We start from the raw sequence: 115,343 nt of genomic DNA, 5'->3' as shown, positions 1-115,343 counted from the left end.
ATATGTTTAATATAGTATTATTAGAACCAAGAATCCCAGGAAATGTTGGGACAATAGGGCGTTTAGCTTTTGCCATGAATTGTACTTTGCATCTAATAAAACCTTATGGTTTTGGTGAGATTACAGAAAAAGAGGTTAGGCGTGCGGGGCTTGATTATTGGTATGATTTAGATGTTCGTGAATATGAGAATATTGAAGATTTTTGGTCAAAAAACCCTTTATCTGATAGACACTTCTTTGCTACTACAAAAACTGACAAAGTTTATTTCGATGCAGAATATAAAGTAGGGGATTTTATATATTTTGGTAGAGAAGATGCAGGACTACCAGAAAGTTTATTGGATAGGAACAAAGAAAATTGTGTAACTATTCCCATGACAAATGAAGCAAGAAGTTTAAATATTGCAAATTCTGTTTCTATAGTTGCATATGAAGCTTTAAGGCAAAACTTTAAAGAGTTTAAATAACTAAACTCTTTTTAGCTTTTTTTATCAATTGTTTTACTGCTTTTAGTTTTTCCCCTAAGTTGTGTTTTTCCTCTTTGTTTTTTTCTTTTTTAATCTTTTTTTCTAAAGATTTTCTTTTATCAAGAAGTTTTTCTATAAGTTCTTCAATCTCATCACTGTTTTTTTCAATCTCTTTTTGATCTGAAGAAAATATATTTTCAAAATTTTCTATCAATTTTTTAAACTTCATCATGTTCCCCTAGTTTTCTTATTTTTTCATCTTTTACTAATAAAATATTTGCAATTCTAAGTAAGTTTTTACAAATATTGAATGTTGTAGTTGTGTCATTTATCAAAGATGTAGCCATTTTAGATGTAATTTGCTCACTTCTTATTAATTCGTCTATTCTTTTGTTGTTTTCTGTATCCAAAGTAGATAATTTATCTTTATTTACCTGGATAATAGTAGAAGTTTCAAGCTCATCTAAATCATTATCTTTTAATTGATTCACTTCAAAAATAAATGTTGCTAATTCTTGTTTTATATTTAGGTATTCTTGTTTTATTACTTCATTTTTACTATTTAGATAAAAATTTAGATTTTTTTGAATATCTCTTGTATCTTTTAATATTTTTACAATAATACTTGAAGCTATTTTTAATTGTGATACATATTCATTTTGTTCTTTATTCATATGTTGTTGAGAAATTAAAGCAAACTCTATAATCTCACTATAAAGGAGTTTTAGATTGTTTTGATAAATATCATCTAAGTTGGTATCTATTTTATTTAAAGGTTGAGATGTTAACTTGTCTAAGTCTTCTCTTTTTTTGAGTTCACTTGTATGTATTGATATTGCATGCAAAATAGCTTTTTGGGCATTTTCATATAGGTTTATAACCTCTTTTTGTATTGATACCATAGCATTATATGGTATTTTGATATTCTCTTTTGATAAATACTTTGGCTTTGATGCTTTTTTATATTTATCATCATTTATAAATCTTTTTGATAACTTAACAATATAGGTGATAAATGGCAATAATACAATTATTCCTAAGAGATTAAAAATAGTATGAAAAAGTGCAAGTTTCATAGAATAGTTATCTTCGGCAATTCCAAATAAAGGAGAAATAAAATCAACTATATCTCTTAAGGTATATATTAAAAATAGTGCAATTAGTCCAGTTGTAATATTAAAAACAAAGTGACCAAAAGCTAATCTTTTACCATTTTGATTAGAGGTTAGGGAACCTAATATTGCAGTAACTGTTGTACCAACATTAGCTCCAATTGCTAAAGCCAAAGCATCTATATACAAAATATTTGAACCCGCTAAAGCTGTAATGATAATAGCCATAGTTGCACTACTTGATTGAATAACAACAGTAGCAACTATACCTATTAGGACGTAGATTAGTATTCCTGTTAATCCAGGGAGTGAATATTTTGCTAAATCAATAGCATCTTTTAGGGTATCAAATCCCTCTTTCATATAAGAGATTCCTAGGAATATAAAACCTAAACCTAAAAGAACATTACCTAATCCTATATAATTATTTTTCTTTGAAAACCTAAAAATTACACCAAAAATAATCATAGGCATTGCATATAATGAGATTTTTATTTTAAGTCCTAAAGCAGAAACTATCCATGCAGTTGTAGTACTTCCAAGATTTGCTCCAAATACTATCGCCATACCTTGAGTAAGTGATAAAATTTCTACTGATAAAAAAGAGATTACAATTACAGAGATTAATGAAGAACTTTGAACAATAGAAGTTGTAATAAAACCTGTTAGTAAAGATTTATATTTATTTTGAGTAAAATTTTCTAAAATCTTTTCTAAAGTACCACCAGAAAATAGTTTAAATCCATCTTCCATAAAGTGCATACCAATAAGAAAAATAGCAATACCCGCCAAGATGATTTTTACATTTTCTTGAGAAATTACATAAAATGCTGTAACTAGAAGTAGAAAAATGATTAATATCTTTTTTACCATATAAAACCTAAATATTAAAATTATAATAATATATTATCATATCTTTTTAAAAAAGCTAAATTTAACTCTAAATTAACTCCATTATATTATAATAATGCCATATAATAATATATTGGAGTACATTTGTATAAAATATTGATTTTAGAAGATGATGAACTATTTAAAGAGAGTTTAGAAGATTTTTTAGAAGATGAAGGTTTTGAAGTTGTTGGTGCAACTGATGGAGAACAAGTACTTGAAATATGTTATGAAAATAGATTTGATTTATACCTTTTTGATATAAATGTTCCTAAACTTGATGGAATAGAAACATTAAAAGAGTTAAGAGAAAAACTTGATGATACTCCAACTATATATTTAACTTCATATAAAGATAAAGAAAAATTAACAGAAGGTTTTATATGTGGTTGTGATGATTATCTTAAAAAACCTATTGATTTAGATGAATTACTTTTAAGAATAATGTCACTTTTAAAAAGAAGTGGAAAAGTTATGGAAAATATCCAGTTAAATGATGAAATAAGTTTTGATCCTAAAAATAGAAGAGTTCTAAAAGATGGGGAAGATATTTATATTGCTGGAAAAGTTATTGACTTATTAGAACTTTTTTTAGAAAAAAAAGAGGCAATTGTTACAAAAGAGATGATTATAGAAAAGCTTTGGGAGTTTAATGAAGATTATAGTGAGGGTTCAATTAGAGTATATATCAATAATCTAAAAAAACTTCTGGGAAAAGATAAAATAAAAAATATAAAAGGTGTAGGATACAAAGTTGAGTTATAATAAACGAAAAAATTTTATAATCACAAACTCGATAATTGTCGTATTTGTTTTACTTTTATCTTTATTTATTAATTTTTATCTTACTTCACTTATTGGTTTTACACAAGATACTTTTTTTATAGTTACTTTCACAGTATTAGTTTTTGGACTTGTTTTATATCTTTTATTAAGTAAAACAATATTTGAACCACTTTTTAAAAGTGATGAAAATCTTCAAAAAACAGTAAAAGAAACATTGCATGAGTTAAATATACCTATCTCAACAATTAAACTAAATACACAGATGTTAGAGAAAAAAATAACAGATGAAAAAGCGATAAAAAGATTAAATCGTATTAAGTTAGCTTCAAATGAGCTTTTAAAACTTTATGAAGATATGGAATACCATATAAAAAAAGAGATTGATAGAGTTGATATCTCAGCATTTTCATTGAATGATATTGTTAATCACAGTTTAGAAAAATTTGATGATTTAAAAAAAGATACAAAAATTGAAGTTAATATTGAGAATATTACACTACAAAGTGATCAAAACGGTTTTCAAAAAATGATAGACAATCTAATCTCAAATGCATTAAAGTATAATTTAGAAACCAATGGATTAATAAAAATCACATATAAAAATAAAAATCTTACAATTTTTAATAAAGGAAAAGAGATAGATACAAAAAATCTATTTGTTATCTTTGATAAGTTTTTTCAGGAAGACAGCTCAAAATCTGGCTTTGGCTTAGGTCTTTTTATGGTAAAAGAGTTTTGTGATAAAAATAAAATAGCAATAAAAATTGAACCTACAAAAGAGGGAAATTCATTTATTCTAAGTCTTAAAAACATTATAAAAGAGTAATTTCAATAAAATATCAAAAAAATTAAAGATAAAGTATGATTGATTACACTAAAAAAATAACAAACCATAGAGAATTTTATGCTATAGATGATATTAATATCTCTATTGAAAGTGATAGGGGACGTATTCTTTCAGCACCTGCTTTAAGAAGACTTCAAAAGAAAACACAAGTTTTTCCTTTAGAGTTAAATGCTGCTGTTAGAAGTAGATTAACACATTCATTGGAGGTTTCTCAAACAGCAAGATTTATTGCTAAAACAATTTTGAAAAAAAGTGAAGGTGGAGTTGGTTTAGAAAAACTTCAAGATGCTTTTGTTTCTATTGCTGAAATGACAAGTCTACTTCATGATATAGGTAATCCGCCTTTTGGTCATTTTGCAGAAGTTGCAATAAATAATTGGATGAGTAAAAGAGGCGTCAAGATTTTCGAAAATCTAGTAGATGTAAGTCATGAAAATAAAGATTTTAAAGATATGTTACTTAAAGACTTATGTAGTTTTGATGGAAATGCACAGGCTATAAGAGTTGTAACAAAACTTCAAAGGTTAAATCTATCTTATTCTCAGATTGCTTCAGTTATAAAATATACAAGAGGAGCATATGAAAGTAAACCATCTAAAACAGAGCCTTTTTCCTATTTAAAAAAGAAACCGGGTTTTTATTATTCTGAAAAAGAGATTGTTGAGAAGATAAAAGAGAATTTAGATTTAAAAGATGGTTGTAGATTTCCTATAACATATATCATGGAAGCTGCCGATGATATTAGTTATCTAAATGCAGATATGGAAGATGCAGTAGATAAAGGTATTTTGAAGTTTGATGATATTTATAGACTTATAAAAGATGAGTGTGAGAAGATGAAAGAAACTTATCTTTTAGAATTGGTAGGGAAGTTTTATAATAAAGCTAAAGAAAAGGAAGAAGAACCTTATCAGTTTAATCTATTTTTAACTCTTACAAGAGCTAACTTAACACATGCTTTAGTTGAGCATGTTTCAAATATATATTTAGAAAACCATGAAGATATTTTTAATGGTAATTTCAATAGTGCACTTTTAGAATATGACAAAGATTCAAAATATACAAAAGCTGTAGAGGTTTTACAGAATATCTCTATAAAATATATATACAATTACAAAGATATTCAAACTTTAGAGTTAAAAGGGCAAAAAATACTATCTTCTCTATTTGAAAATTATACCCCTCTTTTAGAGCTTTCAAGTGAAGATTTTGAAGAGTTAGTAAAAGGGGAAAGAATCTCTTGTTTTTTATCTCAAAGACTTATAAGAAGATTATCTGCTAAGCATATAGTTGCCTATAAAGATGCTATTGGCAAATTAAACAAAGAAGATAGTGAAAAGTATGAGATACAAGAGTGGTATTATAGAGCTAGATTGTTGATTGATTATATTTCAGGTATGACAGATGATTTTGCTTTAAATGAATACAAAACTTTAGAAGCTTTGATTTAGAATCTATTTAAACTTTTCATAGATTCTTTTTTCAAGCTCCTCAATATTTTCAATTGCATCTTTATCATGATTTGAAAATCCCCAATTAACCAGAACAGAGTCTATACCTGCATTATTTGCAGCCATTATATCTTTATGTGAGTCACCAATCATTTGAGCATTTTGTTTTTGTATATTGTGATTATCTAAGATTTTATATACCATTTCAGGGTGTGGCTTTGGATTTTTTACACTATCATAACCTAATATTGATTTAAAATATTTTTCAATCTCTAAATGTCCTAACATTTTTCTGGCAAAAATAGAACTTGCATTTGTCGCAACAGCAAGGGTAAATTCACCATTTAAGTCATCAATTAGTTTTTCCATACCTTCATAAATCTCTAAATCTTTTAAACAGTGTTTATGATAATAATCTTCAAATAGTACTTTTTGTTGTTCAGTAAAATTCTCAGTTCCATAAAAGAATTTTGCAGCATTTATATTTGGATCATTTAGTTTTTCTAAAACAAAAGTTTTTTCCATCTTTTCAAAACCTAAATTTTCTCTAACATAATTTATAGTATTTGTTATAGAAGTACCACTATCAATCAAAGTCCCATCCATATCAAACATAATTAAACGCATAAAAATCCTTATATTAAAAATAAAAATCTATTATATATTTTTAGTGGAAAATATTGCATTAAACTTTGTATAAAAACTGTTAAAATAGACAATTAACAATTTTTTAACATTAAGTTAGTAAACTACAATTAACAAGAAAATTAAATTTCTCCTACTATTTATAATTTTAATTTTCAAATTATTCAATTTTTTTATAAAGCTTCACTGATAAAGTGGAGCTTTTTTATTAATATATCAAGATAGTTTATATATTATTATCGTATTTTTTTTTAGGAATAACTATTTATGAGAAAACTTTTACCTATATTTACTGTAGTAGCTTTAATCATCATAATTGTAATAACTTTTTTATCTATGTCAAATCAGAAAAAAATGGTTACAATTCAAGAAGGAAATCATGAACATAAACCATTAGATATTGGTTTACATCATTTTCAAGATACACAATGTGGAATGACAATAGAAACTTTAGAACACTCAGTACAAGCAGTCTCTCCAGATGGAAAAACTTGGTTTTTTGACGATGTTGGTTGTTTTGCACTTTGGTTTAAAAATATAAAATTTCAAGATGAGGCCACAGTTTGGGTATATACAAATGATTCAAAAAAATATATCGATGGAAGAAAAGCTTGGTATACGAAAACAGATAAAACACCTATGGATTATGGTTTTGGTGCTTACGAAAAAAAAGGTAAAAATATGATAGCTTTTGATGAAATGCTTTTAAAAATGTATAGAGGTGAGAATTTAACTAATCCTCTATTAAGAAAAAAATTATTAAGTGAAGAATAGATGGAAAGTATAAGTATATTAACAATTATTTCGATAGCCTTTTTAGGTTCGTTTGGTCATTGTATTGGTATGTGTGGAGGGATTGTTGTTGCTTATTCAAGTACAAAGATAGATAATGGTTGGTCTAAAACTAGACAATCTATTTCTCATATTTTATATTCATTTGGAAGAATTACTACTTATGTTATCTTGGGTTTTATATTTGGATTTGTAGGTGGAGTTGTAACATTTGATAATGTAACAAGTGGAATTTTACTTGTTACAACTGGTGTTCTAATGATTTTAGTAGGATTATCACTTAGTGGAAAACTAAAATTTCTTACATCTTTAGAGTATTCTGTATCTAAATCAAAACTATATCAACAAACTTTTAGGTCTTTAGTTGGTTCAGATTCCCTTACAAGTTTTTATTTATTGGGAATGTTAAATGGATTATTGCCATGTGGTTTTGTTTATGTGTTTGCAATAACTGCTGCTAGTACAGGAAGTCCTTTATGGGGTGCTTTTGTTATGTTGATTTTTGGATTAAGTACACTTCCTGCAATGTTTTCTTTAGGTTTCTTTGTTGGTATATTTAAACAAATAGCTCTTAGAAACTTGTTTATAAATATAGCATCTATTTTAGTTATACTTTTTGGGATTTATATAATTCATAGTGGGTATGAGTATTTAACAGATCCAAATAAATCTATATTAAGCTGTCATATCTAATAAAATTATTATTTCTATAAATTTATATCTTTTTTACTATAATACAAAAAAAATTTAAAGGAGGTATAAGTTTATGAATAAAAAATACTTTTCATTTTTTGGTATTCTTTTAGCTACAACTAATATTAAGATACACTCTTATTTTAGTAGAATCACATCACTAATTAGTACTAATTTACCAAAAATTACAAAGCTTTTATTATCTAAAGCATTAAAGCCAGTTAAACAATATTCAACAAATAATTTATAAAAATAGGACAAATAACCCATGGAAAACAAAAAAATAACTACAAGTCTAGTTGCTGGACTACTATTAGCAACAAATCTTTTTTCACAAGAATTATCAACTATCACAATCGTAAGTGCAACTAAGTCTGAACAATCAATAAAAGATATTACTTCAAATGTTGATGTAATAACAAGACAAGATATTGAAGAAAGACATTTTACTTCAGTTATTGATGCATTAAATTCTCTTCCAGGAATTACTTTTACAAGTAATGGTGGAATAGGAAGTACTGTATCTTTGAACTTAAGAGGGTCAAGTAATAATAGAACTTTAATCTTAATTGATGGAGTAAAATTTAAAGATCATTCAAGTATCAGTGGTACTGATATCTCAAGTTTAATGGTTACTGATATTGAGAGAATTGAAGTAATCAAAGGTGCACAAAGTGGTATTTGGGGTGCAGATGCAGCAGCAGGTGTAATAAACATAATTACAAAAGATGCAAAAGATGGCTTTCATGGTTTTGTTTCAACAGAAGTTGGAAGCTTTGATACACATAAATTTGCTACACAACTATCATATAAAAATGAAGACTTTGATTTAAAATTTGATGCTCAAAAAATTGAATCAGATAGTTTTTCATCCCAAGCAATAAGAAATCAATATTTAGATGTCTTAGAAAATGATGAATATGATAATACTACATTGAGTTTAAAAGGTAATTACTATATTAATGATTCTGCAAAATTAAACTTTTCAGTTGTTGATATAGATTCTTTAAAAGCATATGATAGTAGTGGGACAAATGATGTTCTTATGAAAAATGATTCTAATACTAAAATTTATAATTTAGGTTTTGAACAAAAATATAAAAATCATAATATCTCTTTTAGTTTAGAAAAAACAAAAACAAAAAGAGATCAACAAGGTACAACGTGGGGTGTTAAATTAACAGATAATGAAACTACAAATGTTGAATTATCCGACACTATCTCTTATTTTGACAATGATTTCTTATTGTTAGGAATGGGTGCAGGTAAAGATGAGATGGATTATACAAAAGCAGATAGAACATCTAACTTTGCATCTAACAAAACAAAATATTTTTATGCAACAAACAGCAATAGTTTTGGAGATTTAATTTTAACTGAGTCTTTAAGATATGATGCTTTTGACAATTTTGATAATAAATTAACAGGAAAAGTTGGAGCAAAATATAATTTAACTTCAGACTTCTCATTATTTGCAAATGCAGGAACTTCTTATAGTGTACCTCTTTTAATTAATAATATTAATCCATGGGGAAGTACTAACTTTAATATAGAACCTGAAACAAGTAAGTCATATGATATTGGTTTTGAATATGAAGATTTTAAATTCACTTACTTTTATCAAAAAGTTGATGATTTAATTGATTGGTATGATCCAACACCATTAAATTACTTTAATAATGATGCAATTTATATTAACCAAGATGGTACATCAAAGTTTGAAGGTGTTGAAATCTCATATAAAAGAAATTTCTTAGATGATTTTCTTTTATCTTTAAGTTATACAAGACTTAGTGCTAAAAATAAAGATAATCAATATTTAGCAAGAAGACCAAAAGATGATTTTAAATTTGGTTTAGATTATTATGGATTTAAAGATTTACATCTAAATATCAATGGTGAATATATAGGTGATAGATTTGAACAATTAGATAAAAAAGGTACTCAAACAGGTAGATATACAGTATGGAATGCTGTTGCTAATTATACACTAACAAAAGATGTTACTACTTTTCTAAAAGTAGAAAATATGTTTGACAAATATTATCAAGTTGTTGATGGATATGCATCAAGTCCAAGAAGTGTTACAGTAGGATTAAAGTATAGTTTCTAATATGAAAAAGTTTTTATTTATATTAGTTTTAATTTCTAATTTAATAGGGGAAGAGAGAATTGTAGCTCTCTCCCCTTCATTAAATGAGATAGTATTTGCATTAGGAAGTGGTAAAGATATTGTTGCCAATACTTTACATAGTGATTATCCAGAAGAATCAAAAAAAATATTAAAAGTTGGTGGTTATTCAACTATTTCATTGGAAAAAATACTTTTATCTAAACCCACTTTAGTTTTTGCACAAAATTATGATGAAAAGTTGTTAAAAAACTTAGAGAGTTTAAATCTAAATTATTATAGTTTTAAAACAGATAATTTAGAATCTATCCAAAATACAATAATGAAAATCGGTAATATTTTAAATAAGCAAAATAGGGCAAAAAATATAATTAAAGAGATTAATACAAATCTTGATAGCCTAAAAAATATTATAACAAATAAAAAAATTATGATTGTGATAAGTCCTAGACTTGACTTAAACAGATCAATATATATATCTGGAAATAATTTGTATTTTAATGATATAATAACTTATTCAGGAAATAAAAATGCTTATCAATCTGAATCAAAAAGCCAACCTGTAGTAAATGTAGAAAAAATCATAAATATGAATCCTGATATAGTAATTTTATTGGCACCTTTTATGCAATCTCAAAACTTAACAAAGGAGCAACTAAAAAGTTCGTGGAATAAGTTACCTATAAATGCAAGTAAAAGTGGGAATATTTATGTGATAGATAAAGATTATGCAGGAATTCCTAGTAATAGAGTAAACTATTTTATTCAAGATTTTAAAAAGATATTAGAAGATGTTAAGTATAGATAATTATTCAAATCATATTTTAGATAATGTAAGTTTTTCATTAAAAGAAGATGAAGATTTAATTATACTTGGTGAAAATGGTGCCGGAAAGTCCACTTTATCGAAAGTATTATCTTATATAATAAAAAATGAAAGTGTAACTCTTTTTGAAAAAAATATTTCTAAACTTGATGATAAAAAAAGAGTTGAATACATAAACTATATACCTTCTAATTTAGATATTTTTGATGAATATATTACTGTATATGAATTTTTAGAATTATGTTTTATAGATAAAGTAGAAAAAAATAAAATTGATGAAGTTATATCATTGATTGGTATAGACGAGATAAAAAATAGACCTTGTAAAGAGTTAAGTAGCGGAGAGCAAAAGCTTCTTTTACTTGCCTCTAGTATGATTCATAATGCGAAAATAACTATCTTTGATGAATTAACAGCAAATATGGATATATCAAGGGTAAAAGAGGTTTATACACTCTTTAAAATGCCATATTTACAACAAAAGATAATTATTACACATAATCTTGATTTGGCTTTTCATTTAAAATATAAAATACTTTATTTAAAAGAGGGACAGGTAAGATTTTTTGGAACTTCAGAAGAGTTTTTTTCAAAAGAGAATTTAGATAAGTTTTATAATAGTTCTTTAAAAATAGTAAATAATCATTTGGTGGTAAACTTATGAGAAATATTGTTTATATAGTATCAGTATTTTTGATAGTTTTATCTCCATTTTTTGGTGAGAATAGTATATCTTTTGGTGATATTTTTGATTCAAATACTACATCATATATGATATTTTGGGATTTAAGAGTTCCTAGAATTGTTTTAGCTTTTTTTGTTGGTGCAATTTTAAGTCTTAGTGGACTTATATTTCAGACGATATTTAAAAATATATTGATTACTCCATATACTTTAGGTATTGCAAGTGGAACTACACTTTTTACTGCTTTATCAATAGTATTCCTACCAACTTTTGCTTTATATATTTCAGGAATAGTTGGTTCTTTTATAACTATTATGATTTTATATTTTATTTCAAGAATTATAAATAAAAACTCTTTATTAGCTTCAACAAACTCAATTTTACTTGTTGGTATTGCTTTATCTTTTTTTTACTCTTCAGCACTTATGTTAGTATTCTTTTTAAGCACTTTGCAAGAGAATTATACAATTGTTAGATTTACTTTAGGTAGTTTAGATATTGTAGGTTTTAACACACCTATTATAGTTTCTATAATTGCAGTTTTATTTTTATATTGTGTTTATAGATTTAAATCTGAGATAAAACTTCTTTTAGTATCAAATGATATGGCATTTTTAAAAGGTATAAATGTAAATAGAGTTAATCTAACTCTTTTAATACTTGTATCTATTGCTGTAGGTATTAGTATTAGTTTTGTTGGACCTATTGGCTTTATAGGACTTATAATACCTCATACAATAAGACTTATTTATAAAAAGAGTGCACATAGGCTTATATTCCCTGTATTTTTCTATGGAGGAGTATTTTTAGTAATCTCAGATTTAATAGCTAGAAATCTAAATACAGCTTCTAGTATGCCTATTGGAGTAGTAACTTCATTTATTGGAGCACCATTTTTTGTATATTTACTAATAAAAAGAAATAGTAAGAATAGATAAAATTGTTATAATAAATATATCTAGTTTTAGTTTTATACTCAAAGCATTTTTTACATCCTCTTTTTTTATCTCTTTTTTTTCATCTCCGAAGTAGGGTTTTTGTTTTACTCTACCAAAATAAGATGTAGGACCTCCAAGTTTTATATTTATAGCTAAAGCCATAGCCGATATTGGTAATCCTGCATTTAAACTTTCATGTTTTTTACCATATTTCTGAAACTGTAAAAAAGCTTTTTTTGAAAAGAAAAGTAGGGCAATTAAAAGTGCTGTTATTCTAGCTGGTAAAAAGTTTGCTACATCATCAAGTTTTGCAGAAAATTTTCCAAACTTTTCATATCTTTTATTTCTATATCCAACCATAGAATCTAAAGTATTTATTGCTTTATAAATAAAGGCTCCAACAAGACCAAAACATATCATATAAAAAAGTGGAGCGATAACACCATCACTTAAATTTTCTGCATAAGTTTCTATAGCTGCTTTATTTATATCCCTGTCATTCATATCTTTTGTATCACGACTTACTAGCATTGAAATTGCATATTTTGGATTATCTGATTGTATTACATTTTGTACACTTTTATAAAGCATATTTGATGAGATAGCAAAAGAACAAAGAAAACCTTGAAAAAATATATTATCCACATATGTTAAAGCTAAAGTAATAGTAAACACTATACAAAGCAAACTTAGTGTAAGTATAAAACCCCTAAAAACATTATCCAAATAGAATCTGTTTTCAAACCATTTTATGTAGTTTCCCATATATATTATTGGATGTTTTAGATACTTTATTTTCTCAAATTCTGCAAAAAAATAGTCTATGATATAAGCAATTAAAGCAAGAGAAAAATACAATTTTAAATCCTATCCAAAGCATATTTTAAAGCTTTAATTGAGTCTTCGTTTTTAACAGCAATCCTTACAAAAGAAGAATCTAAAAAATCAAAATTTGAACAATCTCTTACCATGATTTTATATTTTTTTAGATGATTTTGTAAAGTTTTACTATCAATATTTTTTAACTTCAAAAGTAAAAAATTTGCATCACTTTTATACACTTTTTCTATGAAGTTATATGAAGATAAAATCTCTTGTAAATAGGCTTTATTTTTATTGGTTTTTTTGATAGTTTTTTTAGTGAATTTTGTATCTTTTAAAACTTCAATTATATAATTCATATCATATGTAGAAAGTTTCCATAAAGGCTCTTTTTCTTTTAACTTTTTTATATTGTTTTTGGAAGATATTATAGTGCCAACTCTAACTCCCGCACATGAATAAAACTTAGTCATAGATTTTAGAATATATAGTTTGTCATATTCATTTATATATTTTGTTATTGATTTTTTATTTGTAAACTCTAAAAAGCTTTCATCTATTAAGATTGTACAGTTTTGTTTAAACCAATATCTCATTAGTCTCTCTAGCTTATAATATTTCCCATCAGGCGTTGAAGGATTTACAAAAACTACAAGGGAGTTTTTTTTAACTTCTTTTTCTAAATTTTCAAATCTATTTATTTTTTGAAGTTTATATGAAAAGAGTTTTGCAGCCTTTTTGTATTCTAAATATGCAGGAGAATATATAATACAATCTTGTAGTTCAAAATGTTTAAACAAAGTGAAAATAGCTGAACTTGCCCCATTAAAGAGCTCTATATTGTATCTCTTTATATTATAATGGTTTGAAATACTTTCATAAAGCAGGTCATATTTGGGATAAGAAGAGATATCAAGATTATGAATATTAGTTTTTGGTTTTAAGAAGTTTATATTTGAAGATAAATCAATTATTTGTTCAACTTCACATTTTAACTCTTTTGCAAAAGAGTTTATATCCCCTCCATGTTCAAATTTTTTCATTTATATATCTTTTTGTACTTTTGTAATCAAGGTATTTGTTTGTAAAAGAATCTTTTTCTCTTTGCAATGCACTGAAATCTCTTTTAGATGCTCTTCTTTGAATTTGATTAAATCTTTATTTGATAATTGGTTTAACATCCCTTTATATCCTGCTGAATTCAATATTTCCCACCATTGGTTTAGGGTAATATTTTTTGATATAGATATTTTTTTTGTTTCATATTTTAAACTATCTATACTAAAGATTAATTCTTCAATCTCTTCTTTTGTTTCTAAAAAATTATTGCCACCTTTTGGATATTCTAAATTAAAATCTTTTTCTAAAGTTTTTTCAAATATTGTTCCATAAGGAGTAAAAGCTTCTTTGCTAAAAGATGAAAATATAAATGTTCCATCCGTTTTCAATATTTCCATAAAATTTTTAAAACAATTTTCCATGCTTGGATAAAAAAATAAGCCAAAACCACAAGTTATTATATCAAAGGTGTTTTTTTCAAAATCAAGTTTTGTTACATCTTCTTTTTTAAAAGTAATATTATCAAATTTATTTTCTTTTGCTTTTTTACTTGCAACTTCAATCATTGAAGCAGAAATGTCAATTGCTGTAATAGATGAATTTCTAAATTTCTGTGCTAATAGTAATGTTGTGTGTCCCGTACCACATGATAAATCAAGAATATTTAGATTATCTTTATAGGATATATCTTGGAGCATTTTTTCTGCTGTAATTAAAAAATATTCATTTATATCATAATCTTCTGCCACATCATCAAATGTATTTTCTATTATGTCATTCATTTTTTATTTATAACTTTCCCTTCTCTTAAAGCATATGCCCAATCTTCTCTTCCCCTCTCTTCTGCTTTTTTTGCTGCTTTTTCAAAGTCATAAGCAACTCTTACTTGTTCAATACTATATTGATTCTCTTCAACTGTTAAAATAGTATATGCAGCATCAGGGGTATGGTTTTCTATTTTATGTTTAGTTGGAAGTTCATCTTCATATGCTTGCAGTCCAACTGAACCAGGGTTTATTACAATTTGTCCTGAGTTTAGTTTATGAACTCTTGGTAGGTGTGAGTGTCCACAAAAGATAAAAGGTGTTTTTATATCATCTGTTAGTTTTATAATCTCTTCATCACTTCTTAGTTTAACTTCACCCAATGAGATATCTTCTAATAGATATTGTGTATCATCAAAATAAGTTCCATGAACCATATAGTATGTGCCACCAATTATCTTTTCAAATTGTAAATCTTGGATCCAGTATAAAACCTCTTCCCCCAAATCTTCATATACGTATTTTAACGTAGGATTGTTTTCTAATTGGTCTAAACTTGCTTCAAGTATCTCTCTATCTTGATTCCCACAGATGTTTATAAATTTATTCTCTCTTATTAGTTCATAGGTTGCTCTTGGCTCTATTGGTCCATAAAACATATTTCCAAGGTTTAAAACCACTTCAATATCTCTATTTCTAATATCTTTTATAACTTCTCGTAGCGCATAAACATTTGAATGAATATCAGATAAAATCGCTATTTGCATATTTGTATTGACCTTTATTTTATTTTTTAATGAAATTATAATTAATCTTGCCCTAGTTGTTGCTTTTAACAAAGCTATATAACTTGCTTTGATATAATAATATAAAAAATCAAGGTTTAACTTATTGGGTGTTTTAACAAAGCTTACATTAAAAGAGATAAATTGTTTAATAAAAGATACAAGAGTAAGTTTTAATGCGATAAAAGAGACCTCAACTGGTATTAGTGATACTACATATATTGGAACGTCAAAAAGTAAAAAATATGTGTTTAAACTATATGAAGATTCATCTGTTAAAGATATAGAAAATCAAATCAAGATTTTAAAAGCGATAAAAAGTTTAAATGTCCCAAATGTACTTTCAAAGAAAATAAATCTATATAACAACAGACCAATAACACTTTTTTCGTATATTGAAGGGGATGTAATAAAGAGTATTACTAAAAATCATCTCAAACAAATAACACTTTTTTTAGTAAGCTTGCACTCTATAAAAGAGATTGAAGTTAGCAAAAATGATGTTTACTCAAAACAAAATTTTGAAAAGATGCTTTATTCTTTATCTGATTGTAAGATAAGAGAAGAAATAAAACAAAAGTATCAAAAAGTAAAAGATATAGATTTAAAAGCAAATGCATTAATACATGGAGACCTTTTCCCTGACAATGTAAAGTTTATAGATAAAAAATTAAGTGGTGTATATGATTTTACACAGTCATGTTTTGGTAATATAAATTTTGATATAGCTGTTGTAGTAATAAGTTGGTGTTTCAAGGATTACAGATTCAATAAAAGTTTTTATGAACTAATATTAAACACTTATAATAAATATTCAAAATTACAAATAAAAAAAGAAAGCTTTAAAGAATATCTTTTATATGCCTGTTTATATTACTCTTTACAAAGAGTATATAAAAACACTAAAAAAGATTACGCCGAGTATTTAAAAAAATTCCAAATAATAGATGAAATGATTTAACAGATGAAACAGTTTAATGATAATGATATAAAAACCCTAAAAGATATTATACTTCTAAGAAGAGATGTTAGAGGTAATAGATTTTTAAAAAAGAAAATAGATGATAAAATTTTAGATGAGATTTTAACTGCAGCAAATAGTGCACCCTCTGTTGGTTTTTCACAACCTTGGAAATTTGTTATTGTAAAAAGCAAAGATAAAAGAAATAAGATATACAAAGAGTTTGAAAAAGAAAACAAGAAAGCAAAAAAGATATTTAATGACAGTGAAATATATCCAAAGTTGAAACTTGAAGGTATAAAAGAGTCTTATATCAATTTAGCCGTATTATATGAAAAACCAAAAAGAAAGATATTAGGGCAAACAACTCAAAAGAAAATGGGAGAGTATAGTGTAGTTTGTGCTATACAAAACCTTTGGCTTATGGCTAGAGCATATAATATTGGAGTTGGTTGGATAAGTATATTAAAGCCTAAAAAAGTAAAGAAAATACTTGCTATTGGCAAAGAGTATAAACTAGTATCTTATTTAGCAATAGGATATGTGGATCAGTTTTTAGAAGAGCCTGAACTATTAAAAATAGAATGGGAAAAGAAAAAGAGTTTAAAAGATATAAAAACTTTATAGGAAAGAAGATGATAAAAAGTATAATTGGAAATATAGATTTTGTTGAAAGTTTGCGAGGTAAAAAAGCAACATATATTTTAGCTATGAGCAATACTGCAACTGCCAATATAGAAGGGATTACACAAGCTGGAATTCCAGGTCAAATATATTTAACCCCAACACTAGATAGTGAGTTTTTATGTAGTGGAGAGGTAAGAAGCTTAGAGGATGTTGCAAAAACACCAAAAGGTGTTCCTACCCCTGCACTTATAACAAGAGCAGTTCATCTTTTAAACCCCTTTTCAAATATAGAACTTCTTGATTTAGGTATAGAAGTAAAACCAAAACTAGAATACTTCAAAATACACAATATGCAAATTGAACCATCAAAATCAATTGTTGAGGGTGCAAATATAGATGCAATGGCAGTTTTTCAAAAGGGATTAGTATTTGGACAAGCTTATGAATTAAAAGATGATTATTTAATCTTAGCAGAATCAGTACCAAGTGGAACAACAACCGCAACTGCAACTGCTTTGGCATTGGGATATAAGTGTAGGGAGATGTTTAGTAGTTCATTTAAAGAGGTTCCAAATAGTATTAGAAATACAACTATCAATAAAGCTTTGGAAAATATTTCAAAAGAGGATGATCTATTTTCAGTACTTAGTAAAGTTGCAGATAATATGCTTATATTTTATGCTGGAGTTATTTTAGGCTTAAACAATAAACTAAAAGTGATCTTAGCAGGTGGAACTCAAATGGCTTGTATCCTTCTAATAGTAAATGCAGTATTAAAAACTATGGAAGCAGAGTTTGAAACTTCTAACTTATCTTTGTGTACTACAAAGTGGGTATATGATGATAAAAATAGTGATATCAAAGCACTTTTAGAGATGCTTGATTTTAAACTAAATGCTTATTATGCTGATTTTGATTTTGCTTTATCAAGCCATCCTGCACTAAAACTTTATGATAGTGGAGAAGCAAAAGAGGGGGTTGGAGCAGGGGCTGCTTTAGCTTATGGATTTTTAAATGGACATGATAAAAAAACCATAACAGAAAAAATAGAAAGCTTTTTGGGATAAATATGAAAGTTTTATATTTTGGTGGACAAAAAAGTGGTAAGTCAAACCTTGCGGAGTTAAAAGCCTTAAGCCTTGCATCAAACAAGCCTTTTTATATAGCAACCTATGATAACTCTTATGATGATAAAGAGATGCATAAAAGAGTGGATAAACACAAAAAGAGTAGGGAAGATAATTTTACAACTTTAGAAGAGTCAAAAGATTTAACTAAATTGATAAAAGAAAAAGAGACTTATTTAGTAGATTGTATCTCTATGTGGATATTTAATAATATTGAAAAAGAGGAAGAAGAACTTTTAAAACAACTAGAGACTTTAGATCAACTAGATTGTAATATAGTTTTTGTTTTAAATGAAGTAACTTCAGGAGTAATCCCTTTTGATAAAGATAGTAGAAGATTTGTAGATTTAACTGGAATCATAGGACAAAAGCTTGCCAAAATCTGCGATGAGGTGTATGAAGTTAAATTTGGACTTGAAAGTAGATTAAAATAGATGAATAATATCTCAATATTTGGTACAAGTTCAGATGCGGGAAAATCAACCCTTACTTTTGTAATAGCAAAAATAATCCAAGATATGGGCTTAAGTGTGGCTCCTTTTAAGGCTCAAAATGTTTCAAACAATGCCTTTGTGTGTGATGATAAAAGTGAGATTGCAGTTGCACAATATTTTCAAGCTGGGATTTTAGGAGTAAAAACCTCATATCACTTAAATCCAGTATTATTAAAATCGGGTCGTGGTAGTGCAGCTTCTCTTATAGTTGAAGGTAAGGTTGTAACAAATAAAGATGTTAAGGAATATTATAGGGATTTAGACATACTTAAACCAGCTGTAAAAAGATGTTTTGATTATCTTGATTCAAAGTATGATGTTGTTGTTTGTGAAGGAGCTGGAAGTCCTGTTGAGCTTAATCTTATGGATAAAGACCTTTCAAATATCTTTATAGCAGATGAGTACAATACAAAAATCATACTTATTGCAGATATAGAAAAAGGTGGGGTTTTTGCATCTATTTATGGAGTATATAATTTACTACCTAAAAAGTTAAGAGAAAATGTAATAGGTGTAATTGTAAACAAGTTTCGTGGGGATTTAATTCTTTTTGATGAGGGGGTTAGGATTATCCAAGAGGAGTTTAAAATTCCAGTTTTAGGTGTGCTTCCATATACACCCTTTAATTTTGGCTTTGAAGATTCACAAAGCTTAAAAAACTATATTCAAAACAAAGAAAAAGCAATCATAAATGTGGGAGTAATCTCATATCCATATATGAGTAATTTCAACGATTTTGAACCACTTGTATCAGATGATAATATAAACCTAGAGTTTATAGAGTCAAATATCCCTTTAGACAAATATGATATGGTTATTTTACCAGGGTCTAAACTTGTAATCAAAGATTTACTGTGGCTTAAAAAAACTGGACTTTTTAAAAATATTAAAGAGTTCAAAAAAGAGATTTTTGGTATTTGTGGTGGTTATGAGATGCTTTTTAACTCTTTAGATGATAAGTATGCCCTAGAAAATGAAACTCCTACAGCAGAAGAGGGGTTTGCTTTTATAGATGATATGATAGTTTTTGAAAAAAAGAAGATTTTAGAGAAAAAAGAGTATGAAATCTTTGATTGTAAAGTAAATGGCTTTGAGATACATCACGGTAACTCTTCAAAATACCCTTTATACTTTGAAAACAAAAATATCAAAGGAACTTTTGCCCATGCAATTTTTGATAATGATAGTTTACGAAACAAACTTTTTAAAGCTATAGATAAAAACTATCAAGGTTTTGATTTTGAAGAGTATAAACAAAAAACTATAAATAGTTTTATCTCACAATTAAAAAAGAGAATTGATATAGAAACTATAAAAAAGAGTATTTATGAATAATATAATTCTTGGGCTAAAATTTGTATTTAGTTACTTTTCTATCCTTCCTGTAAGTTTTAAAAAAGATGATGATATATCAAGAAAAGAGGTTTTAAACTATACAGTTTTCTTCTTACCCTTTGTTGGTTTAGTTTTAGGAAGTTTTACAATACTTCTTTACTCACTACTTGATTCAATCCCAATATTGGCTGCTATTATTGCTACTTGTGTTTATTTTATCCTTTATGGTTTTATACATACAGAGGCAATACTTGATGTGGCAGATGCAATATATGCAAAACATAGTGGCAAAGATGCCTATAAGATCATAAAAGAGCCAACAGTTGGTGCAATAGGAGTTTTATACTCAATTATCTTTGTAGTTTTAAAAATAGCTGGATTCTCATATCTTTTATATCATGACTATTTATTAGAGCTTGTAGCTATATTGATAATAAGTAGGTTAAGTGTTCAGTTTACAATCTATTTTTCTAGGTTTAAATCCCCATTTGTAACTATGATGTCAGATAGTTTTAAGCCAAAAAGTTTTTTAACTTCTATTATATTTTTTGGTTTTTTGGTTTTTTTATTTACTAATTTTAGTTTTCTTATTTTTATTCCTTTAGCATTTTTAATTGCTTTGTTTATTACAATTTTTTTGAAAAAAGCTTTAGGTTTTTTAAATGGAGATGTCTTAGGTTTTATTTTAGAAAGTATTGAGATACTATTAGCTTTAGGAGTTTGTTTTTATGTCTAAGATTACTCTATTAAGACACGCAGCTGTACCTGTAGAATATCAAAAGAGATATATAGGTTATGATAGTGATATTGGTTTGGATATGCAGTTGTTTGAACATTCAAAGATTGAAGAGTTGCTTTCTAAACAGAACTTCGATTTAATTTATACCTCAGATTTGAAGCGTTGTGTAGATACTGTAAAACATATAAGTGATGAATATATTTGTGATAATAGATTAAGAGAGATGAAATTCAAAAAAAATATAGAGGGAAAATCTTTTGAGGAAGTAGAGCAAAATGATGATTACAAACAAGAGTATTTAGAAAATATAAATACTTGGTATTCATATATTTGTGAAGAGCCTATAGAGTCTTTTGAACAAAGAATAAAAGAATTCTTAAACTCACTTCCAAAAAACAAAAAAATATTGATTTGTACCCATGGTGGTACCATGAGAATGCTTCACTCTTTACTTATGAATAAAGATTATACTGATTTCCTTTTTAAGATTGATTATCTAGATGCTTTTAATTATAATTTGGACTTATATTTAAATCATAAGTTTATTTAATCATAATTTCAACTTAAACGATATATAATTCAAAATTATAATGGTTTGATCTTTGATTTAATACTTTTTGGAAGATGCGCGAACACTATATTACTATTTTTAATAAACTTTTCATTTTCATATATGGCAATGTCCAGTGTCATATTTGATCTTTTAAAAGTTAACAGTTTTATTGTTTGATCTCTATCTTGATATGATAAATTCATAGGTATTAAATTGATTATTGGTTTTTTAGCCATAATTCTCCTTCTTTCAAACCATTATAAATAAAGATTTCTTTAAAGGATTTTATATATGAGTCAAACTGAACATATTAAATCAATACCTTCTGATAGGTTGCAGTTTTTTCCAATTATGATGTTTGCTATTGTTATGGGGTTTACTGGTTTATCAATTGTATTTCATAAAATGCATGAAGTTTTATATTTCCCAACTATAATTGTTGAGATTTTTGGTTATATCTCTTTGGGGCTATTTTTAGTAATTTTATTTTTTTATGTAAAAAAAATCATTACTTATAAAGAAGAGGTAAAAAAAGAGATGACACATCCAGTAAGAGTAAATTTCTTTGCAGCTATATCAATTTCACTTCTTTTATTATCTATTTTTTTTAGACATTCTATCAGTGAATTATCAAATGTACTTTTTGTTACAGGTGCTTTATTACACTTCTTTTTTACTTTTTATACAATTAAGTATTGGATAAATAATAACTTAGAAATTCACCACTCAAATCCAGCTTGGTTTATCCCTATTGTTGGTAATATTATTGTTCCTATTGCAGGAAAAGGTTTTGTATCAGATTCAGTTTTATACTTTTTCTTTTCTATAGGTATTTTCTTTTGGATTATTCTTTTTGCGATTATTTTAAATAGAATTATTTTCCATAAGCAATTTGCACCTAAATTTATGCCAACTCTATTTATACTTATTGCACCACCAGCAATTGGATTTGTGGCTTATATTAAATTAACTTCAAGTTTAGATTTTTTTGCCCATATCTTATATAGTTTGGCTTTATTTTTTACAATTTTAGTATTTGTAATGTATAAAAACTATATCAATATCAAGTTTTTTATTTCATGGTGGGCCTTTACATTCCCTATGGCTGCAATTAGTATTGCAACTATTTTAATGTATCAGTTAACTCATGAAAATATATATGCAATTTTATCTTATATATTTATGGCAATTACTATTTTTGTAGTTTCATTAGTTGCAAAAGAAACAATTGTACATATGTTTAAAAAAGAGATTTGTATAATGGAATAATAAAATATAAAGCGTTATAATTCATTTTTTTAAAGGTAATATTATGAATTATAACTATATAGGTAAAAGTGGACTAAGAGTAACTCCTATTTGTTTAGGAACAATGACATTTGGAAGCTCAACAAATAAAGCTGAAGCTTTCAAAATAATGGATAAAGCTTATGAAAGAGGAATCAATTTTTTTGATACAGCTGAAATCTATCCAGTACCCCCTAAGGCTTCTTATGAAGGTACAACTGAAAAAATTGTAGGTGAGTGGTTAAAAAGTAAACCAAGAGAATCAATCATTCTTGCATCAAAAGTAGCAGGTGCAGCTTCAGGATGGTTTGTTCCGCCTACAAGACATGGTCTTACTGCAATTGATTCTTTTCATATAAAAAGAGCAGTTGAAGGAAGTCTAAAAAGATTAGATACTGATTATCTTGATTTATATCAAATGCACTGGCCGGATACAATTGTACCAATTGAGGAGAGTTTAAAAGCTTTTGACGAATTAGTTCGTGAGGGTAAAGTTAGATATATTGGAACTTCAAATGATACTGCATATGGACTTACTAAAGCAAATGAAGTTTCAAAATATAAAGATTTAGTTAGATTTGAATCTATTCAAAATAATTTCTCATTATTAAATCCAAGATTTCATGATGAATTAGCGAACATATGTTTAAGAGAAAATATCTCTTTACTACCATATTCACCAATTGGTGGCGGCGTATTATCAGGAAAATACAACAGTGGATTATATCCAGAAGGGTGTAGATTCACTGCATATGCAAAACACCAAAATCCAAGAGTACAAGCTCAAGCTTCAAGATTTGTAAATGAAAAAACATTAGAAGCAACAAGACAATACGTTATTTTGGCAAAAGAGTATGGAGTTTCTCCTGTTACATTAGCAGTTGCTTATTCTAAGCATTTTAAATTTGTTGCATCTACAATTATTGGTGCAAGAGAGTTATCACAATTAGATGAATCATTAGCAGCACTAGATTTTGAAATTGGTCAAGAATTGATGTCAAAAATACAAGAGATTCAAAAAGAGATTTTATATCCTATGGGCTAAACTTAGCCTTAGGATTAAAAAGAGGATTGAAAAGGTATTGATATTGTAAATTCTGCACCTTTATAAGTTTTATCTTCGTGTGTATATTCAAGATTTGATACTTTTATATCTCCATTAATATTGGTAATAATCTGTTTACACATATATAAACCTATTCCTGTCCCTTTATCACCTTTTGTTGTGAAGTAAGCTTGAAAAACTTTCTCTTTAAGTTCTTTAGGGATTCCACCTGCATTGTCTTTTATTTTGATATAAACAATGTCATTTTTTAAATAAGCAGTAATAAATAACATTCTTTCATCTTTAATTTTAAACAATTCATCAATTGCATTTTTTATTATGTTTATTGTTACTTGTAAAAGTTCATTTTCAAAACCATAAATTTCAATGTCATCTATTTTCGTTATTAATTTTATACTGTTGTTTTTAACTTGAGTATTTAAAAGTTTAAATGTTTTATCTAATACAGTTTTTATTTTAAATACAGATTTGATTTTATTTGGTTTAAAAAAGTTTCTAAAATCATCTATTGTTGTAGCTAAATGATTTACTGAATTGTCAATATTATCTATAGCTTCATTTATTTGTTCAGGAGTGCTAAAATTATCATATTCTTTGTTAAGTTTTATCAAACTATTAGAAGTACTTATTAGATTTAAAGGCTGTTTCCATTGGTGTGCAATATTGCCAATCATCTCTCCCATAATAGCCATTTTTGATTGTTGAATAAGAAGTTTTTCTTTTTCAATTGTTTTGTCAACTTCTTTTTCTATCTCTTCTTTATATTCATTAAATCTATTATAAATAATTCTTGAAATATAAAATGAAAATAAAATTAATATGAGAGTAACAATAAAACTTATAGTGATGATTTTTTGTATAATCTCTTCGTATCTTCTTTTCAGTACTATCTCTTTATCTTTTATCTGATCTTTTAATTCTTCAAGGTAAAATCCAGAAAGTATTACCCAATCCCATTGTTTGAAATAACTTATATAAGATATTTTTTCTCTATTTTGATTATTACCATTTGGCTTGTAAGAAGCTATATAAGATAAAAATCCATTATTTTTTTCTTTTGCAAAATTTATAATATCTCTTATATAATAGTTTCCATTTTCATCTTGAAGATTAAAACCATTAGTTCCTATTTTATCTTCTTTGAAGTATGATAAATACTCACCTTTATCACTTAGAATTGTTATATAACCATTATCATTAAATCTAATTCTTTTTATTTTATCTAGAAGTCTTTTTTGAATTGTTTTTTCAAAATCTACAATATATTCACCAGTTCCTATCGCAACATTGTAAGGTTCAAAATATTTATAAAAACTCATTTTTTCATAAGCTGTTTTATCAGTTTGAGATTTGTACCAATAATATTTATCAAAAGTTTCAGTTTTATTTTTAATTGTTTTTATGATTTTTTTTACAAAGTTATATCCGTGTGGATCTTTAAAGTTGGAAAAGTCTTTTCCTTCAAAGCTTTTATTTGTTGGTTGAAGAAGTTTTATACCATTTATATCATCAATAAAAATATATCCTCTTCCATTATTGTATATAATACTTCCAAGTGTGTTTTTTATAGTTTTGAAAATCTCTTCTTTTGATTTTCCAGTTTTTAACTCTTCTTTATATATATTTGAAGCTATTGTATGGGCTTCATAAACTTTATTTTTTAAAGATTTTTTTAAATTTTGTTCTGAAATACCAATTTCATAGTTTATAGAATCAATAACTCTTTTTACTTCATCTTTAACATTTCTTTTATTATCATTTAGAAATTTAATTTCAAGATTACTTATTTCATCAATTAATTCTTTATTCTTGTATTGAATAAAAATATAGGTAAATATTACAGATAGTAATACTATAGGAATGACTGCACCATATTTAATTATATTAATAAGTGTTTTTTCAGTTGTTGTATTTTTTTTCATGTTGCTCAGGTGTTATAAATTTATAAAATGAATAATTATTCTACAGTAATTTTAATTAAAATATTCATATTAAAATTGATAGAAAGTACTATTTTTAGGTATAATTAAAATCAAAGGATAATAATTATTATTTGTATGATAAATTGATTTAAATAAACATTATTTTAAAAAAGAGAATAGATGCAAGAAGAGTTAACAAAAGAAGCTTATAAAATAAGATTTGAATATTTTAATATATATGAAAATAAAGAAAATAAATGGCATGAAAAATATAAAAATCATAGGCTATATTCTCTTGTAGTTAAGAGTTTAAAATATAACTATAAAGAGATAGGTTTAATGATGCCAAAACTAATTGAGGAAGAGATTTTTCTTAATTAATTCAAAAAATTCCAATTTTGTATAAATTTTATTTTCAACTAAAATATAGAAAGAATTAGCATAAATTCAAATGTATTTTGATTTGTTACTTTGTTAAGTTTAAGTATAATTTCTCTTTTGTATAAGGAAGTAAAAATATGAAAATAAGAGTCTATTATGAAGATACAGATTGTGGTGGGATAGTTTATTTTGCAAACTACTTAAAATTTTGTGAAAGAGCTAGAAGTAATATATTTTTTGAAAAAGGCTTGTCTCCTCATCAAGATACTGAGTTTTTTGTTGTTAAAGGTATTGAAGCTGAGTATATAAAATCTGCAAAATTTGGTGACCTTTTAGATGTTACTACAAAAGTACTGTCAAAAACTGCTGTAAGAGTAGAAATATTACAAGAAGTTTATAGAGAGAATGAACTACTTTTTTTTTCAAAAGTTAAGTTAGTTTATTTAAAAAACTCAAAGCCTGCAAGAATTCCAAAACAAATTTTAGAAATTTTTGAATAAATATAATAAATTTAGATTTCTTTAAAGCTTGATTTTTTCCTTAATATAATAAATAAAATTTATTATTTTTTAATAAATAACTTTTAAAATTAGAAATAATGTTTTTGTATTCTTTTCTTTTATTTTTTTTTAGATAAAATACGGGCCTTTATAAATAATTATTAATTATAATTTAAAATAATGTTGGGATAAATCGTTTATGGCTAAGTATGTAATTGCATGTATTGATAATAATATTGAAGTATTAGATACATTATATAATAAAATATCTAGAATAGTGGATTCTGATTATATAGTAGAAAGTTATATTAGTACAGAACAGGCCTTAATAGGTTGTTACAACTACATAATTGCAGGAAATGAAATACTTATTACTATATTAGGAAATGATAATTCTAAGATGGATTGTGATAAGTTCGTTATTGAATTATATAAAAACTCACCAACTACAAGAAATATACTTTTTGAAGATATTGTTAGTATCGATTCTTTATCTAAAATAATAAATAATGCCTCAGTTTATCAAATCATCCCAAGAAAATTTGACACTGTAGATTTTGAATTAATAATATTAGAAGCTATTAAGCAAAATGCACAAGATAGAAGACTTATGGACTATCAAAGAGTATTAGAAAGTGCTGTTGAAAAAAGAACAAGAGAGTTAAATGATATAAATGTAAAACTTGAAGTTTTAGCTACGACAGATGCTTTAACAGGTGTAAGTAACAGAAGAAGCTTTTATGAATCGTCTGCTCCAATGGTTAATTATGCAAGACGTGAAAATAAAAAACTAGCTATATTAATGATAGACATTGATAAGTTTAAAATGATAAATGATATTTTTGGACATTCAGCTGGAGATAAAGTTATTAAAGAAATGGCAATAAAAGCTAGAGATACCTTAAGAAAATCAGATATTTTCGGAAGACTTGGTGGAGAAGAGTTTGCTGCAGTTTTACCAAATACTTCTGAAAGAGGAGCTTTAAAAGCTGCTGAAAATATTAGAAATGAAATTGAAAATTTAGAAATAGAAACTTTAAAAGAGGAAAAAATAAGGTTTACAGTAAGTATTGGAGTTACAATGCTTCATCATGACGACCCAAATCTTGAAACAATACTTCATAGAGCAGATTTAGCTTTATACGAAGCAAAACGTCAAGGAAGAAACAAAGTTTGTCTTTCTAAAGATGACCTTAACGAAGATAATTGATACTAATTTTCAATAAATAACAAGTTCTAAAAGGCTACAATAACACTTTTAATTACTATACAAAGGACAAATTAGTGTTAGAAGTATTTGTTATTTCTTATTGTTTATATTTTTTAGTTTCTATATATACATCATTTATGCAAATAGGTTTTGTTAAAAATGCAAAAAATATGAAGCCTATTATTTTAGATGAAAATAGATACGCTGAAGCAGCGAATTATACAATTGAAAAAGAAAAAGTTACAATTGTTTCATCGTTTTACAGCTTTATTTTATTTATTATTTGGATTGGTTTTGGTCTAAAAACTTTAGACTCTTTAATTTTAATAGAATCAAGTATCTTAAAAGCTGTGGTTTTTATCAATTTATTTATTATTATAAATTGGTTACTTGGCTTACCTTTTGATTTATATTCAACTTTTAAACTTGATAAAAAATATGGTTTTTCAAATATGACACCAGCTTTATTTATAAAAGATACAATAAAAACTGGTATTTTATTTTTATTATTTGGTTCAATTGTAATTGCTGCAATCTCTTGGATTATAGGTAACTTTTCTACTTGGTGGATTTGGGGATTTGTTTTTATTTTTTCAGTTATTATTTTAATAAATATGTTGTATCCAGTTATTAGAGATAAGATGTTTGATAAGTTTGAAGCTTTAAAAGATAAAGAATTGGAAGAAAAAATTATAAACTTGTTAAATCAAGTTGGTTTTAAAAGTTCAGGTGTTTTTTCTGTTGATGCAAGTAAAAGAGACAATAGACTAAATGCATATTTTGGTGGTTTAGGTAGTACAAAAAGAGTAGTGCTTTTTGATACTTTAATTGAAAAATTATCACATAATGAATTGTTGGCAGTTTTAGGTCACGAATTGGGACACTTTAAAAATGGAGATATATTAAAAAATATTGGTATCATGGGTGTAGTAATGTTTGTTTTCTTTGCTATATTTGGTAACTTAAGTGATGAGATATTTTTAGGTTTAGGTTTAAATAATGAACCATATGCAATCATCGCAGTATTTTTACTATTTTCTCCTATTCTTTCATTTTTCCTTATGCCTTTGATTTCATTGATTTCTAGACACAATGAATATGCAGCAGATGAGTTTGGATCAAATATGCAAAGTAAAGAGGATTTGATAAGTGCTTTATTAAAACTTGCCAATGAGAATAAATCATTTCCTTTATCTCATCCTTTATATATTTTCTTTTATTACTCTCATCCACCTTTAGTTGAGAGATTTAAAGAACTAGGTTATAATGTTCATGAAAATAGTGAAGAAGCTCTAAAAGACAGTATTTACGCCGATGCAAATTGATAGTAATCTATTTATAGTTATATCATTTTTAATAGGTTTAATTGTTTCAGGATTAGTGATTTGGCTAATCTTGCGACAAAAAGTAAATACTTTAGAAGAAAAACTTGAATTAATTAAAAACTCTTATGAAGAAAAAATAGAACTACTAGAAACAAATTTTGCGGATACAATTGAATATGAAAAAAGTAAAGCCAAGATTAAATACAACTCTTTGCTTGAATCTTTTAAAGATAAAAAAGAACAATTAAAAAATGAATTTATAATTAAAGAAGAGAATTTAAAAGAAAAAATAGAACTTTTAGAAAATTCAAAACTTAGATTAAAAGAGGAGTTTGAAAATCTTGCAAATAAACTTTTTGAAGAAAATACTAAAAAATCTTCAAATAACTTAAATCAGATGTTAAATCCATTTAAAGAGCAATTAGCCTCTTTTGGAAAAAGGGTAAATGATATCTATAATGAAGAAACAAAACAAAGAGTTTCATTACTTACTGAGATTAAAAATCTAAAAGATCTAAATAATCAAATTTCACAAGATGCCATTAATTTAACTAAAGCTTTAAAAGGTGAAAATAAAACTCAAGGTGATTGGGGAGAATTAATACTTTCTAAAATCTTAGAACAAACAGGTTTAAGGGAAGGGGTAGAATATAGTACACAAGGCTCTTACACCGATGAAAATGGAAAAAGACTAAGACCAGATGTAATTGTGCATCTTCCACAAGACAAAGATATAGTTATTGATTCTAAAGTATCACTTAGTTCTTATTTGAAGTATACAGAAGCACAAAATGATGTGGAAAAAGAGCTTGCAACTAAAGAGTTAATAAAATCAATATATACTCATATAAAAGGTTTAAGTGTTAAAAGTTATGAAAATATTGATGCTGTTAAAACATTAGATTTTGTTTTAATGTTTATACCTATTGAAGGGGCTTTTATGTTAGCTGCTTCAAATGATAATAATCTTTTTAAAACAGCTTTTGAAAACAATATTATGCTGGTGTCTCCTTCAACTTTATTTGCAACATTAAGAACAATAGAAAATATATGGAGATATGAACATCAAAATGAAAATGCATTATTAATCTCTAAAAAAGCAGCTGATTTATATGATAAGTTTGCAGGTTTTGTAACTGATATGGAAGCTATTGGACTTAATATAAATAGAACTAATAAAGCTTATGATGATGCTATGAATAAATTAACTACAGGTAAAGGTAATCTTATAAGAAGAAGTGAAGAGTTTATTGAACTTGGTGTTAAAACTAAAAAAAGAATTGACTCTCAAAAACTTTTAGAAGATTAAAACTAAAAATAAGAATTTTTAAGGAAAAACCTTAAAAACTCTATGTATTATATTTTTGTTTTTTTATAAATAAAGATAAATAGATTCCTACACCTATAAACAATGCACCTATTAAATGGTAAAGATGTGGTATCTCATCTAAAAATATAAATGCTAAGCTTGCTCCAAAAAGAGGCATAAGATGGGTAAATTGTCCTGTTTTTTCTGCACCTATCTCTTCTATCCCTAAATGCCATAAATAAAAAGATGTTAAAGATGCAAATACTGATACATATACAAAAAAATACCAGTTGTTTTGTAAAATAGTTAATTCTCTTTGTATTGAATATCCTTGTATTAGATACCAAGGTAATAAAAATATAAATCCAACATATACAATTAATATAAACAGTTCAAGGTGTGTTAATGCTTTAGGTTTTAGCTTTATAAGTGTTGAGTATGTTGCCCAAGTTATAGAACTAGCAATAATCCATAAATCACCTTTTGTAAACTCTAAGTGAAATATACTTGACAAGTTACCCTTTAATACTAAAAATATTACACCAAAAGTTGATAATAAGATTCCTATTGTTTGAAGTTTTGAAATTTTTGTTTTTAATATTAAAAAAGAGAGTATTAAAATCAATATAGGAATAATAGAATTAATTAATAGTGCATTTGTAGCAGTTGTTGTATGCAATGCTATATATACTAATGTATTAAATAGAGTGATTCCTATAAAAGCTAAAAAAGAAAGAAATAAAAAATTCTCTTTATATACTTTAATAACTTTTTTAATATCTATTTTAAACAATAAAGGAATTGTTAATATTACAACAAATAGCCATCTAAAAAAAGCTAATTCTACTGCTTGCATCTCTGAGCTAACAAATCTTCCTAAAACAAAATTTCCAGACCAAAATAAAACACAAAGTCCTAATAATAAATATACTTGTCCCTCTTTCATTGTTATTTCAATTCATCTAGTAATAATACATCAACTAAATCATTAGCTTTTATATCTTCACTATCTTCTTTTTGAATTAATAAGGCAGGTGTTCCTAACATATTTGTTAAAATTGCACTAGTTCCTTGTTTTTTACCATCAAAATCAATTTTATATTCACCATCTTCATATTTTATATTACAAGCAGTAAATACTGTTTTTGGCATTTTTCGTGGAAAGTCTCTATCAATTTTAGCTTTAACTATTTTGTGTGTCTTTTTAGTACCCATAAATTTGTATATCGTTGGGATAAGATATAAGATAGCACACACTGTTGAAGAGTATGCAAATCCTGGTAATGAGATAATAAGTTTATTCTCTTTTTTAGCAATTAAAAGGGGACCACCTGGTTTAACTTTTACCCCATGAAATAAAACTTCTGCACCTAATCTTTCTTTTACTACATCTTGAACAAAGTCATAATCACCTTTTGATACTCCACCAGTGGTTACTAATATATCTGATACTTCTAAAGCATTTGTCATCATCTCCGTTATAGTATCCATATCATCTTTTACTATACCCATTTGAACAGTATTTGCTCCAGCTTTTTTTGCTAAGGCTTCAACAGTAAGATGGTTAGAACTTCTTATTTGTGCATTATTTATTTGTTCTTCACCTATATCTAATATCTCACTACCTGTACTAGCAATACTTACTACAGGAGACTTTTTAACATATATTTGTCCAATATTTAATGAAGCCAAAACGCCTATCTCTGCATAACCTACAACAGAACCTGCTTTAATAAGTATTTCCCCTTTTTTATAGTTTTCACCAATACTTCTTACAGCAAACCCTTTCGGTACACTATTTATTATATAAATTTTATTATCTTTTACTTCAACATTTTCTACAGGTATTAAAGTATCTGCACCTTTTGGCATAAGTGAACCTGTAAAAGTTTTAATTGTAGTACCTAAAACAACTTCAGAATCTATTACTATACCAGCTGGATTTTTATCTATTATCTCTATAAATTCATTTTTTTGATCTTCAAATTTTATGGCATAACCATCCATACCCGAAGTAGGGTGCTCAGGTGAATTACTATTCGCTATTATGTCCTCAGCAATGGTTCTACCGAGTGCATTGATTAAAAAAAGTTTTTCCTTATTTTTTCCTTTAAATTCCATATTACTTAGTATTGTTAAAGACTCATCATAATTGATATATTTTTTCATATTTTGCTCCATAAATTGTTGACGGAATATTAACATATACTAAAAAAAAGTTCACTTTAGAGGTCTAATTTAAGTAATTTTTATGTTTAAAATAGCATCTAAATAGCAAGTTATATTAATTATGTTACGAAACGAAATTTTTTAAAATATTACATGAAAAATAATTGACTTAAGGAAAAAATGTCGTAATAATAGATACATCATTATATAACAAAAACTTATATAATTGGGTGTTATGATACGTATAAGTTTAAGTAAATTTACTTTTAGGGTAGCCATCATTAGGGCAACTTATAACTATTATAAGTAAAGTAGATTTATTTTGGGTTTGGCGTTAGTAACTGATTTTTTAAGGAGGAATAATGACGGAAGTTATCAAAAATTCTGAAAAAGAACTTTCAACTGTAGATAATAAAAAATTAAGCAGAAGAGACTTTTTTAGAAAAACTGCAGTTTATTCAGCGGGAGCTATTGCTGCAGCAAATGTTTTATCTCCAGTAAAACTAAAAGCAGATGATGCTACTATAGTTGAAGAAGCTGAATGGGGAGTAAAACTAGGTGATCCGGTTACTAAAAATCTATATGGAATACCTTCACCTTATGAACACAATAATACTAGAAGAACGACAGATCTTTTATCATCAGGTGATGCATATGCATCAGTATCGATGTGTCCTGTACATGAGTCTGAGGGGATAATAACTCCAAATGGTCTTTTCTTTACAAGAGATCATGGAGGAACTGCACATGTAGATCCAAGTAAATTTAGATTAATGATTCATGGAAAGGTTAAAAGAGAAGTTGTTTTAACTTTAGATGACTTAAAAAAATATCCAAGCGAAAGCAGAATTTACTTTATTGAGTGTCCTGCAAATGGTTCAACAGGATGGAGAGGACCACAATTTAATAATCTTCAATTTATGAAAGGTATGATGAGTTGTGCTCAATGGACAGGAGTTATGCTTAAAACTGTATTAGATGATATTGGTTTAGAGGATGATGCAGTTTGGATGTTATCAGAAGGTAGTGATAATGCTGGAAATCCAAGAACAATACCTGTTGAAAAAGCTTTAGATGATGCAATGCTTGTTTGGGGACAAAATGGAGAAGCATTGAGACCTGAACAAGGTTATCCATTAAGACTTATTGTTCCAGGTTGGGAAGGTAATCTAAATACTAAATGGTTAAAAAGATTAGAATTTTCAGATAAACCTTGGCATTCTAAAGAGGAAACATCTAAATATACGATGTTACAAAAAACTGGAAAAGCAATCCAATATTTTTGGCCAAATGAAGTTAACTCTGTAGTTACTTCACCATGTCCTGAAAAACCTTGGACTAACCTTAAAAAAGGTGATTTAGTTGAAATCGAAGGTTTAGCTTGGTCTGGTCACGGTACAATTAAGCATGTTGATATTTCTTTTGATGGTGGTGACAATTGGATTGAAGCTAGTTTAAAAGGATTAGTTTTACCAAAAGCATGGACAAGATTCTCTTATATCTTTAAATGGGAAGGGAAACCAATGTTTTTATCTAGTAGAGCAGTTGATGATGCAGGTAATGTTCAGCCAACTATTGATCAAGAAACTTCAGTAGTGGGTGTAGAATCTGTATATCATAGAAATGCAATTGTTACATGGGAAGTAAAATCGAATGGGGAGGTTAATAATGTTCACATTAGAAAACATCACGCTTAAAAAAACATTAGTTGGTTTAAGTATAATTGCTACATCATTATTAACTACTGCATGTGCTTCAAATAATAGCAGATCTGTTGATGGAGCTGTTAAATATGAAGTAAAAGATGGTAAATATACTTCGTATCATGTAAATACTCAAAAAGTAGAAAAATATAATCATGGTAGAACACCTACAAAAACAGAAATAGCAGCATGGAATATTGATGTAATGCCTGATGGAACTGGACTACCTGAATTTGATACAAAAAATGGAAAAATTGTTCTTGATGAAGATGGTAATCCCAAAAAAGCTGAAGGTTCAGTAGAATGGGGTAATGAATTATACGATTCTCAATGTGCAATGTGTCATGGTGAGTTTGGTACAGGTGGTAAAGGTTATCCAACATTATCAGCTGGAACTTCTTCAACAGATTCATTAAAAAATCAATTATTAAATCCAGCAGATAAAAATCCAGGTGTTGAACCACCAGTTAAAACTATTGGTACATATTGGCCATATGCAAGTACATTATTCTGGTATATTCAAGATGCAATGCCATTCCCTCATCCAAAATCATTGTCAAATAGTGAAACTTATGCTTTAGTTGCATACTTACTAATGGAAAATGGTATTGAGATTGATGGTGAAGAGCTTGATGAAGAGTATGTATTAGATAGAGAAAACTTTTTAAAAATAAAAATGCCAAATAAAGATGGATTTTATCCAAATGTAGACACACCAGAAGATCCTAAAAAAGGTGTAGAAAATATGAAAGCATTTTTAAGTGATTCTAAAAATTATGGTGCAGGTACAAGATGTATGACAGATTGTATTAAAGGGGAAGTACCAGTTCTTAGAATAAAAAATGAACTTAATGACTTTGAACCACCTGCATCTACTGAAAGATCATGGAAAGTTGCTGGTGCTAAAGAAGTTACTCAAGCTGAAAAAGATTATCAAACTTATTGTGCAGCTTGTCATGCAAATGATGCAATTGGTGCACCTGTAGTTGGAAACAAAGATGCTTGGGAAGCAGTTTTAGCAAAAGGTAAAGATGCTGTTTATGCTAATGGTATTAATGGTATTAATGCAATGCCTCCTAAAGGTGGTGTTGATTTATCAGATGCAGATTTTAAAAAGATTGTTGATTTTATGATCAACTCTAGTAAATAAAGGAGAAAGCAATGAAATTAATCAAAAGTTTAGCTGTAGCAACAGCTATCAGTGCACTTGCTGTTACTTTATCTTCAGCTAATGAAGATTTAGTAAAAAAAGGTGAAAAGATTTTTAATACTAAAAACTTAGGTAATTGTTTAGCTTGTCATGATGCAAATGGAAAAAATATAGATGGACCAGGAAGCATGGGACCAAAATTACAGGCTTTAAAATATTGGCCTGATGAAGCATTATATAACAAGATATATAATCCTAATACTGATAATCCAATTTCACAAATGCCTGCATTTGGGAAAAATGGATGGTTAAGTGATGGTGAAATAAAAGCAGTTATTGCTTATTTAAAAACAATAGATTAATAAATTTAAAAAGGAAAAGATATGATAAACAGAAGAAATTTTTTAGGTTTAGGTTTAGGTGCATTAGCTGTTTCAATGGCGCCAACTACACTAAGTGCTGTTAATTTTAGAGAAACAAAGCCTAAGGCATTTACAGCAACTAAAGTTGATGTAGCAATTAAAGAGTTATTTGGAACATCTACTACAGTTGAAGGTGGAAGTCTTGAATTAAAAGCTCCAGATATTGCTGAAAATGGTGCAGTTATTCCTGTAACAGTTACTGCAAAATCAGGTTCAAAAGTAGCAATATTCCAAGATGCTAACCCTGAAGCTACTGTTGCTGTATTTACAGTACCAGAAGGTGGAATTATTGATTATTCTATTAGAATCAAAATGGCAAAAACAGGAAAAGTTACAGCAGTTGTTGAAGATGGTGGTAAATTATATTCTTCATCTAAAGATGTAAAAGTAACAATCGGTGGATGTGGTGGTTGATTTAGTTCAATTATCATAAATGATTAAATAAATTTTACAAAATTAAAAAATAGAAAAAAGGAATTATAATGGCTAAAACTAGAATTAAAGCAAAATTAAAAAAAGGTGTTGTAACTGTTAAAGCTCTTGCTAAACACGATATGTTAAGTTATCAAGAAGCTGAAAGAGCAAAAAAAGAAGCAAATTTTATTACTTATGTTGTTGCAAAAGTAAATGATAAAATAGTATATGAAGTTTCTACGAGTCAATTTTTATCAAAAAATCCTTATATGAAATTTATGTTCAATGCAGATGCAGTTGGAGCTAAAAAAGGTGATAAAGTAGAGTTTTCTTGGGTTGATTTAAAAGGTAATACTCAAGTAGATAACCAAAAAATTAAATAATTAATCATTCTTTTGAATGGTTAAAAAGACTTAAGGAGATATGTATGTTATTAAAAATTGCAAAAACAGCTGCACTTGTTGCAATAGCTGCTTGTACATTAAATGCTTCAGATTTTAATGCACAAGCTGAAAAAGATAGAATTGCTTTAATAAAATATTTTGAAGCAAAATTTGAAGATCCATTAAAAAATAGAAATACTTTTTTCCCTTATTCTACAGATGATGAGTTGAAAAATAATTTTATAAGTGGATTAAAATTCCAAGATTTTTCGGAAGGAAATTATTCTTTTTCTAAAAATGGAAGAATGTCTTACGAAGAGATTAAAGAGTTTCCTCCTACTGAAGAATTTGTTGAATATGGAGAAGCATTATATGAAAAGCCATTTGCAAATGGTAAATCATTTCAAGATTGTTTCCCTGATCCAGCACAAGCTGGTTCAATGTATCCATATTTTGATGAAACTAAAAAAGATGTACAAACTTTAACTGTAGCAATTAATCAATGTCTTACATCAAATGGTGAAAAAGCATGGAAAACTACAAAAGGTAAAATTGCTCATTTAGAAGCATTTTTTGTTAAGTCTGCACAAGATGAAGAAAAAATTATTGATGTAAAAATTAATAGTGCTGAAGCAGCAGCGGCTTATGATAGAGGTAAAGAGTATTATTATACTCAAAGAGGTTATCTTAATTTAAGCTGTGCTGAGTGTCATGTTCAAGGTGCTGGGCAAAGAGTTAGAAATGAAAGTTTATCTCCATTTTTAGGACAAGTTACACACTTCCCTGTTTATAGATTAAAATGGGCAGCTGCTGATAAAAATAATGATGGTTTAGGAACTTTAGAAAGAAGAATGTCTGGTTGTATTAAAGATCAAGGTCAAGTACCACCAAAAAATGATTCTAAAGAGATGAAAGAACTACTATTTTTCATGGCATATATGTCAAATGGTATGAAAATTGACGGTCCAGATATAAGAAAATAAGTAGGAGATTATTATGAAGAAAATATTAAATTTATCACTAGTAACTGCAGCAATGTTTTCATTGACTGCGTGTGTAAGTTCTTCTTCACCAAGTATAGCATCTGCTGTCAATGAAGATGAAAAAGTAGTATGTAGTGTAGAAAAAAATGGAATTGAAAATGTTATTGCAACAGCAAAAAAATATAATGAAGTTGCAAAAGCAAAAGGTCTAGAATTTAGAAGACTTACAGTAAATAATTCTGATTTAATTATCTCAGTTGAAGAGGCAATTAAAACAGGTGCAAAAGAGGTAAATCCTATGACTTTTAAAGGTAAACCATCAAAAACTAAGCTTCCTACTGATTATGCAGCCCAAAGAGCTTGTAAGTTTGCAATAGCTGCTTTAGCTCAATCTGCTGAGAGTAAAAAAACTTGGAGATTAGCTGTTCCAGGTGATGGATATAAATACTAAAAATTAAAGTCAAGATCTTTCTTGACTTTTTTTACTTTTAAATTAGATATGAAATGAAATTAAGGATAAAACAGATGACAATTCTAAAAAAATTACTTGTTGCATCAGCTATAGCTGGAATTTGTTCTGTAAGTGCTATGGCAGAAGGTGATGAAAAATTTGTTCCAATTTCAAAAGGTGTTAAATCAATTGAAATGAATCTAAATGGAGAAAAATTTACCCTTATGAGAAATCAAACAGCAGGTAATAAAATCTCACCATTATACGATACTACAAATAGAGGAACTCCTCAGCCTATGACTTTAGCGCCAGGTGTTGAAACTGTAGGTGAAATAGAGTTTATAGAGTATATGAAAAAAGCACAAACTGATAATACTATTGCAATTATCGATTCAAGAAAGCCAGGATGGTATGCTAAGCTTAGAATACCAGGTGCTGTAAATGTACCTTATACTAACTTTGATGAGAGAGATACTGCTATAGAGATGATGGAAGATGAAATGGGTGTTATTGAAAAAGATGATGGAACACTTGATTTTTCTAAAGCAAAAACTTTAGCTTTATATTGTAATGGTTATTGGTGTGGACAAACTCCAGGTATGGTTAAAAATGCAAAATTCGCATTATTAAAAATGGGATATCCTGCTGAAAAAATCAAATACTACAGAGGTGGTATGCAAGCTTGGGCATCTTTAGGTTTTACAGTAGTAGGATCTGGTAAGTAATTTAGAATGTCTCTAAATTTATTTGAAGGGATTAATTAAATGAGTAAATTAAGTAGAAGAGAATTTGTTTATATGATGGCAGTACTAGGTGCTGCACCAGTATTTGCTAATTCACATACAAGGATGACAGACACTAATAAGCTTGAGGATTATTATAAACTTAAGCCATTTGGTAATGCTAGACTTATGCATATGACAGACTCACATGCACAACTTTTGCCAGTGTATTTTAGAGAGCCTAGTGTAAACTTAGGTTTTGATGGTAATTTTGGAAAACCACCACATATTGTTGGTGAAAAATTCTTAGATTATTATGGAATAAAAGGAAATAAAAGATTAGAATATGCTTATTCTTGTGTAAACTTTGAAAAGCATGCAAAAGCAATGGGTAGAACTGGTGGTTTTGCACAAATCAAAACTGTAGTAGATTTCTTAAGAAATAACTTTGGTAAAGAAAAAACTTTATTATTAGATGGTGGAGATACTTGGCAAGGAAGTGCAACTGCTCTTTATACTAGAGGTAAAGATATGGTTGGTGCCATGAACCTTTTAGGTGTAGATGTAGCTGTTGGACACTGGGAATTTACATATAAAGCAGAAGAAGTTTTAGAAAATGTAAAAATGCTTGATGCTGAGTTCTTAGCTCAAAATGTAAAAGTTAAAGAGGATGCTTTATTTGAAGAAACTGATATTGCAATGCAAGCATATGATGTGGATGAAGGTTATGCTTTTAAACCATATACTATTAAAAAATTAGGAAATGCAAGAGTTGCTATTATTGGTCAAGCATTCCCTTATACTACAATTGCAAATCCTCAAAGATTTATTCCTGATTGGACTTTCTCTATTAATGATGAAAATATGCAAGATATTGTAGATGAAATTAGAGAGAATGAAAAACCAGATGCTGTTATTGTGTTATCTCATAATGGATATGATACAGATAAAAAGATGGCTGAAGTTGTAACTGGAATAGATTTTATCATGGGGGGACATACACATGATGGAGTTCCTGAAGCTTATCCTGTAAAAAATGAAAGTGGTGTTACTTATGTTTGTAATGCAGGTTCAAATGGAAAATTCTTAAATGTACTTGATTTAGATATTCAAAATGGAAAAGTAAAAGATTTTAAATTTACACTTCTTCCAATTTTCTCGGATCTTATCCCTGAAGATGCTTCAATGAAGAAATATATTCAAGATGTAAGAGCACCTTTTCTTAAAGAGTTAACAAGAGAGATTGCAACTACAGAAGAAACACTATTTAGAAGAGGTAACTTCAATGGTTCATGGGATCAAATTATTTGTGATGCATTGACTGATATAAAAGATGCGCAAATCTCTTTATCTCCTGGATTTAGATGGGGAACATCAGTTATGCCTGGTCACGCGATCACATTTGATGACCTGATGACTCAAACTGCAATGACATATCCAGAAACATATGTAGCAGATAGAACAGGTCAAATGATAAAAGATATTTTAGAAGATGTAGCAGATAACTTGTTTAATCCTGATCCATTTTATCAACAAGGTGGTGATATGGTTAGAACGGGTGGTATCTCTTATAAGATTAACCCAACAGCAAAAATGGGAGAAAGAATTTCTGAGATAACACTTACTAAAACAGGAGAAAAAATTGTTCCTAGCAAAAATTATAAAGTTGCAGGTTGGTCTACAGTTGGATCTAAATCTCCTGGTGAACCAGTTTGGGAAACTGTAGAAACTTATTTAAAAAATGTTAAACATATAGCAAATTTAAAAGTTGATACACCTGATATTGTAGGTATCAAAGGTAATCCTGGAATCGTTTAATTAAATTAAGAAGAGATAATTTTATCTCTTCTTCAATTTAATAGATATTTGTTTTGAAGTATCTTTTAAGTTGAAGGAGAAAAGATGATTAGAAAGGGATATTTTTTACTATTTTTTATTTTTTTAGTAGTAAATTTAAATGCAGATTTTAAAGAGGGTGAAACATTATTTAAAGATAAATGTTCATCATGTCATAAATCATATATTTCATTTAAAAAATTAAAAGAGAATTTTTTTGAGAGAAACAACACTTTACTTAATTTAACAATACCTACAGAGAATATGTTAGCTTGGGCAATTATGGAGAGTAGTAAAAAAATTGGTGACCCAAATGACCCTGATATGAGACCAATAGAGATTGAAGAGTATCTTAAAAATTATTTAGCAAATCCTGATTTAAATGACAGTATTTGTGATGCTCATATATTAAAATATTATAAGAAAAAAGAACCTATGGAAATTAGTGATGAAGAAGCTGAACTTTTAGCACAATATTTCATGGGCTATAAAAAGAATAGATTAAAAAACAATCCTAAACCAGTAAAAATTTTGACTAAAGATTATGATGAAAAAGAGATTTTAGAAAAAGCTGTAAAAGAGGGTAAACAAATTATAGTATTCGCTACTTCACAAACTTGTTATTTTTGTAAGAAAATGAAAAAAGAAGTTTTATCTTTAACAGAGGTAGAAGAAGCAATAAATGAAGATTTTATTTTTTTAGAAGTAGATGTTGATTTTGTAAAATTGCCATTTGATTTAAAAAAACATTTTAAGGGGATGACTCCTACATTTTTCTTTTTAACTACGGGTGGTGAGCTTTTGCATACTTATCCTGGAGCTTGGGTTAAAAAAGATTTTTTACAAATATTAAAGGAAAACTTATAATTATGAAAATAATAGACACTTTTAGTGCAAAAATTGGACAAAGTGGACTACCAAGACCACAGGTTGATTATTTAGAATTAGTATTTGATTTTGGTATAAAAGATGATAAATTTGCGGGTGATGATTTAGATAAAACAGTTATGATAGTTGGTACATATAGTTATGATTTAGCAAAAGAATATTTTATAAATTTAGAATTTGGAAGTTTAGGAGAAAATATTCTTTTTGATTTTAATCCCCATGATTTAGCTGTTGGAACTAGAATCAAAATTGATGAAGCTATAATACAAATTACAGAAAAGTGTACTATTTGTAACCATTTATCAGTTTTTGATAAGAAATTACCAAAATTATTAAAAAGCTGCAGAGGTTTATATTGTAAAATTGAAAAAAGTGGTATGATTTCTAAAAATTCTAAAGTTGAAATATTAGACGAAAATATCAATGAAATTGCATCATAAAGGAATAAAATGAAAAAAATTATATTATTAGTATTTATTACTATATTTAGTTATGCCCAATCAACATTTAGTGACCCACAACCTACATTTGATGAACCAAGAAAAGTCGCTATTCAATTATATGACTCTGATTTAAAAAAAGTGAATCATAATCTGAGTACTATTTATAATATCTTAAAAGAGTATCCAGAAGAGAGTCTAAAGGTTGTTGTAATCTCTTATGGCAATGGTGTTAGAGCTTTAAAAAAAGATTATGATAAAGATACTTTAACAAGAATAAATTCTTTAATGGAATATGATGTTGAATTTATTGTATGTAAAAATACAATGGAAACAATGAATTGGACTAAAGATGACTTTATCGATGGTGTATCTTATGTTCAAGCAGGTATTGTTGAACTTATAGAGAGACAAGTTGCTGGATATGTTGGCATAATTGCTTACTAAACTAATATAATAAATAACTACATTAAATTTAGTTTCTATATTTATAATAAAAAATAAATATAGAACTAAGCCTATTTTTATAGAATAAATCAAACACAAAAAAGGAGTTAAAATGTTTAAAAAAGTTTCATTATTACTACTAGTTTTTGTTTTCTCATTAACTTTAGAAGCAAATAAAATTAGTAAAGAAGAGTGTACTAAAGACAATTTCATTTTTGCAGGTGGGGAGTGTATTGAATATAGAGCTTATAAGGGGGAATCTAATGATAGAATTGTTGTGATTGTTCATGGAACTTGGGATGAAGGAACTAATACTTTAGGAAGATATGCTCCTTTTGCTGAAACTATGAATATGAATACAGATTTAACTACAATTGCTGTTGCTCTTCCTGGTTATTCAGGTTCTTCAACAAATAATTTTACATCTTTAGCTCATAAAGGTGTTAAAAACTTAGCAGCAAAAAAAGAGTATGTTTTATTTTTGGGAAAATTGATTAAAGCATTAAAAGAAAAATATAATGCTGAAGAAGTAACATATATCGGACATAGTGCTGGAGCTATGATGGGAGCTACTTTAATGGGTTTAAATCCAGATTTAGTTCAAAATATTGCATTAGCAGGTGGAAGATATGATATTCATAAAGATGAAAAAGGTGATTTAATCTCTTTAGTTGATGTTATAGATGATGTTAATAAAGAAGCAAAATTTCTTTTTATTTATGGAACAAAAGATGAAATCTCTAAACCTGAAGTTACAACATCATTTTATAAAATTGCACAAGAAAAAGGCTTAAATGCAAAATTAGTTAAAGTTGAAGGAGCAGGGCATATTGATTTAGATATGACTGATGCTTCAATAGAAGCTATAACTGAAATGTTAGAAGAGGAATAATTATTCCTCTTCATAAAACTCTAACTCTCTATATGCATCAAATACATTTCTAGAATTTAACTCATCATATAAAGCCTTATTTTTAAACTCTTCCATTTTTATAACTTTTGTTATGTTCTCAACTCCTACATCTTCTTCAATTGCTTCTAAAACTCTTTGTTTTAATAATGTAAAATATTGTTTTGTTTCATTTATTGCATTTTTACTTGTATCTAAACCATGACCTGGTACTAAATTTTTGTAGTCCATTTTTTCAATCATCTTTATAGCTTTTAATTGACCTATTACTGAGCCATCTCTATTAGATGTTATTCTTCCATTCATTACTAAATCACTTGAAAATAAAGTTTTTATTTGAGGTACATATACAAATAGGTCATCACTTGTGTGTGCTTTAGTTCCAACAGGAATAATTTGAAACTCTAATCCATTTATATTTAAAATAGTAGGTTCTTTTATCTCTTTATCTATTTTTACTATTTTTGTATTTTTTATTGCATCAGGTGTTAACATTTTGAACATTCTTGTTTTTGAGTTTTCTTCATAATGTTTATTTATTGCTGAAGAACCTACAAGTTTAGAATTAAATTTTTCTTTATGAAAAGATGCTCCTAACCAATGGTCGTCATGTTCATGAGTTAGAATAACTGTATCTACTGGTAAATTAGCAATCTTTTGCATCTGTTCATATGCTTGTTTTGCAATTTCATATGTTCCTCCAGAATCAATTAAAACATAACTTTTCCCTGTATTTACATAACAATGATTTGACATAAAACCACCATTTTGTTTTGATGGAGCTTCAAGCTTACCTAGAAAACACCATGTATTTTCATTTACTTTTTCAGGCTTAAGCTTGTAATCAAAACCAAATAGTGAAACGGTTCCTAAAATTAAGATTGAACTGATAGTTTTTTTCATTTTATTCCCTATATTATAATTATAAAATATTATATAAACAAAAAATTAATATATAATTATATTTTATAATTAGGGTCTTGTGTTTGAGTAATTTTAAGATGGTATGATAATGTTGAATTCACAACCTTTTAGTTGTTTTCCTTCAAATTTATATACACTATTTTTAGCAGTTATTGTACCTTTTAAATGTTTACTTATAATCTGGTTAGTCATATATAATCCAATCCCAGTACCTAAACTTTGATGCTTAGTAGTAAAATAAGGTTCAAATATTTTATTTATTATATTTTCTTCTATTCCTCCAGCAGTATCTTTCATATTTATAATTATATTTGAATCTTCTTTCTTAGCATTTATAAAAACAAATCTATATCTTTCATCTATTGAATTTATATTAAAAGCATCATGTGAATTATTTATTATATTTAATAAAGCTTGTGTAAAAAAGTTTTCATTAATATAAATAAATAAATCTTCATCAACATCATCTATATATTTAATTGCATCAATTTCAGATTTCATCATATTTACTATTTTATTAATAGTAGTTGATAGGTTTAATTCTTCTTTCTTTTGTATATTATTATCAAAATATGAAGCAAAATCATTTACAACTTTTGCTAAATAATTACCATTTTCTAAGATTTTTTCTGAAAATTCAATAATCTCTTTATTTTTCATTGGTTGATTAAATTCATATGAAAGTTTCATTGTACTTGCAACAGTAGTTATTATTGAAAGTGGTTGTTTCCATTGATGAGATACGTTTTTTAACATTTCACCCATAGATGCAACTCTTGCTTGGTTTTGTATTAATAGTTCTTGTTCTTTAACTTTATTTTCATTTTGTTTCTTTTCATCTATATTTCTATGAATACCACAAGCTTGTATCACTTTTCCTTGAGAATCTCTTTGTACAACACCTCCTACACATTCAACCCAAATATAGTTATTATTACTATGTTTTATTCTATATTCAATTGAAAAAGATATCTCTTTTTTAAAAGCATCATCAATTGTAGTTGTAACATATTGAAAATCTTCAGGGTGGATTTTATCAAACCATTGAGAGATAGTGTTATCAAAGTTTTCTTTTTTTATTCCTATCATATTAAGCCAGATATCATTTACAAAAAGTTTTTTAGTATTTATTTCCCAATCCCAATAGCCCAATTCACTACTATTTATCACATTTAAAAGTTGTATTTTTGAGTTATTTAACTCTGTAGTTCTTTCTTTTACTTTTGTATCAAGATTTTTATTAAGTTTTTCAAGTTGTTTATTTTTAATATATATTTTTTTATTAAAATTATAATAAAAATATACAAATATTAATGTAGCAATTAAAATATAAATTGCAGATTTTAATGTCTGTTCAAAAGCTTTATTATATGCTACTTTTAGAGGTTTTTCAATAGACATAATAGCTTTAATATTTCCCTCTTTTTCACCAAAACCTGCAGTGTCTCCATACATCTCAACAAGTTGTTTTGGTGCTATTTCAGGGGTATCGTGGCATCTCATACATTTGGCTTCAAGTTTTCTTGTAGGCAATGCTAAATATAATACATCTCCATCTTTAGTTTTTTTTATTGTTTCATAAGAATCAATTTTACCTGAAATAAATTGATCTAAAATCTCTTTTTCCTCTTTTGTTGTCATATTGTTTGGATTTCTGGGATTTGGAGAAGCAAATCTAATATCGATTGGTGGTAGGTTTAAACTTTTTTTTATTTCGTTGTAATATTCATTAACTTTATTTGCACTATAAGTTGATGATAATAAAGGAGATGTAAAATAATGATATGAAATTATACCTTTTTTTTGGAGTTCATATATCTCATCTTTTTGGTCATTACTTACATATTTTCTAACTGCTTTAGTTTGAATAAGCACATCTTGAATATTTATTTTTTCATTATATATCTCACTATTTTTATTATCTTGATAAATAAAATAAATAACAAAAATATACAAAAAAAAAGCTATAGATACAATTTTTTTGAATTTTAACATGTTGTTGTAATTCAAATTTGGCTCCAAATAAATATAAATATTTATTATATAATAAATCAAATAAATTTATTCTATTTTAAACTATATTTAGAAAATATATAGTAGCATCAATTATTAAAATACAGGATTTATCATGGATAAAAAAAGACAAATACAATTTAATCTAAATAATTTTTTATTAGCACTTTCGTATCCTTTAGATGCAATAGAAAATGAATATTATAATACCGATTTAAAACATTCAAAAAAAATCGCTTTTATAGCATTAAAACTAGCAAAAGAGTTTAATTATGAAAAAGAGTATCTTTCAGATATATGTTCTTATTCATTAATTCATAATATTGCATTAAAAGAAACTACTAAACGTGAAAAAGAGTATTGTTTACTTGGAGAAGAGTATATAAAAAGTTTCCCTTTCTTAACAGATGAAAAGGAGATAATTAAATATCATTGTGAACACTATGATGGAAGTGGTGTTTTTGGATTAAAAGGGGAAGAGATACCTTTGTTTTCACAATTTATAGCTTTTGCAGATATTATAGATTCAAATTTTGATTTATCAAATAAAGATATCTCTAACAGAGAAAGAATTGTTAATTTTGTAAAGAATAATGAACTAGTATTGTTTTCATCAGATATTGTAGAGTGTTTTATAGAGTTTAGTGAAGTTGAGTCTTTTTGGTTAGATTTGCAAAATGAGCAAGAGATGTTAACTTATATTTTTTCTTCACTATTTGATTATACTCAAGCATTAGATTTTGAAGACATTCTTTCAATGACTTCAATTTTTTATAAAATTATAGATAAAGAAAGTAGATTATTGGAAAATTGTAAAAAGGTTGCTGATTTTTATAATTTTGATCATAAAGATAAACAAACGTTTTTAATTGCGGCTAGTTTATCAAATGTTGGTAAGTTTTTTATACCTCAGAAGCTCATAGATAAGGATATAGTTTTAGAGCCATATGAACATAAACAGATTAAAGCTTACCCTTACTATACAAACAAGACATTATCAAATATAATTGGTTTTAGTGATATAAATACTTGGGCAACTAGAGTGCAAGAGTTTATTGATGGTAGTGGGTATCCTTATTCATTTGAAGGAAAGGATTTAAGTTTAAAAGATAGATTATTGAGTATTACAAATATATATTCATCTTTAACTTCTGAAAAAAAATATAGAGATGCTTTTTCAAATATTGAAGCAATTAAAGTATTAGAAACTTTTGCTAAAGAAGGGAAAATAGATAAAGCAATTAGTGAAGATTTTAAAAAGATATTTATTTAAGACTACCCTTAGGTAGTCTTTATTCTGATGTAGTTGTTAAGTTTAACATTTTCCAAGAGTACATTCCACCTCTATACCATTTTAATTTTTCTTCTGGATATCCAAGTTTTATAAGATTTTCAATGGCAAATGTAGATTGTGGGCACCATGCTCCATTACAAAAAAGTACTAACTCTTTTGCTTTTGAAAAGTCATATTTACCATCACTTATCTCTTTTACTCCAATCATTTCTAATACATCATAAAAATCATCAGGGTATTTATCTTTGTTAAAATAAGTAAAGGGAATATTTTCAGCTGTAGGAATACTCATTTGTAAAAACCAATCAGGAAGCCTTGCATCAATAAGAAGCTTATTTTTGTCTGTTTGAGCTTCTTTTATAAATTTAATTACTTCAAGTTCTCCTATTGTTTCAATTTTATCCGTAATTTTCATTGGTGTGATTTTACCAACAGTTGTTACAAATTTCTTAATACATTTTGAAGGAAGTTTTTCATTTGCATAATTCCCTGACCAGATATTTTTAGGGTCAGCACCATTTATTGAACGACACTCTTCATCATGTATTCTTGTAATTGTGATGGTTTTATCATCGTAGTTCTTAACATCTACTCCCATGTTTTTTAAATCAAAACCTTTTGCATTTAATGTACTAATGATTACAACTGAAACCAATAATACAAGTGCTTGTTTTATTTTCATTGCTAACTCCTTTTATAATATTTTTATATATAAATATATTATAAGAATAACCTATATTTGAGCTTAAAAAATTATAATAATATTTCTTCATTAATCTTGAGAAATAAAACTATTTTATAATTAATAATATAAGGTATATACAATGAAAGAGATAAATATAGAGATTAATGGTTTATCAATAATTGAATCAAATAGAGCATTAAAATTGATAAATCATCTAATAAAAGAACTTAGCTTTTTAGACTTAAGAAGATTTACAAATATACTAATTAGCTCTGATTATAAAAATGATATATCTTTTTTATTGAATAATAACTCAAAAAAAAATAGATTTGAAATGTCAAAAGATATTTATGCTGCAGTGTTAACTTTAGAAACAAAAAATGATTATGAATTTTATTTAGTAGTAAAATCAAAAATGATAAAAAATTATTTAAAAAATGAAGAAGAATTAGATGCCAAAAAACTCTTCCATATATTACATCATGAGTTTGCACATATTCATGACAATAATAAAAAAATTGATGCTTTTAAAAATATATTAAAAAATAAGCGATATGAAGGTGTAGATTCTATAACCTATCCAATTGCAGAACTTTGCTGGAGTGAATATATAGCAAACTATATATCTTCTAGTAGTGCAATAAAAACAGATTATCCTATTAGTTTTGCAAATAGTTTATTATATAAAGTTAATAAATTAAAAGATATAAAAACACAACTAACAGCTTACAAAATAAATAATTCAAGGGAAGATCTAATTCAATTAAGCATAAAACAGGTCGAATCTGTATTAAAAAGTGCATCATATTTAATAGGGTATTTAAATGGATTAAATATAAATCTAAATCAATTAGATTGTTTACTTGCCTTGGAGTTAGAAAAAACAGATTTTATAGAAACCTTTATAAATTTAACACATGAATTAAATTCAATACATCACCTTTATCCAAATGGATTTATAACTTTAAATATCTACAATAATCTAGCTTACTTAATCAAAGAGTATTATAAAATATTAGGCATACATCTATTTGAAGAAGATAATGTACTAAAAATAAATTTATATTAAATCTCTTTTTCCCTCATAAATACAGGCACTTAAATACTTAATCATTAGTTCTGTTTAATTTATATACAATATTTTATTTAATTTAAGTTTTATTTAATAATCCTATTGATATATATCTGATATACTTTTGATATATCAATAATATTTTAATAAAATATATTATAGATATATAAATTAAAATAAGATGAAAAGGATATGTCAAATAATTTATTTGACAAAAGGTAATATGATGAAAACAACTAGTACAGATTGGCTTTATACAGTTATGCCAGCCGTGTTTACATGGCTAAAAGAGTCAGAATCAGGTGTCCTTGAAATAGACTTTGATGAAACACGAAGACAGGCTGAATATGTCTTAAAAGCTCAAGGAAAGGGCGGAAGTAGAATGGGGGGACTTGTCGCTTCTGGTACTTTAGGTGAGAATAGTTATTTAAGCAACGAACAGCGGCTTTCTTTACTTAAATCACTTTCTGAAGTTGCTAAGGAAAACAATGTTCCATTGATTAGTGGAGCTTCGGCAGAAACTAAAGAAGAAATTGCCAAAATCATTGCAGGACTAGCAACAGTTGGTGTGGATACTGTTATGGTTATGCCTCCAAAAACTTTAGAAGTTCCTTCTGATGAAGATATGTATGCTTATTATGCTCTTGCTGCAACAGCTGCAAAAGAGGCAGGAGTAACAATAATGCCTTATAATAACCCTGATGCAGCTGGATATCATGCAATCTCAACAAATACTCTTATTAAACTTGCTTCTTTACCTGAAGTAGCTGCTCTTAAGATATCGACGATAGATGTGTCTATTATTGAAACACTATTGTTAGTGAACAAAGATTTAAAAATCTTGGCAGGTGTTGACACTGTAACTGTATATGCTGGACTTGCTGGAGCATGCGGTGGAATTACAGGTGTCGGTACTATTTTCCCAAAAGCTAGTATTACTATGCAGGAGTACGTTTTAAAAGGAGAATGGGATGAGGCTCTAAAAGTTTCTCAGGCTATGAACTCTATTTCATATCTAGATGGTCAGCCACTTCTTATGGAATATCTTAAGTTTGCAATGGGACTTCATCATAATGATGTTGATGGAGGACTTCGTACACTTGGTAAAAAATTAACTCCTGAGCAAATTGAAGATGTTCGAGCAAGATATATTCTAGCAAAAGAAAGAATTGAAGGCTTGGGGTTATTAGATTAATCCTATTGATGATATCAAAAAATTTAATTAATCTAAATGGTTGGTATGAAATGTAAATTTATTGGAGTTTGTCCAGTAGTTACAACTACCAGCATTATGAAAAAAGGATATAAAATGAGTTTACATGGTAAAAACTTTATAGGAAATATATTATCATCAAATGGTGATAAAAGTAGCAAAATATATGATATTCACTCTAATGAATCATTAGAGGGGGTATTTTACCATGCTACAAAAGAAGAAGTGGATGAAGCTTTAGAAAAAGCAAATTTAGCTTTTTTTGAATACAAAGAAAAAACTCAAGCTCAAAGAGCTGAGTTTTTAGAAACTATTGCTGATGAGATTATAAATCTAGGAGATGAACTTATTGTAAGAACTATTGCTGAATCTAATCTTCCAAGACCAAGAATTGAAGGTGAAAGAGGTAGAACCGTAGGACAACTTAGAATGTTTGCAAATCTTTTAAAAGAGGGCTCTTGGGTTGAAGCAACAATAGATGAAGCTCTTCCAGATAGAAAACCACTTCCTAGAAATGATTTAAGAAAGATGTTAAGACCTATTGGAGTAGTTTCAGTATTTGAAGCTAGTAATTTTCCTTTAGCTTTTGCTTGTGCAGGTGGAGATACAGCTTCAGCATTAGCTGCTGGGTGTCCAGTCATTGTAAAAGCTCACTCTTCTCATAGTGGAACATCAGAGCTTATTGCAACTGCAATTATAGAAGCAGTTAAAAAATGTAATATGCCTGATGGTACATTTTCTATGGTTCATGGTGAAGGAAGAACTGTTGGTCAACAAATAGTACTTCATGAAGTAGTAAAAGCTGTTGGTTTTACAGGTTCAACTCAAGGTGGTATGAAACTATTTGAACTTGCTAATCAAAGAAAAACTCCAATTCCAGTTTTTGCAGAAATGGGTAGTATAAATCCTTGTTTATTTTTACCAACTGCTTTAAAAGATACTAAAAATATGGCAGAACTTTATGCTAGTTCTATTACTGTTGGAGTTGGTCAGTTTTGTACAAATCCAGGATTGATTTTATTAGTAAAAGATGAAAACTCAGATGCTTTTAAATCTGAATTAGCAAAATCAATTGAAAATATTTCTCCTACTACTATGTTATCAAGTGGTATACAACAAGCTTTTGAAAAATCAAAAACTGATGCCTTGTCTCAAGATGATATTGAGTTATTAGGTGAATCAAAACTTAAAAATACAAGAGCTGAAGGTAGACCAACAGTTGCTTATGTTACAGCAAAAACATTTATCTCAAACCCAAAACTCCATGAAGAGGTTTTTGGTCCATATTCACTTGTTGTTGAGTGTGAAAGTAAAGATGAACTTGATTTGGTAATTGAGTCATTAGAAGGACAATTAACTGCAACTGTTATGGGTGAAGAGTCTGATATGCATGAGTTTAAAAAGCAAATATTTTCTTTAGAAAATAGATGTGGAAGAATCCTTTTTAATGGAGTTCCAACTGGTGTTGAAGTTTGTCACTCTATGCAACACGGGGGTCCTTTTCCTGCTGCTACTGATTCAAGATTTACTTCTGTTGGAACAGGAGCTATTAGAAGATTTGTTAGACCTGTTTGTTTCCAAGATTGTCCAAATTCTCTACTTCCTGAAGAGCTTAAAGATGAAAATCCTTTAGAGATTCTTAGAATTGTTAATGATAAGTATACAAGAGAAAGAATATGAGATTTATAGAAAAAGAAGAAGTTATTAAGAACTTAGATTATCCTTCATTGATAGAAGTATTAAAAAATGCTTTTATTAATAAGATTAAAGTTCCTGATAGACTTCATTATGATTATGAGAATCCAGAAGAAAAAATTGATTCAACTTTACTTTTAATGCCTGCTTGGCAAGAGGGTGTTAGTGTTGGAACTAAGATATTAACTGTATCTCCAAATAATGCTAAATATAATCTACCAGCTATAAATGGTATTTATATTCTTTTTGATGGGCATAAAGGTGAACTTCAAGCAATTATTGATGGTAAACCCTTAACTTCAAAAAGAACAGCAGCAGCTTCTGCATTGGCTAGTTCATATTTATCAAGAAAAGATTCAACTTCTATGTTGATGATAGGAACTGGTGCATTAAGTAAAGAGTTAATTAAGGCTCACTCTTGTGTAAGAGATTTAAAAGCGATTTATATTTGGGGTAGGGATAAAAGTAAAGCCCAAAAAATAGTAGATGAACTACCTGAATACAATATTCAAGTTGTTGAAAATATTGAAGATAAGATTTCAAACGTTGATATAGTTTCTTGTGCAACTTTAAGTCATAACCCTTTGATTTTTGGAAAAAACATAAAAGAAGGGCAACATTTTGACTTGGTTGGAGCGTATAAACCTGATATGAGAGAAGCTGATGATGAGTTTATTAAAAATGTAGATATTTTTATAGACACTAATATGGCTAAAAAAGAATCAGGTGAAATAAAAATTCCATTAGAAAATAAGATAATATTCGAAGAAAATTTTAAAGCTGACTTGTTTGATTTAACAAGAGGAAAAAAAGAAGCACGAGTGAGTGATTCTCAAATAACTCTTTTTAAATCTGTTGGGCATGGATTAGAAGATTTAGCCGCAGCAAGATTAGTTTATGAGAAAGTAACTAGGAGTTAGAAATGTCTTGTAAAACATTTTTTTGTGTAGATGCACACACTTGTGGAAATCCAGTAAGAGTAGTTTGTGGTGGGGCACCTTTACTTAAGGGAGCTAATATGAGCGAAAAAAGACAACACTTTTTAAAAGAGTTTGATTGGATTAGAAAAGGTTTAATGTTTGAACCAAGAGGTCACGATATGATGAGTGGTTCAATAGTATTTCAACCAAGTAGTGATGAGTATGACGTATCTATACTTTTTATAGAAACAAGTGGATGCCTGCCAATGTGTGGACATGGAACAATAGGAACAGTTACAGTTTTAATTGAGAAAGAGATTGTAACACCTAAAAAAGAGGGTGAATTAAGAATTGAAACACCAGCTGGATTAGTTGTGGCAACTTATACAAGAGATGAAAAAGATAGAGTTAAATCAGTGAAAATTGTAAATATCCCATCTTTTTTACACTCTACAAATCTTGAAGTCGAATCTTCAGTATTGGGTAAATTAACTGTTGATGTTGCATATGGTGGAAACTTTTATGCAATCGTTGAGCCTCAAGAAAACTTTGCTGGTATGGAAAACTATACTGCAAGTCAATTAATCTCAATGAGTAAAGAGTTAAGGGACAAACTTAATGAAAAATATAAGTTTGTACATCCTAAAAATGAAACTATTTGTGGTTTATCTCATATTGAATGGACTGGAAAAACTATTGATGATAGTTCAACAGCAAGAAATGCTGTTTTTTATGGAGATAAAGCAATTGATAGATCTCCTTGTGGAACAGGAACAAGTGCTAGAATGGCTCAATGGTATTCACGAGGTATGTTAAAAAAAGGTGATGAATTTATTCATGAAAGTATTATAGGATCAAAATTTATTGGACGAATTGAAAAAGAGCTTGAATTAGCAGAGTATAAAGCTATAGTTCCTTCTATCGAAGGTTGGGCTAAAATTACTGGTTTAAACACAATTACAATTGATGATGATGATCCTTATGCACACGGGTTTCAGGTAATATAATATGAAAAATATAGCAATAATTGGTGGTGGAATAAGTGGACTCTTTTCTGCTTACTTTTTACACAAAAGTGGTTATAAAGTTAGTGTTTATGAGTCTAGTAAAATAGGTGTTGAATGCTCTTACGGTAATGCAGGATTAACTGTACCTAGTCATTTTGAAGCATTGGCAAATCCAGGTGTATTAAAAAAGGGTTTAAAATGGATGTTAAATCCTAATTCACCATTCTTTTTAAAACCTAGATTTGACATGGATTTAATTAAATGGATTATTAGATTTAACTCTTTTTGTACAAAAAAGAATGTAGAAAATAATAAATATTTTTTAAGAGATATCAGTCTTTACAGTACATCTTTATATAAAGATTTAATGAATAGTACAGATTTTGATTTTGATTACAAAAATACAGGTCTTTTGATGTTATGTAAAGAAGAAAAAACATTAAAAGAGGAAGAGCATTTAATAAAAGAAGCTAATGAATTAGGTCTAAAAGGAAGAATATTAAATCAAGATGATTTAAAACAGCTTGAGCCGAATGCATCTTTTGATGTTCTAGGAGCAGCTTATTATGAAGATGATGGAAGAGTTCAGCCATATGATTTGATTATTGCTATAAAAAATTATTTGGAAAAAGAGGGTGTTGTTTTTAAAGAAGACTGCACTATCAAAGATATAAACATCTCTAATGTAAAAATAGATTCAATTGTTGATAACAATAATAATGTTTACTATGCAGATGAGTTTATTTTTACAGCAGGTGTCTATACATCAAATATTGCTAAAAAATTCAATCTTAATATCCCTATGCAAGGTGGAAAAGGTTTTTCTTTCAAAGTTGATAAGAATGATGCTTTAAATTTTACAACACCTATGATATTAGCTGAAGAGAAAGTTGCAATAACACCATATGATTCTTATGTTAATTTTGCTGGGACGATGATGATTTGTGGTGAAGATAAATCAATTGTTCAAAGAAGAGTTAATAATATCAGAAATGCTTCAAACAATTATATAAATGGATTAGATATTAAAGAGAATCAAATGGATGATTTATGGGCAGGATTAAGACCTTGTTCTCCAGATGGAATTCCATATATTGGAAGAAGTAAAGAGTTGTCAAACTTGATTATTGCGACAGGACACGCAATGATTGGTATATCACTTGGCCCTGCAACAGGGAAAATTGTTACATCATTGATAAATGAAGAAAAGCCAGATTTAGATATTGAGAAGATGAATCTTTATAGATTTTGATTAAGGAGGGTACTGTAATAGAAAATATAATACATGTATGCAAAAAGAAGAAAGCTTTAAAATCAAAATAAAAAAAGGAAGATTATGAAATTAATTAAAAAATTAGCTCTTGTAGCTACTTCAGTTATAGCTCTAGGAGCAAGTGCAAATGCGGATTTATTAGATAAGGTTCTTGAAAAAGGTAAATTAAAATGTGGTGTTGTTTTAGATTTCCCACCAATGGGTTATAGAGATGTAAAAAACAATCCAGCAGGATTTGATGTGGATTATTGTGGTGATTTAGCAAGTGCTTTAGGCGTTAAATTAGAATTAAAATCTATGTCATTTGCTCAAAGAGTTCCTGCAATTACATCAGGAAAAGTTGATGTTGTTATTGGTTCAACATCTGATACTTTAAAAAGAGCTCAATCAGTTGGGTTTACAATACCTTATTTTGTATTTAAACAACAAGCAATGATAAAAAAAGGTTCAGGTATTAAAACTTTTGAAGATATCAAAGGTAAAAAAGTAAGTGCTGCTTTAAGTACTGTATCTGAAACAGAATTTCTTAAAAATGCAGAAAAACTTGAATTTGATAAATCAAACTATTTTTCATCTAAATCAGAAAATGATGCACACTTAGCTTTATTACAAGGAAAAGCTGATGTTATTATTTCTAGTGATACAACAATTACTGAGTTATTAAAACTTGACAAATTTAAAGATTATGAAGCAGGGCCATTTATCCCTAATTATAACGATTATGTTTCACTTATTACAAAAAGAGATGAGTATGGATTTATTAATTATTTAAATCTTTTTGTTCACCAACAAGTAAGAACAGGAAGATATGAAGAGCTAAACAAAAAATATTTTGGTAATTCACCACTTAGAGACTTAACTGTCAATGGAATTTATTATTAATTATTCGGAAGCTTTGCTTCTGAATAATACATCAATGTAAGGATTGATAATGTTTGATTTTGAATATAGTTTTCATTGGATTACAGTTTGGAATGTATTTCCAGAGATGTTGAGTGCAGCATTTGTAACACTTCAAGTTGCAATTATCTCTATGGTTTTAGGACTAGTTATAGGGATATTTTTATCTTTAGGAAAAGATTCAGATAATGAGTTTTTAAGAACACCAAGTGTTCTTTGGATTGAAATAGCTAGAAATACTCCTGCTCTTTTTCAAATATATATGGCCTATTTTGGATTAGGTAGCTTTGGTATTCATTTAAGTCCTTATGTTGCTGTATTAGCTGCTTTAACTTTTAACAATGCAGGATATTTAGCTGAAACATTAAGGGGAGGATTTGCATCTATTGCAACTACTCAAATGTCAGCTTCAAGGTCACTTGGTATGAATAAGTTTCAAGCATATAGATATGTTATTGTACCTCAAGTTTTAAGAAAAGTTTATCATCCAATTACAAATCAGATGATTTGGTCATTGTTGATGACATCTTTAGGAACACTTGTAGGAATGCTAGAACTTACAGGAAAAACAGACCAGTTACAGTCTTTGTCTTTTAGAACATTTGAGTTTTATTTAGTAACTGCTGGAATGTATTTTGTTATGGCAAAAATCATTCTTCTTGGTTCTCGATTAGTTGGATATAAGTTATTTAAAGGGGATATATAATGAGTAATCAACAATTAAAAAAATTAATTTATTCATTAGTTGGATTATACTTAGCTTATGAATTTATTGATGCTGTTAGAGTATCTACTATAACTGTATATGATTTAAGTTTTATTTTTGATGGTTTGATCAGAACAATAATGATTTCAGTAGTTTCAATTACTATAGGAACATTTTTTGGTTTGATTTTTGGTTTTATTAAAAGTAATTCAAATATGTATGTAAATTTTATTTTAGATGGATTTTTGGATATTTTAAAATCTGTACCATTAATTATTCAATTTATTTTATTTTATTCATTAATGGGTATTTTAGAGATTGATATTTCAGTATTCTGGGTTGGAGCAATTGTTTTATCTACTTATACTTCAGGGTTTGTTACTGAAGTTGCTAGAGCAGGTATTGACTCTGTACCAAGTACTACAAGAAGAGCTGCTAGATCTTTAGGTATGAGTTTTTGGCAAGATTATATTTATATAGTTTTCCCTTTAGGTTTAAGAACAGTTTTTCCAGCTTGGATCAATATTGTTTTATCAGTTATAAAAGATTCAGCACTAGTTTCAGTTATAGGATATATGGAGTTATTAAGATCAACTCAAGAGATGATTTCAAAAACACAAGAAGCTTTATTGCTATTGATTGGTGTTGGAATATTTTATTTTATTATCTCATATCCAATTTCATTATATGCAGCAAATTTAGAAAGGAAGTTAAAAGTATGATAGAATTAAAAGGTGTACATAAATCATTTGGTGATTTAGAAGTTTTAAAAGGGATTGATTTAACAGTACAAAAAGGTGAAGTTCTTTCTGTAATTGGAGGTTCTGGGTCTGGTAAATCTACTATGCTATATTGTATTAATGCTATTGAAAATATTCAAGCTGGAGAGATTATTGTTGATGGAATTTCTGTTCATGATAAAAAAACTGATAAAAATAGATTAAGACAAAAGATTGGTATGGTTTTCCAACAATGGAACTCTTTCCCCCATTTAACTGTTCTTGAAAATGTAATGTTAGCTCCTATGAAAGTTTTAGGAATGTCTTATGAAGAAGCTAGGTATATAGCTAAAGACCAGCTTGAAAGAGTAGGGCTTCGAACAAAACTAGATGAATATCCAACTAGAATGTCAGGTGGTCAGCAACAAAGATTAGCAATAGCAAGAGCACTTGCTATGAAAGCTGAGTATATGTTGTTTGATGAGATTACATCAGCACTTGATCCTGAACTTGTTGGAGAGGTTTTAGATACACTTAGACTTTTAAGGGATGAAGGTATGACTATGATATGTGTAACCCATGAAATAGCTTTTGCTAGAGAAGTGTCAGATAGAATTGCATTTTTTCATAAAGGTTTAATTGAAGAGATTGGAACTCCAGAACAAGTGATTGGAAACCCACAAAAAGAGAGAACTCAACAGTTTTTATCAAAAGTACTACATTAAATTTATAAATAAGAGTTAGTGGATAAAGGATTATAATGAATAAAAAAATATATGTATTATCACTAATTCTTTTTGTAATTTTACTTTGGGCAGCAAACTTTGTTTTTATATCAATATTATTAATGGAGATTGAACCTTTTACGGCCTTAACTCTAAGATTTATAGTAATTTCAATTCTTCTTTTTCCTTTTATGCTTAAATTACCTAATTTAAAAGACTTTTTATATTTATTTATTGCAACATTATTAATTGTTCCCGGACATTTTGGTTTACTTTTTTTATCAATTCAAAGTACAAAAAGTTTAGGGGGTATATCATTACTTATACAACTTTCTATCCCTTTTTCTATTCTTTTATCTTGGATTATATTTAAAGATATTCCATCAAAACTACGTATTTTTGGTCTTTTTATATCTTTTGTAGGAATAATTTTTTTATTATACGATCCAAATTTATTAGAAAGTAGAAAAGCATTTATATTAGCTATTTTTTCAGCTTTATTTTTGGGTTTTTATTTTATTCTAGTAAAGAAAATAAAAAAGGTAAAAAGTATAGCAATAATTGCATGGACATCATTTTTAGGTATTCCTATGATGAATCTATTTATGTTATATGATAATCAGAGCTTTAGTGTTTTAAGTGATATTCAAAACAATATGACATATTATTCATTTTTTTATGTTGTTATTGCAGGAAGTATTTTAGGTCATGGTATTTGGGCTTATTTATTGAAAATAGAAGATATAAGTTTTATATCACCATTTTTATTACTTATTCCTCTTTTAACATCTATTTTAAGTATTTTTGTTTTTAACGAACAAGTAACATTTAGATTTATTATTATTGGAACGGTTATTATTATTGGTATTTTCTTAGTTTTTATTTCAAAGCAGACAAAAGAAAGGAAAAACAATGAATATAGTTGATTATATTAAGCTTAGTCTAGATAAGGATAATTATGATAAGATTATTATTTATTTAAATGAAAATATAAATATTGATGTAAAAGTTAAAGAAAAAGTAAAATATTTAAAATTAAGTGCAGTAATACTTAAAATTACTGGAACATTCTACAAAAAGAGAAATATAGTTCTTAATATGCTAAATCATAATTAAGATAAAGGAATAATGATGTCAGAAAATAATTTATCATCAAAAGCTTATAAAATTTTAGAAGAGTTACTTGTAACACTAAAACTTGAACCAGGAAAAACATATTCAGAAAAAGAGCTTATGGCTTTATCTGATATAAGTAGAACACCATTAAGAGAAGCATTATTAAAACTAGCTAATGAATCTTTGATTACAATTATTCCAAGACGTGGAGTACAAATATCTGATATTAATATGACAAATCAATTATCAATATTAGAAACAAGAAGAGTTTTAGACAGACTTTTAATAACAAGAGCAACAAAATATGCAACAACATTCGAAAAAAATAAGATTTTAGATTTTAAAAAACATATGCAAATTGCAGTAGATGAAAAAGATGTAAATAAATATTTAAGAGTTGATAAACTTTTAGATCAAGCTATTTTTGAATCAGCAAAAAACTCATTTGCAGCAAATGCTACAGCACCTTTACATATTAGAAGTAGAAGGTTTTGGTATTATTTTAAAGGTGTCGACGATTTAGAGGATTCAGCTAAAATTCATATGAAATTAATAGATGCAATTTTAGAATCAAATGAAGAAAAAGCTTGTGAGACATCAGATTTAATTATTAATAAGTTAGTAGATATTGTAAAAAATCAAATAGGTATTTAAACTTATTTATTATATTTCATAATAAGAATTTGCTCATAAAGCATATACCCATAACCTTTTGGAAGTTCTGGGTGTTCTCTTTCCACAAGTGCGATGATCTCTTTTATTTGGTCTTCGGGCATATTTTTAACTATTGGTAAAATAGTTCTTTCAATTGTTTTTTTAAACTCTTTGATCTCTTCTTGTGTCATATATAATTCTTTGTTTAGATTTAGTGAGTTGCAATTATATAGAAATTATCTAAAAAGCTAGTTAATTTAATTATAAAATTATTTTAAAATTTAATTATTTTCTTTTTTTAATGAAAAATATATTTAATGAAACTATGTAAAAAATATGATATAATCGCGAAAATATATATAATAATAGGAAAAATAGTTTTGGTAGAATTAAGTAAAAAAATATCCAAATTAGTTGGTAAAACAAATGCTGAATATGAATTAATAAAAGAAGGCGATAGGGTTTTAGTAGGATTTTCTGGTGGAAAAGACTCTACAACTTTAATTCATGCATTAAACCATTTAAAAAGAGTTGCACCTTTTAATTTTGAATTTAAAGCTGTTACGGTAACTTATGGAATGGGTGAACAAGTAGAATTTCTTGCAAAACATTGTGAGGAACATGGTATTGAACATGAAATTGTTGATACTGAAATTTTTGAATTAGCAGGAGAAAAAATTAGAAAGAATTCATCTTTTTGTTCTTTCTTTTCAAGAATGAGAAGAGGATACCTTTACTCAACAGCACAAGAACAAGGTTATAATAAATTGGCATTAGGTCATCATTTAGATGATGCAATGGAATCATTTTTTATGAACTTTCTTTATAATGGAGCATTAAGATCTATGCCACCAATATACAAAGCTGAAAATGGTTTAGAAGTAATTAGACCATTGATTTTTTGTAGAGAGAGACAACTTCGTGCTTTTGCTCAAAGTAATGAGATTAATGTAATTGGAGATGAAGCCTGTCCTGCAATGAGGTTTGATATAAAAATGCCTTATGCTAGGGAAAAAACTAAAGAACTTTTAGCAAAAATGGAAGAAGATAATCCTCAAATGTTTATCTCAATGAAAGCAGCATTTAATAATATACAAACATCTACTTTTTTTACAAAAGAATTTTTAGATAGAGATTAGTATGAAAATTTTAATCTCTTCTTGTCTTCTTGGTGAAGATGTAAGGTATGATGGAGCTAATTCAGCAATAGCATACACTAATTCTTTTACTTTTTCTGAAAAAGAAAAGTTCATGGATATACTTTGTGAAAATGAAATATACTCTTTTTGTCCCGAAGTATCAGGTGGACTTTCTATACCAAGGGCTCCAGCTGAAATAATTTCAGCAAAAAAGCCTTTTATGGTAAAAAATGAAAAAGGTGAAGATGTTACAGTTAATTTTCTTTTAGGAGCAAAAAATACTCTTGATTTGTGTCTAAGTGAAAATATAAAAGTTGTATTGTTAAAATCTAATTCCCCCTCTTGTGGAAATGAAAAAATATATGATGGTACTTTTTCTGGCAAGCTTGTAGAAGGAGAAGGGTTAACTGCAAAATTACTGTTAGAAAATGGCATTTTAGTATTTAATGAATTTCAAATAAATGAGCTTTATAGTTTTTTAAAGAAATGTAACAAAAGTAAATAAAAAATACAATTTAATGTATAGATAATGTTCTTTTTTACTAAATATTAATAATATTATTGATATTATTTAGCACTACACACACATGGAGAGTTGGATGAAGAAGATTGTTCTTATTCTTGTTATGTTAGTTAGCTATGCATGTTCTTTTGATAGAATCTCATTAGAATATGGATATAAAGACAGCATTGATGTTTATGGTTTATCTTTATTTAAAGATTTTGATTACAAGCTTTTTGATATCGCAGATCTAAGCTTAGAAGTTACAACAGAATATGTAGATGGTAAAAATGATAGTATGGCTATTATTAGTACACAGCCATTAGCTACAATTGACATTACTGAAAATTTATATTTTGAAGCAGGATTAGGTGTTGCTTATTTTAGTAAAGAACATTTAGACCATAAACAGTTTGGTATGAATTTTCAATTTAAAGAAAGTATAGGTTTTGGATATAGATTTAATGATAATTTTGATGCTACATTAAAATACAATCATTATTCAAATGCAAATCTTGATGATGATAATTCAGGTTTAGATTTTGTTGGATTAAAAGTAGCTTATAGATTTTAAAAGCTACTTTTTATAAATTTGAATTAACTAATTCAGATAATCTTAGTGGGTCAAGTGCTCCACTAACTCTTTTAACTTCTTTGCTTTCTTTATAAATAATTAATGTAGGTATTGATCGAATACCATATTTAGCACCTAACTCTTGTTGCTCTTCTGTATTAACTTTTATAAATAATGCTTTTAAAGGATATTTTTGAGCTACCTCATTAAAAATTGGTGCCATCATTTTACAAGGTCCACACCAAGGTGCCCAAAAGTCAACTATTACAGGTATATCTGAATTTACAATAACATGATCAAAAGTTGTGTTATCAACTTCAATAGGTGTTGTATCTAATAAAGAGTTCTTGCAATTACCACAGTTCGCAACTTTATATGTATCTTTTTTTGGAATTGAATTAATTTTTAAACAATGAGGACATACTACGTTTAGTTTTGACATATTAAGCCTTTATATCTAAAATTGTATCCATTACTGCTTGTTGAGTTACAACTCCTTGAGCATTTGCACTATATGCAATTGTTGCTGGAGTTTGTTGTACAAGTGAATCAATAATATCACCTGCTGCTTCTTGAAAAACAGGGTCTCCAACTGCATTTGCAACTTGTGCAATATTTTGAGCCATTTGATTAACTTCCATTTGTATAGAAAGCATACTTGATAAGTTATTATTAACTGTCATTTTCAACTCCTTGTTCTTGACTTTGTAAAAGAAGTCTATTTAGGTTTGCCACTCTTGCTATTTGGGCATCAGCACCACTTAATTCATTTGGAGCACTTGCTGCATCTTGAAGTTGTTGCAATTTTAAATTAGCACTTGCTTCATCTTTAGGTATCGAAGTATCAAATCTTACTGAACCACCTGTAGCATAAAGTTTTCCATCAGGTCCTACTTGATAATTATAATTAATTGGAGTAGTAGTTGTAACCTTAGAAGCATGCAACTGTTCATGAATTTTAGTTTCAGAATCTAGTTTTTTAAATTTACTAACAACTCTTTCGTAATCTTTTTCATCATATTTTGATGAAGAAGAAGTTTTATCATAAGAATCAAGAGTTGATTTCTCAACATCTTTTTTCTCAATACTTGCTAATTCTGCTCTTTTTTGAGCAAGTTGCATATATATTGATGATGCTGATTGAGTTGTATTTAATACTTCCATTCTTTTAACCTTTTGATAATTTTATCATCTTTTAAAGCAAAAGTAAAGAAAAGTATTAATAGTCAATTGCTACTTTATATCGAGGATCATCCTCTTCATAAGTACAAAATGGACCTGCATCCTTAAGTATTTTTTTACAATCTTCACTTAAGTATCTAATTACCAACTTCTTACCTGCTTGGGCATATTTTTTTGTTATTGTATCAATAGCTTCAACCCCTGAAATATCCATAACTCTTGCATCTCTAAAGTCTAATACAATATTTTCTGGGTCATGTTTAATATCAAATAGTTCAAAGAATGATGTTGTTGAACCAAAAAATAGTGGACCATCAAATTGATAAACTTTTGTATTTTCATTTTCTCTTTTTGTTCTACTTCTAACTTTTGAATGTTTCCAAGCAAATACTAAAGCAGAAATAATTATACCTGTAATAACAGCAATAGCTAAGTCAGCAAAAATTGTTATAACTGTAACTGCAACCAATACAAATTTATCAGAGTTTGGCATATATCTTATTCTATTTCCACTTTCCCATTCAAAAGTACCAATTGCAACCATAAACATGATACCAACTAAAACAGCAACAGGAATTAATGCAATATAAGAAGATAAAGAGACTACAAATGAGATTAGTAATATAGCTGCTGTTACACCTGATAGTCTTCCCCAACCACCATTTGAGAAATTGATTATTGATTGTCCAATCATAGCACAACCTGCCATTCCTCCAAAGAAACCACATACAATATTTCCAGTTCCTTGAGCAATACATTCTTGGTTTCCACTACCTCTTCTTCCTCCCATCTCATCTAAAACAGATAGTGTAAGTAAAGATTCAATAAGACCTACAAGTGAAACTAAAACAGCATAAGGTAATACTATTAAAATAGATTCTAAATCTAAATGTAATGTTGGAATTCCAAAACTTGGAAGGTTCCCTGAAATATCAGCTAAGTCTCCAACTCTTTTGGTATCTAAATCAAATCCAATTACCACAGCTGATATAACAATAATTGCAATCAGTCCAGAAGGGATTGATGTGGTTATTTTCGGAAAAAACTTAACAATAATCATTGTTGCTAATACTAAAGCATACATAACCCAGTTTTCACCTTTAAAAAGTGGGAATTGTGCCATTGCAATAACAATTGCAAGACCATTTACAAAACCATACATTGCTGGTTGTGGAACTAATCTGATTAATTTACCTAGTCTAAATGCCCCAATAGTTATTTGAATAATACCTGCAAGAATAGTAGCTAATAAAATATATTGTAATATGTAGTTTGCAAGCTCACCATTTTGTGTTAATTGAGACAGCATTTCAGGACTTAAAGATTGTTTTACATCTACACCAAGTCCAACTAAAACAACAGCAATTGCCCCTGTTGCTCCACTAATCATACCAGCTTTACCACCAATTAATGCAGTTATTAAACCTAGTATAAAAGCAGTATAAAGTCCAACTAGTGGTGAAACTCCAGCGATTATAGAAAATGCAATTGCTTCAGGTACTAGTGCAACTGCTACAACTATTCCTGAAAGTACATCACTTTTTATTGATTTTCCAATAAATGTATTTTTAATATTTAACAAAACTATTCCTTATATTATAAAGTCGCGATTATATCTAAACTAAAATTTATCATAGGTTAAGCTATTCATAATAAAATTTATTAGTTTTTTAGCTATAATAACATCCATGAAAAAAGAGTTCTACAAAAGTTTAAGTTTTAAATTAGGTGTACTAATTGTAATTATCCTTTTATCATTATTTACATCAGCTTTTATGTTTAATTCTCAAATTGATAAGTTAAAAAAACGAATAGATTATATATATTTTGGTAATTATATTCCTGTTTTAAAATTGCATACTTTAGATGACTTATTTTCTGATTTAATTGTTTGTATGAAAACTCATAAAAAGTGTAATAGAACTCCTTATTTTAAAAAAATAAAAAAAGAATGGGATTATTATAATAATTCATACAAAGCTGACGAAGAAAGAAAAGTAGTAGATAAAATTAACAAAGATATATTAAATTCACTGACTTTTAAAGCTAAGTTTTCTACATATAATTTAATGATAGAGAAAATCAATTTTTTAAAAGAACATGAAAAAAAAGTTGCTTATAAGAAAAGAAGAGAGTTTTTAGCTGAATACTCATCTATGAAAGATTATCTTTTTTATAATATGATAATTCTTGTTGTTATCTCTTTCCTTTTTATAGCTTTTATTATTTATTCAATTATAAAAAAAGATAATCAACTGAAAATTCTTACTAAAAAATATAAATTAGAATCTATAACAGATGGCATGACAAAATTATACAATAGAAAATATTTTGATAAAATTTTTGATAATATGCCCTTTATTTCCAATGCAAACAATTGGAAAAGTGCTTTTGTGATTTTAGATATAGATTTTTTTAAGCAATACAATGATACTTATGGCCATGATATGGGAGATTTAACCTTAAAAAGTGTAGCTAGTACTCTTAAGAACTATTTTAATAGAGAGTATGAATATGTTTTTAGATTAGGTGGAGAAGAGTTTGGTGTAATACTGTTTGATATTGATGAAGATATTTTAAAAGATTGTTTAGCAGATGTAAATAAAAATATAGAATCATTAAATATTGAGCATAAAAATAGTAAAATCTCAAATGTAGTTACTATTTCTATTGGAGCAGTAATATATGAAGCTAATTCTTACATCTCATGCAATAAGCTGTATAAAATGGCTGATGAGTCTCTTTATCGATCAAAAGAGAATGGAAGAAATCAATATAGAATTTATAATGAAGAGGTAAAATAGATGTTTTTATTTGATAAAAGTAGTCACTTTAATTTAGCTAATTTGGCTACATTTTTTAATATTGCAGCAGGAATGATGGCAATATATTATTTAACACATGAAAATTTTTTAGCAAGTGCATTATTTGCATGGCTTGCGGGAGGATTTGATATTGTAGATGGAAAAATAGCGAGAAAGTATAACTTATCAACTGAGTTTGGGATTCAGTTAGATTCTTTTGCAGACTTTTTATCATTTGTTATTGTTCCAACTATGTTTATATTTTTTGCAGTAATTGATGGAAAAGAGATGATGCTTTTTACTCCTTTAGTTGCCTTTGCTTTTATTTATTATGTAATTTCTGGATTAAGAAGATTAATTCAATTTAATATTAATGCCGAAGAAGGGTCAGTAGAAAAATATTTTACTGGTGTTCCCACTCCTTTAGGAGCTATACTTCTTTGGGTTGTTTATCTTGTTTGGCTTACAGGAATTATAAATGAGAATGTTGTCTTAATATTTATGATTATCATAGGTTTTTTACTAAATTCAAAATTAAAAATAAAGCATCCATAGTTAATGGATAAAATAACTACTATAGATTTAGGTTCTAACTCTTTTAGAGTTTTAATATATGATTGTAAAAATAGTAAAATAGTTGATGAGTACAATGAAGTTGTAGGTATGGCTGATGGCCTTAATACAACAGGTCTTATCTCTAATGAAGCTCAACAAAGAGTTATAAAAGCTTTAAGAAAATCAATACAAAAATTAAATTATTTACCAGAAGATGCTATATGTGTTACAACTGCAGCAATGCGAATGGCAAAAAATAACAAAGAAGTTTTAGCATACTTTAAAAAAGAGATAGGTGTAGATTTTAAAATCATTGATGGTTCAGAAGAGGCAAGATTAACTCTTTTAGCTGTTAAGTATGCTTTAAAAAGAGAAAAAATAAACTCTTCAAATTTTGTATTATTGGATATTGGTGGTGGTTCAACAGAGATAATTGTAAATAATGAAGATAAATTTTATTCTAAAAGTTTTAATTTTGGAATTGTTACTTTAACACAAAAATATCTTTCAAAAAATGATTTATTAAAACAATTATCTGAATATAAAAGTGAGATTAATAACTTTTTATCTAGTTTAAATTTTGATTTAAATAATTATACATTTGTAGCAACTGCAGGAACTCCAACAACAATAGCAGCTGTTAAATTAGGACAAGACTTTTTTCATTATGATAAAAATAAAGTAAATGGAACAATAGTAAATTTAGATGATCTAAAGGATTGTTTAAAAATATTTGAAAATAGTGATGAAGCTACTATAACAAAACTTGTTGGAAAAGGTAGAGTTGAATTTATTGAGGTTGGTATATATATTTACAGAGCTATTTTTGAGGTTCTAGAAAAAAAAGAATCTATTGTATTAGATGATGGATTAAGAGAAGGTGTTGCTGTAAACTATTGTATGCAAAACAGTTTATGATAATAAATCAACACTTTGATCTTGTACTATATTTGCTTGTGAAGTTACTAGATATCCAGAGTTTGCTTTAACTTTGTCTTTTGAAAAATTATTAACTTCTTCTGTAAAGTCAATGCTTTTTTTTCTTTTGTTTTGATTAGATAAATTGACTTGATCTTGAATAGATTTTTTAGCACTTTGGACTAAATTATTATGTAATTCATCAAATTGTGATTCTATATTTTTTAACTCATTTATAGCTTTTTCTACAGAAAGAATCAATTTATCAAGGCTTGCTTGATTATTCAAATCACTTTTATTAATATTTTGTGTTACTAAAGATGCAATAATTGGGGTATTTGGTTTTTCTATTGAAAAATAAGATTCTTTAGTAAAAATTTCTATTCTTAGATTCTCTTCAAAATCATCAACTGCAATTAGTTTTTCTCTTTTATATTTTGTATCATAAGCAATCTCTTTAAAGTTTTGCAACTCCTCTAAAATAGATTTTTTAATATTGTTTTTATCATTATATTCATTATTTAAAGAGAGTGAAATCTCAATATCTCTTAAAGAATTTTGTTCTTTTTCTAACCCTCTTATAGCAATTTTTGTAATTGCAATACCTTCATTAAAAGCTTGAAGAGAAGAGGATAATTCATCTCTTTTTTTATTATAATCTTTTATGTAAAGGGAAAAAGAGTCTTCTTTATCATTGTGAACAACTGATGTATCAGATTTTTTATTAATTTTTTGAGGTGTATTGTTTAATGAAACAAGCCCGTTTTCTATGCTATTTACATCCATATTATTCCTTTTGAAACTCTACTTATTCTACAGAACTTATCATTAATTTAAAATAAACTTAAAATCCCCCCAATCAACTAATTAAAGATAGTATTAATAACATTTTGAGTATAATTTTTGACTAATTTATAATAGGAGAGACAATGAAAATAAGTGGCGCAAAAATGGTTACTGAATCATTAAGAGAGGAAGGGGTTGAAGTAGTATTTGGATACCCTGGTGGCGCTATTATGAATGTCTACGATGAAATTTATAAACAAGGGTTTTTTCAACATATATTAACTAGACATGAACAAGCTGCAATTCATGCCGCAGAAGGTTATGCTAAATCAACAGGAAAAGTTGGTGTTGCAATAGTTACTTCTGGTCCAGGGTTTACAAATGCAGTTACAGGTCTAGCAGATGCATACATGGATTCAATTCCATTAGTAGTGATCTCTGGTCAGGTTCCAACTACAATTATTGGAACAGATGGTTTTCAGGAAATTGATGCAGTAGGTATCTCAAGACCTTGTACTAAACACAATTATTTAGTAAATGATATTAAGGATTTACCAAGAATTATAAAAGAGGCATTTCATATAGCAAGTACTGGAAGACCAGGACCTGTCCATGTTGATATACCTAAAGATATAACAGCTGAACTAGCAGAATTTAAATATCCAAAAGAGGTTAATTTACCAACATATAAACCTACAGTTAATTACAATAAAAGACAATTGAAAAAAGCAATGACTGCAATTTCAACGTCAAAAAAACCAATTTTTTATGTAGGTGGAGGAGCTGTTTTAGCAAATTGTTCTTATGTAATAAGAGAACTTGCTGAACTAACAAATATACCTGTAGTTGAAACATTGATGGCAAGAGGTGTAATGGGTAATGATCATCCATTATTAATTGGTATGTTAGGTATGCATGGAGAGTTTGCTGCAAATATGGCAGCTCATGATACAGATTGTATCATCTCACTTGGTGCAAGATTTGATGATAGGGTAACAGGAAGATTGGATGAATTTGCTAAAAAAGCAAAAGTAGTTCATATCGATATTGATCCAACTTCAATTGCTAAACTTGTACATACAAATTATCCAATTGTTGGAGACTTGAAAGTTACTGTTGAAGGTATGCTTGAAGCTGCAAAAGATATGGAATTTAATGATTATACAAATTGGGTTTCATTACTTAAAGATTATAGAGAAAAAGAGCCTTTAAGATATAACGATTCTGATTCTACAATTAAACCACAATGGGTTATTGAAAGAGTAGGGCAAACATTAGGTGAAAATGCTATTATCTCTACTGATGTTGGACAACATCAAATGTGGACAGCACAGTTTTATCCATTTTCTTATCCAAGACAGTTTAATACTTCAGGTGGATTAGGAACTATGGGATTTGGTCTTCCAGGAGCTATGGGCGTTGCAAGAGGAAATAAAGACAAAGTTTCTATTAACTTTACAGGTGATGGTTCAATTTTAATGAACATTCAAGAGTTAATGACTTGTGTTGAAGCTGATTTACCAGTAATTAATATTATTCTAAACAACAACTATTTAGGAATGGTTAGACAGTGGCAAACACTATTTTATGAAAATAGATTATCAGAGACTGACCTTTCTATGCAACCAGACTTTAAAATGCTTGTTGAAGCATTTGGAGGAGTTGGATATAGAGTTACAACTAAAAAAGAGTTTGATGAAGCATTAAAAGATGCAATTGAAAAGAAAAAACCAGCAATGATTGATGTTGTTGTTTCAAGAGATGAGATTGTATTGCCAATGGTACCAAATGGACATGCATTAAATGAAATGACACTTTTAGGAGATAACAATGAATAATTTTAACCACTATTATGATACTGAAATTGCAAGACAGGTTATCTCTGTGATTGTGATAAATGAACACAATGTATTATCTAGAATTGTAGGTTTATTTTCAGCAAGGGGATATAATATTGATTCTCTAACAGTTGCACCAATTTCAGGAAGTGAATATTCGAGAATGACTATAGTTACAACTGGTGATAAAAGAATTATAGATCAAATTGTAAAGCAACTGAATAAGTTAATACCAGTATTAAAAGTAAACGAACATCAAAATGTAATAGAAAAAGAGACAGTATTAATTAAAATACCAATTGATCAACCTCTTAGTGACATAGATGTAATAGCAAGAGCATATAATGGACATATACAAAATGTAACTGATGATGCTATTGTTATCTCTGCAACAGATGCTCCTAGTAGAATTGCAAATTTTACAAATATTATGAGCAAATTTAAACCACTTGAAGTAGTAAAAAGTGGTGTAGTAGCGATGGAAAGATAAGAGTAATCTTATCTTTCTATTTTTATAAGGAAATATAAATTGAAACTTAATGAAATAGCAAAGGTTTTAAATTTAGACTCTTCAAGTGAAGTTGAAATAGTTGGCTTAAATACTCTACTTGACTCAAATGAAAACGAATTAACATTTTTAGAAAATAAAAAATATATAAACGATTTAAAAAATACAAAAGCAGCAGCTGTTTTAGTTAAAAAAGAGTTTGCTTCTTTAGTTCCTAATACTTCAATTGCTTTAGTATGTGAAGAACCTTATCTAAACCTAGCATATGCATCAAAACTTTTTGCACCTAAAGTGATTGAAGATGAAGGTGAAGATTGTATAGTAGGTACTGATACAATTATTATGCCAAATGTATATTTAGGTAAAAATAGTAAAGTTGGTAAAAATTGTAAGATAATGGCTGGTGTATTTATTGGAGATAATGTATCAATTGGTGATAATACAATCTTACATCCAAATGTGACTATTTACAGAGATTGTGTAGTTGGTAGTGATTGTATTATTCACTCAGGAACTGTTGTAGGCAGTGATGGTTTTGGTTTTGCTAATACAAAAGATGGTAAATATATAAAGATTTATCAAAATGGAAATGTTGTTATTGGAAATGATGTAGAGATTGGTTCTAATACTTCAATAGATAGGGCTGTATTTAAATCTACAATAATATCTGATGGAGTTAGATTAGATAATTTAATCCACATTGCACATAACTGTAAGATTGGAACAGGTTCAATTTTAACAGGTCAAGTTGGTTTATCTGGTTCAACAACATTACATGAGTATGTTATTATGGGTGGACAAAGTGCAACGGCAGGACATCTTGAGGTTGCACCTTTTACTACAATTGCTGCAAGAGGAGGGGTCACAAAATCAATTACAACTCCTAAAAAGCAGTGGGCTGGTTTTCCATTGTTTGAACATAGACAATGGCTAAAACTTCAAGGAAGAATTGCAAAATTATTAAAATAAGGGTCTATCATAGTTAAGAAAATTTTATCATCAATCTTTTTATTTATTATTGTTTATTTTGAATATGCTACATTTGTTAGTGATAAGATTAGTGTTGGAAAAATAGGTTTCCTTTTTGCAACATTTTCACATCAATATTTTGGCTTTTTATCATATATCTATTTGATTTTATTTTTATACCCTTTGTATATTTTAAATTTTAAAAAAGATTTTGATTTAAAAGATTTTAGTATAAAAAGTTTATCTGTAATTTTGCTTTTAATCTCTTTATTGATTTTTCAATCTTTAGTAGTAGGAAAAGGTATTTACTCAGGTGAGATTGGAAACTATATAATATCTTCAATGTTTCCATTTATTGGTAATGTTGGTTTATGGATATTCTTAGTTATAGGGCTTATTATATCTTTAATGATTTTATTTGAAGATTCTAATATTAATTTCAATGCAAAAAAAATTGTTCCAAATTTTAAAAGAGTTAATACAGCAGTAAAACCTAAAAGAATTGAAAATAAAAGAAAAGATAAAAGAGAGAAAAGAGTAGCTTCTTCATCATCAGAAGACAAAGTAAAAGTTAAAAATGATGGTGATGTAGCTGAGATTATTATAGAAGAAGTTGATGAAAGTGAGATAGCTAATATTGAAGTTGATGATTTAAATATAATTACACTCTCTCAAGAAGAAAATGAAGTTAATTCTATAGAAGAAAAAGAGTTTATTGAAGATGATAATGAGATTGAAGATGTTATTGATGTCGAGCAACCTCATGCATTAATTGTAGATGAATTAGAAGAGAATAAAAAACTACAAGATGAAATAGAACTAGGTAATACAGAAAAACCAAAAGATTTTGAATTGCCATCTACTAAATTTTTCCAAAGTGCACCAAAAGAGAAAAAATCAAAAGTATCAGAAGCTCAAATTGATAAAAAAATTGAAGATTTATTAGAAAAACTATTGATGTTTAAAATTGAAGGTGATGTAGTAAGAACTTATACAGGACCTGTTGTAACAACTTTTGAATTTAAACCTGCACCTAATGTAAAGGTTTCAAAAATACTTAATCTTCAAGATGATTTAGCAATGGCTTTAAAAGCTCAAACTATAAGAATCCAAGCCCCAATCCCAGGTAAAGATGTAGTAGGTATTGAAGTTCCAAATGATGATACTCAAACTATCTATATTAGAGAGCTTTTAGAGAGTGAAATTTTCCAAAATGCAAAATCACCTTTAACAATGATTTTAGGTAAAGATATTGTTGGAAAACCTTTTATTACAGATTTAAAAAAGCTTCCACATTTACTTATTGCAGGAACTACAGGTTCAGGTAAATCAGTTGGTATTAACTCTATGATTTTATCTTTATTATATAAAAACTCGCCAGATAATTTAAAGCTTGTAATGATTGATCCTAAGATGTTAGAGTTTTCTATGTATAATGAAATACCACATCTTTTAACTCCTGTTATAACAAAACCAACTGATGCAATTAATGCTTTATCTAATATGGTTGCAGAGATGGAAAGAAGATATACTTTGATGTCTAAAACAAAGACAAAAAATATAGAAAGTTATAATGAAAAAGCAAAAAGAGATGGTTTTGAAGCTATTCCATATATAGTAGTAGTTATTGATGAGTTAGCTGACCTGATGATGACAAGTGGAAAAGATGTTGAGTTATCAATTGCCAGACTTGCTCAAATGGCAAGAGCTTCTGGAATTCACCTAATAGTTGCAACACAAAGACCTTCTGTGGATGTTGTTACAGGATTAATTAAAGCAAATCTTCCTAGTAGATTATCATATAAAGTTGGTCAAAAAGTTGATTCAAAAATTATTCTTGATTCTTTAGGTGCAGAATCTTTATTAGGAAGAGGGGATATGTTGTTTACTCCTCCAGGAACTTCAGGTTTAGTTAGACTTCATGCTCCTTGGTCAATGGAAACAGAAATCGAAAGTGTTGTAGATTTCTTAAAAGATCAAAGAGAAGTTGAATATGATATGAATTTTGTTAAAGATAAAACTGATTCAGCATTAAGTAATGGTTCAGGCTCTTTAGAAATGGGTGAACTTGATGAACTTTATGAAGATGCAAAAGATGTTGTATTAAATGATAAAAAAACATCTATTTCATATATTCAAAGAAAACTAAGAATTGGTTATAATAGAGCAGCAACTATAGTAGAACAGTTAGAACAAACAGGCGTTTTATCTGAAGCAAATGCAAAAGGAAATAGAGAAATACTTATTTAAAGTGTAGTTTGTTACTTTTTATTTAGTCTTGTTCACTAAAATTATTTCTATAAAAGGATATAGGTTGATAGAAATATTGATGATTGAAGATGATTTAGAATTAGCTGATATTTTAATAGATTATTTAAAACAGCATAATATAAATGTAACAAACTATGACTCCCCAGAATTAGCAATATCAGCACTTAGATTAAAGAAATATGATTTAATTATTTTAGATTTATCTTTACCTGAAATAGATGGTATAGATGTGTGTAGAATGATACGTGAACACTATAGTACACCAATTATTATTTCTAGTGCACGTTCAAATATAAGTGATAAAGCTGCATGCTTTAGTTTAGGTGCTGATGATTATATGCCAAAACCTTATGACACCCAAGAATTAATATTTAGGATTAAATCTATACTTAGAAGATGCAACATTGATGAATCGGATGAAAATAAAAAAGACAACACAGCTATTTTTGTTTTAAATGAAGAAAAAATGGAGATTTTAAAAGAAGAAAAAGTTTTAAATCTTACTAATGCAGAATATCATATCTTAGCATATTTGATAAAAAAAGCAGGTTTTGTTGTATCCCGTGAAGAGTTGTTGTCCAATGTTGATTCAATTAAGTATGAAAGTAGTTATAAGAGTATTGATGTATTAATAGGTAGAGTTAGAAATAAAATTGAAGAAAATTCTAAAAAACCAAAATATATACATTCAATAAGAGGAGTTGGCTATAAACTGGTTAATGGATAAAAGAAATTCTATCTTTTTTAAAATAACACTATTTTTCTTTTTAATTTTTATAATTATAAATTCATTGATTTATCTGCAGTTTTCATTTGATTATAAAAATTATCAAGCTTTATTATCTGAAAAATATATATCAGTTATTAAAACAGTTGAAAAAGATATTAGATTAGGTTTATCAAATAAAATAATAAATGAAAAAATTTCTACTTTTAATATGCAATTAGCAGAGCTTTCATTTAATGATTTAATAAGTAAAAAGCCAGAAAAAATAAAGTTTGATAGTAAAGAAGATATAATAAACTTATATAAATATAATAATGAAGTTTTTATATATTTTAATCCTAAACCACTAGAGATATTATTGATTGATAAATCATTTTTATCTAAAAATAAGTACTTTTGGATAATAGTCTTAGTTTTTATTGATATTTTATTAGTTTGGTTTTATTATTTTTTATTTAAAAAATTAAAGCCTTTGATTAAGTTAAAAAATGAAATAAACAAATTTTCTGAAGGTAGTTTAGAAATTAATACAACTATTGATGGTGATGATGAAATAGCACAAGTCTCAAATGAATTTAATAATGCTATTGAAAAAATCAGAGATCTAAATAGCTCTAGAAAACTCTTTCTACGTAATATTTTGCATGAACTTAAAACACCAATTACAAAAGGAAAATTAGTTTCTGATACATTAGAAGAGGGAAAGAAAAAAGATATTCTAAAAAGAGCATTTTCAAGATTAGAGTATCTTTTAGAAGAGTTTGTTAAATTAGAAGAATTAACATCAGGACAAATTACTTTAGAAAGAAAAGAGTATAGAGTTATTGATTTACTTGATCAATCTTTGGATATTCTATTGATTGATAAATCACAAGTTGATATATATACAAATTTAACAACTATATATGTAGATTATGAACTTTTTGCAATATCTTTAAAAAATCTTATCGACAATGCTATGAGATACAATACAGAAGGAAAACCTGAAATTGTTATTAGTAAGGATTCTTTAATTATTAAAAATCATGGAAAACCATTGAAAAAACCTTTTGATGAATATTTAAAACCCTTTAACAGAGATTATGAATCAATTGATAAAGGTCTAGGCTTAGGTCTTTATATTACAAATAGTATTATAAAACGTCATGGATACAATCTATATTATTACTTTAATGAAAATTATCACATTTTTAAAATACAATTTTAAGCCATTTTGTTACTTTTTATTTACTTTTAGATAATATAATTAACAGTAGAGTTATATTTTCTACTGTAATAACAGTAAACATTAAGGAGTTAGCCATGGCAACTACATCAACTGATGGTGTTAAAACAACAAGTGCAACAGATGCTTATGGAAATACATATACTACTGGAGTATCAAAAGAGGGGTTAAAAAGTGAAGATTTTATTAATCTTATGTTAACAGAACTTAAGATGCAAGATCCAACAAAACCTGTTGATGCTGCTTCAATGATGGATTCACAATTGCAATTATCAACTTTAGAAGCAAACACTTCAATTGTAAATGCTATGGAAAATATTACAGCAGGGCTTAATCAAAGTGCTATGTCAGATGCTAGTTCTTTAATTGGACACTTAGTTGAAGCAGGAACTAAAAATGATTCAGGAGATCCAAAACAATATAAAGTTTATTCTGTTGAAGGGAAAGATGGTAATGTAACTTTAACAGCATATGAAATTACAGGTTATTATGATGAATATATAATAGGGTCAACAGAGGATAAATTTGATTCTTTAGGGTCAACAGATGAAAATGATTATTTCACTGTTTATGATTCTAACGGAAAAGAGCATAAACTTAGTACAAAAGATAAAACATATGATGAATTTGCAGAAGAATTAAATGCAATAAGTGGTGTATCTGCTGCGGTTTCAAAAAATGCTGATGATACTTATTCTATAAAAATGTATGTTGAAAATGGTGGAAGTGGAATAGCTTCTTCTGGAATAGATTTGAAATACACTCAAAATAATGTTACAACTTATGCTGAAGAAGCAGATACCTTGCCATATTCGAGTGTATCAAAGATATACTAATGAAAAAGTAGCTATTTATAGATATTTTAGGTATAATAGTTACATATTTAAAAAAAATTGAATTTTAAGAAAAAGGATTTACAATGATTGGTGCATTATGGACTGGAATTTCAGGATTAAAAACGGCTCAATCTGCAATTGATAATGAATCAAACAATGTAGCGAATGTTAATACAATAGGTTATAAAGCCTCTAGGGTTTCATTTGCAGATATGATGTATCAAGATAGTATTGGTAAAGGTTCTAGAGTAACTAATGCTGAAAAACAATATACTCAAGGAAGTATGAAAGGAACAGAATCTTCATATGACTTAGCTTTATATGGAGATGGTTTCTTTGTTGTAAGGAATGTAGATTCCACAGGTACTTCTGAAACTTTATATACTAGAGCGGGAAATATGAGGATGGGTGATAATGGAACCCTTCAAGATGCAAATGGTTATGAGGTTCAAGGATGGGCTATGAGTCCAGTTGATCCATCAAGTGACATAATATCTACAAATAATAACTGGACATCATTTAATCAATTCTTTACTGAAATTGCAGGTAATCAAGTTGTAAAATTTCCTTCAAGAGTTGAAACTTATGCAGCAAAAATGACTGATTATGCGGAGAGTGCAAGAAGTGACTCTCTTGTATTAACAGGTTCAGGTATTAAAAACTATGCTTCAAAGATTTCTGATATTGAAGCTTTAGTAACAAACTATAATAATGCCTTAAGCAAATACGCAGAGAATCCAGAAGCAACTTCTTCACCTTCTCAAGCTCAAAGAACAGTAATAGATTTTCCAGATGGAGGTAGTAGTTCATTAAACGCAGAGGGTGAACAAATCTATGTATTTATCAATGGAGATAAATATACACAAGATTATGTTCAAGAGATTGCAACACCAGAATTTGTTACTGCAGTAGGAACTGGTATTGGTGATTTAGATGGTGATGGAAATTCTGATGGTCAAGGGGATTATGATGTTTTAGCAAGTAGAGCTGCAACATATAAAGCTATGGCTGATAGAATTTCAAATATTACAGGTTTAAATGCATATACTATTGATGTTTCAGCAGCAAATAACCCTTCAACTGCCTTTTCAGATGTAATAAATGGACGAATAATGATTGAATCAATTATCCCTGGTGAAGAGTTTGTTATAGGTGATATTGCAGAATCATCAGATAATATAGAGGTTCAAGGTACATCTACTACAATTACTGATTCAGTTCAAGGTACAGGGCAGGGTGCAGTTGATTCTGCAATGAGAGCTTTAAGATCAGCAGTTGCAGGTAAGCAATATGATGTATATAGAGAAGCAGATGTTGTTGCAGATGATAATGGAAATCCTATAGTTTGGGATAATGCTAATGATACATTATCTTATACTATGAGTATAGATGGTACTGATTATACTCTTACAACTGCTACAGGTTTAACTTATGATCAAGCAGTAGCTAGTTTAATCAGTCAGATTAATTCAGCTGCTACACCTGAAATAACTGATAAAGTTTCAGCTGAATTAGTAAATGGACAACTAGTAATAAAATCAAATACTACAGGTGAAGAGTTCTCTGGTGTTATGAGATATTTTGATAATGGTACTGAGTATAGAAAAGATAAAAATTTAGAATTAAGTGGTAATACTGGTGCAGGTGCAGAGTTTATGCAAATAATCTCTACAGTTGACCAAGAGACTTCAAGAACATCTTTACAATTAAAACTTGACTCTTTAGGTTTAACAGATGAATCATTTGGAGAAATATCTGTTGATGAAACAGGTTTAGTAACTATGACACAAGATGGTGTTGATTTTGTAATTGGACAAATTGCAATTGCTCAGTTTGCAAATAATATTGGATTAGAATCAATTGGTGATAATCTATTAAAAGAAACAACAAAAAGTGGTACAGCAATATATACAATTAATAATGATAATTCAACAACAGTAAATGAAAAGAACTTAGAACTTAGTACAGCAGATCTAAGTGAGAGTTTAGTTAATTTAATGGTTTTTCAAAGAGCATTTGAAGCGAATTCAAAATCGATTACAACTTCAGATGAACTTTTAACAACTTTAATTCAACTTAAAAGATAATAAATAGGAGTTAGCCATGATTAAGTCACTTTCATCAATAAGCTATAATCTTTCGCTTTTAGATAAATTGAATCATAAAGTTAATACGGCACTTAGTACTCAAGAAGCCTTAGAGTATGGAAGTGATGATTCTGTTTTATATAGTAAAATTTTAGGTATCAGGGGTGATATTAATAGTTACGATTCAATCAGTCAACATATTGATTTAAGTAAAGCTTTTAATACAACAAGTGATGATACCATGGCTCAAATAAAGACTAGTACTCAATCAATGATTTCAGAATTAATTGAAGCTAATACGGATACTACAGGACAAAATCAAAGAGAGATTATTGCTACACAATTGGAAGATTATAAAGAATCACTTTTAGCTTTATCTAATACAAAAGTTGATGGTCAATATCTTTTTTCTGGGGTAAATACGAATCTTACACCTTTTAGTCAAGACCCTACTACAGGAGTAATATCTTATCAAAGTGATAATTCAACAAGAAAAATTAATGTTGAAGATGCTACATACACAGCACAAGGAATAAATGGAATTGAAGCATTTTATTATGTGGATACAGAAGCTAGTAGTGGGCAAAAATATGGTCAAGGTGAAACCTTTACTTTCAATTCAAGTGAAACTGTTATGGATGATGATGGAAATACTTGGCAATTAGTTGATACAAATGGTGATACATCTTTTGATGGCTTATATATTAATGGTGATACTTCTACAACTCCTATTCCTGTTACGGATAATGGCGATGGTACAGTTACTATGACTAATAATACCTCTACAGTTGTATTAAATATATCAAGTGATGGAGATAGTTTTACTTTTACTTCAAATAATATAATATTGGATAAAGATGGTAATGAGTGGGAATTAACGGATTCAAACAATGATGGTACATTTGATAGTTTATATATAAATGGGGATACTTCTACAACTCCAATTAGTGTTACTGATAATGGGGATGGGACATTTACAGCATTAAATACATCAGTTGCTGAACTTGAAGTTCATCGTTCTATTTTTGATGATTTAGATAATGTTATTAATGCTTTAAGATTAGAAGACAATGCTGGTAATACAATTACAGTAGCTGATCAAAAAAATGTTGTTTCAGACGTTTTAGCAAGAATGAATAAAGCTTTTGAATCTCAAAATATTTCCCATTCTTTAGTTGGAACAAGAACAAGTACTATAGAATCATATGGTAGTATTGTTTCAACAAAATTGACTAATTTAAATATTTTAGAAAAAGAGTATGGTTCAGCAGATTTAACTGAACTTGGTATTCAAGCAAAAGCTTTAGAGATAACTTATACAGCTTTATATTCTACAATTAGTAGAGTAAATGAATTGTCTTTAGTTAATTATATGAGATAGGTTAAGAGATGAAATATTTATTTAACTTCAAGTTTTCAAATATTGAAGATAAATTATTTAAAAATATTATAAAAAAGGATTCATTATGATGGATTCATTGTATATTGCACAAAGTGGTCTTAAAACTTCAAGATATGCGATAGATGTTACTTCAAATAATCTTGCTAATGAAAATACGGAAGGTTATAAAAAAAGAGTTGTCCAAACAAGTGAAGTTGCAAGTATCCGTCTTAATATAGGAAATGGTGTATCTTTTGATGGTGTAAATAGAACTACTAGTCCTTATTTGTATACACAAATTTTAAGTCAAAATAGTTATTCAAACTATTATACTCAACAAAATAGTACATTAAGCAGCGCAGAACAAATATTTAAAGAGACTGCCAATAGTGGTTTTTCTACATCATTAAGTAATTTTTTTACAGCAGCAGAAACTTTGAGAGGAGACCCTTCTTCTGCAACATATAAAGCAGAGCTTAATAGTCAGTCAACTATGATTATAAATAATATCAAAAGTATTTATGCAGATTTGGAAGAGCTTCAAGATGATAATTTATCTTTATTAAAAGATCAAGTTGATGAAGTAAATTCAATATTAGAGAAAATATCTCATATAAATGAAAAAATGGTTGATACTGGTGAATCGAATGAACTTCTTGATAAAAGAGATCAGTTAGAAAATCAATTATCAAATTATGGAAATATTGATATAAGTACTGAAAATGGCAATTATGTATTAGAAATGGGTGGAGAAAATTTAATTTTTAATACTACAAGTTTCCACGAGCTTAGTGTAAAAGAGGAATATGTTAGCCAAAAAGATATATATACTACAACAGATTTAAATGATACAAATTTTAGTGATGGAGACGTTATCACTTTAACTTTAAATAATGATATTTCTATAGATATCACAGCAAATGTATCAGGTGGAACAAATTTTGATTTAAAACAACAAATTGTAGATAAAATAAATAATGATTCACAATTTGGTAATTTACAAGCTCGATTAGATACAGCTAATAATTTAATAATTGAATCAATTGAGGGTGGAGAAGATAATATCTTCGATTTAAAAATTAATGTAGCAGGTTCGATTGTAGGAAAAGATACAAATGTTTCAGTTGAAGCTACAGATAATGTTAGTGTAGTGGTTTATAATAATGAACTAAATCTGTCAGGTGGTTCATTTAAATCTTTGTCTGAAAATTTAACATCTGAAACATCTGAAATTTTATATTATAAAAGAGCCTTAAATGATTTTACTAAAGCATTTGTAGAAGCATATGCTCAAAATAGTGATACTACAATGTTTAAAGGTGCAAGTGTAAATACATTTGAATATGTAAAAAATAGTGCATTTAATCTTTCAGGCAGTGATTTAGAAGGTATATCTCAATTACAATGGGCTGAAGATATAAATATTGATTCAAGAAGTAGTGAAGTAACTTCATTTAAAGAGTTTTATAAAAATTTACTTGAAGATGTTTCTGTAAATAATGAAGATAATATATCTTTAAAAGAAGCACAGGATGCAGTATTAAACTCAATGACAGTTACTTATGAGAAGTTAACAAAAGTTAATTCTGATGAAGAGATGATTAATTTAATGCAGTATCAAGCAGCTTATGAAGCAAATGCTAAAATTATTACAGCTGTTGATGAGATGTTGCAAACTATTTTAAATATGTAGTAAAGGATAAAAAATGGCTGATGGAATATTAGGACTTGGAAGTTCAGGAAGTGTTGATTTAAATCAGGATTTAATTAATAAGTTAAAAGAAACTGAAACTAATGCTTATATAGCTCCTATAGAAAAAAATATTGAAGAAAGTGAAGCTACAATTGAAGCTGTAAATGAAATATCAGCAAAAATTGATGAGTTTTTATCAGTGATTGAAGGTTTTGATTTATATAATACAAGTACAAATGTATTTGATGAAGTTTCAGCAACTACAACAGGTACTGCTGTAAGTTTTAATGCTGCAGATACTAGTAATATCAATCCTGGTACTATTGCTGTAACAGTTGATCAATTAGCAACAAAAGATGTATACCAATCAGATATTATTGCAGATACAAGTGCAACTATGGATTCAGGAATATTAAGTATTACACTAGGTAGTTCAACTTATGATTTTGACACTACTGATAAAACTTACGAAGAGATAGTTACTCAAATTAATTATAATTCAAGTATTGAAGCATCCTTGGAGCAAGTTGGTGATAACTCTTATAGGATGATTATTAAAAGTGTGGATACAGGACTTGATAATGCTATTACAATTGGACAAACAGGTGATTTAAATTTAGGGTATGATAATGACTTAAACCATGTTGTAAGTGCACAAAATATGAAAGCTAAAATTGATGGTGTAGATTATAATTTGTCTTCAAATAAAGTTACAATGGAAAATGGATTAATAATTACTGCAGCAGAAAAGGGAGATGCATCAATTTCAATTGAGCGTGATGATACTTATGTTATAGAACAAATTAATAAAATTGCAACAGTTTATAATGAATTAGTTGAGTTGGTTGATTCTTATACAAGAGGAAGTGAGGATAGCCCTGCTCTAATCTCTGATTCTAGTACCCTAAGAGGTATTGTAGGTGATATAAAAAACATGTTCTATGATACATATGGACTTTCAGACGAAGAGAATGCTTTTGTTTATGGAATCTCTTTTAATAAAGATGGTCGAATGGAGATTGATGCAGGAGATTTATCTGAAGCACTTACTGATAATTATGATGATTTAAAAGAGTTATTTATAGGTTATGCTGAAAAGGAAGGTATTGGTACAAGAATTACTGCGTATTTAGATGATTTGGATAGTTTAGATGGAATTATGACTACATATGAAGAGAGATTGTCTAAGCAACTTAAAGATTTAAATGATTCTCAAGAGGAAGAAACAGAAAGAATAGATACTAAGTATCAGCAATTAGCAAGTCAGTTTGCAGCATATACAGTGATTATTACACAAATGGAAAATTCTTTTTCATCATTAAAATTAATAATGAATATGGATAAAAACGATAATTAATAGTTTTTTCCCAATACTTATTGGAAGTTATAGAATTTGATAATAAAAAGATTATAAATACTATAACTTCAACTACATATTAAGAATATTTAAAAAGAAAAAATACTTTTTTGAATAAAACTCCATAATTTTATAAATAAATACTCCATTCAGTATTTCACAAAGTTATACCCTACAGAAAATTTCAATATTATTATTGAATTGATTTCTATGTATTATAGGTGATTTTCAATATTATTCTTATTATTTCTTATACCATGACTATTAATTAATCAATTGTATGCTAGAATTAATTTATTATATAAGCAAAAGGAGTATGTTATGAATACAAGTATTGTAGGAAGACACATAGAATTAACTGAACCTATTAAAGATTATGTTAATAGTTCAATAGAAATTTTTAAAAAATATAATTTAGATATTATATCTGTTGGTGCAATTATATCTCAAGAAGAAAAAAACGGAAGAAAAGCATTTACTTTTGAATTTACTTTAAATATAGCACATTTAGACACGGTTGTTGTTAAACAAAAAGATAAAGACTTATATGCTGCTATTGACATTGCTGTTGATAGAGTTTCAAAAGTTTTAAGAAGACATCATGATAAAATTACAGGACACAAAGCTACTAAGCTTAGTGAAGTTGAAGCTATTGAAGTTCAAGATGAAGTAGCTGCTCAATTAGAAAAGTATGAAAATGAAATTATACCTGTAAAATTGGCTTCTTATAAACCAATTGATATTGAAGAGGCTGTAGAAAGCTTAAAAGCTAGTGAGGATCTATTTAAAGTATTCTATGACAAAGATGATAACTTAAGAGTATTATACAAAGCAAAAGAAGAAGGAAAATTTGGATTATATTAATAATATATTCAAATTATCTAAAGGTATTAGTCTTTTTAGGCTAATGCCTTTTTTAATTTTATAAGGATTTTAATTTAAATGAATAACGAGCTTAAAAAAATTGCATTGATTGGACAGCCAAATGTTGGTAAGTCATCTCTATTTAATCGTATTGCTAAAAAAAGAATTGCTATTGTTTCAGATATGGCAGGTACAACTAGAGATATTAGAAAGCATGAAGTAGAAATATTAGAAAGAGATGCAATAATGCTTGATACTGGTGGTATTGATGATACCAATGATGAGATATTTTCAAATGTTAAGAAAAAAGCTGTAGAGTGTGCAAAAGAGGCTGATATAATACTTTTTATGGTTGATGGAAAAAGATTACCAGATGAAAAGGATAAAGAACTATTTTATGAGCTTCAAGCTCTTAACAAAAAACTTGCATTGATTGTAAATAAAATTGATAATGATAAAGAGTTAGAAAGACTTTGGTCTTTTTATGAGTTTGGTATCGATGAAGAAAATCTTTTTGGGATTTCTGTTTCTCATAATAGAGGTACAAAAAGACTTTTTGAATGGATTTCAAATCAATTGCCTCCTAGAAAAGAGGAACCACAAGTTCTTATTGAAGAAGATAGTGATGATTTTTTAGAAGATTTTCTTGACCCAATCGAGGATATAAATAAGCAAAAAGTAGAAGATGATGGTGAAATAAGAGTTGCTATAATAGGAAGAGTTAATGTTGGAAAATCGTCTATTTTAAATGCACTTGTAGGGGAAGAAAGATCTGTTGTATCATCAATTGCAGGTACTACAATTGATCCAGTTGATGAATCATTTGAATATAAAGATAAAAATATTACTTTTGTAGATACAGCTGGTTTAAGAAGAAGAGGGCGAATTGAAGGTATTGAAAAATTTGCTTTAATGAGAACAAAAGAGATGTTAGAAAAAGCAAATTTAGCTCTTGTTGTATTAGATGCATCTAAAGAACTAGTTGATTTAGATGAAAAAATTGCTGGATTAGTAGATGAATATGGTTTAGGAACTATTATTGTTTTAAATAAATGGGATGAAAATGCAGATGACTTTAAAAAATTAGAAGAAAAAGTTAGAAGTAAATTTAAATTTCTTTATTATGCTCCTATTATCGCAGTTTCTGCAAAAACAGGAAGAAGTATAGATAGACTTAAAGATAAATTAGTAGAGATATATGATAATTATTCACAAAGAATTCCAACATCTGTACTTAATAAAGTAATTGAAACAGCAACAATAAGACATGCACTACCTAGTCCTGCTGGTAATTATCTTAGAATATATTATGCAACACAATTTGAAACAAAGCCTCCAAGAATTGCTCTTATTATGAATAAGCCAAAATTTTTACACTTCTCATATAAAAGATATTTGATTAATTTTTTAAGAGATAACATAAATTTTGAAGGTACACCTATTCATATTGTTGCTAGAAAAAAAGGTCAAAGAGAAGTTGACGAGGAAGAGATAGAGGAGTTTTAATTTTTTTAAGGAGGATTTATTCCTTGATAAGTATAAATAGTATTAAAAATGATTTTTTTGGTGGAGTAACAGCTGCTGTTGTTGCTTTACCTTTAGCTCTTGCATTTGGAGTAGCAAGTGGAGCAGGGGCAACTGCTGGACTTTACGGCGCCATTATTTTAGGTTTTTTTGCATCTCTTTTTGGAGGCACTTCAACTCAAATTTCAGGTCCAACAGGACCAATGACAGTTGTTACAGCAACTGCTATAGCAACCTTTCAAAACGATTTTGAATCAGTTATAACTGTAATTTTCTTAGCTGGAATTATACAAATCTCTTTTGGAGTTATAAAAATTGGAAAGTGGATAAAGTATATTCCTTATCCTGTAATTTCTGGATTTATGTGTGGAATTGGCGTAATTATTATAATTTTGCAAATAAATCCATTTATTGGTGTAGATTCATATGGTTCTGTGATTAGGACTATTGTAGAGATTCCTAATAGTTTTAAATTAGCGAGTAGCGATTCAATTGTATTAGCAACAATTACTTTGATTATAATGTTTTTTACACCTAAATCTATAAGTAAATATATCCCTTCTGCCTTAATTGCATTAGTAGTTGTTACATATTTTGCAATATCTATGAAATATAATGTTCCAACTATAGGTGAGATTCCTATGGGCTTACCCGATTTTAAAATACCAACAAGTTTTGAATTATTACATTTGAACAGTATTATTACTTTAGCTATTACCTTAGCACTATTAGGTTCAATAGATACACTACTTACTTCATTAGTAGCAGATTCTATGACTAAAACTAATCACAAACCAAATCAAGAATTGATCGCACAAGGAATTGGTAACAGTTTATGCTCATTGGTTGGTGCAATACCAGGAGCAGGTGCAACTATGAGAACAGTAATAAATATAAAAAGTGGTGGGAAAACTAGACTTTCAGGTATATTTCATGCTTTAACTTTGTTAGTTATTGTACTCTTTTTAGCTCCACTTGCATCAAAAATACCTTTATCTGTTTTATCAGGTATTTTAATAAAAGTAGGTTTTGATATATTGGATTATAAATTTCTAAAGATTATAAATAAAGTATCAAGAGTTGACTTACTTATAATGCTTACTGTATTTTTACTTACTATATTTGTTGATTTAATTATGGCTGTTGGAGTTGGAATCACTTTTGCTTCAATTGTTGCAGTTTATAAAGTCTCAAAAAGAACAAGAATGCAAACATCTCATGTAAATAAAAAATTTGATTTTGATATAAATTTAGATAATAGAGATATTGAGATTTTAGAAATTGACGGTTCACTTTTTTTTGGTACCGCATCTATATTAGATAGAAAAATTGATAAAATAAAACCCCAAACAAAATTTGTAATATTAAACTGTTTAAAAGTTCATTTTTTAGATATTTCTGCAATATTTATGATTGAAGAGATTATAAATAAATTAAAAAACAATGATATTGAAGTTGTTCTTTTATTAAAACATTCTCAAAAAAGAAAAGTATTAAAAGTTGATAGTAATAATATTTTTAGTAATAGTAAAATATTTAGTAATATTGATGATGCAGTAAATTCTATACAAAAAAATGAATATGAAAGATAAGAATGGCAAAGATATATCTACTTAGTAATCAAAAACATGAAGATGTTCAAAATATTGAGATCTTTAAAATAGAATATATTAAATCTTATATAGATTTAAAAAAATATGATGCTTTAGTTTTTACTTCAAAAAATGGTGTTTACTCTTTAAATTCTTTTAATAATGATTGGAAAAATATTCCCTCTTATGCTATTGCAGAAAAAACTGCAAAAATTATTAATAAAGAGGGTGGAAATGTTAAATTTATTGGTCAAAGTGGACATGGCAATGATTTTGCTAAAGAATTAATACCTTTATTAAAAGATAAAAAAGTTTTATATATTAGAGCTTTAAAAGTAGTATCAAATTTAGTTGAAACTTTAAAAAATGCTAATATAAATATTGATGAATTAACTACCTATAAAACTGTTTGTAATGATAATATAAAAGAAAAAATAGAAAAAAACTCTTCTATCATATTTACTTCTCCTTCTAGTATAGAATGTTTTTTTAAAATTTATACTTGGGATAAAAGTTTTAAAGCGATTGTAATTGGGAAAACAACAGCTAAATATTTACCAGATTATGTAGATTTTAAGATTAGTAATAAAACTTCCATTGAAGAGTGTATAAAACTTGCAATGCTGGATAGTTTTTAATGTTTAATTTAAAGATAATTAGTTAAAATAATATATATCTAAGTAGCACGGGATTTCCATTGTTGAGGGTCCGATACTTTAATTTTGTGGGTAATTGTAAGTTATGTGGTGTGTAGCGTTTACTTTTAGTATTTCAGCTCCTAATACATAGTTCTTACCTGCTAACGTTGGCTTTTAGGGCCATTTGATGGTTAACGACTACTTGGATATATATTTTTTATTACTTTTTTTAAGGAAAATCTGTGAACATTTTAATACTTGGTAGTGGTGGAAGAGAATACTCAATAGGGTTAGCTATATCAAAAGAAGAAGAGAATCATAATATCTTTTTTATGCCTGGAAATGGTGCAACTGACAATTTAGGTACAAATATTAATATAAAAGATTATAATGAATTAGCAAATTGGGCAAAAGAAAATAATATAGACTTAACAATTGTAGGACCTGAAGCTCCTTTAGTAGATGGTGTTGTTGATATTTTTAAATCAAATGATTTAACTATTTTTGGACCTAGTGCAAAAGCTGCACAACTAGAAGGTTCAAAAGTTTATATGAAAAATATATTAAAAAAATATAATATACCAACAGCAGCGTTTATCGAAACTACAAATGAAAAAGAAGCTCATGATTTTATTGATACAATGAGTGAACCAATAGTTGTAAAGGCTGATGGTTTATGTGCAGGAAAAGGTGTAATTATTGCTCAAACAAAAGGTGAAGCAAAAGAAGCAGCTACGCAAATGCTAAGTGGAGAATCTTTTGGTGATGCTGGAACTTCTATAGTTGTTGAAGAGTATTTAGATGGGTATGAATTATCGATTTTTGCCATTTGTGATGGTGAAAATTATAAGGTACTTCCTGCTGCTCAAGATCATAAAAGAGTAGGGGATGGTGATACTGGACCAAATACTGGTGGTATGGGGGCATATGCTCCAACACCTTTGGTAAATGATGATATTTATAAAAAAGTTGAAGAAAGAGTTATTAAACCAACTTTAGACGGCATGAAAAAAGAAGGGGCTCCCTTTGAAGGTGTGTTGTTTATAGGTGTAATGGTTGTAAAAGGTGAACCAATTATTTTAGAATATAATGTAAGATTTGGTGATCCAGAGTGTGAAATCTTAATGCCTTTATTGGAAACTCCTGTTTCTGAATTATTTTATAAAGGTGCTACAAAACAATTAGATAAATTAGATATCAAAATTAAAAATGAATTTGGTGTTGCTGTTGTTATGGCAAGTGCAAATTATCCTTATGGTTCTTCAGAACCAGCAGAAATAATTGTAGATGAAATTGTAGATGAAGAGATTTCAAATAATACACATATTTCATATGCTGGTGTTGCAAAAGAGGATGATAAACTTTTTGCAACTGGTGGAAGAGTTTTATTATGTGTAGGATTTGGAACATCGATAAAAGAAGCTAGAGATAGAGCTTATAAGTTATGTGGTCAAGTACATTTTGCTGGTAAAAAATGTAGAACTGATATTGCATATCAAGCTTTAAAATAGAAGAATTAATTAAAATATGAATAACGAAAATCTTGAATTAGCTTCAATAACAAAACGTATTTTTGCATTTTTAATAGACGAATTAATTATAACAATTTTAGTTTATTTTATCTTCTGGGATTCTTTAGTTACAAGCATTGCTAATGAAGAACAATTAGCAAATGTATTGGCAAGTTTAATTTTCCCTGTATTTTTTGTAAAATTTATTTATCAAAGTTTTTTTGTATGGTATTATGGAGCAACAATTGGAAAATTAGTTCTAAAAATTAGAGTAATTGATTATTATAATTTTGGTAGAGTTTCATTAAGCTCATCAATAATTAGGTCAATATCAAGAATAGCAAGTGAGTATTTTGTTTATATTGGTTTTATTTTTGCTTTTTTTACAGAAGGTAGACAAGCATTTCATGATAAAACAGGAAGGACATTAGTAGTTAATGCTTAAAAAAATAATTGCAACAATAATACTCACTGTTTCATTACATGCCCAACAAGAAAAGTTTCAAATATTAGCAAATAATTTAGTGACAAAAAATGATATTGTTATTGCTACAGGAAATGTTGTTGCTTTTTCACCTTCTTATTATATAACTGCAAAAAAAGCAATTTATGATAAAAATAAAGGAACTTTTGAGTTATTTGACGATGTTATTGTATTAAAAAATAATAATGTTCAAACAAAAAGTAATTATACTTTCTTAGATATAAACACGGATGATATGTATCAAAAACCAAGTTTATATTTTGAAGAATCAAACTCTATATGGATTAGTTCAAAAGATTCTGAAAAAAAGAATGATACAATTTTTTTAGAAGAAGCAACTTTATCAAGTTGCGATTGTGTTGATCCTGATTGGAGTATTAGATTTAGTAGTGCAGATTATGATACTAAAGATAAATGGATAAATATTTATAATCCAAGAATCTACTTAAAAGAGATACCTTTAGTTTATTCTCCTTATTTAGGTTTTTCAACAGATACAAGAAGAAGAACAGGTTTGCTATATCCTACATTTGGATATTCAAAAAGTGAAGGTGGTTTTTACTCTCAGCCAATATATGTAGCTCCAGCTGATAATTATGATTTTGAATTTATACCAGATTATAGGTTTAAAAGAGGTAGGGGTATATTTGGTTATTTTAGATATGCAGATTCAATTAATTCGATGTTAAAACTTAGTGCGGGTTATTTTAAAGAATATGAAGATTATCAAAAAGAAAATGCTTTAACTAATCAGAGTCATTATGGTGTTGGTTTAAATTATGTTAGAAATAATATATTAGCACCAAATAAATTGGGATATTCAGATGGATTATATGTAGACATAAATTATTTAAATGATATTGAATATGATGTTTTAGAGAGTAATACTGAAGATGATTCTGTAGTTCAAAAAGTTGAATCAAAAATAAATTATATTTATAATACTCCTAGCTATTTTTTGGGTTCTTATTTTAGATACTATATTGATACATCTAAAACTTCAAATGGAAATACTCTTCAAGAATTACCAAAACTTCAAGCTCATACCTATACAAGGCCATTATTCTTAGATAAGTTATTAGTTTCAACAGATTTAAAGTACACTAATCATAAAAGAAATGAAGAGATAAATGCTGAACAGTATGAGTTGAGTGTTCCTTTATCTTATTCATATTCTTTATTTGATGATTATTTGAAATTAATTTTAAAACAAGAATTTAACTTTAATAAATTTATCTATTCTAATGGAAAAACTGATTATGAAGATGGTATTTATTCTGAATCTAAAACTACAGTTTCACTTAATTCTGATTTAGTTAAACCATATGAGAATTATATACATACAGTTAACTTATTTGCTGATTATAATCATGTTCATAAAATTAGTGAAAAAGGTGATTTATATACAATTACAAATAATGATAGAGTATTAAGTCCTTTTCCTATTAATCAAAGTGATGATACTATAGAGTTTGGTATAAATCAATCTTTATATGATAAAGAAAATAATAAACAAATTATTAATCATAAATTAACACAGTCCTTAATTTATGATAATTTTAATGATTTTAAATTAGAAAATATTGAAAATGAAATTACTTATAATTATTTTTTAGGTGCAATTAGTAATAAATTATTATATAATCATCAAGATAAAAAAATAATTGAAAGCTCCTCAAATTTTTCATTAACATATGATAATGTATATTTAAAACTAGGTTATTATATGTCTAAAGAAACTGAAAATTCTGGAAAAGAAAATTTAGAATCATATTCATTGACAGCTAGATATACTTTTTCAGATCAATATAAATTATCGTATTACACAAATTATAATATTGAAGAGAATGTTAGAACAAAACAGGGTATAAAGTTCTCTATTGCAGATAGTTGTTGGGACTTAGATTTAAATTATGAAAGAGCAGTTGTTGCTACATCAAGTAACTTTAGTGATTCAAGGACCCAAGATATTTTATATATTGAATTATTTTTAAAACCTTTAGGTGGAATAAAACAAGAGTATAAAATTAAAGAAGAAGAAAATAAGAAGGTGGGTAGTTAAAATGACACCTGATAAAATTTATTTTAAAAATAGAGAAGTTGCGGCATATAGGCTTATAGATATCTTGCCCATAAATAAAATGAAATTAGAAGAGTGGATAGTTATATCTACTTCCTATAATGGTTTGCCTGTAGCAAAAATTGTTGCAAGTGAATTAAATGCAAAACTTGATATTATGTTTTCAAGAAAAATATATTCACCAAATAATGATGAGTGTGAAATTGCAATTGTTACAGAGAGTGAAGAGGTTGTTATTCATGAAGAGTTAGTAAAAGCATTTGATATAAGTTTAGATTTTGTATTTTCAAAATCTAGATATATATATGACAATGAACTTTCAAATTGTGTAAATAAATTTAGAAGAGGTAAGAAACTAGAAGATTTAGAAAATAAAAATGTTCTTTTAGTTGATGAGGGGTTAAATACTAGTTTAACAATGATGGCTTGTATTAAAACTGCAATACATTTAGGTGCAAAGTCTGTTTCAGTAGCAATACCAATACTTCCAACAGCAAGTATTCAAACTATTGAATCTATTGCAGATGATTTATATTATGTAAAAAATTTAGATCATTTTATAGCAATAGATTTTTATTATGATGAATTAGATGAAGTAACTTATGAAGAAATTAAAGATTATAAAGGATAAATTATATGTCAACGGTATGTGAATTTGAATTAAATGGAAAACAAGAGATATTTGAGTTTGGTAAAGTAGCCAAACAAGCTAATGGTTCTGTATTGGCAAAATTAGGAAATGCTGTTGTGTTAGCAACTGTAGTAAGTGAATTTGACAATCCTGTTGAAGAAGATTTTACACCTTTAACTGTTCAATATGTAGAAAAAACTTATGCTGCAGCAAAATTACCTGGTGGTTTTATTAAAAGAGAAGCAAAACCAAGTGATTTTGAAACTTTAACAGCAAGAGTTATAGATAGAAGTTTAAGACCATTATTTCCAAAAGGTTATGTGTATCCTACAACAATAACAGTTATTGTATTAAGTGCTGATGAAAATGTAGATTTACAAGTTTTAGCTTTAAATGCTGCAAGTGCTGCATTATATAGTTCTGATTTACCAATTAAAAAATCAGTATCTGGAGTTAGAATTGGTAGGATTGAAGGTGAATATGTTATTAATCCAACTACAGAGCAACTTGAAGACTCAACACTTGATTTATATATAGCAGGTACAAAAGAAGAATTATTAATGATTGAGATGAAATCAATCTCTAGTGAAGAGATGATTGAAGTAGATATTGAAGCTTTTAGTAAATTACATAAAACAAATGAGATGACAGAAGATGAACTTGTTAATGCAATCTCTATTGCACAAAATGCATTAAAGGAATCAAATGAAACTTATGAAATTGGATTTGAATCAATTTCAAAAGAGATTAAAGATGTAGAATTAGTAGAATTTACTATTGATACAAAAGTAATTGATTATGTAAGAGAAAAATATTTTGAAGATATTAAATTTGCTTTACAAAAATTAGCAAAAAGTGAAAGAGCTACAGAATTAAAAGATTTAGCCAAAAAAATATTTAAAGATGAATTTTGTACAGAAAATGAGATTGAGTTTGCTACTATCTACGAAGCTGTTTCTATAGTAAAAAGAGATGTAGTAAGAGCTATGATTGTAAATGATAAAGTTAGAGCTGATGGAAGAGGTTTAAAAGATGTTAGACCTATTACAATAGATACTAATATTTTACCTTCTACTCACTCATCTTGTTTATTTACTAGAGGTGAAACACAAGCTTTAGTTGTTGGTACATTAGCTGGTTCAAAAGATGGACAGATGTATGAGGTTTTAACTGAAAAATCTACAAGAACTGAAAACTTTATGGTTCATTATAATTTCCCTGGTTTTTCTGTTGGAGAAGCAAAACCTATGTTTGGTGTTGGAAGAAGAGAATTAGGACATGGAAATTTAGCTAAAAAAGCTTTAGAATCAACAATTGATAAAGATTTTGATGAAACAGTAAGATTAGTTTCAGAGATTTTAGAATCAAATGGTTCATCATCTATGGCAACAGTTTGTGGAGGTTCATTAGCTTTAAAAGCAGCTGGTGTTCCTATTTCTAATTTAGTAGCTGGTGTAGCTATGGGTATGGTTGTAGAAGGTGATAATTATTCTGTATTAACTGATATTATGGGATTAGAAGATCATGATGGTGATATGGATTTTAAAGTTGCAGGAACAACAGAGGGGATTACTGCTCTACAAATGGATATAAAATTAGGTGGAATTGAATTATCAGTTTTAAAAGAAGCTTTATATCAAGCAAAAGAGGGAAGAGAGCATATATTAGGAATTATGGAAGAAGCTGCGGCTGAAATTGTTCCAAGTGAGGCTTTACCATTGGTTGAGCAATTTGCTATTGATCCAAGTAAGATTATGGTTGTTATTGGAAAAGCTGGTTCAACTATTAAAGAAATTATTGAAAAATTCTCAGTTTCTATCGATTTAGATAGAGATAGTGGTAATGTAAAAGTTAGTGGGGAAAATAAGCAAAATGTATTAGATGCTTGTGAACATATTAAATCAATTTCAAATAATGCAAACTCAAGAAGAGACAATAAAAAGAATATAGATTTTGAAAAATTATATGAAATAGATGAAGTATTAACTGGGAAAGTTGTAAGAATTGCTGATTTTGGTGCTTTTATAGAGTTACCAAAAGGTGGGGAAGGTTTATTACATATCTCTAAAATTTCTAAAGAAAGAGTAAAAAGAGTTGAAGATGTTTTAAAGGTAGATGATAATATTGAAGTTAAAGTACTTAAAGTTAAAAAAGATCGTATAGAATTGGCTTCAAATGGGATTTAAATATTAAAGTTAATTTAATATTTGTTTGGTTAATATAGTTAAAATAATATTTTTTTATTAAAAACAAGGGGTTTTTTATGGCTAAGCTTTTAATCGTGGATGATTCAACAATGTTAAGAGATATGTTGAATTATGCATTAAACGAAGGTGGTTATAACGATGTAACTGAAGCTATTGATGGAGTTGATGGTTTAGAAAAGGCTAAGTCTACTACATTTGATTTAATTATAACAGATGTAAATATGCCAAATATGGATGGGCTAACTCTTATTGGAGAGTTGAGAAAATTACCAACATATGCGAGTAGACCTATTCTAGTATTAACTACTGAGAGAAGTGATGAGATGAAAGCAAAAGGTAAAGCTGCGGGTGCAACTGGTTGGATTGTAAAACCATTTGTTCCAGAACAATTATTAAAAGCAGTAAACATAGTATTAAGTAGATAAAGAAAAGGTTGTTATCATGTCTGGTTTTGATATATCTAAATATAGAGAGATGTTCTTAGAGGAAGCTGAAGAATTATTTGAATCTGCAGATAATGTTCTTCTTGAAGCTGAAACAAATGGAACATTAACCGATGAAGAAATGGGTCAATTATTTAGAGATGTACATACTTTAAAAGGTAGTGGAGCATCTGTTGAATTGGCACTTTTTGCTGAGTTTACACATAGTGTTGAAAATATGATGGACAAACTTAGAAATCATGAAATTGAATTTATACCAGAGATGGCAGGTACATTAATTGATGGTTTAGATGTTATGAAAGAACTTCTTGAAATGGAAGTTGCTGAAGAACTTACAAGAGAAACTTTTGATGAGATGACAGCTGAATTATTAACTATTATTAAAGCATATATTAATGGTGAAACACCAACTAGCTCTGAAGAAACATTAGTTCAAGAAGAAACTCCTGTATCTGAGAATAATAGTTCATCTGATGATAGTATTGGTTTATACGATTCAGATATAAATGATAGTAACTTTAATATCTCGTATGGATTCTTTAAAGATGATGAGATTGGAAATGAATCAGAAAATAGTAATTATGGCTTCTTTGATGAGGAGTTAGACAAATTGATTGAAACAGAGGATACTCCTGTTATTACACATGATGAAAGTGATGATTTTGGATTTTTTGATGATGTTCCAAGTATTACACCTGATGCAGAGTTAAAAGCTAATAATGCTGATCAAAAACAAGAAATAAACAAAGATGTAAAAAAAGAAGAGCCTAAAAAAGTTGAAACTCCTAAAGCTGCTACACCTGTAAAACCGGCTTCTGGACCAGCAAAAAAAGCAGCTACTTCAAAAAGACCTCCAAAAGAAGAGAAAAAAACTTCTGCCTCTAATAATATTAGGGTAAATCTAGATAAAATTGATTTATTAATGAATAATGTGGGTGATTTAGTTATTACAAATGCAATGCTTACACAATTTTCATCTACAATTGAAGAAACAAAAACAAGAAATGCAGTTCTTGAAAGATTAGAATTATTAGAAAGACATATTAGAGATATGCAAGATTCTATTATGAGTATTAGAATGGTACCAATGGAATCAATCTATTCAAAATTCCCTAAGGTTGTTAGAGATATTTCTAAAAAACTTAGTAAAAAAGTTGAATTTAAACATTATGGTGATGGTGTTGAGATTGATAAAGCAATGATTGAAGGTTTAACAGACCCATTAATGCATATTATCAGAAATTCTTTAGATCATGGTTTAGAAACTCCTGATGTTAGAAAAGCTAGTGGTAAAGAAGAAGTTGGTTCAATAATTATATCAGCAGAACAAGCTAATGGTCAAATGATAATTACTATTGAGGATGATGGTAAAGGTATTGATGCAGAAAGAGTTGCTCAAAAAGCTTTAGATCAAGGTCAAATTGATGAAAACCAATATAATACAATGAGTACAAATGAAAAAGCTATGCTTGTATTTGGAGCAGGAGTTTCAACAGCTGATCAAATAACTGATATCTCAGGAAGAGGTGTTGGTATGGATGTTGTTAAAACAAATATTCAAAAACTAGGTGGAGCAATTAAACTTGATACAGAACTAGGTAAAGGTACTATTATAACAATTATGCTTCCTTTAACACTTGCAATTCTTGATGGTTTAGATATTGCAGTTGGAGACCAAAAGTATATTTTACCATTAAGTTCAATTGTAGAATCTTTACAACCAACGCCAGATATGATTAAAAAGATTGGTGATGGTTCACAAGACTTATTAATGTTAAGAGAAGAGTTTATTCCTGTAGTTAGATTACATCAACTATTTGGAGTTGAACCAACATTTGAAAATTTAGAAGATGGTATGTTAATTGTTGTTAAATCTGGTACTCAAAAAGTTGCAATCTCTATCGATGAGTTCTTAAATCAACACCAAGTAGTTGTAAAACCACTTGACAAAAACTTTAGAAGTGTTGAAGGAATTGGTGCTGCTACAGTTAGAGGTGATGGTAGTATTGGTCTGATTCTAGATGTTTTAGGTATTATAAATGCACAAACAAAAATAGAAAAAGATATAAATATGATGCAACAAAGAGCATCTTGAGGCTGAATGAGCGATAATAAACATTTACATAATAGAGTAAAGTCTATACTTTACTCTTTAACTGGAATTACGCTATCAGAGAATAAAGACATTATGATAGCAAATAGGTTGCATAAACTAAAAAGAGATACAAAATATGCTGGTGATATTGAAGAATTACTTGATGCTGTAGAAGAGGGTCAGCATAATATTGAATTTATTAACTCTTTTACTACAAATAAAACACATTCTTTTAGAGAAGACTTCCATTTTACAGATTTAAAAAATAGAGTTCTTCCAGATTTTGCTAAAAGTGGTAATCAAATTAAAATGTACTGTTCTGCTTCATCTACAGGGGAAGAACCATATTCAATGGCAATGACTATACTTGAAGCATCTGAAGAGTATGGAAGAAATATTAATGCTACAATTTTAGCTACAGATATAGATACTAATGTTTTGCAATATGCAGCAAATGGTGTTTATAGATATTCTAAATCTTCAAAAGAGTTTCCTTCTTGGATTAAACCCCAAAAATATTTTAAAAAAAGAGTTCAAAAAACTTTAGCAAGTGAAGAGATACTTATAAAAGTTAAACCTGAACTACAAAAAATGGTGACTTTTAAAGTTATGAATCTAAATGACAAATCTTATCCTTATAATAAAAACTATTTTGATGTAATATTTTGTAGAAATGTACTTATTTATTTTTCAAATGAAGATCAAAATAAAATACTTAAAAAACTATTTTCACATCTTAAAATAGGTGGAACATTATATCTTGGGCATTCAGAAAATCCACAAGATTTAATAAGTTATGTGGATAGAATAGGGCAAAATATTTTCATAAAAACAAAGGATTTTTATTGATTATTATTGGACATAAAGATGGAAGTATAGAAAAAGCATCTATATCAAGATTTACACAAAAAACTAAAGGCTATAATACTCATACTATTATTGGTGGTGAATTTGCTGTTGGAAAAGATATAGAACAAGTTGCTTTTAAAACACTTCTTGGTTCTTGTGTAGCTATTATGTTTTATGATTCTGTTACAAAAATAAAAGCAATGAATCATTTTTTATTACCAACAACTAATAGTACTAATGATGATATGAAATATGGACTTTATTCAGTTGAAGCAATGTTAAATGAGATGTACAAACTAGGGTGTAATAAAAAGAATATGACAGCAAAAATCTCTGGGGGTGCAGATATTATGCAATTAAATATCACTAAAATAGATTCAATAGGGCATAGAAATGTTGAATTTGCAAAAGATTTTTGTAAATCTGAAGGATTTAAACTAGTGAGTGAACATACTAGAGGTGAGCATGGTAGATTAATATTACTTGCTGATGATTTTCAAACTTTTATTAAAGTTACTCAAAAATCTGAAACTGACAATAAAATTCTTAATGAAGAAAAAGCATTACAAACAGAAATTACAAAAGCACCAGTTATCAAAGAGTATGTTGGTGGTGTTGACTTATTTGGTGTGGAAAAAGTTGAAACAGAACAAGAAATGGAAATCGAATTATTTTAATAGGGTATTAGTATGTATACAGTTTTAGTTATAGATGACTCAGCATCAATGAGAAGAATTATTAAAGATATGATAAATGGAATTGATGAATTTGAAGTCATTGCCGAAGCAATAGATGCATATGATGCAAGAGAAAAGATAAAAGAATACGAACCCGACTTAGTTACTATAGATATAAATATGCCCAAAATGAATGGTGTAACATTTTTAAGAAATCTTATGCGTTTACACCCAATGCCTGCTGTTGTAATTTCAGGTGAGGGTGTTAGAGGAAATGATATTTTTGATGATGGAGCTGTAGGTTTTATTAGTAAGCCAGAAAATGGTGAATCAATGCTTAATTTTGCATCAAGAATTAAAGATAATTTATTAAATTTAACATTCCTTTTAAAAAGATATACATTAAAAAAACCAAAACCTATAAAAAAAGTTGCTAGTACCAAAGCAAAAGAAGTAGATAGAAAAGTTCACCCTGATGAAGTAATAAAATCTATGCCTGCAAGATTGGGTGGTACAAAATTAATTGCAATAGGCTCTTCAACAGGTGGAGTTGAATCACTATTAAGGGTCTTTAAGAATTTAACAAGTAACTTACCTCCAATAGTTATAACACAACATATCCCATATGGTTTTTCAAAGTCTTTTGCTGAAAGATTAAATTCAAACTCAAAACTTACTGTTCATGAAGCTACAGATGGTATGACATTACAGAAAGGTCATGCTTATTTAGCACCAGGTAATATGCATTTAACTATAGAAAAAGGCACTTCAGGCTCTTATAAAACAAAACTATTAGATACAATAAAAGTGAGTCATCATAGACCAAGTGTTGATGTATTGTTTAGATCAGTAAATAATGTTGTTGGTAGTAGTGCTATGGCTGTGATGATGACAGGTATGGGGGATGATGGTAGTATTGCAATGAAAGAACTTTTTGATAATGGAGCATATACTGTGGCGCAAAATGAAGAGAGTTGTGTTGTTTTTGGGATGCCAGCTAAAGCAATACAAAAAGGGGCAGTCAAAGATATTGTCCACTTAGACGATATTGCAGAATACATTATAGATTATTCTAAAGGTAAGAAGAGATAATAGTAGTGTTGTTATCTTCTATCTAAAATAGTTTGAAAATTATAGTTTTCAATACTAATATAATAAAATTATGCTATAATCACATTTTTTAATTAAAGGGATTTTATGAGATATAATTTAGACTTCTGCGATACATTTGATAAAACATATTGTTTTTGGCTTGCATTATTTGTAAGAAATAAATTAACTACATTATCTAATACTCAAGTATTGGACAAAGATACTTTTGCAGATATATTACAAGTTTTGATTCGTGGAGAAAAAAATATTGATGAATTAAAAGTACTTGTAAAAAAAGCTAGAAATATCGGCTTATCTGGAATTAATACTTATTTTAATCCTTTAGTAAAACTATATGATTTTTTAAAAACTTTTGGTCCAGCGTCAATGAAAGAAATAGATGAAGAGTTACTTATTGATTTTTTAGCATCTTATACTGCTGGATTATCTGATGCCTCAAAAAAAAATCATAGAATTGCCCTACTCAATTTCTTTTCTTATATAGATAAACAAAATGAAAACGTCGATGGCAGTTCCTATCAGTTTAAAATAGAATTAAAGAATTGGGCAGGATTAGGTGGAAAATCAGGAATGAAGTTGCCATCACATATGAATAAAGATGAAATTAACAGATTTTTAGAAGCTATTGATAACTATGAATTTTCTATAGAAACTGCATATAGAAACCGTTTAATATTAAAAATTATAATTTATACTGGTATTAGGGTTTCTGAAATGTTGAATTTAAGGACAAAAGATATTTTTAGAGAAGATGATGTATATATTTTACAAGTAAGAGGAAAAGGAAATAAACCTAGAGTTGTTATGATAAAAGCTAAAATTATAGAAAATGATTTACAAAATTGGCTTAGTATTAGAACTTGTGAGGATCTATTGGTTTGTAATAAAAAAGGAAATAGGCTAACACAAGCTTATGTTAGTAGAATTGTTGAAAATATATTAATTAGTGCTGGGATTAGAAAAGAGAAAAATGGAGCACATATGTTAAGACATAGTTTTGCTACCCTGCTTTATCAAAAACACCATGATTTAATTCTTGTTCAAGAAGCATTAGGTCATGCAGATATTAATACATCAAGAATTTATACTCATTTTGATAGAGAACGATTGAAAGCTACAACAAACCTTTTAGATTAAAATTTACCAAAGTGAACCTGTTTCATATTCATCTTCATTTTTTGTATCTTCAATCTCTAAGTATACTTCATCATCATAGTCTAAATATATAGAGTATTCTCCAATATTTATACTATTTTGTATATTTCTTTTGTTTAAATAAGCGTCATCATTTCCATCCGATAAGTCAGATAGGTAATATTCTACCATAGATGGTGCCATATTATTTATAGCATCATCTAAAGTATGAAATGAATCTACTCCAAAAGTTGAGTATAAGGAGTTAGAATTTAAATGTAATACCATATATTAATTATTAAATCCATTTAATAAAGATGCCATTCTATTTAAATCAATTTTATTTTCAGAGGAGGAAGATGTCGTATTCTCCTCTTTACTTTCGACGACTATCTCTTCCAAACTTTGCCTCACATCTTTTATCTCATCTTCTTCATCTTTTGTAAAGGTATTATTATTCTTTTTATTTACACTATCTGTATTATCTTTTTTTGGATAAGTTGGTGCAGCTGGATGTGTTTTTTTACTTAATAAGCCTTCAATTTTACTAAGCATTGAGTTGATGTTACTTGAATCTTTTTCTGTACTATCTTGTAAAACATTTACATTATCTTCAAGTTCTCTTTTATCACTTTCTAATACTGATATTTTTTCTTTTAAGTTTGAAATTTCGTTATTTAATTTATCATTTTCATTTTCTAAAGCATCATAAGAGTTTTGAAGCTCCTCATAACCTTTTATTAATTTTTCTAGTGCTTCGTTCAATTTTGCGATAGTTTCAGCATTTGTCATGAATCTAATCCTTATATTTTATCATATTTATTAAAGACAATATTATTACAAAAATTAGCTAATAATTCCATCAATTTTTAATAAAGAATCAACACTTGGCTCTCTATTTGCAAATTCAAAGAATAATTCATCCATATTTTTAGAACCACCATTCTTTAAGACTATATCTTTATATCTTACTGCAATCTCTTTATTTAACACTTTTCCTGAGTCAATAAACATATAAAATGCATCTGCACTTAACACTTCGGCCCATTTATATGAGTAATACCCGGCTGCATATCCTCCTGCAAAAATATGTGAGAAACCATTTTGGAATTTATTATATACCGGCGGTTTTATAACTGCGTATTTTTCTCTAATAGAATCCAAAAGTGCTTGTACTTCGTCTTCAGATTTGTATAATTTTTGATGCAATTCAAAATCAAACAGTGCAAATTCCACTTGTCTTAACATTGCAAGAGATGACTGAAAATTTTTAGCTTTAATAATTCTATCAATAGCTTCATCACTTAATATTTCACCTGTTTCATAGTGTTTTGCAAATAGTTTTAATACTTCTTTGTCATAAGAAAAGTATTCTAAAAACTGAGATGGAAACTCTACAACATCCCAAGCAACACCTGAAATACCACTAACCATTGCTTCTGGAACTTTACTTAATAAGTGGTGTAATGCATGCCCCATTTCATGAAATAGTGTAACAACATCAGAGTGTCTTAGAAGTGATACAGTGTTTTCACTTGAAGGAGGGAAATTGCATACAATATAGGCTGTGGGTAACTGTTCTTCCCCTTTATCATTTATATAATAAGAGTGCCAGTTGTTCATCCAAGCTCCACCTCTTTTATCTTTTCTAGCTTCCAAATCGATAAAAATTCTTGCAATTACCTTATCATTTTCACTGATATTATAAACTTGCACCTTTTCATCCCAAGCTTTTGCATCAGTTTTAGTAAATTTGATGTTAAATACTTCATATAAAAAGTTGAAAAAACCGTTTAAAACAGAGTTTTGCTCAAAAAATGGTCTATAGTACTCTTCATCTAAATCATATTTTTCTTTTTTAAGTTTTTCACTGTAATAAGATAAATCATAACTTTTTAAGTCTTCTATGCCATCCTTTTTAGCAAATTCTTTTATCTCATCAAGCTCTTCAACTGCCCTATTTTTACCTTTTTTAGCTAACTCTTCTAAAAAGGTAACTACTTCAGTTTCATTTTTTGCCATTTTAGTCGCTAAAGAATAAGAAGCATAGTTTTTAAAACCTAAAATTTTTACTTTTTCATCTTTTAAAGATAGTATTTTTTCAATAATTTTTCCGTTTTCAGGAGCTCTAGTACAATACGCTTTATAGATCTCTTCTCTTTTTTCTCTATTAGTTCCATATGTAATGTATGCAATATAAGATGGCATTTGTAATGTAAACTTATATTTTATTTTTCCATTTTCTTCAAATTTTGCTAATTCTAAATCTGATTTTGGAATCTCTTTTACATCCTCATAATCATCAATAATCATTTCAAATGAATTTGTAGCATTTAAAAGATTCTGTGAAAACTTATGAGAAAGCTCGCTAAGTTTTAAATTTAGTTCTTTTAATTTTTTCTTATTTTTTTCATCAAGATGACAACCACTTAATTTGAAGTCTCTAATTTCATTTTCTAAAACTTTTTTTTGTATATCATTTAATGATATATAATCCTTATCTTGTATATCTTTTAAAGATCTATAAATATTATCATTTTGACTTATCTCAGTTTCGTAATCTGAGATTAAAGGAAGACAATCTTCATAAACTTTTTGCGTTATTTCTGAATTTTTTACTGAATCAATATGAAAGATTGGAGTTAAGTAATCATTAATCCCCTCCCCTATCATCTCATATGGTTTTACAAAATTTTCATATGTTTTATTTTCTATATTTAATAGTTCATCAATTTTCTTTTTACTATCATTTAAAAGTTGCTCTAATTCAACTTTACTATTTTCTAAATTTTCTAAATTAAATTCATTAAACATTTTTACTCCTTAATTAAATTGTATTGTAAATCCTCTATCAAACTTTTCATAATCTTTATAAAACTCATAGTTTTTTATATCAAAAGATTTAAAATAGTTTTCTAAAGGTTGTTTTTGATCATAACCCATTTCACATAAGAGATATTTAATATCTCTTTTATATGTAGAATCAATTATATCTTTTAAAAGTTCATCACCAATATTCCCTCCGAATAATGCATTTGATGGTTCAAACTTTACATTTTCTGGAAGTTTGTAGTCATTTGCAATATAGGGTGGATTTGAAATAGTCATAAATATATCATCTTCGTTTACATTTTCATATAAATTACTATACCTAAAATCTATTTTATTACTAACTTTATGTTTTATAGCATTTTGTTTTGCTAAATCTAATGCTTTTTGATTGATATCAACTGCAATTATCTCAATATCTTCAATTAATAAAGCTAACATAACTGAGATTATTCCTGATCCTGTACCAATTTCAAGAACTTTTGTTTTACAATTTCTATTTTTTAAAATCTCTATTGCGTTATCAACTAAAAGTTCTGTTTCTGGTCTAGGGATTAAAACACCCTCTTTTGTTATAAAAGACTCACCATAAAATGATGCTTTGTTAATGATATATTCAAGAGGATAATTTGTAGCTCTCTTATTAACAAGCTTCTCTAATTCTTTTTCTTTTTCAAATGTTGAATTATAATTTATATGTAACCAGATATTATTTTTATCTAATAAATGGCAGATTAAAATTTCAATTTCTTTTGCAGGAATATGTGTAACATATTTTAATTTTTGTGAATATTTTCTAACAGTTTCTTTTATTGTCATGAATGATTTTACCTTTTAATAGTATATATTATATTTAAAACTATCTTTACTCTAATATATAAAGAGCAAGTTCATCTGCTAATAGATAGTTGTTGTTATATATTTTGTTCTCTTTTTTTGTTAGTTTTTTAAGTGATACTAACTCATCAACTTTAGTATTTTGTATTTTATTTATAATTGTAGAATCAAAGCCATTTTTACACCTCAAGCCCAGCAAAACTTTTTCTACTATTATATCTTCTTCATTTAATTCTTCTATATCTTCATATTCAATTGGATTTTGTATATACTCTTCTAAGCCCTTTTTTGTATAAAACCTTTTATTTTTTATAAAACCAACTGCACCTGCACCTACACCCAAATAATTTTTATGTTGCCAATATCCATAGTTATGTTTTGATTCATATTTATCATTTAATGCAAAGTTTGATATTTCATATTGATTAAATCCAAGTTCTTTTAAATATTTGAAAAACTTATAAGATAACTCTTCATCATCAATTTTAACTTCACTTTTATTGAAAAATTTAGTACCCTCTTCAAGTGTTAATGAGTAAGCACTTATATGTTGTATTTCTAAGCTTTTTAGTGTATCAAAATCATTTTTTATTGATTCAAAGCTATCTCCCTCAACTCCGTAAATTATATCACAATTAATACTATTAAAACCTATACATTTTGCATTTTGTATAGCTTTTATAGCCCCTTTACTATTGTGTGCACGATTAAGAAAATTTAGTTTTTTATCATCAAAACTTTGTATTCCGAAACTTATTCTGTTTACTCCTAAACCTTTCATCCCTTGAAGCCATTTTATTGTTGCAGAATTTGGATTGCACTCTGTAGTTATTTCAGTGTTTTTATCTATAAAATTTTCTAATATTTCAAATACTTCAATATACTCTTCAACTTTTATTGTACTTGGAGTTCCTCCACCAATAAAGACTGTTTCAAGTTTATCTGAAGTTTTTAGATTTCTTTCTAATTCCATTTTTAGTTGTTTTTTCAAAGCTTTCATATACTCATTTTTTAGATGAAATCTATCTGTATATGAGTTAAAAGCGCAATAATGACATTTACTGTCACAAAATGGAATATGTATATATAAAAGCAATTTTTAATCCTAATTTTATTATAATTTTTGGCTAATTATAAGGGAATTATTATTTATGACTGATAAAAAAAACGAAGAACTAGAAAAAGATAAGAATTATCGACCAAATGTCGCAGCAATTGTATTATCAGCTAAATATCCTGAAAAATGTGAAGTTTTTATTGCATCAAGAACAGATGTGGAGAATGCTTGGCAATTTCCACAAGGTGGAATTGATGAAGGAGAAAACTCTAGACAAGCACTTTTTAGAGAGTTAGAAGAAGAGATTGGTACTAGAGAGATAGAGATTATTGCTGAGTATCCTAAATGGGTTAGTTACGACTTCCCCCCATCTATTGCAAAAAAAATGTATCCATTTGATGGACAGATACAAAAGTATTATTTGGTTAAATTAAAAAAAGGTGCAAAAATAAATATTAACACTGAAATTCCAGAATTTAGTGAATATAAATTTGTACCAACAAATAAAATATATGATTATATTACTTTTTTTAAAAGAACAGTATATAAGCAAGTATTGAAATATTTTAAAAAAGAAGGTTATATTTAAAAAGATGTTAAAAGTTTTAAAATTTGGTGGAACAAGTGTCGGCACACTTGAAAGAATACAAAATGTTGCTGAAATTATTAAACAAATAAAAAATGAAGGACATGATGTAATTGCAGTTGTGTCTGCTATGAGTGGTGAGACAAATAAACTTATAGAGTATGCAGAGAGTTTTTCAAAAAATCCTAATCCATCTGAAATTGATATGTTATTAAGCTCAGGTGAGAGAGTTACATCTGCCCTACTTTCTATTGCTTTAAATGAACAGGGTTATAAAACTACTTCAATGAGTGGACGAGAAGCTGGAATTGTAACAGATAATGCACATACAAAAGCTAGAATAGAATCAATAGATACAACAAATATGAAAAATGCTATTAGCGAGGGTAAAATTATCATCGTTGCTGGTTTTCAAGGTGTAACAGAAAATACAAATAGAGTTTCTACTTTAGGTAGAGGTGGTTCAGATTTGACTGCAGTTGCTATTGCAGGTGCAATAGAAGCTGATGTTTGTGAAATTTATACAGATGTTGATGGTATATATACTACAGATCCAAGAATTGAGCCTAAAGCTAAAAAGCTTGATAAAATTTCTTATGATGAGATGTTAGAGCTTGCTAGTTTAGGAGCAAAAGTTTTACAAAATAGATCTGTAGAAATGGCGAAAAAATTAAATGTAAATTTAGTATCAAGAAGCAGCTTTACGCCAGAAGTTGAAGGTACGCTAATAACTAAGGAAGAAAATATTATGGAAAAACCTGTTGTAAGTGGTATTGCATTAGATAGGAATCAAATTAGAGTTGGAATGTATGGAGTTATCGATAGACCAGGAATCGCTTCATCAATTTTTACAGCGCTTGCAGATGCAAATATAAATGTAGATATGATTGTACAAACAAGAGGTGCTGATGGTAAAACGGATTTAGATTTTACAATTCCAAGAACTGATTGGGAAATTTGTAAAAATGTGATGGCTACATTTAAAGAAGAAGCTGCCAAAATAGATTATAATGATACTATTTGTAAAGTATCTATTGTTGGGGTTGGTATGAAGTCTCATACCGGTGTAGCTTCAAAAGCATTTAGTGCTTTAGCTAAAGAAAATATTAATATAAGAATAATTTCTACAAGTGAGATAAAGATTTCAATGATTATTGAAGAAAAATATGCAGAGTTAGCTGTTAGATCACTTCACGATGCATATAACTTAGATAAGTAGGTATTTCTAGTGCAAGAGTTTTTAAACTGGACTGTTGATACTATAAGGGAAGATAGACTTATCTCCCCTTGGCTTGAAGAAAAAAAATATGAATGGGTACCTTTAGTTTCAAAATCAATAATTAACATTTTTGAAAAAGGTTGTTCTGTTTTAATTATTACAGATAGTGAAAGAGATTGGTTTTTAAAATATATATTAACGAATTTAAATTCGCATAAGCAAAATAGACCTTTTTTACCTTTCTATAATTTTAAATCATTCTATAAAGATTTAGATGATTTAAAAACAGAAGATGATATTAGTTTTATAAAAGATATGTTAAATATCTCTTTTCCAAATGGATATTGTTTTTGGTATATTGGTAAAAGTAATGATGTTAGAGCAACTTTACCAAAATTTACTAAAAACTCTTTTCTTTGGATGTTTGATGAAGAGATTCAAGATGCATTTAATTTAAGAACTAAAGATGAAGCACTAGATATGAAACTTTTACAAATGTATAGGCTATATGATAAAACTTTAAGTGCAGCATTATTTGCAGAAATTAATGTTGAAAATTAAAAAGCAAAAAGAACTATTTTATGATAGATAGAAAGATTGATTCATCACATATTTTAATAGTTAGTGATTTAGATGAAACTTTAAATTCTCTTTTACCTCATTATTCAAAACATAATATTAGAATAATTAGAAATGAACAAAAAGATGAATTCCTTTTAGCACAAGCTCATGCAGCAGTAAAAGAAGCCTATATTTCATCAAATGAAAAAAAATATATATTTTTAGTTGGTAAATCTTTTAGAAGTGAAGCTCAAAATTCACTATTAAAAGTTTTAGAAGAGCCTCCTAGAAATATTGTATTTATTATTATTACAAATTCTAAATCTTCAATTCTTCCTACAATTTTTTCAAGAATTCCTCACAAGTTTTATAAATCAACATCTATTAGAAATGAAATAGATTTAGATATTGTTAATTTTGATTTAAAAGATGTGTATACCTTTTTAAAAGAGAATCAAAGAATCACTAAAAATGATGCGAAAATCTTAATTGAATCAATAATGTTCAAGATAAATTCAAAAAAGATTGACTTAAATCAAAAAGAGCTTGAACTCTTTTCTAAATCAATAAAACTTCTAGAGTTAAACTCTAGGCCAATTAATATACTTACTTCAGTTTTACTAATGTTGTTAAATAGAAAAAAAAGGTTATAGATGCAAACATTTAAAACAAAAATTATGGGTGTTGTAAATGCAAATGAAGACTCATTTTTTTATAAAAGTAGATTTCAAAATGAAAATGCAATAAAACATATAGAAAAATTAATATCTGAAGGTGCAGATATTATTGACTTAGGTGGAGTATCTAGTCGTCCTGGAAGTGAAGTTGTTAGTAAAGAAGAAGAATTAAGAAGATTAAAACCAATTTTAGATTTAATATATAAACAAAAACTTTTTGAAAAAGCTATATTTTCACTTGATTCTTATGAACCAGAAGTTTTAAAGTATGCACTTGATTGTGGATTTAAAATAGTTAATGATATTACTGGACTTGAAAATGATGAAGTTTGTAGAATAAGTGCTCAATATAATGCGCAAGTTATTATTATGCATATGCAAAGTAATCCAAAACAGATGCAAGAAAACCCTACTTATGAAAATGTAGTTAAAGAAGTTGATGAATTTTTTGAGCAAAGAGTATCAAAAGCAAAAAGTTTTGGTATTGATGATATAGTTTTAGATGTAGGGATTGGTTTTGGTAAAAACTTACACCATAATCTTTTATTATTAAAAAATTTAGAATATTTTAAACATTTTGGGTATGAGTTACTTATTGGAGCAAGTAGAAAATCTATGATTGATATGGTTGTTTCTTCTTCTGTAGAAGAGAGATTGCCTGGAACATTAGCAATTCATTTAGAATCTATAAATAATGGGGCTTCAATTATTAGATGTCATGATGTAAAAGAACATTATCAAGCAATAAAACTACAAGAAGCAATAAATAGTACTGAGATACTTTAGTTAAAGTATCTCATGTAAAGAATTAGCTTTTTTCATCCATTTTTTTAAATCTTCATATCTTTCATTTTCAATCATAATTCTTACTTCTTTCATATGGTTTTCAAATTTTTCCATTGAGTTTAAAAGATTTTTTTTATTTTGTTTAAAAATATCTGTCCACATATCTGGACTTGATTTTGCAACCCTACTCATATCTTTAAATCCACCTGCAGCTAATGCAATAATAGATTTTGGATCTTCACAATCCATAACTGTATTAGCCAATGAAAAAGATATTGCATGGGGAAGATGAGACATATAACAAGCATGAACATCATGTTCATTTGCATCCATAACTACAATTCTCATTCCTATTTCTTGAAAAAGTCTAAATGCCCTATTTACGTGAAGATTGTCATTATCTTCTAGATTACAAAGTACAACAGTTTTTCCCTCATATAAGTCATCAATAGCTGCTTTAGGTCCTGATTTTTCAGTTCCTGTCATAGGGTGTGCAGCAATAAAATTTTTTCTTATAGATGACGGAATATTTTCAATAATAAACTCTTTAGTTGAACCTAAGTCCATTATTGTAGTATTTTTATTAATATCTTCTAACTCAGGAAGAAAAGAGATAATATTATCAACAGGGATTGCTAGTATGATTAAATCACACTCTTTTTTTAAAGTTTCAATATCAACTAATTCATCAACTAAATTTAATTCTTCAATCTCTTTTTTTGATTTATCACTTCTTGCATAGCCATATATTTTTTTTGCAATAAAATATTTTTTCAATGCTTTTGCTAATGAACCTCCCATTAGACCTAATCCAATAATACCTATATTCAATTTTATAACCTTTACAATTTTGTTTTAAAAGGTGATTATATCTTAACCATCCTATAAAGTTTATTTAGATATATTCTACGTTTGAAATAATAAGTTTAAGGATTACTGTGAAAAAAAAGAGTATCTTATTATCAATAGCCTTCGCATCACTTTTAAATGCTGAAGGAATTAAGTCTGTAGAGTATATTAATTTAACAAAGATCTCTCCTACTGTTGCAAAAGAAACTTTTAGTCTTAATGAAGACGAGGAATTAAGTTTAGTGAAAATAAATCAAGCTGTAAAAGATTTTTATAAATATGGATATTTTGAAGATATTTCAGTACAAAATGATAATGGAGTATTAAAGTTTTTCTTTAAAGAAAAACCTTCAGTTGCTAATGTAGATATTCTTGGATATAAAACTAGGGATAAAGATTTAGAAGGTTTAAAAAAACAAATTGGTCTTAGTAAGGGTACAATGTATTCAACTGAAAAGGTAAAAAAAGCAAAAGAAGAATTACTAAGAGAGTTAGAAAAAGAAGGATACATTAATTCAGTAGTTGAAGTTGAAGTTGAGAATTTAAATGAAAATGCTGTTTCTATCACTTTTAATATAAATAAAGGTGATGAAATTGTTATTAAAAAAGTTAACTATTTTGGTGCCGAAGATTTAGATAATGGAGATTTTGAAAGAGTAACTGCAAATAAAGAAGAAGAGTTTGCCTCTTGGTTTATAACACAAAATGATGGAGAGTTAAAAGCTGACCAGTTAAAATATGATGGAAAAAGAATTCAAGAATTATATTTTGAAAATGGTTATATTGATGCAAAAGTTGAAAATCCTTTCTTAGAAGTTGATTTTGCATCAAATCAAGCTGACTTAGATTTTTATATTGAAGAAGGTAAACAATACTATACAAATAAAATTAAAATTTATATACAATCTGAACTTGTTAAACCTAAGTTCTTTTATAATGAATTAAAATTAAAAGAAGATAGAGTATTTAATATTAAAAAGCTTAGAAAAGATGCTGAATTTATAAAAACTAAAATTGCAGATTTAGGATATGCTTTTGCAAATGTAACTTATGATATTAAAAAAGATGAAAAAAATGGCACAGTAGATATTGTATATAGAGCGGTACCTGGAGAAAAAGTATATATTAGAGATGTTAAAATCACAGGAAATAGTAGAACTTTAGATAGAGTTATTAGAAGAAATATCTATTTAGCACCTGGTGATTTATTTTCTATGACAGATTTTAAAGAGTCAAGAAATAAATTAGCTAGAACAGGTTATTTTGATGATGTAAGAATTGAACAAAAAAGAATTACTAAAGATAAAATGGATTTAGTAGTTAAAGTAAAAGAAGCGCCAACTGGGAATATTATTTTAGGTGGAGGTTATGGTTCTTATGATAAATTAATGTTTAATGCTTCAATTAAAGAAAAGAATCTTTTTGGTTCAGGAATTGCAGCAACTTTAACAGCAGATTTGTCAGCTGTTGAAACAAAATTTAATTTGTCTTTTGATAACCCTTCAATTCGTGATAGTAAGTTTTCAGGTAGTTTTAACTTATACAATGTTGAAGATGAGTATGATAAATCATACTATGATTTAACCAAGAAAACAAAAGGTATGTCTATTGGTGTTGGACGAGCTATTATGAGAAATCTTTATGCTGGAGTTAAATACCAATTAGATTTTATTAAAGAGGATTATGAATATTCTTTAAATTATACAGGTACACAAGCTGTGGATCAAGATTATACATCAAGTTCTATAATTCCATATTTATCATTTAACAATACAGATGATTATTATTTACCAAGGTATGGTATGAAAGCTGGTACATCATTACAATATGCAGGAGTTGGTGGTGATTCTAAATATATTAAAAGTAAAACATACTTTAAATATTTTTATTCTTTAACTGATTTATATGATTTAGATTGGATTTTTAGATATAGAAGTCAAATAAATGTCCTTCTTGATAGAGGAAGAATTAATCAAGGGGATTCTTTATATTTAGGTGGAACAAAAACTTTAAGAGGATTTAAATCTAGTGCATTTGGTCCTCAAGATCCATTAATTGAAGAACCATACAAGAAAATGTTTGCAAACTCATTGGAGTTAAGTTTCCCATTTGCTGATTTAACAGATATGAGATGGGGAGTTTTTTATGATTATGGGATGATTGGTCAAAATTCATTTACAGATATTAAAAGATCAAGTGTTGGTGCTGTTTTTGAATGGAAATCACCATTTGGTCCATTACAATTGATTTTTGCTCAACCTATTGATGATGAACCTACTGATGATACATCATCATTTGAATTTGCACTGGGGTCATCTTTCTAATGGTTAAAAAAATAGATATTAAAAATAGAAGAATTACAAACGAAGAAGCATTGGATTTAATAAAAAATGCTTCTTTAGTAGATTTAGGTAAACTTGCAACTGAAAAGAAAAAACAGTTGCATCCAAAAGGTGTAACAACATTTGTAGTAGATAGAAATATTAATTATACAAATGTATGTTGGGTAGATTGTAAATTCTGTGCATTTTATAGACATGGAAAAGATGATGATGCTTATGTATTATCATATGAAGAGATAGATAAAAAAATAGAAGAATTACTTGCTATTGGTGGAACACAAATACTTATGCAAGGTGGAGTTCATCCAAAACTTAAAATTGATTATTATGAGGATTTAGTGGAACATATTCATACAAAATTTCCTCAAATTACTCTTCATTCTTTCTCAGCTATTGAAATTTGTTATATTGCTAAGGTTTCAAAAATTTCTAAACTTGAGGTTCTAAAAAGATTACAAGCTAAAGGTTTAAGTTCTATCCCTGGAGCAGGAGCAGAAATACTTTCTGATAGAGTAAGAGATATAATCGCTCCTAGAAAAATTGATAGTGATGAGTGGATAGAGGTTCATAAATTGGCACATTCAATTGGTATGAAAACAACAGCAACTATGATGTTTGGTACAGTTGAAACTGATGAAGAGATAATTGAACATTGGGAAATGATAAGAAAATTACAAGATGAAACAAGTGGATTTAGAGCTTTTATTATGTGGTCATTTCAAAGTGCAAATACAAAATTAAAAGAAGAGATTCCTGATTTAAAACCACAATCTTCAAATAGATATTTAAGATTACTTGCTGTTTCAAGATTATATTTAGATAATTTTCCAAATATACAAAGTTCTTGGGTTACTCAAGGAAGTTATATAGGTCAAATGGCACTAAAATTTGGAGCAAATGATTTAGGAAGTACAATGATGGAAGAAAATGTTGTAGCAGCGGCTGGTGCAACTAATTGTATGAATCAAGATGAAATGATACAACTAATAAAAGATGTGGGTGAAAACCCTGCAAAAAGAAATACTGCTTACGAAATCTTAGAGAGGTTCTAATTTTCCCATGAAAAATAGAATCTCTAAATTAATATTAATACTTTTATTTTTACAAGGAATTATGATGGGTGCTATAATAAAGCATATAAATATAAAAGGTGTAGATATTCCTGTTGTTTTTGAACAAGAAAAATCATTACCTATATTAAATTTACAATTAGTTTTTACAAATTCTGGATATATGCAAGATAAAAAGCATAGTGGACTTACTTCAATTAGTGCAAAATTACTTAATGAAGGTACAAAAAAACTGGGAAGTATTAAATTTGCTGAAAAGCTAGAAAATTCTGCAATTTCACTACATACAAGTAATGGTTTTGAAACATTTGTTATTGAGTTATCATCTTTAAAAGATGTTCATGAAAAAGGTTTAAAACTATTAAGTGATTTATTAAAAGATCCAAACTATAGTAATGATGTTTTAGAAAAAATCAAAACTATTCAAACTGGTTCTTTAAAAAGAAAAGAAAATGATTTTGATTATGTTGCATCAAATAATTTAAAAAAATTAATATTTAAAGACACTCCTTTAGAAAACCCTTCTTCTGGAACAATTAAAACTATTTCTAAAATAAAACTTGAAGATGTTGAAAAACAGCTAAAAAACAATTTAGATTTAAATAATTTAATAATTGTAGTTGGTGGAGACTTTAAATATGAAGAGATTATTTCAAAAATAAAAAATAGTATAAAGGTTTTAAACGCACAAAATAAGAATAAAGAGATAAAAATAAGCCCATCTTCAAAACCTATAACTAAAGAGACTATAAAAGATACTCAACAAGCATATATCTATTTTGGTAGTCCTTTTAATGTTAATGTAAAAGATGAAGACACATATATGGCAAAAGTGGCTTCTTTTATATTAGGTGGAAGTGGTTTTGGATCTAGATTAATGGAAGAGATTAGAGTAAAAAGAGGATTAGCTTACTCTGCGTATGGTTATGTTTCTATTAATAAGTCTTATTCTTATTTTACTGGTTATCTTCA

119 protein-coding genes (2 of these 119 running past the window's edge) are annotated in these 115,343 nt (G+C 27.7%); 93 read left to right on the top strand and 26 right to left on the bottom strand.

Annotation, left to right across the window (positions count from 1 at the left end; translation table 11 throughout):
• On the top strand, window position 1 holds a 1-nt sliver of the coding sequence (gene purU / locus ACKU4C_RS07600; protein WP_321311060.1) for a formyltetrahydrofolate deformylase. 833 nt of this gene lie to the left of the window's left edge; just 1 of its 834 coding nucleotides falls inside the window; its start codon lies beyond the left edge, outside the window; only part of the stop codon is in view: it crosses the left edge, with 1 base visible at window position 1.
• A gap of 1 nt (window position 2) precedes the next feature.
• Window positions 3-467, top strand: a complete 465-nt coding sequence (locus ACKU4C_RS07595) for a tRNA (cytidine(34)-2'-O)-methyltransferase (RefSeq protein WP_321311058.1) — start codon at window positions 3-5, stop codon at window positions 465-467.
• Here the strand turns inward: ACKU4C_RS07595 and ACKU4C_RS07590 are convergent.
• Both ACKU4C_RS07590 and ACKU4C_RS07585 read right to left on the bottom strand, forming a co-directional pair.
• The gene (locus tag ACKU4C_RS07590; RefSeq protein WP_321311056.1) at window positions 460-696 is read right to left on the bottom strand and encodes a hypothetical protein; all 237 of its coding nucleotides are present in this window, start codon (window positions 694-696) and stop codon (window positions 460-462) included. The two genes, ACKU4C_RS07595 and ACKU4C_RS07590, sit on opposite strands and share 8 nt — an antisense overlap.
• Window positions 686-2,452 (bottom strand): Na/Pi symporter, encoded by a 1,767-nt coding sequence (locus ACKU4C_RS07585; RefSeq protein ID WP_321315850.1) that lies wholly within the window; start codon window positions 2,450-2,452, stop codon window positions 686-688. The genes ACKU4C_RS07590 and ACKU4C_RS07585 overlap by 11 nt, the downstream gene beginning before the upstream one ends.
• 123 nt (window positions 2,453-2,575) lie before the next feature.
• Between ACKU4C_RS07585 and ACKU4C_RS07580 the strand changes: the two genes are divergently transcribed.
• The 3 genes from ACKU4C_RS07580 to dgt are packed head-to-tail and all read left to right on the top strand — an operon-like array spanning window position 2,576 to window position 5,554.
• Complete coding sequence (locus tag ACKU4C_RS07580; RefSeq protein ID WP_321315848.1) at window positions 2,576-3,235, top strand: response regulator transcription factor; 660 nt, start codon at window positions 2,576-2,578, stop codon at window positions 3,233-3,235.
• Window positions 3,225-4,082 (top strand): HAMP domain-containing sensor histidine kinase, encoded by an 858-nt coding sequence (locus tag ACKU4C_RS07575; RefSeq protein ID WP_321315846.1) that lies wholly within the window; start codon window positions 3,225-3,227, stop codon window positions 4,080-4,082. The genes ACKU4C_RS07580 and ACKU4C_RS07575 overlap by 11 nt, the downstream gene beginning before the upstream one ends.
• A gap of 35 nt (window positions 4,083-4,117) precedes the next feature.
• Window positions 4,118-5,554 carry a dGTPase gene (gene dgt, locus ACKU4C_RS07570; protein ID WP_321315845.1) on the top strand — a complete coding sequence of 479 codons (1,437 nt, stop codon included), beginning with the start codon at window positions 4,118-4,120 and terminating at the stop codon, window positions 5,552-5,554.
• A gap of 3 nt (window positions 5,555-5,557) precedes the next feature.
• Here the strand turns inward: dgt and ACKU4C_RS07565 are convergent, their stop codons facing one another.
• Window positions 5,558-6,181: an HAD family hydrolase gene (locus ACKU4C_RS07565; RefSeq protein WP_321315843.1), complete on the bottom strand. Its 624-nt coding sequence runs from the start codon at window positions 6,179-6,181 to the stop codon at window positions 5,558-5,560.
• A 285-nt stretch (window positions 6,182-6,466) separates the two neighbouring features.
• On the opposite strand from ACKU4C_RS07565, the gene ACKU4C_RS07560 reads away from it, so the two are divergent.
• From ACKU4C_RS07560 to ACKU4C_RS07530, 7 genes are all read left to right on the top strand, one after another.
• Window positions 6,467-6,973: a hypothetical protein gene (locus tag ACKU4C_RS07560; RefSeq protein ID WP_321315842.1), complete on the top strand. Its 507-nt coding sequence runs from the start codon at window positions 6,467-6,469 to the stop codon at window positions 6,971-6,973.
• Window positions 6,974-7,684, top strand: coding sequence for a sulfite exporter TauE/SafE family protein (locus ACKU4C_RS07555; RefSeq protein ID WP_321315841.1), 711 nt, complete (start codon window positions 6,974-6,976; stop codon window positions 7,682-7,684).
• A 73-nt stretch (window positions 7,685-7,757) separates the two neighbouring features.
• Window positions 7,758-7,934 carry a hypothetical protein gene (locus ACKU4C_RS07550; RefSeq protein ID WP_321315840.1) on the top strand — a complete coding sequence of 59 codons (177 nt, stop codon included), beginning with the start codon at window positions 7,758-7,760 and terminating at the stop codon, window positions 7,932-7,934.
• Window positions 7,935-7,952: 18 nt separating this feature from the next.
• Window positions 7,953-9,797: a TonB-dependent receptor domain-containing protein gene (locus tag ACKU4C_RS07545; protein ID WP_321315839.1), complete on the top strand. Its 1,845-nt coding sequence runs from the start codon at window positions 7,953-7,955 to the stop codon at window positions 9,795-9,797.
• 1 nt (window position 9,798) lies between these two features.
• Window positions 9,799-10,623, top strand: a complete 825-nt coding sequence (locus tag ACKU4C_RS07540; protein ID WP_321315837.1) for a helical backbone metal receptor — start codon at window positions 9,799-9,801, stop codon at window positions 10,621-10,623.
• Entirely contained in the window at window positions 10,607-11,305 is a 699-nt protein-coding gene (locus tag ACKU4C_RS07535) for an ATP-binding cassette domain-containing protein (protein ID WP_321315835.1), read from the top strand. The genes ACKU4C_RS07540 and ACKU4C_RS07535 overlap by 17 nt, the downstream gene beginning before the upstream one ends.
• Window positions 11,302-12,264: an iron ABC transporter permease gene (locus tag ACKU4C_RS07530; protein ID WP_321315834.1), complete on the top strand. Its 963-nt coding sequence runs from the start codon at window positions 11,302-11,304 to the stop codon at window positions 12,262-12,264. The genes ACKU4C_RS07535 and ACKU4C_RS07530 overlap by 4 nt, the downstream gene beginning before the upstream one ends.
• On the opposite strand, the gene cbiB is transcribed toward ACKU4C_RS07530, so the two are convergent.
• Genes cbiB through ACKU4C_RS07510 form a run of 4 tightly spaced genes read right to left on the bottom strand, consistent with a single transcriptional unit; the run spans window position 12,235 to window position 15,676 of the window.
• Window positions 12,235-13,122, bottom strand: coding sequence for an adenosylcobinamide-phosphate synthase CbiB (gene cbiB / locus ACKU4C_RS07525; RefSeq protein WP_321315832.1), 888 nt, complete (start codon window positions 13,120-13,122; stop codon window positions 12,235-12,237). The two genes, ACKU4C_RS07530 and cbiB, sit on opposite strands and share 30 nt — an antisense overlap.
• 2 nt (window positions 13,123-13,124) lie before the next feature.
• Entirely contained in the window at window positions 13,125-14,129 is a 1,005-nt protein-coding gene (locus ACKU4C_RS07520; RefSeq protein ID WP_321315830.1) for an aminotransferase class I/II-fold pyridoxal phosphate-dependent enzyme, read from the bottom strand.
• Entirely contained in the window at window positions 14,130-14,927 is a 798-nt protein-coding gene (locus ACKU4C_RS07515) for a class I SAM-dependent methyltransferase (protein WP_321315828.1), read from the bottom strand.
• Complete coding sequence (locus tag ACKU4C_RS07510; protein ID WP_321315826.1) at window positions 14,924-15,676, bottom strand: metallophosphoesterase family protein; 753 nt, start codon at window positions 15,674-15,676, stop codon at window positions 14,924-14,926. The genes ACKU4C_RS07515 and ACKU4C_RS07510 overlap by 4 nt, the downstream gene beginning before the upstream one ends.
• A 124-nt stretch (window positions 15,677-15,800) precedes the next feature.
• On the opposite strand from ACKU4C_RS07510, the gene ACKU4C_RS07505 reads away from it, so the two are divergent.
• Genes ACKU4C_RS07505 through ACKU4C_RS07475 form a run of 7 tightly spaced genes read left to right on the top strand, consistent with a single transcriptional unit; the run spans window position 15,801 to window position 21,527 of the window.
• On the top strand, window positions 15,801-16,655 hold the full coding sequence (locus ACKU4C_RS07505; protein WP_321315824.1) for a phosphotransferase: 855 nt from the start codon (window positions 15,801-15,803) through the stop codon (window positions 16,653-16,655).
• Between the two features lie 3 nt (window positions 16,656-16,658).
• Window positions 16,659-17,282 carry a 5,6-dimethylbenzimidazole synthase gene (gene bluB, locus ACKU4C_RS07500; RefSeq protein ID WP_321315823.1) on the top strand — a complete coding sequence of 208 codons (624 nt, stop codon included), beginning with the start codon at window positions 16,659-16,661 and terminating at the stop codon, window positions 17,280-17,282.
• An 8-nt stretch (window positions 17,283-17,290) separates the two neighbouring features.
• Window positions 17,291-18,349 carry a nicotinate mononucleotide-dependent phosphoribosyltransferase CobT gene (cobT, locus tag ACKU4C_RS07495; protein WP_321315821.1) on the top strand — a complete coding sequence of 353 codons (1,059 nt, stop codon included), beginning with the start codon at window positions 17,291-17,293 and terminating at the stop codon, window positions 18,347-18,349.
• A gap of 2 nt (window positions 18,350-18,351) precedes the next feature.
• A complete protein-coding gene (locus ACKU4C_RS07490; RefSeq protein ID WP_321315819.1) occupies window positions 18,352-18,843 on the top strand; it encodes a bifunctional adenosylcobinamide kinase/adenosylcobinamide-phosphate guanylyltransferase in 492 nt (163 codons plus the stop codon).
• Window positions 18,844-20,238 carry a cobyric acid synthase gene (locus ACKU4C_RS07485; protein WP_321315818.1) on the top strand — a complete coding sequence of 465 codons (1,395 nt, stop codon included), beginning with the start codon at window positions 18,844-18,846 and terminating at the stop codon, window positions 20,236-20,238.
• Complete coding sequence (locus ACKU4C_RS07480) at window positions 20,231-20,974, top strand: adenosylcobinamide-GDP ribazoletransferase (protein WP_321315816.1); 744 nt, start codon at window positions 20,231-20,233, stop codon at window positions 20,972-20,974. Before ACKU4C_RS07485 ends, ACKU4C_RS07480 begins: the two co-directional genes overlap by 8 nt.
• Complete coding sequence (locus ACKU4C_RS07475) at window positions 20,967-21,527, top strand: histidine phosphatase family protein (RefSeq protein ID WP_321315815.1); 561 nt, start codon at window positions 20,967-20,969, stop codon at window positions 21,525-21,527. The genes ACKU4C_RS07480 and ACKU4C_RS07475 overlap by 8 nt, the downstream gene beginning before the upstream one ends.
• 35 nt (window positions 21,528-21,562) lie before the next feature.
• Here the strand turns inward: ACKU4C_RS07475 and ACKU4C_RS07470 are convergent, their stop codons facing one another.
• Complete coding sequence (locus tag ACKU4C_RS07470; protein ID WP_321315814.1) at window positions 21,563-21,766, bottom strand: malate dehydrogenase; 204 nt, start codon at window positions 21,764-21,766, stop codon at window positions 21,563-21,565.
• Window positions 21,767-21,821: 55 nt separating this feature from the next.
• On the opposite strand from ACKU4C_RS07470, the gene ACKU4C_RS07465 reads away from it, so the two are divergent.
• Window positions 21,822-22,799: an SLAC1 anion channel family protein gene (locus ACKU4C_RS07465; RefSeq protein WP_321315812.1), complete on the top strand. Its 978-nt coding sequence runs from the start codon at window positions 21,822-21,824 to the stop codon at window positions 22,797-22,799.
• Between the two features lie 43 nt (window positions 22,800-22,842).
• Entirely contained in the window at window positions 22,843-23,862 is a 1,020-nt protein-coding gene (locus ACKU4C_RS07460; protein WP_321315811.1) for an aldo/keto reductase, read from the top strand.
• Between the two features lie 14 nt (window positions 23,863-23,876).
• Here ACKU4C_RS07460 and ACKU4C_RS07455 read toward each other — a convergent pair whose 3' ends face one another.
• On the bottom strand, window positions 23,877-25,805 hold the full coding sequence (locus tag ACKU4C_RS07455) for a cache domain-containing protein (RefSeq protein WP_321315809.1): 1,929 nt from the start codon (window positions 25,803-25,805) through the stop codon (window positions 23,877-23,879).
• Window positions 25,806-25,985: 180 nt separating this feature from the next.
• Here ACKU4C_RS07455 and ACKU4C_RS07450 point away from each other — a divergent pair, with 180 nt between their 5' ends.
• The 5 genes from ACKU4C_RS07450 (at window position 25,986) to rmuC (ending at window position 30,530) form a co-directional block, all read left to right on the top strand.
• Window positions 25,986-26,186, top strand: coding sequence for a hypothetical protein (locus tag ACKU4C_RS07450; RefSeq protein ID WP_321315807.1), 201 nt, complete (start codon window positions 25,986-25,988; stop codon window positions 26,184-26,186).
• A gap of 137 nt (window positions 26,187-26,323) precedes the next feature.
• Window positions 26,324-26,686, top strand: coding sequence for a YbgC/FadM family acyl-CoA thioesterase (locus ACKU4C_RS07445; protein ID WP_321315805.1), 363 nt, complete (start codon window positions 26,324-26,326; stop codon window positions 26,684-26,686).
• A gap of 199 nt (window positions 26,687-26,885) precedes the next feature.
• Window positions 26,886-27,896: a GGDEF domain-containing protein gene (locus ACKU4C_RS07440; RefSeq protein WP_321315803.1), complete on the top strand. Its 1,011-nt coding sequence runs from the start codon at window positions 26,886-26,888 to the stop codon at window positions 27,894-27,896.
• A gap of 74 nt (window positions 27,897-27,970) precedes the next feature.
• Entirely contained in the window at window positions 27,971-29,221 is a 1,251-nt protein-coding gene (locus ACKU4C_RS07435) for a M48 family metallopeptidase (protein ID WP_321315801.1), read from the top strand.
• Window positions 29,211-30,530 carry a DNA recombination protein RmuC gene (rmuC, locus tag ACKU4C_RS07430; RefSeq protein WP_321315799.1) on the top strand — a complete coding sequence of 440 codons (1,320 nt, stop codon included), beginning with the start codon at window positions 29,211-29,213 and terminating at the stop codon, window positions 30,528-30,530. Before ACKU4C_RS07435 ends, rmuC begins: the two co-directional genes overlap by 11 nt.
• A gap of 40 nt (window positions 30,531-30,570) precedes the next feature.
• Here rmuC and ACKU4C_RS07425 read toward each other — a convergent pair whose 3' ends face one another.
• Together ACKU4C_RS07425 and ACKU4C_RS07420 are read right to left on the bottom strand one after the other, a co-directional pair.
• Complete coding sequence (locus ACKU4C_RS07425) at window positions 30,571-31,476, bottom strand: DMT family transporter (protein ID WP_321315796.1); 906 nt, start codon at window positions 31,474-31,476, stop codon at window positions 30,571-30,573.
• A gap of 2 nt (window positions 31,477-31,478) precedes the next feature.
• Window positions 31,479-32,699, bottom strand: coding sequence for a molybdopterin molybdotransferase MoeA (locus ACKU4C_RS07420; protein ID WP_321315794.1), 1,221 nt, complete (start codon window positions 32,697-32,699; stop codon window positions 31,479-31,481).
• Between the two features lie 362 nt (window positions 32,700-33,061).
• Here ACKU4C_RS07420 and soxC point away from each other — a divergent pair, with 362 nt between their 5' ends.
• The 13 genes from soxC to ACKU4C_RS07355 all read left to right on the top strand — a co-directional run bounded on the left by soxC (window position 33,062) and on the right by ACKU4C_RS07355 (window position 43,430).
• Window positions 33,062-34,396, top strand: coding sequence for a sulfite dehydrogenase (gene soxC / locus ACKU4C_RS07415; RefSeq protein ID WP_321315791.1), 1,335 nt, complete (start codon window positions 33,062-33,064; stop codon window positions 34,394-34,396).
• Window positions 34,368-35,552, top strand: coding sequence for a c-type cytochrome (locus ACKU4C_RS07410; RefSeq protein WP_321315789.1), 1,185 nt, complete (start codon window positions 34,368-34,370; stop codon window positions 35,550-35,552). The genes soxC and ACKU4C_RS07410 overlap by 29 nt, the downstream gene beginning before the upstream one ends.
• 11 nt (window positions 35,553-35,563) lie before the next feature.
• A complete protein-coding gene (gene soxX / locus ACKU4C_RS07405) occupies window positions 35,564-35,914 on the top strand; it encodes a sulfur oxidation c-type cytochrome SoxX (RefSeq protein ID WP_321315787.1) in 351 nt (116 codons plus the stop codon).
• 21 nt (window positions 35,915-35,935) lie between these two features.
• The gene (soxY, locus tag ACKU4C_RS07400) at window positions 35,936-36,388 is read left to right on the top strand and encodes a thiosulfate oxidation carrier protein SoxY (RefSeq protein WP_321315786.1); all 453 of its coding nucleotides are present in this window, start codon (window positions 35,936-35,938) and stop codon (window positions 36,386-36,388) included.
• A 68-nt stretch (window positions 36,389-36,456) separates the two neighbouring features.
• Window positions 36,457-36,771, top strand: a complete 315-nt coding sequence (gene soxZ, locus ACKU4C_RS07395) for a thiosulfate oxidation carrier complex protein SoxZ (protein ID WP_321315785.1) — start codon at window positions 36,457-36,459, stop codon at window positions 36,769-36,771.
• Between the two features lie 44 nt (window positions 36,772-36,815).
• Window positions 36,816-37,754: a sulfur oxidation c-type cytochrome SoxA gene (gene soxA, locus ACKU4C_RS07390; protein WP_321315783.1), complete on the top strand. Its 939-nt coding sequence runs from the start codon at window positions 36,816-36,818 to the stop codon at window positions 37,752-37,754.
• Window positions 37,755-37,767: 13 nt separating this feature from the next.
• Window positions 37,768-38,205, top strand: coding sequence for a hypothetical protein (locus ACKU4C_RS07385; protein WP_321315782.1), 438 nt, complete (start codon window positions 37,768-37,770; stop codon window positions 38,203-38,205).
• A 74-nt stretch (window positions 38,206-38,279) separates the two neighbouring features.
• A complete protein-coding gene (locus ACKU4C_RS07380; RefSeq protein WP_321315780.1) occupies window positions 38,280-38,930 on the top strand; it encodes a rhodanese-like domain-containing protein in 651 nt (216 codons plus the stop codon).
• Window positions 38,931-38,969: 39 nt separating this feature from the next.
• Window positions 38,970-40,745 carry a thiosulfohydrolase SoxB gene (gene soxB, locus ACKU4C_RS07375; protein WP_321315778.1) on the top strand — a complete coding sequence of 592 codons (1,776 nt, stop codon included), beginning with the start codon at window positions 38,970-38,972 and terminating at the stop codon, window positions 40,743-40,745.
• 84 nt (window positions 40,746-40,829) lie between these two features.
• A complete protein-coding gene (locus ACKU4C_RS07370; RefSeq protein WP_321315776.1) occupies window positions 40,830-41,630 on the top strand; it encodes a thioredoxin family protein in 801 nt (266 codons plus the stop codon).
• A 2-nt stretch (window positions 41,631-41,632) separates the two neighbouring features.
• Window positions 41,633-42,091 carry an MOSC domain-containing protein gene (locus ACKU4C_RS07365; protein ID WP_321315774.1) on the top strand — a complete coding sequence of 153 codons (459 nt, stop codon included), beginning with the start codon at window positions 41,633-41,635 and terminating at the stop codon, window positions 42,089-42,091.
• Between the two features lie 9 nt (window positions 42,092-42,100).
• Complete coding sequence (locus tag ACKU4C_RS07360) at window positions 42,101-42,538, top strand: DsrE family protein (RefSeq protein ID WP_321315772.1); 438 nt, start codon at window positions 42,101-42,103, stop codon at window positions 42,536-42,538.
• Window positions 42,539-42,650: 112 nt separating this feature from the next.
• The gene (locus tag ACKU4C_RS07355; RefSeq protein ID WP_321315771.1) at window positions 42,651-43,430 is read left to right on the top strand and encodes an alpha/beta fold hydrolase; all 780 of its coding nucleotides are present in this window, start codon (window positions 42,651-42,653) and stop codon (window positions 43,428-43,430) included.
• On the opposite strand, the gene ACKU4C_RS07350 is transcribed toward ACKU4C_RS07355, so the two are convergent.
• Window positions 43,431-44,351, bottom strand: coding sequence for an MBL fold metallo-hydrolase (locus tag ACKU4C_RS07350; RefSeq protein ID WP_321315769.1), 921 nt, complete (start codon window positions 44,349-44,351; stop codon window positions 43,431-43,433).
• A 93-nt stretch (window positions 44,352-44,444) separates the two neighbouring features.
• The gene (locus tag ACKU4C_RS07345; RefSeq protein WP_321315767.1) at window positions 44,445-46,382 is read right to left on the bottom strand and encodes a DUF3365 domain-containing protein; all 1,938 of its coding nucleotides are present in this window, start codon (window positions 46,380-46,382) and stop codon (window positions 44,445-44,447) included.
• A 118-nt stretch (window positions 46,383-46,500) separates the two neighbouring features.
• Between ACKU4C_RS07345 and ACKU4C_RS07340 the strand changes: the two genes are divergently transcribed.
• Window positions 46,501-47,658, top strand: a complete 1,158-nt coding sequence (locus ACKU4C_RS07340; RefSeq protein WP_321315765.1) for an HD domain-containing phosphohydrolase — start codon at window positions 46,501-46,503, stop codon at window positions 47,656-47,658.
• 19 nt (window positions 47,659-47,677) lie between these two features.
• Here ACKU4C_RS07340 and ACKU4C_RS07335 read toward each other — a convergent pair whose 3' ends face one another.
• Window positions 47,678-48,361: a rhodanese-like domain-containing protein gene (locus ACKU4C_RS07335; protein WP_321315763.1), complete on the bottom strand. Its 684-nt coding sequence runs from the start codon at window positions 48,359-48,361 to the stop codon at window positions 47,678-47,680.
• 142 nt (window positions 48,362-48,503) lie between these two features.
• Here ACKU4C_RS07335 and ACKU4C_RS07330 point away from each other — a divergent pair, with 142 nt between their 5' ends.
• The 13 genes from ACKU4C_RS07330 to ACKU4C_RS07270 all read left to right on the top strand — a co-directional run bounded on the left by ACKU4C_RS07330 (window position 48,504) and on the right by ACKU4C_RS07270 (window position 60,364).
• Window positions 48,504-49,433: a hypothetical protein gene (locus tag ACKU4C_RS07330; RefSeq protein ID WP_321315762.1), complete on the top strand. Its 930-nt coding sequence runs from the start codon at window positions 48,504-48,506 to the stop codon at window positions 49,431-49,433.
• Window positions 49,434-49,662: 229 nt separating this feature from the next.
• Window positions 49,663-50,631, top strand: coding sequence for a dihydrodipicolinate synthase family protein (locus tag ACKU4C_RS07325; RefSeq protein ID WP_321315760.1), 969 nt, complete (start codon window positions 49,663-49,665; stop codon window positions 50,629-50,631).
• Between the two features lie 114 nt (window positions 50,632-50,745).
• Window positions 50,746-52,329 (top strand): aldehyde dehydrogenase (NADP(+)), encoded by a 1,584-nt coding sequence (locus ACKU4C_RS07320; protein WP_321315759.1) that lies wholly within the window; start codon window positions 50,746-50,748, stop codon window positions 52,327-52,329.
• Entirely contained in the window at window positions 52,326-53,264 is a 939-nt protein-coding gene (locus ACKU4C_RS07315) for an ornithine cyclodeaminase family protein (protein WP_321315758.1), read from the top strand. Before ACKU4C_RS07320 ends, ACKU4C_RS07315 begins: the two co-directional genes overlap by 4 nt.
• A gap of 2 nt (window positions 53,265-53,266) precedes the next feature.
• Window positions 53,267-54,271, top strand: coding sequence for a 4-hydroxyproline epimerase (locus ACKU4C_RS07310; protein WP_321315756.1), 1,005 nt, complete (start codon window positions 53,267-53,269; stop codon window positions 54,269-54,271).
• 1 nt (window position 54,272) lies between these two features.
• Window positions 54,273-55,523, top strand: a complete 1,251-nt coding sequence (locus ACKU4C_RS07305) for an FAD-dependent oxidoreductase (RefSeq protein WP_321315754.1) — start codon at window positions 54,273-54,275, stop codon at window positions 55,521-55,523.
• An 84-nt stretch (window positions 55,524-55,607) separates the two neighbouring features.
• On the top strand, window positions 55,608-56,426 hold the full coding sequence (locus ACKU4C_RS07300; RefSeq protein ID WP_321315752.1) for a transporter substrate-binding domain-containing protein: 819 nt from the start codon (window positions 55,608-55,610) through the stop codon (window positions 56,424-56,426).
• A 49-nt stretch (window positions 56,427-56,475) separates the two neighbouring features.
• Window positions 56,476-57,150, top strand: coding sequence for an amino acid ABC transporter permease (locus ACKU4C_RS07295; protein WP_321315750.1), 675 nt, complete (start codon window positions 56,476-56,478; stop codon window positions 57,148-57,150).
• Window positions 57,150-57,872, top strand: a complete 723-nt coding sequence (locus ACKU4C_RS07290) for an amino acid ABC transporter permease (protein ID WP_321315748.1) — start codon at window positions 57,150-57,152, stop codon at window positions 57,870-57,872. Before ACKU4C_RS07295 ends, ACKU4C_RS07290 begins: the two co-directional genes overlap by 1 nt.
• The gene (locus tag ACKU4C_RS07285) at window positions 57,869-58,594 is read left to right on the top strand and encodes an amino acid ABC transporter ATP-binding protein (RefSeq protein ID WP_321315746.1); all 726 of its coding nucleotides are present in this window, start codon (window positions 57,869-57,871) and stop codon (window positions 58,592-58,594) included. Before ACKU4C_RS07290 ends, ACKU4C_RS07285 begins: the two co-directional genes overlap by 4 nt.
• Window positions 58,595-58,629: 35 nt before the next feature.
• Window positions 58,630-59,520: a DMT family transporter gene (locus tag ACKU4C_RS07280; protein ID WP_321315745.1), complete on the top strand. Its 891-nt coding sequence runs from the start codon at window positions 58,630-58,632 to the stop codon at window positions 59,518-59,520.
• Window positions 59,507-59,710, top strand: coding sequence for a hypothetical protein (locus ACKU4C_RS07275; protein WP_321315743.1), 204 nt, complete (start codon window positions 59,507-59,509; stop codon window positions 59,708-59,710). Before ACKU4C_RS07280 ends, ACKU4C_RS07275 begins: the two co-directional genes overlap by 14 nt.
• 15 nt (window positions 59,711-59,725) lie before the next feature.
• Window positions 59,726-60,364: a GntR family transcriptional regulator gene (locus ACKU4C_RS07270; RefSeq protein ID WP_321315741.1), complete on the top strand. Its 639-nt coding sequence runs from the start codon at window positions 59,726-59,728 to the stop codon at window positions 60,362-60,364.
• 2 nt (window positions 60,365-60,366) lie between these two features.
• Here the strand turns inward: ACKU4C_RS07270 and ACKU4C_RS07265 are convergent, their stop codons facing one another.
• The gene (locus ACKU4C_RS07265; RefSeq protein WP_320034064.1) at window positions 60,367-60,555 is read right to left on the bottom strand and encodes a hypothetical protein; all 189 of its coding nucleotides are present in this window, start codon (window positions 60,553-60,555) and stop codon (window positions 60,367-60,369) included.
• Between the two features lie 189 nt (window positions 60,556-60,744).
• On the opposite strand from ACKU4C_RS07265, the gene ACKU4C_RS07260 reads away from it, so the two are divergent.
• The 3 genes from ACKU4C_RS07260 (at window position 60,745) to ACKU4C_RS07250 (ending at window position 62,579) form a co-directional block, all read left to right on the top strand.
• Window positions 60,745-61,503, top strand: a complete 759-nt coding sequence (locus tag ACKU4C_RS07260) for an ATP-binding protein (protein ID WP_321315739.1) — start codon at window positions 60,745-60,747, stop codon at window positions 61,501-61,503.
• Between the two features lies 1 nt (window position 61,504).
• Window positions 61,505-62,008, top strand: a complete 504-nt coding sequence (locus ACKU4C_RS07255) for a DUF523 domain-containing protein (protein ID WP_321315738.1) — start codon at window positions 61,505-61,507, stop codon at window positions 62,006-62,008.
• 94 nt (window positions 62,009-62,102) lie between these two features.
• The gene (locus ACKU4C_RS07250) at window positions 62,103-62,579 is read left to right on the top strand and encodes an acyloxyacyl hydrolase (protein WP_321315736.1); all 477 of its coding nucleotides are present in this window, start codon (window positions 62,103-62,105) and stop codon (window positions 62,577-62,579) included.
• 10 nt (window positions 62,580-62,589) lie between these two features.
• Here ACKU4C_RS07250 and trxC read toward each other — a convergent pair whose 3' ends face one another.
• The 4 genes from trxC to ACKU4C_RS07230 are packed head-to-tail and all read right to left on the bottom strand — an operon-like array spanning window position 62,590 to window position 65,343.
• Window positions 62,590-63,021, bottom strand: coding sequence for a thioredoxin TrxC (trxC, locus tag ACKU4C_RS07245; protein WP_321315734.1), 432 nt, complete (start codon window positions 63,019-63,021; stop codon window positions 62,590-62,592).
• Window position 63,022: 1 nt separating this feature from the next.
• Window positions 63,023-63,262 carry a hypothetical protein gene (locus ACKU4C_RS07240; RefSeq protein ID WP_321315732.1) on the bottom strand — a complete coding sequence of 80 codons (240 nt, stop codon included), beginning with the start codon at window positions 63,260-63,262 and terminating at the stop codon, window positions 63,023-63,025.
• On the bottom strand, window positions 63,252-63,743 hold the full coding sequence (locus tag ACKU4C_RS07235; RefSeq protein WP_321315730.1) for a putative metalloprotease CJM1_0395 family protein: 492 nt from the start codon (window positions 63,741-63,743) through the stop codon (window positions 63,252-63,254). The genes ACKU4C_RS07240 and ACKU4C_RS07235 overlap by 11 nt, the downstream gene beginning before the upstream one ends.
• 55 nt (window positions 63,744-63,798) lie before the next feature.
• Window positions 63,799-65,343: a SulP family inorganic anion transporter gene (locus ACKU4C_RS07230; RefSeq protein ID WP_321315728.1), complete on the bottom strand. Its 1,545-nt coding sequence runs from the start codon at window positions 65,341-65,343 to the stop codon at window positions 63,799-63,801.
• 106 nt (window positions 65,344-65,449) lie between these two features.
• Here ACKU4C_RS07230 and ACKU4C_RS07225 point away from each other — a divergent pair, with 106 nt between their 5' ends.
• The 3 genes from ACKU4C_RS07225 to ACKU4C_RS07215 are packed head-to-tail and all read left to right on the top strand — an operon-like array spanning window position 65,450 to window position 68,038.
• Window positions 65,450-66,565 carry a GGDEF domain-containing protein gene (locus tag ACKU4C_RS07225; protein ID WP_321315727.1) on the top strand — a complete coding sequence of 372 codons (1,116 nt, stop codon included), beginning with the start codon at window positions 65,450-65,452 and terminating at the stop codon, window positions 66,563-66,565.
• Entirely contained in the window at window positions 66,566-67,120 is a 555-nt protein-coding gene (locus tag ACKU4C_RS07220) for a CDP-alcohol phosphatidyltransferase family protein (protein ID WP_321315724.1), read from the top strand.
• Between the two features lie 3 nt (window positions 67,121-67,123).
• Entirely contained in the window at window positions 67,124-68,038 is a 915-nt protein-coding gene (locus tag ACKU4C_RS07215; protein ID WP_321315722.1) for an exopolyphosphatase, read from the top strand.
• Here the strand turns inward: ACKU4C_RS07215 and ACKU4C_RS07210 are convergent.
• Complete coding sequence (locus ACKU4C_RS07210; RefSeq protein ID WP_321315720.1) at window positions 68,033-68,824, bottom strand: flagellin; 792 nt, start codon at window positions 68,822-68,824, stop codon at window positions 68,033-68,035. The genes ACKU4C_RS07215 and ACKU4C_RS07210 overlap by 6 nt on opposite strands.
• Before the next feature lie 143 nt (window positions 68,825-68,967).
• Between ACKU4C_RS07210 and ACKU4C_RS07205 the strand changes: the two genes are divergently transcribed.
• The 26 genes from ACKU4C_RS07205 to ACKU4C_RS07080 all read left to right on the top strand — a co-directional run bounded on the left by ACKU4C_RS07205 (window position 68,968) and on the right by ACKU4C_RS07080 (window position 101,561).
• Window positions 68,968-70,662 (top strand): acetolactate synthase large subunit, encoded by a 1,695-nt coding sequence (locus ACKU4C_RS07205; RefSeq protein WP_321315719.1) that lies wholly within the window; start codon window positions 68,968-68,970, stop codon window positions 70,660-70,662.
• A complete protein-coding gene (gene ilvN, locus ACKU4C_RS07200) occupies window positions 70,655-71,152 on the top strand; it encodes an acetolactate synthase small subunit (protein WP_321315717.1) in 498 nt (165 codons plus the stop codon). The genes ACKU4C_RS07205 and ilvN overlap by 8 nt, the downstream gene beginning before the upstream one ends.
• A 39-nt stretch (window positions 71,153-71,191) precedes the next feature.
• On the top strand, window positions 71,192-72,139 hold the full coding sequence (gene lpxD / locus ACKU4C_RS07195; protein ID WP_321315715.1) for a UDP-3-O-(3-hydroxymyristoyl)glucosamine N-acyltransferase: 948 nt from the start codon (window positions 71,192-71,194) through the stop codon (window positions 72,137-72,139).
• Window positions 72,140-72,148: 9 nt separating this feature from the next.
• Window positions 72,149-74,389 carry a DNA translocase FtsK gene (locus ACKU4C_RS07190; protein WP_407933768.1) on the top strand — a complete coding sequence of 747 codons (2,241 nt, stop codon included), beginning with the start codon at window positions 72,149-72,151 and terminating at the stop codon, window positions 74,387-74,389.
• Between the two features lie 64 nt (window positions 74,390-74,453).
• Entirely contained in the window at window positions 74,454-75,137 is a 684-nt protein-coding gene (locus tag ACKU4C_RS07185; RefSeq protein ID WP_321315713.1) for a response regulator transcription factor, read from the top strand.
• The gene (locus ACKU4C_RS07180) at window positions 75,130-76,344 is read left to right on the top strand and encodes an ArsS family sensor histidine kinase (protein WP_321315710.1); all 1,215 of its coding nucleotides are present in this window, start codon (window positions 75,130-75,132) and stop codon (window positions 76,342-76,344) included. The genes ACKU4C_RS07185 and ACKU4C_RS07180 overlap by 8 nt, the downstream gene beginning before the upstream one ends.
• A 95-nt stretch (window positions 76,345-76,439) precedes the next feature.
• A complete protein-coding gene (locus ACKU4C_RS07175) occupies window positions 76,440-77,198 on the top strand; it encodes a flagellar hook capping FlgD N-terminal domain-containing protein (protein WP_321315709.1) in 759 nt (252 codons plus the stop codon).
• An 83-nt stretch (window positions 77,199-77,281) separates the two neighbouring features.
• Window positions 77,282-79,285 (top strand): flagellar hook-basal body complex protein, encoded by a 2,004-nt coding sequence (locus ACKU4C_RS07170; protein WP_321315707.1) that lies wholly within the window; start codon window positions 77,282-77,284, stop codon window positions 79,283-79,285.
• A gap of 16 nt (window positions 79,286-79,301) precedes the next feature.
• Complete coding sequence (locus ACKU4C_RS07165) at window positions 79,302-80,666, top strand: hypothetical protein (RefSeq protein WP_321315705.1); 1,365 nt, start codon at window positions 79,302-79,304, stop codon at window positions 80,664-80,666.
• Window positions 80,667-80,751: 85 nt separating this feature from the next.
• Window positions 80,752-82,359, top strand: a complete 1,608-nt coding sequence (locus ACKU4C_RS07160; RefSeq protein ID WP_321315704.1) for a FlgK family flagellar hook-associated protein — start codon at window positions 80,752-80,754, stop codon at window positions 82,357-82,359.
• Window positions 82,360-82,372: 13 nt separating this feature from the next.
• On the top strand, window positions 82,373-83,716 hold the full coding sequence (fliD, locus tag ACKU4C_RS07155) for a flagellar filament capping protein FliD (RefSeq protein WP_321315702.1): 1,344 nt from the start codon (window positions 82,373-82,375) through the stop codon (window positions 83,714-83,716).
• Window positions 83,717-84,037: 321 nt separating this feature from the next.
• Entirely contained in the window at window positions 84,038-84,580 is a 543-nt protein-coding gene (gene hpf / locus ACKU4C_RS07150; RefSeq protein WP_320034038.1) for a ribosome hibernation-promoting factor, HPF/YfiA family, read from the top strand.
• 78 nt (window positions 84,581-84,658) lie between these two features.
• Window positions 84,659-86,086, top strand: coding sequence for a ribosome biogenesis GTPase Der (gene der, locus ACKU4C_RS07145; protein ID WP_321315697.1), 1,428 nt, complete (start codon window positions 84,659-84,661; stop codon window positions 86,084-86,086).
• Between the two features lie 23 nt (window positions 86,087-86,109).
• Window positions 86,110-87,696 carry a SulP family inorganic anion transporter gene (locus ACKU4C_RS07140; protein WP_321315695.1) on the top strand — a complete coding sequence of 529 codons (1,587 nt, stop codon included), beginning with the start codon at window positions 86,110-86,112 and terminating at the stop codon, window positions 87,694-87,696.
• A gap of 2 nt (window positions 87,697-87,698) precedes the next feature.
• The gene (locus ACKU4C_RS07135) at window positions 87,699-88,334 is read left to right on the top strand and encodes a uroporphyrinogen-III synthase (protein WP_321315693.1); all 636 of its coding nucleotides are present in this window, start codon (window positions 87,699-87,701) and stop codon (window positions 88,332-88,334) included.
• A 242-nt stretch (window positions 88,335-88,576) separates the two neighbouring features.
• Complete coding sequence (purD, locus tag ACKU4C_RS07130; protein ID WP_321315691.1) at window positions 88,577-89,845, top strand: phosphoribosylamine--glycine ligase; 1,269 nt, start codon at window positions 88,577-88,579, stop codon at window positions 89,843-89,845.
• A gap of 16 nt (window positions 89,846-89,861) precedes the next feature.
• Window positions 89,862-90,290, top strand: coding sequence for an RDD family protein (locus ACKU4C_RS07125; RefSeq protein ID WP_321315689.1), 429 nt, complete (start codon window positions 89,862-89,864; stop codon window positions 90,288-90,290).
• Entirely contained in the window at window positions 90,283-92,391 is a 2,109-nt protein-coding gene (locus ACKU4C_RS07120) for an LPS-assembly protein LptD (protein ID WP_321315688.1), read from the top strand. The genes ACKU4C_RS07125 and ACKU4C_RS07120 overlap by 8 nt, the downstream gene beginning before the upstream one ends.
• 1 nt (window position 92,392) lies before the next feature.
• A complete protein-coding gene (locus ACKU4C_RS07115) occupies window positions 92,393-93,040 on the top strand; it encodes a phosphoribosyltransferase family protein (RefSeq protein WP_321315686.1) in 648 nt (215 codons plus the stop codon).
• Between the two features lie 5 nt (window positions 93,041-93,045).
• A complete protein-coding gene (locus tag ACKU4C_RS07110) occupies window positions 93,046-95,226 on the top strand; it encodes a polyribonucleotide nucleotidyltransferase (RefSeq protein WP_321315684.1) in 2,181 nt (726 codons plus the stop codon).
• 77 nt (window positions 95,227-95,303) lie between these two features.
• On the top strand, window positions 95,304-95,672 hold the full coding sequence (locus tag ACKU4C_RS07105) for a response regulator (RefSeq protein WP_320034029.1): 369 nt from the start codon (window positions 95,304-95,306) through the stop codon (window positions 95,670-95,672).
• A 16-nt stretch (window positions 95,673-95,688) separates the two neighbouring features.
• On the top strand, window positions 95,689-97,785 hold the full coding sequence (locus tag ACKU4C_RS07100; protein ID WP_321315681.1) for a chemotaxis protein CheA: 2,097 nt from the start codon (window positions 95,689-95,691) through the stop codon (window positions 97,783-97,785).
• Window positions 97,786-97,791: 6 nt separating this feature from the next.
• On the top strand, window positions 97,792-98,634 hold the full coding sequence (locus ACKU4C_RS07095; protein WP_321315679.1) for a protein-glutamate O-methyltransferase CheR: 843 nt from the start codon (window positions 97,792-97,794) through the stop codon (window positions 98,632-98,634).
• A complete protein-coding gene (locus ACKU4C_RS07090; RefSeq protein ID WP_321315678.1) occupies window positions 98,631-99,311 on the top strand; it encodes a chemotaxis protein CheD in 681 nt (226 codons plus the stop codon). Before ACKU4C_RS07095 ends, ACKU4C_RS07090 begins: the two co-directional genes overlap by 4 nt.
• Before the next feature lie 12 nt (window positions 99,312-99,323).
• On the top strand, window positions 99,324-100,403 hold the full coding sequence (cheB, locus tag ACKU4C_RS07085) for a chemotaxis-specific protein-glutamate methyltransferase CheB (protein ID WP_321315676.1): 1,080 nt from the start codon (window positions 99,324-99,326) through the stop codon (window positions 100,401-100,403).
• 105 nt (window positions 100,404-100,508) lie between these two features.
• The gene (locus tag ACKU4C_RS07080; RefSeq protein WP_321315674.1) at window positions 100,509-101,561 is read left to right on the top strand and encodes a tyrosine-type recombinase/integrase; all 1,053 of its coding nucleotides are present in this window, start codon (window positions 100,509-100,511) and stop codon (window positions 101,559-101,561) included.
• A gap of 3 nt (window positions 101,562-101,564) precedes the next feature.
• Here ACKU4C_RS07080 and ACKU4C_RS07075 read toward each other — a convergent pair whose 3' ends face one another.
• The 5 genes from ACKU4C_RS07075 to hemW are packed head-to-tail and all read right to left on the bottom strand — an operon-like array spanning window position 101,565 to window position 106,320.
• Window positions 101,565-101,846, bottom strand: a complete 282-nt coding sequence (locus ACKU4C_RS07075) for a hypothetical protein (protein WP_321315672.1) — start codon at window positions 101,844-101,846, stop codon at window positions 101,565-101,567.
• A gap of 3 nt (window positions 101,847-101,849) precedes the next feature.
• Entirely contained in the window at window positions 101,850-102,350 is a 501-nt protein-coding gene (locus ACKU4C_RS07070; protein ID WP_321315671.1) for a hypothetical protein, read from the bottom strand.
• A gap of 54 nt (window positions 102,351-102,404) precedes the next feature.
• On the bottom strand, window positions 102,405-104,372 hold the full coding sequence (locus ACKU4C_RS07065) for a M3 family metallopeptidase (protein WP_321315669.1): 1,968 nt from the start codon (window positions 104,370-104,372) through the stop codon (window positions 102,405-102,407).
• A 9-nt stretch (window positions 104,373-104,381) separates the two neighbouring features.
• Window positions 104,382-105,206 carry a peptide chain release factor N(5)-glutamine methyltransferase gene (gene prmC / locus ACKU4C_RS07060; RefSeq protein ID WP_321315668.1) on the bottom strand — a complete coding sequence of 275 codons (825 nt, stop codon included), beginning with the start codon at window positions 105,204-105,206 and terminating at the stop codon, window positions 104,382-104,384.
• Window positions 105,207-105,252: 46 nt separating this feature from the next.
• Window positions 105,253-106,320 carry a radical SAM family heme chaperone HemW gene (gene hemW / locus ACKU4C_RS07055; protein ID WP_321315666.1) on the bottom strand — a complete coding sequence of 356 codons (1,068 nt, stop codon included), beginning with the start codon at window positions 106,318-106,320 and terminating at the stop codon, window positions 105,253-105,255.
• 55 nt (window positions 106,321-106,375) lie between these two features.
• Between hemW and ACKU4C_RS07050 the strand changes: the two genes are divergently transcribed.
• The 5 genes from ACKU4C_RS07050 to folP are packed head-to-tail and all read left to right on the top strand — an operon-like array spanning window position 106,376 to window position 110,110.
• Window positions 106,376-106,870: an RNA pyrophosphohydrolase gene (locus ACKU4C_RS07050; RefSeq protein ID WP_321315664.1), complete on the top strand. Its 495-nt coding sequence runs from the start codon at window positions 106,376-106,378 to the stop codon at window positions 106,868-106,870.
• A gap of 4 nt (window positions 106,871-106,874) precedes the next feature.
• Complete coding sequence (locus tag ACKU4C_RS07045; RefSeq protein ID WP_321315662.1) at window positions 106,875-108,086, top strand: aspartate kinase; 1,212 nt, start codon at window positions 106,875-106,877, stop codon at window positions 108,084-108,086.
• Between the two features lie 9 nt (window positions 108,087-108,095).
• Entirely contained in the window at window positions 108,096-108,647 is a 552-nt protein-coding gene (locus tag ACKU4C_RS07040; protein ID WP_321315660.1) for a HobA family DNA replication regulator, read from the top strand.
• A 20-nt stretch (window positions 108,648-108,667) separates the two neighbouring features.
• Window positions 108,668-109,300: a DNA polymerase III subunit delta' gene (locus tag ACKU4C_RS07035; protein WP_321315658.1), complete on the top strand. Its 633-nt coding sequence runs from the start codon at window positions 108,668-108,670 to the stop codon at window positions 109,298-109,300.
• Entirely contained in the window at window positions 109,301-110,110 is an 810-nt protein-coding gene (folP, locus tag ACKU4C_RS07030; protein WP_321315656.1) for a dihydropteroate synthase, read from the top strand.
• Here folP and ACKU4C_RS07025 read toward each other — a convergent pair whose 3' ends face one another.
• Window positions 110,111-110,941: a prephenate dehydrogenase gene (locus tag ACKU4C_RS07025; protein ID WP_321315654.1), complete on the bottom strand. Its 831-nt coding sequence runs from the start codon at window positions 110,939-110,941 to the stop codon at window positions 110,111-110,113.
• A gap of 107 nt (window positions 110,942-111,048) precedes the next feature.
• Here ACKU4C_RS07025 and bamA point away from each other — a divergent pair, with 107 nt between their 5' ends.
• The 3 genes from bamA to ACKU4C_RS07010 form a co-directional block, all read left to right on the top strand.
• Window positions 111,049-113,283 (top strand): outer membrane protein assembly factor BamA, encoded by a 2,235-nt coding sequence (gene bamA / locus ACKU4C_RS07020; protein ID WP_321315652.1) that lies wholly within the window; start codon window positions 111,049-111,051, stop codon window positions 113,281-113,283.
• Window positions 113,283-114,353 carry a dehypoxanthine futalosine cyclase gene (locus tag ACKU4C_RS07015; RefSeq protein ID WP_321315650.1) on the top strand — a complete coding sequence of 357 codons (1,071 nt, stop codon included), beginning with the start codon at window positions 113,283-113,285 and terminating at the stop codon, window positions 114,351-114,353. Before bamA ends, ACKU4C_RS07015 begins: the two co-directional genes overlap by 1 nt.
• A gap of 64 nt (window positions 114,354-114,417) precedes the next feature.
• Window positions 114,418-115,343: the 5' portion of a pitrilysin family protein gene (locus tag ACKU4C_RS07010; protein WP_321315648.1), read on the top strand. It continues 313 nt past the right edge of the window; the window shows 926 of its 1,239 coding nt (coding positions 1-926); the start codon lies at window positions 114,418-114,420; the stop codon falls past the right edge of the window.

The organism is Halarcobacter sp., from assembly GCF_963676935.1.
Classification (GTDB): domain Bacteria; phylum Campylobacterota; class Campylobacteria; order Campylobacterales; family Arcobacteraceae; genus Halarcobacter.
Note: the sequence above shows the minus strand (reverse complement) of the source record. Positions and strands in the feature narration are given on the sequence as shown.

Excerpts from the sequence above, each read along its gene's own strand:
- ACKU4C_RS07490 (WP_321315819.1), top strand. The coding sequence starts at position 18,352 with ATGAAAGTTTTATATTTTGGTGGACAAAAAAGTGGTAAGTCAAACCTT.
- ACKU4C_RS07295 (WP_321315750.1), top strand. The coding sequence starts at position 56,476 with ATGTTTGATTTTGAATATAGTTTTCATTGGATTACAGTTTGGAATGTA.
- ACKU4C_RS07105 (WP_320034029.1), top strand. The coding sequence starts at position 95,304 with ATGGCTAAGCTTTTAATCGTGGATGATTCAACAATGTTAAGAGATATG.
- ACKU4C_RS07225 (WP_321315727.1), top strand. The coding sequence starts at position 65,450 with ATGAAAAAAGAGTTCTACAAAAGTTTAAGTTTTAAATTAGGTGTACTA.
- der (WP_321315697.1), top strand. The coding sequence starts at position 84,659 with ATGAATAACGAGCTTAAAAAAATTGCATTGATTGGACAGCCAAATGTT.
- ACKU4C_RS07075 (WP_321315672.1), bottom strand. The coding sequence starts at position 101,846 with ATGGTATTACATTTAAATTCTAACTCCTTATACTCAACTTTTGGAGTA.
- ACKU4C_RS07045 (WP_321315662.1), top strand. The coding sequence starts at position 106,875 with ATGTTAAAAGTTTTAAAATTTGGTGGAACAAGTGTCGGCACACTTGAA.
- ACKU4C_RS07425 (WP_321315796.1), bottom strand. The coding sequence starts at position 31,476 with ATGAAAGAGGGACAAGTATATTTATTATTAGGACTTTGTGTTTTATTT.
- fliD (WP_321315702.1), top strand. The coding sequence starts at position 82,373 with ATGGCTGATGGAATATTAGGACTTGGAAGTTCAGGAAGTGTTGATTTA.
- ACKU4C_RS07205 (WP_321315719.1), top strand. The coding sequence starts at position 68,968 with ATGAAAATAAGTGGCGCAAAAATGGTTACTGAATCATTAAGAGAGGAA.
- ACKU4C_RS07370 (WP_321315776.1), top strand. The coding sequence starts at position 40,830 with ATGATTAGAAAGGGATATTTTTTACTATTTTTTATTTTTTTAGTAGTA.
- hpf (WP_320034038.1), top strand. The coding sequence starts at position 84,038 with ATGAATACAAGTATTGTAGGAAGACACATAGAATTAACTGAACCTATT.
- ACKU4C_RS07100 (WP_321315681.1), top strand. The coding sequence starts at position 95,689 with ATGTCTGGTTTTGATATATCTAAATATAGAGAGATGTTCTTAGAGGAA.
- ACKU4C_RS07180 (WP_321315710.1), top strand. The coding sequence starts at position 75,130 with ATGGATAAAAGAAATTCTATCTTTTTTAAAATAACACTATTTTTCTTT.
- ACKU4C_RS07520 (WP_321315830.1), bottom strand. The coding sequence starts at position 14,129 with ATGAAAAAATTTGAACATGGAGGGGATATAAACTCTTTTGCAAAAGAG.
- ACKU4C_RS07480 (WP_321315816.1), top strand. The coding sequence starts at position 20,231 with ATGAATAATATAATTCTTGGGCTAAAATTTGTATTTAGTTACTTTTCT.
- folP (WP_321315656.1), top strand. The coding sequence starts at position 109,301 with ATGCAAACATTTAAAACAAAAATTATGGGTGTTGTAAATGCAAATGAA.
- ACKU4C_RS07320 (WP_321315759.1), top strand. The coding sequence starts at position 50,746 with ATGAGTTTACATGGTAAAAACTTTATAGGAAATATATTATCATCAAAT.
- ACKU4C_RS07565 (WP_321315843.1), bottom strand. The coding sequence starts at position 6,181 with ATGCGTTTAATTATGTTTGATATGGATGGGACTTTGATTGATAGTGGT.
- ACKU4C_RS07015 (WP_321315650.1), top strand. The coding sequence starts at position 113,283 with ATGGTTAAAAAAATAGATATTAAAAATAGAAGAATTACAAACGAAGAA.
- ACKU4C_RS07275 (WP_321315743.1), top strand. The coding sequence starts at position 59,507 with ATGAATATAGTTGATTATATTAAGCTTAGTCTAGATAAGGATAATTAT.
- ACKU4C_RS07290 (WP_321315748.1), top strand. The coding sequence starts at position 57,150 with ATGAGTAATCAACAATTAAAAAAATTAATTTATTCATTAGTTGGATTA.
- ACKU4C_RS07470 (WP_321315814.1), bottom strand. The coding sequence starts at position 21,766 with ATGGCTAAAAAACCAATAATCAATTTAATACCTATGAATTTATCATAT.
- ACKU4C_RS07385 (WP_321315782.1), top strand. The coding sequence starts at position 37,768 with ATGAAGAAAATATTAAATTTATCACTAGTAACTGCAGCAATGTTTTCA.
- cobT (WP_321315821.1), top strand. The coding sequence starts at position 17,291 with ATGATAAAAAGTATAATTGGAAATATAGATTTTGTTGAAAGTTTGCGA.
- ACKU4C_RS07110 (WP_321315684.1), top strand. The coding sequence starts at position 93,046 with ATGTCAACGGTATGTGAATTTGAATTAAATGGAAAACAAGAGATATTT.
- ACKU4C_RS07360 (WP_321315772.1), top strand. The coding sequence starts at position 42,101 with ATGAAAAAAATTATATTATTAGTATTTATTACTATATTTAGTTATGCC.
- soxZ (WP_321315785.1), top strand. The coding sequence starts at position 36,457 with ATGGCTAAAACTAGAATTAAAGCAAAATTAAAAAAAGGTGTTGTAACT.
- ACKU4C_RS07510 (WP_321315826.1), bottom strand. The coding sequence starts at position 15,676 with ATGCAAATAGCGATTTTATCTGATATTCATTCAAATGTTTATGCGCTA.
- soxC (WP_321315791.1), top strand. The coding sequence starts at position 33,062 with ATGACGGAAGTTATCAAAAATTCTGAAAAAGAACTTTCAACTGTAGAT.
- cheB (WP_321315676.1), top strand. The coding sequence starts at position 99,324 with ATGTATACAGTTTTAGTTATAGATGACTCAGCATCAATGAGAAGAATT.
- ACKU4C_RS07560 (WP_321315842.1), top strand. The coding sequence starts at position 6,467 with ATGAGAAAACTTTTACCTATATTTACTGTAGTAGCTTTAATCATCATA.
- soxB (WP_321315778.1), top strand. The coding sequence starts at position 38,970 with ATGAGTAAATTAAGTAGAAGAGAATTTGTTTATATGATGGCAGTACTA.
- ACKU4C_RS07455 (WP_321315809.1), bottom strand. The coding sequence starts at position 25,805 with ATGAAAAAAAATACAACAACTGAAAAAACACTTATTAATATAATTAAA.
- ACKU4C_RS07355 (WP_321315771.1), top strand. The coding sequence starts at position 42,651 with ATGTTTAAAAAAGTTTCATTATTACTACTAGTTTTTGTTTTCTCATTA.
- ACKU4C_RS07315 (WP_321315758.1), top strand. The coding sequence starts at position 52,326 with ATGAGATTTATAGAAAAAGAAGAAGTTATTAAGAACTTAGATTATCCT.
- ACKU4C_RS07440 (WP_321315803.1), top strand. The coding sequence starts at position 26,886 with ATGGCTAAGTATGTAATTGCATGTATTGATAATAATATTGAAGTATTA.
- ACKU4C_RS07125 (WP_321315689.1), top strand. The coding sequence starts at position 89,862 with ATGAATAACGAAAATCTTGAATTAGCTTCAATAACAAAACGTATTTTT.
- ACKU4C_RS07265 (WP_320034064.1), bottom strand. The coding sequence starts at position 60,555 with ATGACACAAGAAGAGATCAAAGAGTTTAAAAAAACAATTGAAAGAACT.
- ACKU4C_RS07035 (WP_321315658.1), top strand. The coding sequence starts at position 108,668 with ATGATAGATAGAAAGATTGATTCATCACATATTTTAATAGTTAGTGAT.
- ACKU4C_RS07310 (WP_321315756.1), top strand. The coding sequence starts at position 53,267 with ATGTCTTGTAAAACATTTTTTTGTGTAGATGCACACACTTGTGGAAAT.
- ACKU4C_RS07530 (WP_321315834.1), top strand. The coding sequence starts at position 11,302 with ATGAGAAATATTGTTTATATAGTATCAGTATTTTTGATAGTTTTATCT.
- ACKU4C_RS07210 (WP_321315720.1), bottom strand. The coding sequence starts at position 68,824 with ATGGATGTAAATAGCATAGAAAACGGGCTTGTTTCATTAAACAATACA.
- ilvN (WP_321315717.1), top strand. The coding sequence starts at position 70,655 with ATGAATAATTTTAACCACTATTATGATACTGAAATTGCAAGACAGGTT.
- ACKU4C_RS07285 (WP_321315746.1), top strand. The coding sequence starts at position 57,869 with ATGATAGAATTAAAAGGTGTACATAAATCATTTGGTGATTTAGAAGTT.
- ACKU4C_RS07365 (WP_321315774.1), top strand. The coding sequence starts at position 41,633 with ATGAAAATAATAGACACTTTTAGTGCAAAAATTGGACAAAGTGGACTA.
- ACKU4C_RS07460 (WP_321315811.1), top strand. The coding sequence starts at position 22,843 with ATGAATTATAACTATATAGGTAAAAGTGGACTAAGAGTAACTCCTATT.
- ACKU4C_RS07325 (WP_321315760.1), top strand. The coding sequence starts at position 49,663 with ATGAAAACAACTAGTACAGATTGGCTTTATACAGTTATGCCAGCCGTG.
- dgt (WP_321315845.1), top strand. The coding sequence starts at position 4,118 with ATGATTGATTACACTAAAAAAATAACAAACCATAGAGAATTTTATGCT.
- ACKU4C_RS07585 (WP_321315850.1), bottom strand. The coding sequence starts at position 2,452 with ATGGTAAAAAAGATATTAATCATTTTTCTACTTCTAGTTACAGCATTT.
- ACKU4C_RS07160 (WP_321315704.1), top strand. The coding sequence starts at position 80,752 with ATGATGGATTCATTGTATATTGCACAAAGTGGTCTTAAAACTTCAAGA.
- ACKU4C_RS07175 (WP_321315709.1), top strand. The coding sequence starts at position 76,440 with ATGGCAACTACATCAACTGATGGTGTTAAAACAACAAGTGCAACAGAT.
- ACKU4C_RS07340 (WP_321315765.1), top strand. The coding sequence starts at position 46,501 with ATGGATAAAAAAAGACAAATACAATTTAATCTAAATAATTTTTTATTA.
- ACKU4C_RS07080 (WP_321315674.1), top strand. The coding sequence starts at position 100,509 with ATGAGATATAATTTAGACTTCTGCGATACATTTGATAAAACATATTGT.
- ACKU4C_RS07065 (WP_321315669.1), bottom strand. The coding sequence starts at position 104,372 with ATGTTTAATGAATTTAATTTAGAAAATTTAGAAAATAGTAAAGTTGAA.
- ACKU4C_RS07545 (WP_321315839.1), top strand. The coding sequence starts at position 7,953 with ATGGAAAACAAAAAAATAACTACAAGTCTAGTTGCTGGACTACTATTA.
- ACKU4C_RS07540 (WP_321315837.1), top strand. The coding sequence starts at position 9,799 with ATGAAAAAGTTTTTATTTATATTAGTTTTAATTTCTAATTTAATAGGG.
- ACKU4C_RS07250 (WP_321315736.1), top strand. The coding sequence starts at position 62,103 with ATGAAGAAGATTGTTCTTATTCTTGTTATGTTAGTTAGCTATGCATGT.
- ACKU4C_RS07335 (WP_321315763.1), bottom strand. The coding sequence starts at position 48,361 with ATGAAAATAAAACAAGCACTTGTATTATTGGTTTCAGTTGTAATCATT.
- ACKU4C_RS07050 (WP_321315664.1), top strand. The coding sequence starts at position 106,376 with ATGACTGATAAAAAAAACGAAGAACTAGAAAAAGATAAGAATTATCGA.
- ACKU4C_RS07485 (WP_321315818.1), top strand. The coding sequence starts at position 18,844 with ATGAATAATATCTCAATATTTGGTACAAGTTCAGATGCGGGAAAATCA.
- ACKU4C_RS07165 (WP_321315705.1), top strand. The coding sequence starts at position 79,302 with ATGATTAAGTCACTTTCATCAATAAGCTATAATCTTTCGCTTTTAGAT.
- trxC (WP_321315734.1), bottom strand. The coding sequence starts at position 63,021 with ATGTCAAAACTAAACGTAGTATGTCCTCATTGTTTAAAAATTAATTCA.
- ACKU4C_RS07270 (WP_321315741.1), top strand. The coding sequence starts at position 59,726 with ATGTCAGAAAATAATTTATCATCAAAAGCTTATAAAATTTTAGAAGAG.
- ACKU4C_RS07475 (WP_321315815.1), top strand. The coding sequence starts at position 20,967 with ATGTCTAAGATTACTCTATTAAGACACGCAGCTGTACCTGTAGAATAT.
- ACKU4C_RS07445 (WP_321315805.1), top strand. The coding sequence starts at position 26,324 with ATGAAAATAAGAGTCTATTATGAAGATACAGATTGTGGTGGGATAGTT.
- ACKU4C_RS07095 (WP_321315679.1), top strand. The coding sequence starts at position 97,792 with ATGAGCGATAATAAACATTTACATAATAGAGTAAAGTCTATACTTTAC.
- ACKU4C_RS07420 (WP_321315794.1), bottom strand. The coding sequence starts at position 32,699 with ATGAAAAAATATATCAATTATGATGAGTCTTTAACAATACTAAGTAAT.
- ACKU4C_RS07550 (WP_321315840.1), top strand. The coding sequence starts at position 7,758 with ATGAATAAAAAATACTTTTCATTTTTTGGTATTCTTTTAGCTACAACT.
- ACKU4C_RS07305 (WP_321315754.1), top strand. The coding sequence starts at position 54,273 with ATGAAAAATATAGCAATAATTGGTGGTGGAATAAGTGGACTCTTTTCT.
- ACKU4C_RS07240 (WP_321315732.1), bottom strand. The coding sequence starts at position 63,262 with ATGACAGTTAATAATAACTTATCAAGTATGCTTTCTATACAAATGGAA.
- ACKU4C_RS07170 (WP_321315707.1), top strand. The coding sequence starts at position 77,282 with ATGATTGGTGCATTATGGACTGGAATTTCAGGATTAAAAACGGCTCAA.
- ACKU4C_RS07535 (WP_321315835.1), top strand. The coding sequence starts at position 10,607 with ATGTTAAGTATAGATAATTATTCAAATCATATTTTAGATAATGTAAGT.
- ACKU4C_RS07465 (WP_321315812.1), top strand. The coding sequence starts at position 21,822 with ATGAGTCAAACTGAACATATTAAATCAATACCTTCTGATAGGTTGCAG.
- ACKU4C_RS07255 (WP_321315738.1), top strand. The coding sequence starts at position 61,505 with ATGAAAATTTTAATCTCTTCTTGTCTTCTTGGTGAAGATGTAAGGTAT.
- prmC (WP_321315668.1), bottom strand. The coding sequence starts at position 105,206 with ATGACAATAAAAGAAACTGTTAGAAAATATTCACAAAAATTAAAATAT.
- ACKU4C_RS07380 (WP_321315780.1), top strand. The coding sequence starts at position 38,280 with ATGACAATTCTAAAAAAATTACTTGTTGCATCAGCTATAGCTGGAATT.
- ACKU4C_RS07300 (WP_321315752.1), top strand. The coding sequence starts at position 55,608 with ATGAAATTAATTAAAAAATTAGCTCTTGTAGCTACTTCAGTTATAGCT.
- ACKU4C_RS07410 (WP_321315789.1), top strand. The coding sequence starts at position 34,368 with ATGTTCACATTAGAAAACATCACGCTTAAAAAAACATTAGTTGGTTTA.
- ACKU4C_RS07135 (WP_321315693.1), top strand. The coding sequence starts at position 87,699 with ATGGCAAAGATATATCTACTTAGTAATCAAAAACATGAAGATGTTCAA.
- bluB (WP_321315823.1), top strand. The coding sequence starts at position 16,659 with ATGAAACAGTTTAATGATAATGATATAAAAACCCTAAAAGATATTATA.
- ACKU4C_RS07280 (WP_321315745.1), top strand. The coding sequence starts at position 58,630 with ATGAATAAAAAAATATATGTATTATCACTAATTCTTTTTGTAATTTTA.
- ACKU4C_RS07235 (WP_321315730.1), bottom strand. The coding sequence starts at position 63,743 with ATGGAAGTATTAAATACAACTCAATCAGCATCATCAATATATATGCAA.
- ACKU4C_RS07215 (WP_321315722.1), top strand. The coding sequence starts at position 67,124 with ATGGATAAAATAACTACTATAGATTTAGGTTCTAACTCTTTTAGAGTT.
- soxA (WP_321315783.1), top strand. The coding sequence starts at position 36,816 with ATGTTATTAAAAATTGCAAAAACAGCTGCACTTGTTGCAATAGCTGCT.
- ACKU4C_RS07070 (WP_321315671.1), bottom strand. The coding sequence starts at position 102,350 with ATGACAAATGCTGAAACTATCGCAAAATTGAACGAAGCACTAGAAAAA.
- ACKU4C_RS07120 (WP_321315688.1), top strand. The coding sequence starts at position 90,283 with ATGCTTAAAAAAATAATTGCAACAATAATACTCACTGTTTCATTACAT.
- ACKU4C_RS07115 (WP_321315686.1), top strand. The coding sequence starts at position 92,393 with ATGACACCTGATAAAATTTATTTTAAAAATAGAGAAGTTGCGGCATAT.
- soxX (WP_321315787.1), top strand. The coding sequence starts at position 35,564 with ATGAAATTAATCAAAAGTTTAGCTGTAGCAACAGCTATCAGTGCACTT.
- ACKU4C_RS07555 (WP_321315841.1), top strand. The coding sequence starts at position 6,974 with ATGGAAAGTATAAGTATATTAACAATTATTTCGATAGCCTTTTTAGGT.
- ACKU4C_RS07590 (WP_321311056.1), bottom strand. The coding sequence starts at position 696 with ATGAAGTTTAAAAAATTGATAGAAAATTTTGAAAATATATTTTCTTCA.
- ACKU4C_RS07220 (WP_321315724.1), top strand. The coding sequence starts at position 66,566 with ATGTTTTTATTTGATAAAAGTAGTCACTTTAATTTAGCTAATTTGGCT.
- ACKU4C_RS07595 (WP_321311058.1), top strand. The coding sequence starts at position 3 with ATGTTTAATATAGTATTATTAGAACCAAGAATCCCAGGAAATGTTGGG.
- soxY (WP_321315786.1), top strand. The coding sequence starts at position 35,936 with ATGATAAACAGAAGAAATTTTTTAGGTTTAGGTTTAGGTGCATTAGCT.
- ACKU4C_RS07350 (WP_321315769.1), bottom strand. The coding sequence starts at position 44,351 with ATGAAAAAAACTATCAGTTCAATCTTAATTTTAGGAACCGTTTCACTA.
- ACKU4C_RS07330 (WP_321315762.1), top strand. The coding sequence starts at position 48,504 with ATGAAAGAGATAAATATAGAGATTAATGGTTTATCAATAATTGAATCA.
- rmuC (WP_321315799.1), top strand. The coding sequence starts at position 29,211 with ATGCAAATTGATAGTAATCTATTTATAGTTATATCATTTTTAATAGGT.
- ACKU4C_RS07450 (WP_321315807.1), top strand. The coding sequence starts at position 25,986 with ATGCAAGAAGAGTTAACAAAAGAAGCTTATAAAATAAGATTTGAATAT.
- ACKU4C_RS07515 (WP_321315828.1), bottom strand. The coding sequence starts at position 14,927 with ATGAATGACATAATAGAAAATACATTTGATGATGTGGCAGAAGATTAT.